108 protein-coding genes and 4 pseudogenes are annotated in these 108,333 nt (G+C 73.4%); 66 read left to right on the plus strand and 46 right to left on the minus strand.

From position 1 onward, the window contains the following. The first annotated feature begins 150 nt into the window (after positions 1-150). Positions 151-1,116 (plus strand): pirin family protein, encoded by a 966-nt coding sequence (locus tag ACH4UM_RS13540; protein ID WP_398177396.1) that lies wholly within the window; start codon positions 151-153, stop codon positions 1,114-1,116. 33 nt (positions 1,117-1,149) lie between these two features. On the opposite strand, the gene ACH4UM_RS13545 is transcribed toward ACH4UM_RS13540, so the two are convergent. Then, positions 1,150-1,962, minus strand: a complete 813-nt coding sequence (locus ACH4UM_RS13545) for a UbiA family prenyltransferase (protein ID WP_398177399.1) — start codon at positions 1,960-1,962, stop codon at positions 1,150-1,152. Positions 1,963-2,059: 97 nt separating this feature from the next. Between ACH4UM_RS13545 and ACH4UM_RS13550 the strand changes: the two genes are divergently transcribed. The 3 genes from ACH4UM_RS13550 to ACH4UM_RS13560 are packed head-to-tail and all read left to right on the plus strand — an operon-like array spanning position 2,060 to position 4,833. Further along, positions 2,060-3,280: a type III polyketide synthase gene (locus ACH4UM_RS13550; RefSeq protein ID WP_398177401.1), complete on the plus strand. Its 1,221-nt coding sequence runs from the start codon at positions 2,060-2,062 to the stop codon at positions 3,278-3,280. 9 nt (positions 3,281-3,289) lie between these two features. Next, a complete protein-coding gene (locus ACH4UM_RS13555) occupies positions 3,290-3,805 on the plus strand; it encodes an isoprenylcysteine carboxyl methyltransferase family protein (RefSeq protein ID WP_398177404.1) in 516 nt (171 codons plus the stop codon). Continuing rightward, positions 3,802-4,833 (plus strand): NAD(P)/FAD-dependent oxidoreductase, encoded by a 1,032-nt coding sequence (locus tag ACH4UM_RS13560; RefSeq protein ID WP_398177407.1) that lies wholly within the window; start codon positions 3,802-3,804, stop codon positions 4,831-4,833. The genes ACH4UM_RS13555 and ACH4UM_RS13560 overlap by 4 nt, the downstream gene beginning before the upstream one ends. 88 nt (positions 4,834-4,921) lie before the next feature. Here the strand turns inward: ACH4UM_RS13560 and ACH4UM_RS13565 are convergent, their stop codons facing one another. Further along, entirely contained in the window at positions 4,922-5,590 is a 669-nt protein-coding gene (locus ACH4UM_RS13565; RefSeq protein WP_398177409.1) for an ArsR/SmtB family transcription factor, read from the minus strand. Between the two features lie 85 nt (positions 5,591-5,675). On the opposite strand from ACH4UM_RS13565, the gene ACH4UM_RS13570 reads away from it, so the two are divergent. The 4 genes from ACH4UM_RS13570 to ACH4UM_RS13585 all read left to right on the plus strand — a co-directional run bounded on the left by ACH4UM_RS13570 (position 5,676) and on the right by ACH4UM_RS13585 (position 9,071). Next, on the plus strand, positions 5,676-6,743 hold the full coding sequence (locus ACH4UM_RS13570) for a rhodanese-like domain-containing protein (RefSeq protein WP_398177411.1): 1,068 nt from the start codon (positions 5,676-5,678) through the stop codon (positions 6,741-6,743). Further along, positions 6,740-7,999: an MFS transporter gene (locus tag ACH4UM_RS13575; protein ID WP_398177414.1), complete on the plus strand. Its 1,260-nt coding sequence runs from the start codon at positions 6,740-6,742 to the stop codon at positions 7,997-7,999. Before ACH4UM_RS13570 ends, ACH4UM_RS13575 begins: the two co-directional genes overlap by 4 nt. 176 nt (positions 8,000-8,175) lie before the next feature. After that, entirely contained in the window at positions 8,176-8,451 is a 276-nt protein-coding gene (locus tag ACH4UM_RS13580) for an SHOCT domain-containing protein (protein WP_398177417.1), read from the plus strand. After that, entirely contained in the window at positions 8,448-9,071 is a 624-nt protein-coding gene (locus ACH4UM_RS13585) for a hypothetical protein (protein ID WP_398177419.1), read from the plus strand. The genes ACH4UM_RS13580 and ACH4UM_RS13585 overlap by 4 nt, the downstream gene beginning before the upstream one ends. Before the next feature lie 70 nt (positions 9,072-9,141). On the opposite strand, the gene ACH4UM_RS13590 is transcribed toward ACH4UM_RS13585, so the two are convergent. Further along, positions 9,142-9,777: a TetR/AcrR family transcriptional regulator gene (locus ACH4UM_RS13590; protein WP_398177422.1), complete on the minus strand. Its 636-nt coding sequence runs from the start codon at positions 9,775-9,777 to the stop codon at positions 9,142-9,144. A gap of 95 nt (positions 9,778-9,872) precedes the next feature. Here ACH4UM_RS13590 and ACH4UM_RS13595 point away from each other — a divergent pair, with 95 nt between their 5' ends. The 4 genes from ACH4UM_RS13595 (at position 9,873) to ACH4UM_RS13610 (ending at position 13,207) form a co-directional block, all read left to right on the plus strand. After that, positions 9,873-10,559: a class I SAM-dependent methyltransferase gene (locus ACH4UM_RS13595; protein WP_398177425.1), complete on the plus strand. Its 687-nt coding sequence runs from the start codon at positions 9,873-9,875 to the stop codon at positions 10,557-10,559. 137 nt (positions 10,560-10,696) lie between these two features. After that, a complete protein-coding gene (locus tag ACH4UM_RS13600) occupies positions 10,697-11,950 on the plus strand; it encodes a sensor histidine kinase (protein WP_398177428.1) in 1,254 nt (417 codons plus the stop codon). Continuing rightward, entirely contained in the window at positions 11,922-12,644 is a 723-nt protein-coding gene (locus tag ACH4UM_RS13605; RefSeq protein WP_398177431.1) for a response regulator, read from the plus strand. The genes ACH4UM_RS13600 and ACH4UM_RS13605 overlap by 29 nt, the downstream gene beginning before the upstream one ends. Before the next feature lie 221 nt (positions 12,645-12,865). Continuing rightward, entirely contained in the window at positions 12,866-13,207 is a 342-nt protein-coding gene (locus ACH4UM_RS13610) for a zf-HC2 domain-containing protein (protein WP_398177433.1), read from the plus strand. Positions 13,208-13,337: 130 nt separating this feature from the next. Here ACH4UM_RS13610 and ACH4UM_RS13615 read toward each other — a convergent pair whose 3' ends face one another. Further along, on the minus strand, positions 13,338-14,078 hold the full coding sequence (locus ACH4UM_RS13615) for a GntR family transcriptional regulator (RefSeq protein WP_398177436.1): 741 nt from the start codon (positions 14,076-14,078) through the stop codon (positions 13,338-13,340). Positions 14,079-14,290: 212 nt separating this feature from the next. Here ACH4UM_RS13615 and ACH4UM_RS13620 point away from each other — a divergent pair, with 212 nt between their 5' ends. From ACH4UM_RS13620 to ACH4UM_RS13640, 5 genes and pseudogenes are all read left to right on the plus strand, one after another. Next, positions 14,291-15,448 carry an ABC transporter substrate-binding protein gene (locus ACH4UM_RS13620; protein ID WP_398177439.1) on the plus strand — a complete coding sequence of 386 codons (1,158 nt, stop codon included), beginning with the start codon at positions 14,291-14,293 and terminating at the stop codon, positions 15,446-15,448. Further along, entirely contained in the window at positions 15,445-16,344 is a 900-nt protein-coding gene (locus tag ACH4UM_RS13625; protein WP_398177442.1) for an ABC transporter permease, read from the plus strand. Before ACH4UM_RS13620 ends, ACH4UM_RS13625 begins: the two co-directional genes overlap by 4 nt. Further along, positions 16,332-17,147: an ABC transporter permease gene (locus ACH4UM_RS13630; protein ID WP_398177444.1), complete on the plus strand. Its 816-nt coding sequence runs from the start codon at positions 16,332-16,334 to the stop codon at positions 17,145-17,147. The genes ACH4UM_RS13625 and ACH4UM_RS13630 overlap by 13 nt, the downstream gene beginning before the upstream one ends. Before the next feature lie 3 nt (positions 17,148-17,150). After that, positions 17,151-18,230 carry an ABC transporter ATP-binding protein gene (locus ACH4UM_RS13635; RefSeq protein ID WP_398177447.1) on the plus strand — a complete coding sequence of 360 codons (1,080 nt, stop codon included), beginning with the start codon at positions 17,151-17,153 and terminating at the stop codon, positions 18,228-18,230. Positions 18,231-18,297: 67 nt separating this feature from the next. Then, positions 18,298-18,948, plus strand: a pseudogene (locus ACH4UM_RS13640) (HAD family hydrolase); the annotation flags it as partial. Between the two features lie 49 nt (positions 18,949-18,997). On the opposite strand, the gene ACH4UM_RS13645 reads toward ACH4UM_RS13640, so the two are convergent. Further along, positions 18,998-19,408 carry a DUF302 domain-containing protein gene (locus ACH4UM_RS13645; protein WP_398177448.1) on the minus strand — a complete coding sequence of 137 codons (411 nt, stop codon included), beginning with the start codon at positions 19,406-19,408 and terminating at the stop codon, positions 18,998-19,000. A 165-nt stretch (positions 19,409-19,573) separates the two neighbouring features. Continuing rightward, entirely contained in the window at positions 19,574-19,861 is a 288-nt protein-coding gene (locus ACH4UM_RS13650; protein WP_398177690.1) for a metal-sensitive transcriptional regulator, read from the minus strand. Positions 19,862-20,104: 243 nt separating this feature from the next. On the opposite strand from ACH4UM_RS13650, the gene ACH4UM_RS13655 reads away from it, so the two are divergent. From ACH4UM_RS13655 to ACH4UM_RS13665, 3 genes are read left to right on the plus strand one after another with little or no spacing between them, the layout of a single operon-like run. Beyond that, positions 20,105-21,346 carry an NAD(P)/FAD-dependent oxidoreductase gene (locus ACH4UM_RS13655; protein WP_398177451.1) on the plus strand — a complete coding sequence of 414 codons (1,242 nt, stop codon included), beginning with the start codon at positions 20,105-20,107 and terminating at the stop codon, positions 21,344-21,346. A 17-nt stretch (positions 21,347-21,363) separates the two neighbouring features. Next, positions 21,364-21,681, plus strand: a complete 318-nt coding sequence (locus ACH4UM_RS13660; protein ID WP_398177454.1) for a TusE/DsrC/DsvC family sulfur relay protein — start codon at positions 21,364-21,366, stop codon at positions 21,679-21,681. A 15-nt stretch (positions 21,682-21,696) separates the two neighbouring features. After that, positions 21,697-22,170 carry a DsrE/DsrF/DrsH-like family protein gene (locus ACH4UM_RS13665; RefSeq protein WP_398177457.1) on the plus strand — a complete coding sequence of 158 codons (474 nt, stop codon included), beginning with the start codon at positions 21,697-21,699 and terminating at the stop codon, positions 22,168-22,170. Between the two features lie 275 nt (positions 22,171-22,445). Here the strand turns inward: ACH4UM_RS13665 and ACH4UM_RS13670 are convergent, their stop codons facing one another. The 5 genes from ACH4UM_RS13670 to ACH4UM_RS13690 form a co-directional block, all read right to left on the minus strand. Then, positions 22,446-23,021: a rhodanese-like domain-containing protein gene (locus ACH4UM_RS13670; protein WP_398177460.1), complete on the minus strand. Its 576-nt coding sequence runs from the start codon at positions 23,019-23,021 to the stop codon at positions 22,446-22,448. Between the two features lie 146 nt (positions 23,022-23,167). Then, positions 23,168-23,911 carry a sulfite exporter TauE/SafE family protein gene (locus ACH4UM_RS13675; RefSeq protein ID WP_398177463.1) on the minus strand — a complete coding sequence of 248 codons (744 nt, stop codon included), beginning with the start codon at positions 23,909-23,911 and terminating at the stop codon, positions 23,168-23,170. Next, entirely contained in the window at positions 23,908-24,273 is a 366-nt protein-coding gene (locus ACH4UM_RS13680; protein WP_398177466.1) for a rhodanese-like domain-containing protein, read from the minus strand. The genes ACH4UM_RS13675 and ACH4UM_RS13680 overlap by 4 nt, the downstream gene beginning before the upstream one ends. 47 nt (positions 24,274-24,320) lie before the next feature. Further along, the gene (locus ACH4UM_RS13685) at positions 24,321-25,679 is read right to left on the minus strand and encodes a rhodanese-like domain-containing protein (RefSeq protein WP_398177469.1); all 1,359 of its coding nucleotides are present in this window, start codon (positions 25,677-25,679) and stop codon (positions 24,321-24,323) included. A gap of 309 nt (positions 25,680-25,988) precedes the next feature. Further along, complete coding sequence (locus tag ACH4UM_RS13690) at positions 25,989-26,777, minus strand: FAD binding domain-containing protein (RefSeq protein ID WP_398177692.1); 789 nt, start codon at positions 26,775-26,777, stop codon at positions 25,989-25,991. A gap of 382 nt (positions 26,778-27,159) precedes the next feature. Between ACH4UM_RS13690 and ACH4UM_RS13695 the strand changes: the two genes are divergently transcribed. The 3 genes from ACH4UM_RS13695 (at position 27,160) to ACH4UM_RS13705 (ending at position 34,130) form a co-directional block, all read left to right on the plus strand. After that, positions 27,160-28,179, plus strand: a complete 1,020-nt coding sequence (locus ACH4UM_RS13695) for a cytochrome c oxidase assembly protein (RefSeq protein ID WP_398177472.1) — start codon at positions 27,160-27,162, stop codon at positions 28,177-28,179. A gap of 405 nt (positions 28,180-28,584) precedes the next feature. Beyond that, complete coding sequence (locus ACH4UM_RS13700) at positions 28,585-28,875, plus strand: ATP-binding cassette domain-containing protein (RefSeq protein ID WP_398177695.1); 291 nt, start codon at positions 28,585-28,587, stop codon at positions 28,873-28,875. 197 nt (positions 28,876-29,072) lie between these two features. Then, positions 29,073-34,130, plus strand: coding sequence for a hypothetical protein (locus ACH4UM_RS13705; protein WP_398177475.1), 5,058 nt, complete (start codon positions 29,073-29,075; stop codon positions 34,128-34,130). Positions 34,131-34,140: 10 nt separating this feature from the next. Here ACH4UM_RS13705 and ACH4UM_RS13710 read toward each other — a convergent pair whose 3' ends face one another. Next, positions 34,141-34,566 (minus strand): hypothetical protein, encoded by a 426-nt coding sequence (locus ACH4UM_RS13710; protein ID WP_398177477.1) that lies wholly within the window; start codon positions 34,564-34,566, stop codon positions 34,141-34,143. Positions 34,567-34,765: 199 nt separating this feature from the next. On the opposite strand from ACH4UM_RS13710, the gene ACH4UM_RS13715 reads away from it, so the two are divergent. After that, entirely contained in the window at positions 34,766-36,292 is a 1,527-nt protein-coding gene (locus ACH4UM_RS13715; RefSeq protein WP_398177480.1) for a hypothetical protein, read from the plus strand. Then, positions 36,231-37,763, plus strand: coding sequence for an SAV_2336 N-terminal domain-related protein (locus tag ACH4UM_RS13720; protein ID WP_398177483.1), 1,533 nt, complete (start codon positions 36,231-36,233; stop codon positions 37,761-37,763). The genes ACH4UM_RS13715 and ACH4UM_RS13720 overlap by 62 nt, the downstream gene beginning before the upstream one ends. A 94-nt stretch (positions 37,764-37,857) precedes the next feature. Here the strand turns inward: ACH4UM_RS13720 and ACH4UM_RS13725 are convergent, their stop codons facing one another. Next, positions 37,858-38,613 (minus strand): hypothetical protein, encoded by a 756-nt coding sequence (locus ACH4UM_RS13725; protein WP_398177486.1) that lies wholly within the window; start codon positions 38,611-38,613, stop codon positions 37,858-37,860. A 1,058-nt stretch (positions 38,614-39,671) separates the two neighbouring features. Here ACH4UM_RS13725 and ACH4UM_RS13730 point away from each other — a divergent pair. From ACH4UM_RS13730 to ACH4UM_RS13755, 6 genes are all read left to right on the plus strand, one after another. Next, positions 39,672-42,749: an FAD-binding and (Fe-S)-binding domain-containing protein gene (locus ACH4UM_RS13730; RefSeq protein WP_398177489.1), complete on the plus strand. Its 3,078-nt coding sequence runs from the start codon at positions 39,672-39,674 to the stop codon at positions 42,747-42,749. Positions 42,750-42,790: 41 nt separating this feature from the next. Then, on the plus strand, positions 42,791-44,614 hold the full coding sequence (locus ACH4UM_RS13735; protein ID WP_398177492.1) for a thiamine pyrophosphate-requiring protein: 1,824 nt from the start codon (positions 42,791-42,793) through the stop codon (positions 44,612-44,614). Beyond that, positions 44,611-45,720: an enolase C-terminal domain-like protein gene (locus ACH4UM_RS13740; protein WP_398177494.1), complete on the plus strand. Its 1,110-nt coding sequence runs from the start codon at positions 44,611-44,613 to the stop codon at positions 45,718-45,720. The genes ACH4UM_RS13735 and ACH4UM_RS13740 overlap by 4 nt, the downstream gene beginning before the upstream one ends. Positions 45,721-45,738: 18 nt before the next feature. Beyond that, positions 45,739-47,514: a glycoside hydrolase family 15 protein gene (locus ACH4UM_RS13745; RefSeq protein WP_398177497.1), complete on the plus strand. Its 1,776-nt coding sequence runs from the start codon at positions 45,739-45,741 to the stop codon at positions 47,512-47,514. Positions 47,515-47,519: 5 nt separating this feature from the next. After that, the gene (locus tag ACH4UM_RS13750) at positions 47,520-48,542 is read left to right on the plus strand and encodes an SDR family oxidoreductase (RefSeq protein ID WP_398177499.1); all 1,023 of its coding nucleotides are present in this window, start codon (positions 47,520-47,522) and stop codon (positions 48,540-48,542) included. A gap of 414 nt (positions 48,543-48,956) precedes the next feature. Continuing rightward, positions 48,957-49,598: a MarR family winged helix-turn-helix transcriptional regulator gene (locus ACH4UM_RS13755; RefSeq protein WP_398177502.1), complete on the plus strand. Its 642-nt coding sequence runs from the start codon at positions 48,957-48,959 to the stop codon at positions 49,596-49,598. 31 nt (positions 49,599-49,629) lie between these two features. Here the strand turns inward: ACH4UM_RS13755 and ACH4UM_RS13760 are convergent, their stop codons facing one another. Next, a complete protein-coding gene (locus ACH4UM_RS13760; RefSeq protein WP_398177505.1) occupies positions 49,630-50,532 on the minus strand; it encodes an aminoglycoside phosphotransferase family protein in 903 nt (300 codons plus the stop codon). Positions 50,533-50,726: 194 nt separating this feature from the next. Between ACH4UM_RS13760 and ACH4UM_RS13765 the strand changes: the two genes are divergently transcribed. Together ACH4UM_RS13765 and ACH4UM_RS13770 are read left to right on the plus strand one after the other, a co-directional pair. Next, positions 50,727-51,092 (plus strand): cupin domain-containing protein, encoded by a 366-nt coding sequence (locus ACH4UM_RS13765; protein WP_398177508.1) that lies wholly within the window; start codon positions 50,727-50,729, stop codon positions 51,090-51,092. A 109-nt stretch (positions 51,093-51,201) separates the two neighbouring features. Next, positions 51,202-51,903, plus strand: coding sequence for an SDR family oxidoreductase (locus ACH4UM_RS13770; protein ID WP_398177510.1), 702 nt, complete (start codon positions 51,202-51,204; stop codon positions 51,901-51,903). Positions 51,904-51,910: 7 nt separating this feature from the next. Here ACH4UM_RS13770 and ACH4UM_RS13775 read toward each other — a convergent pair whose 3' ends face one another. Together ACH4UM_RS13775 and ACH4UM_RS13780 are read right to left on the minus strand one after the other, a co-directional pair. Beyond that, the gene (locus tag ACH4UM_RS13775) at positions 51,911-53,281 is read right to left on the minus strand and encodes a VWA domain-containing protein (RefSeq protein WP_398177513.1); all 1,371 of its coding nucleotides are present in this window, start codon (positions 53,279-53,281) and stop codon (positions 51,911-51,913) included. After that, on the minus strand, positions 53,278-54,135 hold the full coding sequence (locus ACH4UM_RS13780; protein WP_398177516.1) for an AAA family ATPase: 858 nt from the start codon (positions 54,133-54,135) through the stop codon (positions 53,278-53,280). The genes ACH4UM_RS13775 and ACH4UM_RS13780 overlap by 4 nt, the downstream gene beginning before the upstream one ends. A gap of 147 nt (positions 54,136-54,282) precedes the next feature. Between ACH4UM_RS13780 and ACH4UM_RS13785 the strand changes: the two genes are divergently transcribed. From ACH4UM_RS13785 to ACH4UM_RS13800, 4 genes are all read left to right on the plus strand, one after another. After that, positions 54,283-54,852, plus strand: a complete 570-nt coding sequence (locus ACH4UM_RS13785) for a TetR/AcrR family transcriptional regulator (protein WP_398177519.1) — start codon at positions 54,283-54,285, stop codon at positions 54,850-54,852. A gap of 105 nt (positions 54,853-54,957) precedes the next feature. Further along, positions 54,958-55,638, plus strand: a complete 681-nt coding sequence (locus tag ACH4UM_RS13790; RefSeq protein ID WP_398177522.1) for an ABC transporter permease — start codon at positions 54,958-54,960, stop codon at positions 55,636-55,638. After that, entirely contained in the window at positions 55,635-56,312 is a 678-nt protein-coding gene (locus ACH4UM_RS13795; protein ID WP_398177525.1) for an ABC transporter permease, read from the plus strand. Before ACH4UM_RS13790 ends, ACH4UM_RS13795 begins: the two co-directional genes overlap by 4 nt. Then, entirely contained in the window at positions 56,309-57,253 is a 945-nt protein-coding gene (locus ACH4UM_RS13800) for an ABC transporter substrate-binding protein (protein ID WP_398177528.1), read from the plus strand. Before ACH4UM_RS13795 ends, ACH4UM_RS13800 begins: the two co-directional genes overlap by 4 nt. Positions 57,254-57,274: 21 nt before the next feature. On the opposite strand, the gene ACH4UM_RS13805 is transcribed toward ACH4UM_RS13800, so the two are convergent. The 6 genes and pseudogenes from ACH4UM_RS13805 to ACH4UM_RS13830 form a co-directional block, all read right to left on the minus strand. Beyond that, positions 57,275-58,429 carry an ATP-binding cassette domain-containing protein gene (locus ACH4UM_RS13805; protein WP_398177531.1) on the minus strand — a complete coding sequence of 385 codons (1,155 nt, stop codon included), beginning with the start codon at positions 58,427-58,429 and terminating at the stop codon, positions 57,275-57,277. A 22-nt stretch (positions 58,430-58,451) separates the two neighbouring features. After that, complete coding sequence (locus tag ACH4UM_RS13810) at positions 58,452-59,117, minus strand: lactate utilization protein C (protein WP_398177534.1); 666 nt, start codon at positions 59,115-59,117, stop codon at positions 58,452-58,454. After that, positions 59,114-60,610 (minus strand): LutB/LldF family L-lactate oxidation iron-sulfur protein, encoded by a 1,497-nt coding sequence (locus ACH4UM_RS13815; protein ID WP_398177537.1) that lies wholly within the window; start codon positions 60,608-60,610, stop codon positions 59,114-59,116. The genes ACH4UM_RS13810 and ACH4UM_RS13815 overlap by 4 nt, the downstream gene beginning before the upstream one ends. Further along, on the minus strand, positions 60,607-61,362 hold the full coding sequence (locus tag ACH4UM_RS13820; RefSeq protein WP_398177539.1) for a (Fe-S)-binding protein: 756 nt from the start codon (positions 61,360-61,362) through the stop codon (positions 60,607-60,609). Before ACH4UM_RS13820 ends, ACH4UM_RS13815 begins: the two co-directional genes overlap by 4 nt. Before the next feature lie 98 nt (positions 61,363-61,460). Further along, positions 61,461-61,781, minus strand: a pseudogene (locus tag ACH4UM_RS13825) (FGGY-family carbohydrate kinase); the annotation flags it as partial. After that, complete coding sequence (locus ACH4UM_RS13830; RefSeq protein ID WP_398177698.1) at positions 61,679-61,984, minus strand: SDR family NAD(P)-dependent oxidoreductase; 306 nt, start codon at positions 61,982-61,984, stop codon at positions 61,679-61,681. The pseudogene ACH4UM_RS13825 and the gene ACH4UM_RS13830, both read right to left, overlap by 103 nt. Between ACH4UM_RS13830 and ACH4UM_RS13835 the strand changes: the two genes are divergently transcribed. The 4 genes from ACH4UM_RS13835 to ACH4UM_RS13850 all read left to right on the plus strand — a co-directional run bounded on the left by ACH4UM_RS13835 (position 61,872) and on the right by ACH4UM_RS13850 (position 66,342). Continuing rightward, positions 61,872-62,873, plus strand: a complete 1,002-nt coding sequence (locus tag ACH4UM_RS13835) for a substrate-binding domain-containing protein (RefSeq protein ID WP_398177542.1) — start codon at positions 61,872-61,874, stop codon at positions 62,871-62,873. The two genes, ACH4UM_RS13830 and ACH4UM_RS13835, sit on opposite strands and share 113 nt — an antisense overlap. 124 nt (positions 62,874-62,997) lie before the next feature. After that, positions 62,998-64,299, plus strand: coding sequence for an alpha/beta fold hydrolase (locus ACH4UM_RS13840; protein ID WP_398177545.1), 1,302 nt, complete (start codon positions 62,998-63,000; stop codon positions 64,297-64,299). Between the two features lie 113 nt (positions 64,300-64,412). Continuing rightward, positions 64,413-65,309, plus strand: a complete 897-nt coding sequence (locus ACH4UM_RS13845) for a sigma-70 family RNA polymerase sigma factor (protein ID WP_398177701.1) — start codon at positions 64,413-64,415, stop codon at positions 65,307-65,309. A 139-nt stretch (positions 65,310-65,448) separates the two neighbouring features. Next, a complete protein-coding gene (locus ACH4UM_RS13850) occupies positions 65,449-66,342 on the plus strand; it encodes a pentapeptide repeat-containing protein (RefSeq protein ID WP_398177548.1) in 894 nt (297 codons plus the stop codon). Here the strand turns inward: ACH4UM_RS13850 and ACH4UM_RS13855 are convergent. Beyond that, entirely contained in the window at positions 66,304-67,851 is a 1,548-nt protein-coding gene (locus ACH4UM_RS13855; protein WP_398177551.1) for a cytochrome P450, read from the minus strand. The two genes, ACH4UM_RS13850 and ACH4UM_RS13855, sit on opposite strands and share 39 nt — an antisense overlap. Positions 67,852-67,948: 97 nt before the next feature. Here ACH4UM_RS13855 and ACH4UM_RS13860 point away from each other — a divergent pair, with 97 nt between their 5' ends. Together ACH4UM_RS13860 and ACH4UM_RS13865 are read left to right on the plus strand one after the other, a co-directional pair. Next, on the plus strand, positions 67,949-68,560 hold the full coding sequence (locus ACH4UM_RS13860) for a TetR/AcrR family transcriptional regulator (protein WP_398177554.1): 612 nt from the start codon (positions 67,949-67,951) through the stop codon (positions 68,558-68,560). Positions 68,561-68,677: 117 nt separating this feature from the next. Next, the gene (locus ACH4UM_RS13865) at positions 68,678-69,403 is read left to right on the plus strand and encodes a DUF2470 domain-containing protein (RefSeq protein WP_398177556.1); all 726 of its coding nucleotides are present in this window, start codon (positions 68,678-68,680) and stop codon (positions 69,401-69,403) included. Here the strand turns inward: ACH4UM_RS13865 and ACH4UM_RS13870 are convergent. The 4 genes from ACH4UM_RS13870 to ACH4UM_RS13885 all read right to left on the minus strand — a co-directional run bounded on the left by ACH4UM_RS13870 (position 69,371) and on the right by ACH4UM_RS13885 (position 73,731). Next, positions 69,371-70,546: a lactonase family protein gene (locus ACH4UM_RS13870; RefSeq protein ID WP_398177559.1), complete on the minus strand. Its 1,176-nt coding sequence runs from the start codon at positions 70,544-70,546 to the stop codon at positions 69,371-69,373. The genes ACH4UM_RS13865 and ACH4UM_RS13870 overlap by 33 nt on opposite strands. Positions 70,547-70,761: 215 nt before the next feature. Continuing rightward, positions 70,762-71,835: a hypothetical protein gene (locus tag ACH4UM_RS13875; RefSeq protein ID WP_398177562.1), complete on the minus strand. Its 1,074-nt coding sequence runs from the start codon at positions 71,833-71,835 to the stop codon at positions 70,762-70,764. Positions 71,836-71,928: 93 nt separating this feature from the next. Further along, complete coding sequence (locus tag ACH4UM_RS13880) at positions 71,929-73,182, minus strand: aromatic acid exporter family protein (protein WP_398177564.1); 1,254 nt, start codon at positions 73,180-73,182, stop codon at positions 71,929-71,931. Positions 73,183-73,236: 54 nt separating this feature from the next. Beyond that, complete coding sequence (locus ACH4UM_RS13885; RefSeq protein ID WP_398177566.1) at positions 73,237-73,731, minus strand: FBP domain-containing protein; 495 nt, start codon at positions 73,729-73,731, stop codon at positions 73,237-73,239. Positions 73,732-74,057: 326 nt separating this feature from the next. On the opposite strand from ACH4UM_RS13885, the gene ACH4UM_RS13890 reads away from it, so the two are divergent. After that, on the plus strand, positions 74,058-75,344 hold the full coding sequence (locus ACH4UM_RS13890; RefSeq protein ID WP_398177569.1) for an ROK family protein: 1,287 nt from the start codon (positions 74,058-74,060) through the stop codon (positions 75,342-75,344). Positions 75,345-75,439: 95 nt separating this feature from the next. Next, on the plus strand, positions 75,440-76,651 hold the full coding sequence (locus tag ACH4UM_RS13895; protein WP_398177572.1) for a cysteine desulfurase-like protein: 1,212 nt from the start codon (positions 75,440-75,442) through the stop codon (positions 76,649-76,651). A gap of 89 nt (positions 76,652-76,740) precedes the next feature. Here the strand turns inward: ACH4UM_RS13895 and ACH4UM_RS13900 are convergent, their stop codons facing one another. From ACH4UM_RS13900 to ACH4UM_RS13910, 3 genes are all read right to left on the minus strand, one after another. After that, positions 76,741-77,550, minus strand: coding sequence for an SAM-dependent methyltransferase (locus ACH4UM_RS13900; protein ID WP_398177574.1), 810 nt, complete (start codon positions 77,548-77,550; stop codon positions 76,741-76,743). A 188-nt stretch (positions 77,551-77,738) separates the two neighbouring features. Beyond that, positions 77,739-77,993, minus strand: coding sequence for a DUF397 domain-containing protein (locus tag ACH4UM_RS13905; RefSeq protein WP_398177577.1), 255 nt, complete (start codon positions 77,991-77,993; stop codon positions 77,739-77,741). Positions 77,994-77,996: 3 nt separating this feature from the next. After that, entirely contained in the window at positions 77,997-78,818 is an 822-nt protein-coding gene (locus tag ACH4UM_RS13910) for a helix-turn-helix domain-containing protein (RefSeq protein WP_398177704.1), read from the minus strand. A 550-nt stretch (positions 78,819-79,368) separates the two neighbouring features. On the opposite strand from ACH4UM_RS13910, the gene ACH4UM_RS13915 reads away from it, so the two are divergent. Then, complete coding sequence (locus ACH4UM_RS13915; protein ID WP_398177580.1) at positions 79,369-79,908, plus strand: ATP-binding protein; 540 nt, start codon at positions 79,369-79,371, stop codon at positions 79,906-79,908. On the opposite strand, the gene ACH4UM_RS13920 is transcribed toward ACH4UM_RS13915, so the two are convergent. Beyond that, positions 79,877-80,203 (minus strand): hypothetical protein, encoded by a 327-nt coding sequence (locus tag ACH4UM_RS13920; RefSeq protein ID WP_398177582.1) that lies wholly within the window; start codon positions 80,201-80,203, stop codon positions 79,877-79,879. The two genes, ACH4UM_RS13915 and ACH4UM_RS13920, sit on opposite strands and share 32 nt — an antisense overlap. Before the next feature lie 175 nt (positions 80,204-80,378). On the opposite strand from ACH4UM_RS13920, the gene ACH4UM_RS13925 reads away from it, so the two are divergent. Further along, on the plus strand, positions 80,379-80,897 hold the full coding sequence (locus ACH4UM_RS13925) for a DUF6624 domain-containing protein (RefSeq protein ID WP_398177707.1): 519 nt from the start codon (positions 80,379-80,381) through the stop codon (positions 80,895-80,897). An 86-nt stretch (positions 80,898-80,983) separates the two neighbouring features. Then, on the plus strand, positions 80,984-81,316 hold the full coding sequence (locus ACH4UM_RS13930) for a hypothetical protein (RefSeq protein ID WP_398177584.1): 333 nt from the start codon (positions 80,984-80,986) through the stop codon (positions 81,314-81,316). A gap of 121 nt (positions 81,317-81,437) precedes the next feature. On the opposite strand, the gene ACH4UM_RS13935 is transcribed toward ACH4UM_RS13930, so the two are convergent. Next, the gene (locus ACH4UM_RS13935) at positions 81,438-82,466 is read right to left on the minus strand and encodes an SDR family oxidoreductase (RefSeq protein ID WP_398177587.1); all 1,029 of its coding nucleotides are present in this window, start codon (positions 82,464-82,466) and stop codon (positions 81,438-81,440) included. A 147-nt stretch (positions 82,467-82,613) separates the two neighbouring features. Here ACH4UM_RS13935 and ACH4UM_RS13940 point away from each other — a divergent pair, with 147 nt between their 5' ends. Continuing rightward, positions 82,614-83,630 (plus strand): alpha/beta fold hydrolase, encoded by a 1,017-nt coding sequence (locus ACH4UM_RS13940; RefSeq protein WP_398177590.1) that lies wholly within the window; start codon positions 82,614-82,616, stop codon positions 83,628-83,630. 16 nt (positions 83,631-83,646) lie between these two features. Here ACH4UM_RS13940 and ACH4UM_RS13945 read toward each other — a convergent pair whose 3' ends face one another. Continuing rightward, positions 83,647-84,312 carry an HAD family hydrolase gene (locus ACH4UM_RS13945; protein WP_398177593.1) on the minus strand — a complete coding sequence of 222 codons (666 nt, stop codon included), beginning with the start codon at positions 84,310-84,312 and terminating at the stop codon, positions 83,647-83,649. Between the two features lie 46 nt (positions 84,313-84,358). After that, the gene (locus ACH4UM_RS13950; protein WP_398177596.1) at positions 84,359-85,396 is read right to left on the minus strand and encodes a PHP domain-containing protein; all 1,038 of its coding nucleotides are present in this window, start codon (positions 85,394-85,396) and stop codon (positions 84,359-84,361) included. Positions 85,397-85,691: 295 nt separating this feature from the next. On the opposite strand from ACH4UM_RS13950, the gene ACH4UM_RS13955 reads away from it, so the two are divergent. After that, positions 85,692-85,928, plus strand: a complete 237-nt coding sequence (locus ACH4UM_RS13955) for a hypothetical protein (RefSeq protein WP_398177599.1) — start codon at positions 85,692-85,694, stop codon at positions 85,926-85,928. A 231-nt stretch (positions 85,929-86,159) separates the two neighbouring features. Here the strand turns inward: ACH4UM_RS13955 and ACH4UM_RS13960 are convergent, their stop codons facing one another. Beyond that, positions 86,160-87,401 (minus strand): lectin, encoded by a 1,242-nt coding sequence (locus ACH4UM_RS13960; RefSeq protein WP_398177601.1) that lies wholly within the window; start codon positions 87,399-87,401, stop codon positions 86,160-86,162. A gap of 130 nt (positions 87,402-87,531) precedes the next feature. Then, positions 87,532-88,089, minus strand: coding sequence for a VanZ family protein (locus ACH4UM_RS13965; protein ID WP_398177604.1), 558 nt, complete (start codon positions 88,087-88,089; stop codon positions 87,532-87,534). Positions 88,090-88,344: 255 nt separating this feature from the next. On the opposite strand from ACH4UM_RS13965, the gene ACH4UM_RS13970 reads away from it, so the two are divergent. The 6 genes and pseudogenes from ACH4UM_RS13970 (at position 88,345) to ACH4UM_RS13995 (ending at position 92,208) form a co-directional block, all read left to right on the plus strand. Beyond that, positions 88,345-88,527, plus strand: a complete 183-nt coding sequence (locus tag ACH4UM_RS13970; RefSeq protein ID WP_398177607.1) for a hypothetical protein — start codon at positions 88,345-88,347, stop codon at positions 88,525-88,527. Beyond that, positions 88,524-88,977: pseudogene (locus ACH4UM_RS13975) on the plus strand (monovalent cation/H+ antiporter complex subunit F). Before ACH4UM_RS13970 ends, ACH4UM_RS13975 begins: the two are co-directional and overlap by 4 nt. Beyond that, positions 88,970-89,218, plus strand: a pseudogene (locus ACH4UM_RS13980) (Na(+)/H(+) antiporter subunit B); the annotation flags it as partial. The pseudogenes ACH4UM_RS13975 and ACH4UM_RS13980, both read left to right, overlap by 8 nt. 101 nt (positions 89,219-89,319) lie before the next feature. Then, a complete protein-coding gene (locus tag ACH4UM_RS13985) occupies positions 89,320-90,060 on the plus strand; it encodes an MnhB domain-containing protein (RefSeq protein ID WP_398177610.1) in 741 nt (246 codons plus the stop codon). A gap of 19 nt (positions 90,061-90,079) precedes the next feature. Further along, complete coding sequence (locus tag ACH4UM_RS13990; RefSeq protein ID WP_398177709.1) at positions 90,080-90,427, plus strand: sodium:proton antiporter; 348 nt, start codon at positions 90,080-90,082, stop codon at positions 90,425-90,427. Then, a complete protein-coding gene (locus ACH4UM_RS13995) occupies positions 90,427-92,208 on the plus strand; it encodes a complex I subunit 5 family protein (RefSeq protein WP_398177613.1) in 1,782 nt (593 codons plus the stop codon). Before ACH4UM_RS13990 ends, ACH4UM_RS13995 begins: the two co-directional genes overlap by 1 nt. Positions 92,209-92,242: 34 nt before the next feature. Here the strand turns inward: ACH4UM_RS13995 and ACH4UM_RS14000 are convergent, their stop codons facing one another. Then, positions 92,243-92,905: a DUF4230 domain-containing protein gene (locus ACH4UM_RS14000; protein ID WP_398177616.1), complete on the minus strand. Its 663-nt coding sequence runs from the start codon at positions 92,903-92,905 to the stop codon at positions 92,243-92,245. A 212-nt stretch (positions 92,906-93,117) separates the two neighbouring features. Here ACH4UM_RS14000 and ACH4UM_RS14005 point away from each other — a divergent pair, with 212 nt between their 5' ends. Next, positions 93,118-94,089 (plus strand): ribose-phosphate diphosphokinase, encoded by a 972-nt coding sequence (locus tag ACH4UM_RS14005; RefSeq protein WP_398177619.1) that lies wholly within the window; start codon positions 93,118-93,120, stop codon positions 94,087-94,089. 11 nt (positions 94,090-94,100) lie between these two features. Here the strand turns inward: ACH4UM_RS14005 and ACH4UM_RS14010 are convergent, their stop codons facing one another. Both ACH4UM_RS14010 and ACH4UM_RS14015 read right to left on the minus strand, forming a co-directional pair. Further along, positions 94,101-94,481, minus strand: coding sequence for an anti-sigma factor antagonist (locus ACH4UM_RS14010; protein ID WP_398177621.1), 381 nt, complete (start codon positions 94,479-94,481; stop codon positions 94,101-94,103). Positions 94,482-94,908: 427 nt separating this feature from the next. Next, a complete protein-coding gene (locus ACH4UM_RS14015; RefSeq protein ID WP_398177624.1) occupies positions 94,909-95,859 on the minus strand; it encodes an NADP-dependent oxidoreductase in 951 nt (316 codons plus the stop codon). A gap of 71 nt (positions 95,860-95,930) precedes the next feature. Here ACH4UM_RS14015 and ACH4UM_RS14020 point away from each other — a divergent pair, with 71 nt between their 5' ends. Together ACH4UM_RS14020 and ACH4UM_RS14025 are read left to right on the plus strand one after the other, a co-directional pair. Continuing rightward, entirely contained in the window at positions 95,931-96,878 is a 948-nt protein-coding gene (locus ACH4UM_RS14020; RefSeq protein ID WP_398177626.1) for a GlxA family transcriptional regulator, read from the plus strand. Between the two features lie 486 nt (positions 96,879-97,364). Next, on the plus strand, positions 97,365-97,757 hold the full coding sequence (locus tag ACH4UM_RS14025) for a VOC family protein (protein ID WP_398177629.1): 393 nt from the start codon (positions 97,365-97,367) through the stop codon (positions 97,755-97,757). A gap of 452 nt (positions 97,758-98,209) precedes the next feature. Here ACH4UM_RS14025 and ACH4UM_RS14030 read toward each other — a convergent pair whose 3' ends face one another. Both ACH4UM_RS14030 and ACH4UM_RS14035 read right to left on the minus strand, forming a co-directional pair. Continuing rightward, entirely contained in the window at positions 98,210-98,509 is a 300-nt protein-coding gene (locus tag ACH4UM_RS14030; RefSeq protein WP_398177632.1) for a DUF4235 domain-containing protein, read from the minus strand. Between the two features lie 79 nt (positions 98,510-98,588). Further along, a complete protein-coding gene (locus ACH4UM_RS14035) occupies positions 98,589-99,608 on the minus strand; it encodes a glutathione S-transferase family protein (RefSeq protein ID WP_398177634.1) in 1,020 nt (339 codons plus the stop codon). A 238-nt stretch (positions 99,609-99,846) separates the two neighbouring features. Between ACH4UM_RS14035 and ACH4UM_RS14040 the strand changes: the two genes are divergently transcribed. Next, a complete protein-coding gene (locus ACH4UM_RS14040) occupies positions 99,847-100,767 on the plus strand; it encodes a cation diffusion facilitator family transporter (protein ID WP_398177712.1) in 921 nt (306 codons plus the stop codon). Positions 100,768-100,828: 61 nt separating this feature from the next. Here the strand turns inward: ACH4UM_RS14040 and ACH4UM_RS14045 are convergent, their stop codons facing one another. After that, entirely contained in the window at positions 100,829-101,278 is a 450-nt protein-coding gene (locus ACH4UM_RS14045; protein WP_398177636.1) for a nitroreductase family deazaflavin-dependent oxidoreductase, read from the minus strand. 399 nt (positions 101,279-101,677) lie between these two features. Further along, the gene (locus ACH4UM_RS14050) at positions 101,678-102,310 is read right to left on the minus strand and encodes a LysE family transporter (protein ID WP_398177639.1); all 633 of its coding nucleotides are present in this window, start codon (positions 102,308-102,310) and stop codon (positions 101,678-101,680) included. 294 nt (positions 102,311-102,604) lie between these two features. On the opposite strand from ACH4UM_RS14050, the gene ACH4UM_RS14055 reads away from it, so the two are divergent. After that, entirely contained in the window at positions 102,605-103,846 is a 1,242-nt protein-coding gene (locus tag ACH4UM_RS14055; protein ID WP_398177641.1) for a cytochrome P450, read from the plus strand. Positions 103,847-103,858: 12 nt separating this feature from the next. Next, positions 103,859-104,059, plus strand: a complete 201-nt coding sequence (locus ACH4UM_RS14060) for a ferredoxin (protein ID WP_398177644.1) — start codon at positions 103,859-103,861, stop codon at positions 104,057-104,059. Positions 104,060-104,134: 75 nt separating this feature from the next. Here the strand turns inward: ACH4UM_RS14060 and ACH4UM_RS14065 are convergent, their stop codons facing one another. Next, the gene (locus ACH4UM_RS14065; RefSeq protein WP_398177647.1) at positions 104,135-104,428 is read right to left on the minus strand and encodes a hypothetical protein; all 294 of its coding nucleotides are present in this window, start codon (positions 104,426-104,428) and stop codon (positions 104,135-104,137) included. A 9-nt stretch (positions 104,429-104,437) separates the two neighbouring features. On the opposite strand from ACH4UM_RS14065, the gene ACH4UM_RS14070 reads away from it, so the two are divergent. Continuing rightward, positions 104,438-104,629, plus strand: a complete 192-nt coding sequence (locus tag ACH4UM_RS14070; protein ID WP_398177650.1) for a hypothetical protein — start codon at positions 104,438-104,440, stop codon at positions 104,627-104,629. A 2-nt stretch (positions 104,630-104,631) separates the two neighbouring features. Here ACH4UM_RS14070 and ACH4UM_RS14075 read toward each other — a convergent pair whose 3' ends face one another. Next, complete coding sequence (locus tag ACH4UM_RS14075; protein WP_398177651.1) at positions 104,632-105,183, minus strand: TetR/AcrR family transcriptional regulator; 552 nt, start codon at positions 105,181-105,183, stop codon at positions 104,632-104,634. A 123-nt stretch (positions 105,184-105,306) separates the two neighbouring features. Between ACH4UM_RS14075 and ACH4UM_RS14080 the strand changes: the two genes are divergently transcribed. Then, complete coding sequence (locus tag ACH4UM_RS14080; RefSeq protein WP_398177653.1) at positions 105,307-105,765, plus strand: nuclear transport factor 2 family protein; 459 nt, start codon at positions 105,307-105,309, stop codon at positions 105,763-105,765. A 30-nt stretch (positions 105,766-105,795) separates the two neighbouring features. Further along, positions 105,796-106,329 (plus strand): flavoprotein, encoded by a 534-nt coding sequence (locus ACH4UM_RS14085; RefSeq protein WP_398177655.1) that lies wholly within the window; start codon positions 105,796-105,798, stop codon positions 106,327-106,329. On the opposite strand, the gene ACH4UM_RS14090 is transcribed toward ACH4UM_RS14085, so the two are convergent. Continuing rightward, on the minus strand, positions 106,326-106,826 hold the full coding sequence (locus ACH4UM_RS14090) for a hypothetical protein (protein WP_398177657.1): 501 nt from the start codon (positions 106,824-106,826) through the stop codon (positions 106,326-106,328). The two genes, ACH4UM_RS14085 and ACH4UM_RS14090, sit on opposite strands and share 4 nt — an antisense overlap. Before the next feature lie 207 nt (positions 106,827-107,033). On the opposite strand from ACH4UM_RS14090, the gene ACH4UM_RS14095 reads away from it, so the two are divergent. Further along, positions 107,034-108,002, plus strand: coding sequence for an aldo/keto reductase (locus tag ACH4UM_RS14095; RefSeq protein ID WP_398177659.1), 969 nt, complete (start codon positions 107,034-107,036; stop codon positions 108,000-108,002). Positions 108,003-108,333 lie beyond the last annotated feature (331 nt).

Raw genomic sequence — 108,333 nt, forward strand, 5'->3', positions numbered from 1 at the left:
CATGGATATTATATCCATGGCTACTATCTTGGCGCGGAGCCGGAGCCGGAGCCGGAACCCGGCCGATCCCGCGTCAACAGGCCGCGCCCCACTGACCCCGGCCGGGCAACGCACTGACGGAACGGGTCCGGCGGGACTAGGTTGGGCGGCATGAGCAATCTTGATCGCGAGGCGGTTCCCGCCGTGTGCGGTGGCCGTGGGTTCGTGGTGGCCGAGCCCGTGCGCGAACTCCTCAGCCCTCGCCGGGTCAAGCTCGGCGAGTCCTCCGAAGTCCGCCGGCTGCTGCCCAACCTGGGCCGCCGCATGGTGGGCGCCTGGTGCTTCGTCGATCACTACGGCCCCGACGACATCGCCGGCGAGCCCGGCATGCAGGTGCCCCCGCACCCGCACATGGGCCTGCAGACGGTGAGCTGGCTGCACGAGGGCGAGGTGCTGCACCGCGACTCCACCGGCAGCCTGCAGCTGATCCGTCCCGGCGAACTGGGCCTGATGACCTCCGGCCGGGCCATCAGTCACTCCGAGGAGAGCCCCAGGTCGCACACCCGCTTCCTGCACGGCGCGCAGCTCTGGGTCGCCCTGCCCGACACCCACCGCCACGCCGACCCGCACTTCGAACACCACGCCGAACTGCCGACGGTCGCGGCGCCGGGTCTCAAGGCCACCCTGCTCCTGGGGGGCCTCGACGGCGCGACCTCACCCGGGACGACGTACACCCCGATCGTCGGCGCCGACCTGGCCCTGACCCGTGGCGCGGACGTCCGCCTCCCTCTGGAGCCGGACTTCGAGTACGCCGTGCTGTCCATGTCCGGCGAGGCCCACGTCGACGGCGTGCCCGTGCTGCCCGGCTCGATGCTCTACCTGGGCTGCGGCCGCACCGAACTCCCCCTGCGCGCCGAGTCGGACGCGGGCCTGATGCTCCTTGGCGGTGAGCCGTTCGAGGAGGAGCTGATCATGTTCTGGAACTGGATCGGCCGCACCCAGCAGGAGATCGAGCAGGCCCGCCGGGACTGGATGACAGGGACCCGGTTCGGGGAGGTGAAGGGCTACGACGGGGCCCCGTTGCCCGCCCCCGAGCTCCCGCCGGTGCCTTTGAAGCCGCGGGGAAGGGCCCGCTGAGCCACGGGGCCGATGCCGGGCCCGGGCCCTGGGTCAGACCATGTCCGAGCCCCGTAGCAGGAGCTGTGCCACAGCGATGCCGGCCACCGCGATCGCCGCCCGGAACGGCCACCGGCTGTGGGCCGCCGACGGCACGGCCGTACCCGCGACCGCGACGATCGCGGCCACGGCCGCCAGTACCCAGTCCGAGATCTGCACCGCCCCGGGCGGGCCGGCGACGACCACGCCCACGGCCGCCAGCATGACGAACGGGGCCAGCCAACGGCAGGCCGGCCGGCCCAGCCGCTGCGGCAGCCCGCGGACACCGGTCGTGAGATCGTTCTCGATGTCCGGAAGGACATTCGCCAGGTGCGCCCCGACCCCCAGCAGTGCCCCTGCCGTCACAGCCCACCAGGCGGGCCAGCAGGGCGACGGCAGGCCGAGGGTGACGAAGGCCGGCAGTGAGCCGAAGCCCGTGGCATAGGGCAGCGGTGAGAGGACCGTGTGCTTCAACCGCAGGTTGTAGGTCCAGCCCGCGGCCACCATGCCCCCCAGGTGTGCGGCGCCCGCGGCGGCGCCGTTCAGCAGTGACAGCGGTACGCACAGCCCCAGGGCCGTCCCGGCCGCGACAGCCGCCGCCCGGGGCGGGAGTTCGCCGGTGGCGACCGGCTTGTCACGGCGCCCGCAGGCCGTGTCGCGCTGCGCGTCGGCCGCGTCGTTGCACCAGCCCACCGAGAGCTGACCGGCCAGCACGGCCGCCGCCACCGCCGCAGACCCCGCCACCCCGCGCCCCGCCGTCACGGCCAGGGCGGTCACGAACACCGTCACGGCGAGCGCGGGCTCCAGATGGCAGGAGCGCAGCAACACCGGGACACGGTGTGTCGTGCGCGCGAGAACCCCAGACGGGTGGATGGACACCCATGAAAGGTAATCGGGTCTCCAGGGCGAGGAAGGCATTACCGACATGCGTGTCCCCGTGATCGTCGACCGTGCCCCTTCCCCGCTCGCCGCGGCGTGCCGGACGACCGTGCCCGCCGCGGCGACCACCGTCGTCGCCGTCCGCACCGCGTTGCCGCCGCACCGTTACGCCCAGGACGACCTCACCGAGGCGATCGGCGACCTGTGCCTCCCGCCGGGAGCGGACCGCTCCGTACTGCGCCGCCTGCACGCCTCCGCCGGTGTGCGCTCGCGTCATCTCGCCCTGCCGATCGAGCGGTACGCCGGTCTCGGCGACTTCGGGCAGAGCAACGACGCGTGGCTGGCGGCGGGCCTCGAACTGGGCGAGGAAGCCGTCACGGGCGCGCTGAAGGAGGCGGGGCTCGTACCGGCCGATGTCGACCTGCTGGTGTGCACCTCCATCACCGGCGTCGCCGCCCCGTCGCTCGACGCCCGGCTGGCCGGGCGCATGGGGATGCGGCCAGACGTCAAGAGACTTCCCGTCTTCGGCCTGGGCTGCGTGGCGGGTGCCGCGGGCCTCGCCCGGGTGCACGACTACCTGCGAGGGCACCCCGACGACACCGCGGTGCTGCTCACCGTCGAACTGTGCTCGCTGACGCTGCAGCAGCGCGACGACTCCCGCGCCAACCTCGTCGCCGGCGCCCTGTTCGGCGACGGTGCGGCAGCGCTCGTAGCACGCGGCAGTGGCAGTGGCAGCGACAACCACGGCGGCAGTCGCAGGGGCAGTCGCAGCGGCAGGCCCGGCGGCAGTCGCAGGGGCGGTCGCAGCGGCAGTCAGGAGGCGGGCGCGCCCGGGCCCTCGGTGGTCGCCACGCGCAGCCGTCTGTACCCGAACACCGAACGGCTCCTGGGGTGGGACATCGGCGCCGGCGGGTTCCGCGTCGTGATCGACGCCTCGGTCCCCGGCATCGTGCGGGACCACTTCGGCCGGCACCTGCGCGCCTTTCTGGCGGAACACGGCCTCACCACCGACGACATCGCGACCTGGGTGTGCCATCCGGGAGGCCCCAGAGTCCTCTCCGCCGTCACGGAATCCCTGGGCCTGCCCGGCGACGCCCTGGACTCCGCGTGGCGCTCACTGGAGACGGTGGGGAACATGTCCTCCGTCTCCGTACTGCACATCCTGGAAACCATCCGGGAATCCCGCCGGCCCCGGCCCGGTACGTGGGGGCTGCTCCTGGCGATGGGCCCGGGATTCTGTTCCGAACTCGTCCTGCTGCGCTGGTGAGTGGTCCTCATGCCCTGGTACGTGCTTCTCGTCCTTGCCGTCGCCACCGAGCGCGTAACGGAACTCGCCGTCGCCCGGCGCAACGCTGCCTGGACCCTCGCCCGCGCCGGTGTGGAGCACGGCCGCGGGCACTACCCGGCCATGGTCGGCCTGCACACGGGCCTGCTCGCGTGCTGTCTGCTCGAACCCCTGGTCGCCGACCGGCCGTTCCTGCCCGCCCTGGGGTGGCCCATGCTGGCGTTCGCGGTACTGGCCCAGGCCCTGCGCTGGTGGTGCATCGCCACGCTCGGGCCGTACTGGAACACCCGGGTCATCGTCGTTCCCGGAGCGCGCCTCGTCGGCGCCGGACCCTACCGATTGCTGCGCCACCCCAACTACGTCGCGGTCGTCGTGGAGGTCGCCGCCCTGCCCCTGGTGCACTCCGCATGGCTGACCGCGACGGTGTTCACCGTTGCCAACGCGGTGCTGCTCGCGGTCCGTGTCCGCTGCGAGAACGCGGCCCTCACCCAGGCGGTGCCGGCATGAGCGGCGGCCACGACCTGCTGATCGCCGGAGGCGGACCGGCCGGCCTCGCGACCGCGCTGTACGCCGCGCGCGCCGGTCTGGACACCGTCATCGCCGAGCCGCGGCAGGCGCCGGTCGACAAGGCCTGCGGTGAGGGCCTGATGCCGGGCGCCGTCCGCGCCCTCACCGCCCTCGGCCTGCAGGTCACCGGGCACCCCATCGGCGGCATCCGGTACATCCAGGGACCCCACCAGGTCCAGGCCGGGTTCCGGCACGGTACCGGCCTCGGTGCGCGCCGTACCGGACTGCACGGCGCCCTGCACCGGGCCGTCCTGGACGCGGGAGTGCCCGTACTGCCCCTGCGGGTGCAGGAGGTACGGCAGGACACCACGGGCGTGACCGTCCCCGGCACGGGGCTGCACGCCCGGTGGCTGGTGGCCGCGGACGGCCTGCACTCACCCCTGCGGCGCTCCCTCGGCCTGGACGTGAGGACCCGCGGCGCACCGCGGTACGGGCTGCGCCGGCATTACGCGGTGGCCCCCTGGTCGTCCTACGTCGAGGTGCACTGGGGAGGGCACGCGGAGGCATACGTCACCCCGCTCGGCCCCGCACTCGTCGGCGTCGCCCTGCTCACGGCCCGGCGAGCCCCCTTCGCCGTCCAGCTGGAAGGCTTCCCCGAACTGGCGGCCCGCCTGCCCCCGGAAGCGGCCGTCACGGCGGTGCGAGGCGCGGGACCGCTGCGCCAGAGAGCCCGTACCCGCGCCCACGGGCGGGTACTGCTCGTCGGCGACGCCGCCGGATACGTCGACGCGCTGACCGGTGAGGGCATCTCCCTGGCCCTCACCGGCGCCGAAGCCCTGGTCGCCAACGTGCGCCGTGACACACCGGGCCGCTACGAAACCGACTGGAGCCGTGCGACCCGCCGTCACCGGCTCCTGACCGAACTCCTGGTGAGGGCCCGGCAGCGGCCCGCGCTCGCCCCACGCATCGTGCCCACGGCCGCACGCCTGCCACGCCTGTTCGCCGCAGGGGTGAACGCGCTGGCATAGGGCTCCGCCGCTGCCGCAAGGGCCGCACCGCCCGGCCGCCGCTGAAAGGCCCGAGGGGTGTGCGGTCACCCGGCTGTGCGCGTGCAGGTCACGCGGCTGTCTCCGTCTCCACGGGCAGTTCGGCCAGCCGCCATTCCAGCATCCCGTCCGTCAGCCGAACCGCCCTGCGGCCGCGCGCGTGCAGCAGCCGTACGGCGTCGTGGGCGAGCACGCAGTAGGCGCCCCGGCAGTACGCCACCACCTCTGTCTCCTCCGGCAACTCGGCGACGCGCTCGGCCAGTTCCTCCACCGGAATGGAGATCGCGCCGGGAATGTGGCCGGCCGCGAACTCCTCGGCGGGCCGCACGTCCAGGACGACGGCCTGGCCGGCCGCCACACGGGCGAGCAGGTCCTCGCGGCCGACCTCTTCGTGGTCGCCCGGGCCGAGGTAGGCGGTACGGGCGGGCTCGACGGCGTCCTGGTGGGCCTCGGCGACCTGGCGCAGCAGTGCGTACAGGGCTGCGACGTCGTCCCCGGCCAGCCGGTAGTGGATGCGTACTCCTTCGCGGCGGGTGGCGACCAGTCCGGCCTGCTTGAGGGTCTGCAGGTGCGCCGAGGCGGTGGTCAGGTTCAGTCCGGCCGCCTTGGCGAGGGCGTCGACGGTGCGCTCGCCCTGGGCCAGCAGATCGAGCAGCTCAAGGCGCTTTCCGCTGCTCAGCGCCTTGCCGGTGCGGGCGAAGGCGTCGTAGAGCGCGGTTTTGCGCGCAGCGTCTCCCATGGCATCCTCCATAAATCCATGGAATATCGTAGATGAGGCCGGGCGTGACAGCGACCCAGTCCCACTGTGCATCCTGGAGGACCCCGTGGGCTTTGCCGACGATCACCTGACACCGCTCGTCGACACCGGGCTGGGCAACAGCGCCTACCTCGTCGACCTCGGTGACGGCCGCGCCCTGGCCGTGGACGCGAGCCGGGACGTGCGCGCCCTGCGGACCGCCGCGGAGCGGCGAGGGCTGCGGGTCGCGTTCGCGGCCGACACCCACCTGCACGCGGACTTCCTCTCCGGCGCCGCCCAACTCGCGCACGACGACGGCGCGACCGTCCTCGCCTCCGCCGCCGGAGGCCGCGCCTTCCCGCACGACGGCCTTGCCGACGGCGACGAGATCGACCTGGGCGGGCTGACCCTGCGGGCGCTCGCGACCCCTGGCCACACCGACGAGCACACGTCCTTCCTGCTCCTGGACGGCGTACGGGAGCTCGGGGTCTTCACCGGCGGTTCCCTGATCGTCGGCTCGGCCGCCCGCACCGATCTGTTCGGGGCCGACCGGGCCGAGGAACTGGCCCGCGCCCAATACCGCTCGCTGCGGCGCATGGCGCAGCTGCCCGACCAGGTGGCCGTCTGGCCGACTCACGGTGCCGGTTCCTTCTGTTCCGCCCCGCCCGGCGCGGAACGCACCACGACCATCGGCGCCCAGAGGCACTCCAACCCGCTGCTCGCCGCACCTGACGAGGAAGCCTTCGTGCGGCGTCTGCTGGGCAGCCTCGGCTCCTTTCCCGCGTACTTCGACCGGCTCGCCGAGGCCAACCGGCGTGGCCCCGGGATCCTCGCGTCCGAGCCCGAACTCCCGGCGCTCACGGCCACCGAGGTGCGTCGGCTCCTGAGCAGGGGAGCTCGGCCGACGGACGTCCGTCCCATCGCCGACTTCGCCGCCGGCCACATCCCCGGCGCCGTCGGCATCGAACTCGGCGACCTGCCCGTGCGGGCCGGCGAGGCACCCGCCCGCGCCGTCGTGCACTGCGGACACGGCGAGCGTGCCATGACGGCGGCCAGCCTCCTGCGGTGCGCCGGGCGCGAGGATGTCGCCGTCCTGGCCGGCGGACCGGACGACTGGGCCAGGGCCACCGGCCGCTTCCTCGAGGAGGGCGCGTGACCACCGCGACCGCAGCGGGCAACCCGATACGGCTCGGACTGCGTGCCAACCTCGCCCAGTTCACCCTGCTCGTCGCCGTCAACGCGCTGGTCGGCGGCATGCTCGGCCAGGAACGTGTCGTCCTGCCCCTCCTGGCCGGCAACGTCTTCCACATCTCCGCCTACACCGCCGCACTCACCTACATCGTCGCCTTCGGCGCCACCAAGGCGATCACCAACTTCTTCGCCGGTACCCTCTCCGACCGCCACGGCCGCAAGCCCGTCCTGGTGGCGGGCTGGCTGATCGCCGTGCCCGTGCCGCTGCTGCTGATCTGGGCACCGGCCTGGGGCTGGGTCGTCGCGGCCAACGTGCTGCTCGGCGTCAACCAGGGGCTGACCTGGTCCACCACGGTCATCATGAAGATCGACCTGGTCGGCCCGGCGCGGCGCGGCCTGGCGATGGGCTTCAACGAGGCCGCCGGCTACGTCGCCCTCGCCGCCACCGCCATGGCAACCGGCGTCATCGCCTCCCATGCCGGACTGCGTCCGGAGCCGTTCTTCCTCGGCATCGCCTACGCCGCCCTCGGACTGGGCATGTCCACCCTGGCCGTCCGCGAGACCCGTGACCACGCCCGGCTGGAGGCCGCGAGCCACGCTCCGGCCCGCCCGGACCACCACGAGGACCTGACCACCGGCCGGATCGCGTGGATCACGAGTGCCCGGGACAGGGCCCTGTCCGCCGCCAGCCAGGCCGGCCTGGTCAACAACCTCAACGATGCCCTCGCCTGGGGCATCTTCCCTCTTCTCTTCGCCGCCCACGGCCTGTCCGTCGCCCGCATCGGCATCCTCGGCGCCCTCTATCCCGCGGTGTGGGGCTTCGGCCAGCTGCTCACCGGCTGGTGGTCCGACCGCGCCGGCCGCAAGCACCTCATCACCGCAGGCATGCTGCTCCAGGCGGCGGCCATCGCCCTGGTGGCCCTCGGCACCACCTTCGGCGTGTGGGCAACCGCCCAGATCCTGCTGGGCGTCGGCACCGCCCTGGTCTACCCGACCCTGCTCGCGGTGATCGGTGACGTCGCGCACCCCGCCTGGCGGGCCCGTGCGGTCGGCGTCTACCGGCTGTGGCGTGACGTCGGCTTCGCCGTCGGCGCCCTGCTGTCCGGCCTCCTCGCCGACGCCTACGGCCTGACCACCGCCATCTGGGCCGTCGCCGCCCTGACCGCGGTCTCCGGCCTGCTCGTGGCGGTGCGCATGTACGAAACCCATCCGCGGACCTGACCTCGGCGGCGCCCCGGCAGGCCGGCGGCGCGGGCGATCGCATCCGCGCGCCGGAACGATCGGCTCGCCGCCCGAAGGTGCCGGACGAAGGTACCGGACGACTCGGCACGGGGACCGAAGGTCCCTGGTCCTCTTTCACCGTCCGCACGGACAGTGGAAGGGAACCCTCTTGGGAGGTGACCGCGATGATGTACTGGAACGGCGGTGGCTGGGCCTGGATGGCCTTCATGCCACTGGTGTGGATCGCGTTGATCGGCCTCGCCGTGTGGGCGGTGGTCCGCCTCACGCAGCGTCCCGGCGGCCATGACAGCAGCCCGGGACGCGAGCGGTCGACATCATGGGAGTCGCCGGAGGAGATCCTCGACCGCCGCTTCGCCTCCGGTGAGATCGACGCGGAGGCCTACACAGAAGCACGCGAACGCCTCGCTGCCCACAAGCCGAGGCAGCGGTGAGCGGGCTGAAGGGCCGCTGGTTTCCACTGGCCGTGCTGGTCGCCGCGGTGGCCGCGCTGATCGCCTCGTTCGTGTGGGTCGCGGGCAGCCGCTCAGGGCCTGCCGGGCGCGGGGCGATGGGTGTCGTCTCCCGCGAGGGGCCGGTGCACAGCATGGCGGACGCCGACCGCGCAGCCGCTCGCTTCGCCACCCGCTGGAACCTGCACGTCGGCGAGGTCATGCAGTTCAGCAACGGCTACTACGCCGAACTCCTCGCCCCGAACGGCAGCCGGGCCACGGAAGTCCTCGTCGACCCGGCCGGCGGCGCTGTCCGGGTGGAGTTCGGCCCGGCCATGATGTGGAACACCGCCTACGGCATGATGCGCGCCCCCCGCCAGAGCGGTGCCCCGGCCGTCCGGCCCGATCAGGCCGTGCGGATCGCCGACCGCTGGCTGAGCGAGCACCAACCCGGGCTGCACGCCGCCGAACCCGACCGGTTCCCGGGCTACTACACCCTCCACACCCTGCGCGGCGGGCACGTCGTCGGCATGCTCTCGGTGAACGCCACCACCGGCGAGGTGTGGTACCACACCTGGCACGGCCGCTTCATCCAGATGCGGGAGCACGGCGGCAGCACATAGCCACGGTCCGCCGGGGATCCGGCGGGCGGGCCGTCGGCAAGGTGACCGTCTGCGGATCGCGGAGGGCCGGTCAGGGGCCGTCCGGCTGCTCACGTCTGCCGGGCAGCAATGACTGCAGTGCCAGGGCCGTCAGCTCGGCCTCCACCCTGTCGCGGTCCGGAACGACCGCCGCACGGAAGGAACGGCCCGCCAGGAGTGAGACGAGCCACCACGCGGCGCTGTGCGGATCGAGATCGTCACGGATGTCACCGGCGCCCTGACCGCGCCTGAGCAGGTCGGCCAGCGCGCGGGCGAAGTGCTGGTGGACCTGGCGGAGGGCCTCGCCGAGAGCCGGATCGTGGGCCAGGGCGGTCGCGTCGGCGAAGAGGAATCCGTGCGAGCCGGGCTGGTGGAAGCGGTCCATGTGGGCGGGGTCGAGGAAGGCCGCGAGCAGTTCGGGAACGGGGCGCCCGGAGTCGGCCGCCCGGCCCAGCAGCGCGGACACATCACCGATGGCGTGCTCCAGTGCCGCCTGGTAGAGCGCGGACTTCGAACCGAAGTTCTGGAAGACGACCGGCTCGGTGACGCCGACGCGCCGGGCGATCTCGGAGACCTTCCCGCGCTGGTAGCCGACCTCGGAGAACACCTCGGTGGCCGCCACGAGGATCGACGCGCGACGTTCGGCGGCCGGGAGGCGGGTCCGGGTGCGGGGGCGGGACTCGGTCACACCCGACATCGTATGCCGGCCCTTGCCAGTTTTCTTAGTCGTGACTAAGTTGGAAACGCACTTAGTCGTGACTAAGTTATGGAGGAAGGCCGGTCATGCCACCCCTCGGACACCTCATGCAGGGCAAACCCCACCCGGACACGCCCGGCGTCACCATCGGAACCCCTCGCGCCTACGAGCTCTGCGGCGCACTCTGCTTCGCCGGCCGCCGCGGCCGGGCCTTCACCCGTCTCGCCGAGCTCAGCGGAGCCGGGGCGGGGGACCGGGTCCTGGACGTCGGCTGCGGCACCGGCTACCTGACGCGGCGCATGGCCGCGCGGGTCGGGCCGGCCGGGACGGTGACCGGAGTGGACCCGTCACCGCCCGTCCTCGCCTACGCCCGGCGCAGGAGCACCGCCCGCGGCAGCGCCCCGTGCACCTATCGGGAGGGCGTCGCGGAGGACCTCGACCTGCCGGACGCCTCCTTCGACACCGTGGTCACCAGCCTGATGCTCCACCATCTGCCGCAGGAGCTCCGGCCCGCGGCGCTGTGCGAGATGTGCCGGGTACTGCGGCCCGGGGGACGCCTGCTCGTCGTCGAGTTCCGGCCGCCAAAGAGCGCCGTCGGCCGCCGCCTGGTGCACGGTGGGGCCGGCGACGCCATGGCGCACAACCGCGTCGACCTGCTCGACGGTCTCATCCGTGACGCGGGCTTCGAGGTACGGGGCGGCGGCGACGTACGCCCGTGGCTGACGTATGTGCAGGCCGTGCGCCCGGCAGCGGTTGAGCGGACCGGCCGCTAGTGCTGCGATCGGCAAGGTTCACCGGCTCGCGACGCCCGGAGCACGGGTGACCGGGCCGGCCCGATGCCGGATCTCCGCCCGGATGACGCGCCGCCGCGCGGCCAGCGGTGTGCGCGCAGGGACCCTACGGTGGTGCCATGGCAGCGATCAGCGGCAGGCGGCACGGGGCGCGGGCGCGCATCGGCAGGCTCGACGTGCTGGGGTCGGCCGTGCTCTTCGTGCTGTCGGTCGTGGCCGCCTCCGTGGTCCCGCACGAGCGCGAGTTCGACTTGCGGTGGTCCGGCCTCGTACTCGCCGCGATCGGCTGCACCGCGTTGCTGTGGCGCCGGCACCGCCCGTTCGGCGTACTGGCGGTCGCGGTCGGCTGCGGGGCGGCGTTCCAGCTGCTCGGATTCCGGGAGAGTCCTCTCGTGACCAGCCCCGTCATCGTTTCCGTCTACAGCGTGGCCGCGGGAACGGACCGGCGCACCGCCTGGACCACGGCGTCGGTCTCGGCCGCCGTGCTCGTCGGGGCGGCCCTGGTGGCCGACCCGGGATCCTGGCTGTCCCCGGACAACGCGGCGATGCTGGCCTGGACGGCGCTGCCCGCGGCGGTGGGGGACGGGGTGCGATCGCGTCGCGCCTACGTGGCGGCCGTGGAGGAGCGGGCCGAGCACGCGGAGCGGACCCGCGAGCAGGAGGCACGGCAGCGTGTGGCGGCGGAGCGCGTCCGGATCGCCCGTGAACTGCACGACGTGGTCACCCACCACATCGCCTTGATCAACGCCCAGGCCGGCGTAGCCGTCCACCTGGTGGAGCAGCGGCCGGAGCAGATCCTCGGCGCGTTGAAGGACATCCGGGAGACCAGCCGGTCGGCCCTCGACGAACTGCGGATGACCGTGAGCCTGTTACGGCAGTCCGATGATCCGGAGGCGCCACGGGACCCGATTCCGGGCCTCGCGCAGGTGCCCGCCCTTCTGGCGTCGTTCGAGCGCGCCGGCCTCGTCGTCAAGCACACCGTGCGCGGGGCCGCGCAGGCGCCGGCGCCGGCCGTGGAACTGGCCGCGTACCGCATCGTCCAGGAAGCCCTGACCAATGTGCGCAAGCACACCGGGGCGGACCACGCCCGTCTGTACCTGGACTACCGCCCTCAGTGGCTGACCATCACGGTCGAGGACGACGGGCACGTGGAGCCGCGCGAGCCTCAGCCGGGAACCGGCCACGGGCTGATCGGGATGCGCGAGCGGGCCGCCAGCGTCGGCGGAACACTGAAGGCGCAACCACGTCCCGGGGGCGGCTTCACGGTGACCGCCGAACTGCCGCTGCGGCCCGGTGCCGCGGCGGACGGCCCGATGGGGGACAGACCGTCGAGGAGAGACGGGCATGACCATCCGAGTACTGCTCGCCGATGACCAGGCCCTGCTGCGGGGCACATTCAAAATGTTGTTCGATTCGACCAAGGGGATGGAGACCGTGGGCGAGGCGTCCAACGGCCGCGAGGCCGTGGAACTGGCCCGCGCCCGGCATCCGGACGTGATCCTGATGGACATCCGGATGCCCGAGATGGACGGCCTCGTCGCCACCCGGTTGATCACCGAGGCCGAGGATCTGGCCGGAGTGAGAGTCCTCATCCTGACCACGTTCGAGGACGACGAGTACGTCGCCGAGGCGCTGCGCGCCGGCGCCAGCGGCTTCCTCGGCAAGGGTGCGCGGCCCGAGGAACTGCTCGACGCCGTCCGCACGGTGGCCGCGGGTGAGTCGCTGCTGTCTCCCCGGGCCACCCGGGCACTGATAGCCCGGTTCCTCGCGCAGCCGGAACCGTGTCCGACGGTCGTGCACGATCGGCTGGCCTGTCTGACGCCCCGGGAACGCGATGTGATGCTGCTCGTCGCGCTGGGCCTGTCGAACGACGAGATCGCGGAACGTCTGTTCGTGAGCCCGCTGACTGCCAAGACCCATGTGAACCGGGCGATGGCCAAGCTGGCGGCCCGCGACCGGGCCCAGCTCGTGGTCATCGCATACCAGTGCGGTCTGGTCAGCCCGGCGGCCGAGCCGGGTGCGGGTGGCCCCTCGGCGGCAGGTGTGAGCGGCGGCGCGACGGGGTAGCGCGCCTGTTCCAGCCGTAGGCCGGGCTGCCGGGTACTGCGACCGCAGTACCCGGGAATCGCTGCACAGGGACGACGCGCGAGGGGCCGTTCCTGGGCCAAGCTGGGTCAGGAACGGGGGTTCCGCCCTGTTCAGTGGCGCACCGCCCACGCCCCGCCCGAATTCCGCGGCGACGGGCCCATCACGCGCCCTGCACCCCAGCGCAGAAGGGACACCCTGAGATGCTCACCTCCCCCCAGGAATGCCGCACGGTCCATGATCTGCTGGCCGGACACGCACTGAACGTCCTCGCGCCCGATGAGACCGACGCGGTGACCGCCCACCTGGCAGGCTGTTCCGCGTGCCGGGACGAGCACGACTGCCTCGCGGCCGTGGCCGCACACCTGTCCGCCCTCCGCGCCGCCCTGGCCGACGGCACCGGCCGCGGCCGGCAGCCGAACATGGCCGGTCCGGCCGGGCTTCCGCCGCGGCAACGCCCGTGCGGGCGGGGCTCTGCGCGCGGGTCGCGGGCCGCCTCGCTCACGCTGTCCCAGTGGGTCAGCAGGCTCGCGTACGTCAGGTGAGCCCGGCGAGCGCGAAGGCGGGGCAGGAAGGTGCACGGGGCCGCCCCCACGCAGCCGGAACCCGGCGGCGGCCCCTCGTGTCCGGCGCTCGCCCACGCGCGGCCGGCGCGCGTGATCGCCCACGCCCGTCTCAGCCGGCCGTCTTGCGCGTCAGGGCGTTGTGCCCGGTCGAGTTGCGCACGCTGAAGCTCACGGCGTCGGAACGGTAGCGGTCGTCCGACCACTCCACCGGGCGCCCCTCGTGGGTGCTGGTCACCCGCCGGACCCGCAGCAGCGGACTGGTGCGGCGGACGCCGAGCAGTCCGGCGTCCCGGGCGCCCGCCGCCACCGCGTCGATGACGTGCTCGCCGTAGGCGAAGACCAGGCCGGTGTCCTCGTAGAGCCGCTGGGTGACCGACGGACAGCCGGGCTCGATCGCCTCGACGGCGGGGGCGATCCAGTCGGCGTACACCGTCCGCTCCAGCAGCACCGGCTCGCCGTCCAGGCCACGCACCCGCAGCACGTGCAACACATCCGTCCCGGCCGGCAGCTGGAGCCGCACGGCATCCTCGCGGGTGGCCGGGCGGTACTCCTGGGCCACCACGCGCCCGGTCGCCTCCCGTCCCATCGCCCGCGCCCACTGGGCGAAGCTGCGCAGCTCGGCGAAGCTCTGGCTGCGCCGGCTCGCCAGCACCACGCGGCGGGCGCCCTGGCGGGAGCCGATGAGTCCCTCGGAGGTGAGGGCCGCGACCGCCTGGCGGACCGTGCCGCGCGAGACGCCATAGTGGCCGGCGAGTTCCGTCTCGGAGGGAAGCCGGCTGCCGACCGTGTACTCCTCGCGATCGATGGCCCGCCGCAGCGCATCGGCGATCTCCTCGTGTCGCGCCGTCATGCTTCCCCTCCGAGTCGGCGAATGTGCACAGCGTAAGCAGAATATGCGAGTTCCCGCGGTGATCCGTGTCGGTCGGGATTGTGCAGGCGAATGGCGGTCGGGGTTTCGCCGGTGTTCATGGAAAGGACATCGGCGGCGGGCGTACTGAAGCCAACTTGTTCAGACAAGTTCTCCGCACTGCCTCAACCCTCGTGTGCACCCCTGGAGAGACCGTGACCGTGTCCCTGCCGAGAACAGCCGTCCTGGGCGGCTCCCTCGCCGTCGTCGCCGCGCTCGCCCTGAGCGCCTGCGGCGCCGCCCCCGACAACGCGTCGGGCACCGCCGACGGCAAGAGCGCCGCCACCGCCACGTCGGCGGCGGGCTTCGGCGGGCTGCCGAAGCTGGTGGCCGCGGCCAGGAAGGAGGGCACGCTGCACGCCATCGCGCTGCCCCGCGACTGGGCCAACTACGGCGACCTCATCGACGGTTTCCACAAGAAGTACGGCATCAGGGTCGAGGTGGAGAACCCGGACGGCACCAGCCAGGACGAGATCAACGCCGTCACGTCCCGCAAGGGCCAGGACCGCGCCCCCGACGTGCTGGACCTCGGCAGCTCCTTCGCGCTCAGCGCCGCCCGGCAGGGACTGCTCGCCCCCTACAAGGTCGCCTCCTACGCCGGTATCCCCGCCTCCCAGAAGGACCCGCGGGCGCGCTGGTACAACGACTACGGTGGCTACATCTCCATCGGCTGCGACGCGAGGCGCGTCAAGCAGTGCCCGGCCACCTTCAAGGACCTGCTCAAGCCGCAGTACAAGGGTCAGGTCGCCCTCAACGGCAACCCCACCAAGTCCGGCTCCGCCTTCGGCGGTGTCTACGCCGCCGCGCTCGCGGCCGGCGGCTCCTTCGACGACGTCCAGCCCGGCCTCGACTTCTTCGCGAAGCTGAAGAAGAACGGCAACTACACCCCCGTCGAGTCCACCCCGGCCACCGTCGAGAAGGGCGAGACGCCGATCAGCATCGACTGGGACTACCTCAACGCCGGGTACGCCGACGAGTTCAAGTCCAAGGGCGTGGACTGGAAGGTCGTGGTGCCGGGCGACGGCAGGTTCTCCCAGTACTACTCCCAGGCGATCAACAAGGAAGCCCCGCACCCGGCCGCCGCCCGCCTGTGGCAGGAGTACCTCTACAGCGCCGAGGGCCAGAACCTGTGGCTCAAGGGCCACGCCCGCCCGGCCCTGATGGCCGCCCTGGAGAAGGCCGGCACGCTCGACACGGCCGCCGCCGCCAGGCTGCCGAAGGCCGACGGTACGCCCTCCTTCCCCACCGAGGCCCAGCAGAGCAAGGCCAAGACGGTCATCGCGCAGGGCTGGGGGAAGGCCGTCTCCGGATGACCGCCGCCATCCCACGGGCGGACGTGGCGCCCGTCGCTTCGGTGAAGCGCCGGCGCCGCGCCCCCGGCCGGCTCGTCGCCGTCCTCCCGTTGCTCGTCCTGACCGCGCTCGCCTTCGGGCTGCCCGTCCTGGCCGTGCTCGACGGGGCCTTCACCGTCAAGGACCAGGCCACGGGCGCCACTTCGTACGGCACCGGGAATCTGACGGCCTCCCTGCAGGGCGCGTATCTGACCGCCCTGACCGGCAGCGTCAAGCTGTCCGCGGTCTCGGCCGGTCTGGGGGCCGTGCTCGGTCTGCCGCTCGCGCAGGCCGTGGTGACCTCCCGCTCCCGTGCGCTGCGCGAGGCCGTGCTCACCGCCTCCGGTGTGCTCGCCAACTTCGGCGGCGTCCCACTGGCCTTCGCCTTCGTCGCCACCCTCGGCAACGCCGGAGTGCTGACCCGGCACCTGGGCCTGACGGCCAAGGGCTGGGACCTGTACGGCTTCTGGGGCCTGGTGATCGTCTACCTGTACTTCCTGATCCCGCTGATGGTCCTGACCATCACCCCGGCGCTGGAGGGCCTGCGCTCGCAGTGGCGCGAGGCGGCGCAGAACAACGGCGCCACCGCCGTGCAGTACTGGCGGCACGTCGCCCTGCCGGTGCTCGCGCCGTCCCTGTTCGGCGGGCTGGTGCTGCTCTTCGGCAGCGCCTTCGCCGCGTACGCCACCGCCGCCGCGATGGTGGGCAGCGCGGTGCCGCTGGTCACGCTGCAGATCGCCGACGCCCTCTCCGGCAACGTGCTGGTCGGCCAGGAGAACGTGGCGCTCGCGCTCAGCCTCGACATGGTCCTCGTGGCGGGTCTGGTCATGGCCGTGTACCTGCCCCTGCAACGACGGAGTGCGCGATGGCTCGCCTGAACGCGTGGCGGTGGGCGGTGCTCGCCCTCGCCGCCCTGTACTTCCTCGTCCCGCTGGCCGCGTCCGTGGTCTTCACGGCCGACGTGCCCGGGCAGGGCGTCACCTTCGACGCCTACACGCAGATCGTCTCCAGCGACGGCTTCGGCTCCAGCCTGCTGCTGTCGCTGGAGCTCGCCGCCGCCACCATCGCCCTCGTCCTGCTGGTGACGGTGCCGGCCGCGGTCGCGTTGCGGCTCGGGGCGCCCCGGCTGCGGCCGGTGGTGGAGGTGGTGTGCTCGCTGCCGCTGGTGGTGCCGCCGATCGCGTTCGTCGCCGGTATCGCGACCGTGCTCAGGTGGGGTCCGGACCACCTCTCCCGCACGCCGCTGTTCCAGACGTTCGTGGCGATCCAGAACCCGGGCTTCCCGTTCGTGCTCGTCCTCGCCTACGTGGTGATGGCGCTGCCGTTCGTGTACCGGGCGCTGGACTCCGGGCTGCGCGCGCTCGACGTGCGCACCCTCGTCGAGGCTGCCCGCAGCTGCGGGGCGTCCTGGCCGCAGGCCCTCGTGCGGGCCGTGCTGCCCAATCTGCGCGGGGCACTGCTGAACGCCGCCCTCCTCACCCTGGCGCTGGTCCTCGGCGAGTTCACGGTGGCCCAGTTGCTGGGCTTCCGCCCGTTCGCCGTGTGGATCTACAGCGTCGGTGGATCGCAGGCCCAGCTGTCCGTCGCCGTCTCCGTGCTCAGTCTGCTCGTCACCTGGGCACTGCTCCTCGCGCTCGCCGGTGCCGGCGGGCGCACCCGAACCGCTTCGTCCCGGGGATGAACCATGACAGCCACCACCGTTGAAAAGGCCGCCCCCACGCGGCAGGCCGCCACCGTGGAACTCCGCGGACTGCGCCGGCAGTTCGGAGCCACTGCGGCCCTCGACGGACTCGACCTCTCCGTGCGGCCGGGCGAGTTCCTGGCCCTGCTCGGCCCCTCCGGCTGCGGCAAGACCACGGCCCTGCGCATGCTCGCCGGGTTCGAGCACCCCGACTCCGGCGAGGTCCTGGTCGACGGCGTCGACGTGACCGGCGTTCCGGCCCACCGTCGCGACGCCGGAATGGTCTTCCAGTCCTACAGCCTCTTCCCGCACCTGACCGCGCTGGAGAACGTGGCCTTCGGGCTGCGGATGCGCAAGGTCCGTTCGGCCGAACGCCGTGCCCGTGCCACCGAACTGCTGGATCTGATCGGTCTCGCCGACAAGCGCGAACGGTTCCCGCACCAGCTCTCCGGCGGCCAGCAGCAGCGCATCGCCCTGGCCCGCGCCCTCGCCCTGCGCCCGCGCGTCCTCCTGCTCGACGAACCGCTGTCGGCCCTGGACGCCAAGGTGCGGCTGACGCTGCGGGAGGAGATCCGCAGGCTCCAGCAGGAACTCGGGATCACCACCCTCTTCGTCACACACGACCAGGAGGAGGCCCTGTCGATCGCCGACCGGGTCGCGGTCATGCGTGCCGGGCGGCTCGAACAGTGTGCCGCTCCGGCCGAGTTGTACGGCCGGCCCGCCACCGCCTTCGTCGCCGAGTTCGTCGGTACGACGAGCCGGATTCCAGGCCTGGTGCGGGGCGGCTCGGTGGAGGTGCTGGGGCAGCGGCTGCCGATCGACGGCGACACGCCTGCCGCGGCCGACGTGGACGTGCTGGTGCGGCCCGAGGCCGTACAGGTACGGGCCGATGCGGCGAGCGGGGCGCGGGTCGTGGCCGCCGCCTTCCTGGGCGCGTCGATCCGGATCACCGTCCGCCTCGCCGACGGCACCGCGGTCAAGGCCGACCTGCCCGCACATGACGCCGCCGGGCTCGGACACGGCACCCCGGTGAGCGTGTCGCTGCCCCCTCGGCCGGTGCTGGTCGCCGACCGTGCGAGCTGAACCCGCATCACCTGCCCGCACGCATGAAGCATCACCTCCCCCCCCCACTTCCACGAGAGAGAGAACCGTGACCCGACGCCACCTCCAGGCCGTCCTGTTCGACATGGACGGCACGCTCGTCGACACCGAGCGGCTGTGGTGGGAGGCGGTGGAACGCGTCACCGGCCGGCCCCTGACGGAGGCGGACCACCCGGAGGTGCTCGGCCGACCGGTCGAGCACACCGCCGCATGGCTGGCGACGGCGGTGGGCAGACCGGCCACGGAGCTCGCCGCCGCGCTGCACCGGGAGTTCACCGACCGCGTCCGCACCGGCGTCGTCCCGCGCCCCGGGGCACTGGACCTGCTCGGCGCCCTCGCCCGCGACGGCATTCCCACCGCCCTGGTCACCGCATCCCCCCGCACGGTCGCCGACACCGTGCTGGACGCCCTGGGCCGGGGACGTTTCGCGGTCTCCGTCACCGCGGACGACACGGCCCGGACCAAGCCCGCCCCCGATCCCTACCTCGCCGCCTGCGGTGTCCTCGGTGTCGACCCGGCGTCCTGCGTGGCGGTGGAGGACACGCAGACGGGCGTCAGCTCGGCCGAGGCGGCCGGATGCCCGGTGCTCGCCGTACCGTCCCTCGCGCCGATCGACGCGGCACCCGGCCGGACCGTGCGCGGGAGCCTGGCCGGGGTCACTCCCGCGGAGCTGAGCGCCATGGTCGTCCAGGAACTCCGCCCGGCCGCCGTGACGCTGCGCGCGGGCGCTCGGGCCGACGCCGGCCCGGTCAGCCGTCCGAGCCGGCGGCCGTCGCGGTGAGCGAGGCGAGGGCGGCGTCGAGGCGGCGGGTGGCCTCCTCGGCGACCGGCCGCAGGGCGTCGAGCTCGGTGAGCGCGACCATCGTGTTCGGGTCGAGGACCTGTACGGCGGTGCCGTCGCCGTCGGCGCGGACGACGACGTTGCAGGGGAGCAGCAGGCCGATGGAGCGGTCCGTGTCGAGGGCGCGGTGGGCGAGCGAGGGGTTGCAGGCGCCGAGGATGACGTAGTCCTCCATGTCGTGGTCGAGCTTGGCCTTGAGGGTGGCGGTGACGTCGATCTCGGTGAGGACGCCGAAGCCCTGGGCGGCAAGGGCCTCGCGGGTGCGGGCGACGGAGGTGACGAAGTCGGTGTCGAGGTGCACGGTGCGGTCGTAGCGCATGGGGGGTGGTCCTTCCGGTCGGCTCGCGCGGGAGCGGGACGGGTGTCCCGGTGGGAGCGAGGTACCCGGGAGCTGTTCCCCGGGCACTTCTGGCCCGGGGAATACCCCCAGGGGTACTCTCCTGCCCGGTCAAGCGTACCCAGGGGTGATCCGTCGTGCGCGGCGTCAGGCCAGCGAAAGGAACAGCTTCTCCAGCCGGGCGCGCATCTGCTCGCCGGTCTCGCCGTTGTCGCGGCCCGACTCGATGTCCGTCATGCACTGCTGCAGCCCCGTGGCGATGATCGCGAAGCCGGCCCGGTCCAGTGCGCGCGAGGCGGCGGCGAGCTGGATGACGACGTCCTCGCAGTCGCGCCCCTCCTCGATCATCCGGATCACTCCGGCGATCTGGCCCTGTGCGCGGCGCAGCCGGTTCAGCACGGCCCTCAGGTCCGGACCCGCGAGTTCCAGTTCCACGGTCACTCCCAGAAGATACCCCTGCGGGTATCATACGCCCCAATTCGGGACGGTGTCGACCATCAAAGGATCACCTCTTTCGCCGAACACAACTCCGCAGCCCGCTCGGAGGGCGCCCCGGGAATGCCCGGCCGCGCGGGGTGCGGCCCGGGAGGGCCCTTTTCGGCGACATACCCCGGTGGGTACCCGGTGAGGGACCACCGGCCCCTGATCCCGGCCCGGTTGCCGCACGAGAGTGGAGGCATGGGCAAACACATCGTGATCCTCGGCGGCGGCACCGCCGGTACGTCGGCGGCCAACCGCCTGCGCCGCGCGCACGACGAGCGCGGGTGCCGCATCACCGTGATCGACCAGGACGACGACCACCTCTACCAGCCGGGGCTGCTGTTCGTGCCCTTCGGCCTGGCCCGGCCGCGCCGGCTGGTCCGCTCCAGGCCGCGCCGGCTCCACCGCGGAATCGACTACAAACGGGCCCGCGTCGACCGGGTCGACCTGGACACGCGGACCGTGCACTTCACGGTCGGCGGCTGGGTGACCTACGACGTCCTCGTGGTCGCCACCGGCGCCGCGCTGCTGCCGGAGGAGACCGAGGGGCTGACCGGGCCCGGCTGGGGCGAGAGGGTCTTCACCTTCTACGACCTGCCCGGCGCGGTGGGGCTGCGCGGGGCCCTGGAGCGCTTCGAGGGCGGCCGTGTGGTGGTGGACGTGGCCGACCTGCCGGTCAAGTGCCCTGTCGCGCCGCTGGAGTTCGCCTTCCTCGCCGACTGGTACTTCCGGCGGCGCGGCATCCGCGACCGCGTCGAGCTGACGTACGTCACCCCGCTGGACGCGGCCTTCACCAAGCCGGTCGCCGCCGAGGCGCTGGGCGGCCTGCTGGCGAGGAAGGGCATCGAGCCGGTCACCGAGTTCACGCTCGGCGAGGTGGACGGCGCGGGCGGCAGGCTGGTGTCGTACGACGAGCGCGAGGTGCCCTTCGACCTGGCCGTGGTCGTGCCGCTGCACGGCGGTGCCCCCTATGTCGGCCGCTCCCCGGGCCTGGGCGACGAACTCGGCTTCGTCCCCGTGGACCCCCACACCCTCCAGCACCCCGACCGCCCCGAGGTGTTCGCGATCGGTGACGCGGCGGGGCTGCCGGCGTCCAAGGCGGGCTCGGTGGCGCACTTCGAGGGCGCGACGCTGGTGCACAACATCGGCCGCTTCATCGCCGGGCAGCCTCTGGAGGCATCCTTCGACGGGCACACCAACTGTTTCGTCGAGACCGGCTTCCACAAGGCCCTGCTCATCGACTTCAACTACGGCACCGAGCCGCTGCCCGGCCACTTCCCGGGCGCCGTCGGCCTGCCGTTGCTGAAGGAGTCCCGCGCCAACCACCTCGGCAAGCTCGCCTTCGAGTGGCTGTACTGGCACAGCCTGCTGCCGGGCCATGAACTGCCCGGCATCGGCTCGGCCATGCCCGAGCACGGCAAGCGCCCCGCCCGGGCCTGAACGAGAGGAGAACCGTCATGCCCGTCGTCACCTACGACGACCGCGCCGTCCCCGTCGACGACGAGGGCTTCTTCACCGAGCCCGACCGGTGGACCGAGCCCATGGCCGAGCAGATCGCCCGGGAGGCCGGCATCGAGACGCTGACCGACCGGCACTGGACGGTCATCCGCTTCATGCGCAGCGCATACGAGGCCACGGGCACCGGCCCCACCGTCCGCGTGCTCGGCAAGACCTCCGGAGTGAGCGTCAAGGAGCTCTACCAGCTCTTCCCCAAGGGACCGGCGAAGACCGCCGCGAAGATCGCCGGGATTCCCAAGCCGCGCGGCTGCATCTGAAGGAGGGGGTCTGCCATGGGCGGCACCGCCACGATCGAGAAGGTCTCGGTCATCGTCTCCAAGGGATCCCTGGAAGGGATCTACCCGGCCCTGATCATGGCCAACGGCGCCCGTGCCGAGGGCATCGAGGCCGATCTGTTCTTCACCTTCTTCGGGCTGGACGCGATCACGAAGAAGCGGTGGGAACACATCAAGCTCGCCACCGTCGGCAATCCCGGGCTGCATCTGCCGACGCTGCTGGGCGGCCTGCCGGGTGTCCCCGGTCTGCTCACCCGGTACATGGAGCGCAGGATGGACCGGCTCGACATCCCGCCCGTCCCCGAGTTCATCGAGATGATCTCCGACGCGGGTGCGGGCATCTACGCCTGCAAGGCGTCGGTGGACCTCTTCGAACTGGGCAAGGACGACCTCGTCGAGCAGGTCCAGGGCATCATCACGGTCGGCGAGTTCTACGAGCACGCGGCCGGAGGGCAGATCATCTTCACCTGACGGGTGCCCGGCCGCCGTTCCCGGCCGCAGCACCAGGAGCGGGGAGTGGGTGGTCGGCCCGGGTCGGGGGAGGCCCGGGCCGACCGGTCGGAGGCGCCGTCCCGGTGGCCGCTCGAATACCCCGCGGGGTTTCCTGCCGGGGAGCGTACGGCCACTGCGAGAGGCCCGTCAAATACCCTAAGGGGTATTTCGGGATTCGCCGGTTCCCGGACGGGAGGCCGGCCGGGCACCGGCCCTGGAGGCGCCGTTCCTGTGCCCGCCCGGACGGACTTCCGTCAGTTGCCGCGCAGGCGCGCCAGCGTCGCGTCCAGGTCGGCCTGGCGGGGCCGGTTGTGGGGCAGCTTGGCGAGCATGGCGGCCATGCCGCAGGTGTTGGTCACGGCGGAGAAGACCAGGCCGCCGGCGATGCCGGCGGACAGCAGCCGGAAGGCCGGGTGGACGACCTCGCCCAGCGCCAGGCCGAGCAGGACGACGGAGCCGGCGGTGAGGCGGACCTGGCGTTCCATGGCCCACTTCGCCTTCGGGGCTCCCTCGGGGCGGTGCAGGTCGTGGCCCTGCGCCGCCCAGGCGCCGGTGCCTCCCGCGAGCGTGGCGGTGTGGATGCCGTTCTCGGCGAGGATGCGGCAGGCGTTCTCTGAGCGGGCACCGGAGGCGCAGACGACCAGGACGTCGCCGCGCTCGGCGGCGCCGCGGATGTCGGGCAGGGCCCGGTCGAGCTGGTCGAGCGGGATGTTGAGGGCACCGGGCAGGTGGCCGCCCGCGTACTCGCCCGGGGTGCGGACGTCGATGACGGTCAGCTCGTGAATGCGGGAGAGGGCCTGACGGGGGTCGATGGTGGTGGGGGTGGTCATGTCGGATGTCTTCCTTGAGTGTGTCGATGGTGCCCCGCGGAGGGGAGCGTTCGTACCCGATGGGGTGTCGGAGTGCGGATCCCCGGGGATCCACGGGCCGAGCCGGGTGATCGGCCGGGGCCGTGGCACGGGATCGGCCGAGCCCGTCACATGAGGACGTCGACGAGCATGAAGGTGGCGACGGCGAGCAGCACGTAGGCGAAGATCCGCTGAAGTGTCTTTCCCTTGATCTTTTTCGACAGGCGTTTGCCGTCCCAGGCGCCCAGGACGGCCGCGGCGGTGAACGGCGCGATGACCGCCCAGTTCAGGTGCGTCCCGGTGCCGGCCCGGGCGGTGAGCGCGGCCAGCGAGTTGATGGTGATGACCAGCAGGCTGGTGCCGACGGCCCGGCGCATGGGCAGGCTCAGCACGCTCACCAGGGCCGGGACGGCGAGGAAGCCGCCTCCCACGCCCAGGAACCCGGTCACCGCGCCGAGTCCGGCGCCCGCGGCGCCGGCCTTCCCCGGGTTCACCCGGCCGGACGGCTCGGTGCGCTGGGGGCGCAGCATCCGCAGGGCGGCGAGCGCCGCGATGACGGCGAAGGCGACGGTCAGCATGGACTCGGGCAGGTGGCCGGCGACGGCCCCGGCGATCATCGCGGGCACGATGCCCGCCGCGGCGAAGAGCAGCCCGGTGCGCCAGGCCACGTTGCCGTCCCGGGCGTGCCCGGTCAGCGCCGTGACCGAGGTGAGGGTGACGATGATCAGGCTGGCCGTGGTCGCTTGTGCGGGGGTGAAGTGGAGCAGGTAGATCAGGGCGGGAACGGCGAGGACGCTGCCGCCCCCGCCGAGGCCGCCCAGGGCCAGGCCGATCACGGCACCGGCGACGAGCGCGAGGAGCAGAGCGGTCATGCTATCGAGCCGCTGTTCCCGCGTTCGTCGACGACCGGGTGTCCGGCGGCGGCCCACGCGTTCATGCCGCCCTTGACGTCCACGGCCTCGGCGCCGCGTTCGGCCAGCAGCTGGGTGGCCCGCTGTGAGCGGTTCCCGCTGCGGCAGATCACCACCAGCGCGCGTCCGTGGACCGTGCTCGGAAGTGCCGCTCCTGCCGCCAGGCGGGACAGCGGCACGTGGACGGCGCCGGGTGCGTGGCCGGCGTTCCACTCGGCCTGCTCGCGCACGTCCAGCAGGACGGCCGCAGCGTCGGTGCCCTGGGTCCGGCGGTGGGCCTCGTCGACGGTGACGCGGTCCCCGCCGCGACGGAAGAGGAACATCACACAACCTCTCGAGAAGTCGTAGGGGGTGGGTCGAACGGTCCGGTTCAGCCGGTGACCACGGTCAGTCCGGCGTCGGTGGCGGCGTCGAAGCCGTCGTCGACGGCGACCACGTCACGGCCGGCGGCGTCCAGCAGCGAGGCGGCGATCGCGGCGCGCATGCCACCGGCGCAGTGCACCCACACGGTGCCGTCCGGTACCTCGCCCAGCCGCTTGTGCAGCTCGTGGATCGGAATGTGAACGGAGCCCTCGATGTGCCCGGTGACCCGTTCGGAGTCGCGCCGCACGTCCAGGACGACGATCCCGTCGGTGCCGCGCCCGGCCAGTGCCGAGAACGTGGACCGGGGGAAGGAAGCGGGTCGGCCGCCCTCGGGCACCCACTCCTCGGGCGTGCCCGTCGCGGCGGCGGCGGGCCGGTCGATGCCGACCCGGACCAGTTCGCGCTGGGCGGCGGCCAGTTGCCCGGGGGACTCGGCGAGCAGGGTGACGGGCTTGCCCCACGGGATCATCCAGGCCAGGTAGGTGGCGATCTTGCCGTCGGCCTCGAAGTTGAACGATCCGGCGACGTGTCCCTCGGCGAACGCGACCCGGTTGCGCAGGTCCACCACCCACTCGCCGGCCGCCAGCCGTGCCGCGATCTCGCCGGCGTCCGCGACGGCTGGAGGGGTCAGGTCCACCGGGGCGGGGCCGGCGGCGTTGGCCGGCCCCATGTGCGCGTAGTAGGCGGGCACGTCGTCGAGTTCCGCGAGCAGACGGGCGACGAAGGAGTCCACGTCCGTGGTGAGCGCCGCGTTGAAGCTCTTCTCCTTGCCGATCGTCGTGGCGTCCCCCTCCGCCTGAGCCGAGGAGCAGAAGCTGCCGAAGCCGTGGGTGGGCAGGACGGACGTCTCGTCCGGCAGCTCCGCGGCCAGACGGTGCGCGGAGGCGTGCTGGGCGCGGGCCAGCTGCTCGGTCAGCCGGGGCTCGACCAGGTCGGGGCGGCCGACGGTGCCGATCAGCAGCGAACCGCCGGTGAACGCGGCCACCGGCTGCCCGTCCTCCCGGAGCACGTAGGAGGTGTGGTGCGGGGTGTGGCCCGGGGTGGCCACGGCCCGCAGCTCCAGCCCGTCGTCGACGGCTACGGTGTCGCCGTCGGCCACCGGTACACGTGTGAACGACACGCGCGCTCCGGCCGGCACCAGGTAGGCGGCACCCGTCACCCGGGCCAGCTCAAGGCCACCGGTGACGTAGTCGTTGTGGATGTGGGTCTCCACCACGTGCGAGATCCGTACACCCCGCCGGGCGGCCGCCGCCAGGACCTGGTCGAAGTCGCGCGGCGGGTCCACCGCCACGGCCGTCTGCCTGCCGCCGGCCAGGTAATGGCGGTTGCCCAGGCCCTCGAGCTCAATGGTGTCGATGAAGAACACGGAGATGTTCCCTTCACGGATTACCCCCCCGGGTATGTGTACCACCGTAACATGAGTACCCCCAGGGGTATTCCGTGAGCCTGTCGGCCCCTTGCGCGCGGGCCGCGAGCGCCCCGCGGGCGCGGCTGTGGCTGGAGCGCGGGGGCGACGGTCCTGTTCGTCATGCACGACATCGGCGAGGTGCCCGTCCCGGCGAGCGGGTGCTCGTGCCCGGTCCGTTCGCCGCGGCCATCGATGTGTACGTCGACCACGCCGACCGGGGCCGCCGGCGAGGACAGGGCCCGGACGGGGACAGGGCCTGGGGGAGGTCTAGGTGGTGCCGCTGTCCGTCGTCCCCGGGGACGACGGCGCGACCCGCGCCAGGAGGCCGGTGACCTGCCGGCTGACCTCTTCCCAGGCCGTGGCGTGCAGCGTGCCGACCGCCGAGTGACGCAGGGTGTGCAGGGCCTCTTGGATGCCGGTGCCGCACGGGGTGCTGCCGCTGACCACGTCGTAGCCGTCGCGTACGGCGACACGGAGCCGGTTCGCGCCCTGGCCCCCGGGCGTGTCCCCGCCGTGGCCCCCGGGCGTGTCCCCGCCGTGCACGGCTGCGGCGACGACCAGCGGCGGCGGGCCGCCCGCCTCACCTGAGTGCTTGCGGTACGAACTGGCGACCGGCTCCCGCCAGCGGAGGCTGAGCAGTACATGGCGCTTGGCCAGGACTTCGGCCAGGTCGCTCTCGTGGACGCCGTCCGCGTCCAGCACCGTCGCCCGCGCGTCGAGGACGAGCGCCGCGGGCAGCAGGCAGCGCAGCGTGCTGCCGACGAGGTTGCCCCCGACCGTCGCCGTGCGGCGCACTGCCCCGGTCCCCACACCGGCCGCGGCCCGGCGCAGTACCTGGGGCACGCGGTCGTCGACACGGTTGAGCACCACGGCCGCGCCCAGCGTCTGCCGCCCGAGGACGTTGGCCTCCGGCACGTTGCGCAGCGACATGGCCCGCTCGGGAAACCCGTCCCGCTGCCAGGCGGCCCACACGAGGGTCGCCCCGCCCACGGGCACCGCCCCTTCGGACAGGCACTGCTGTGCTTCGGACACGGACATGGGCAGATGCAGCATCACGGCGACCGACCTGCTTTCCCGGAGCCCCGGCGAGGGGCTGCGTGACATCCGGCTACGTGACCGACGACACGGCGCATTCTGCTGCCGCACCGGGAGGCGCGTACAGGGCTCACCGCCGCGGCCCGTGCGCCCCCGCCCCTCGCGCACGGGTGCCTCGGCCGGGTGGGCGAAGGGGCGGTCGCCCGACACCGCGCGGGTCAGGAGCGGCGCGGCCACTCCTGCCGGTGTTCGCCCCACTCGCCGCCCCAGCGGGCGCGGGCAGCCGCACCGCGCTGCCCGGCCCCGGCCGGCGGCCCCCCGCCGCCCGGTGCGCGGCCGCCGGGGGATACCGTCCCGCAGTGGGTCTGAGCCGACTCGTCCCCTGTGGGGCCGAAGGAGAAGGATGCGCATGACTGCTGACGCGGTGACCGATCTGCCGGCCGGGGGCCCGGCGGCGCCGACCGTGGGCCGGCTGCTGTCGTCGTGGCAGCTCGACGTGCCCGCGCTGCTCCTGGTGGCCCTCCTCGCCGCCCTGTACGGCTGGGGCGTCCTGCGGCTGCGCCGGCAGGGCGGTACCTGGCCGCTCGCCCGGGTCGCCGCCTTCGCGCTGCTCGGGCTGGGTGGGCTGGTGGTGGCCACGATGTCGGCGCTCGCCGTGTACGACCACGTCCTGTTCTGGCCCGCCGCGGTACAGAACATCCTGCTCGACCTGGTCGCGCCCCTCGGTCTGGCCCTGGGCGACCCCCTGCGGCTCGCCGTCGAGGCGCTGCCGGAGGCCGGGGCGCGGCGGGTGCGGCGGGCCGTCACCGGCCGGGTGGTGCGCGTGGTCACCTTTCCCCTGGTCTCCACCGCTCTGGTGCTCGCCACCGAGCTGGTCGTCTACTTCACGCCGTACTTCGCCACCGCCCTGCGGATCGGCTGGCTGCACGAGCTGATGTACCTGCACCTGCTGGCGGCGGGCTGTCTCTTCGTCGTACCGGTGCTCACCCATGAGCAGGCGCTGCCCTCCTGGTGCACCCATCCGGTGCGGGCCGGGCTCGTGTTCCTCGACGGCATCGTCGACGCGGTGCCGGGGGTCGTGGTGATGACCCACGGCACGCTCATCGCGGGGGCCTGGTACGTGCACCACGCGCCCTCCTGGGCCCCGGACGTCCACCACGACCAGCAGATCGGCGGCGGCGCGATGCTCAGCATCGCCGAACTGGTCGCGCTGCCCTTCCTGCTGGCGATCCTGGTGCAGTGGGCACGCGCCGAGCGCGTCCAGAACGCCGTCCTCGACCGCCGTCTGGACGAGGAACTCGCCCGCGTCGCCCCGCCGGCCGGTACGCAGCCCCGGGCGGCGGAGTCGTCCCCCGAGCGGGTGCGCCCCTGGTGGGAGACCGAGCAGAGCGACGTGGCCGCCAGGATCCGCCGCCAGCGGTAGAGGGCCCGGGAAACCGGCAGTACCTCGCGCCCTGAGGGGCGGGCCCGCGGGGCGGCCCCACGGGCCCTGGGCCGCGGGGCAGGCCGCCGCTCCTCAGTGGGCCTGCGCGCAGCCGGCGGGACTGCGCCCCGCTCCTCTCCGGGCACGTCCGGCCTGCTCGCGGTCGCCGGGCGCTGCCGCGGCCCGACGCGGGCGAAGCACTGCTCGGCGGAAGGGATCGCCCGGCCGCCGTCGACGGGCAGGCGCGGCCGCGCCCGCGAGCGCACCGGACATGTCTTCCGGAGCGGCAGCAGAGCGGCAACCTGCTGAGCGGCCTCACAACGCTCGAACCGCTCCTCGCCGCCGCGTACGTCGCCGGCCGACCGCCGCGCACCGTGCCCGGTCACACCGAGGAGCTGCCGGTGGCTGTCGGTCCGGCGCACCGGCTGCGGCACCGCGCCGGCGAGCTGTCGAGGCGGGGAGGGACAGCGCATCGCGATCGCCCGGGCCCTGCTGCTCGCCCCGGAGTTGCTGCTCGTCGACGAGCCCGCGGCCGCCGTGGACCGCGAGCGGGCGGCCGGGATCGTCGAGCTGATCGCCGTCACGGCCCGTCGGCACGGGCGCGTCACCGTCGTCGCCACCCACGACCCGGGGTCGAGGGAGAGGGCCGACCGCATCGCCGGCGTGGCCGCGCTGCGCACCGCCGCAGACACGTGAGCCTGAATCCGGTCAGAATCGGGACAGAAATGATCACTTTCGGACGGGCGTCCACCATACGTATACAGACAGGTGTGCGTCGCCCGCGCGAAGGGCTCCGGAAGGCCCGCGGCGTCGCTACACTCTCGCGCAGCTACATCGGCATCACCGAACGCCAGCAGGGGTGTGCGGCGTTCGGTGGTGCATCGGGGGTGCACATGGGCTGGCAGGTCGCGTTCGCGCCGGATTGCGGGATCGACACGGCCGACGAGGACGAGATCCGCGATGCCCTTCTGGACGTGGCGGTGGGCACGACCGCGGACGAGGCCTCCTGCATGCGGGAGGGGACCTGGCCGGAGCATGTGCGCACGGTCACCGTGCTGCGCCGGCTCGCCGGCGGCCGCAGCGGTTCGGAGGTCCTCGAGATCGAGGTCGCCCGGGGCGGCTCGACCTCCTTACAGGTGGCCAAGCTCATGCCGCACGCCGACGCGGTCGAGGAGTGGGACGCCTACCGGGAGCTTTCGGTCTCGCTGGACGCCACCCTGTTCGTGCCGATCGTGGCGGTCGGCGCCTCGGTGAAGAACCCCCGGCTGGCCACCCCCTTCGACCGCCACGTCGTCGTCTACGCGCACGTCAGCGACCGCGATCCCGATCCCCGGGGCCTGGTGCGGTCGCTGGAGGACGTGTGGCTGGACGCGCTGCGCGACCACCAGCGCTTCGACGAGGCCGTCCGGGTCGTCTCGGGGCTCATGGCGACGCTGACCCGCAAGCTCTACCGCGAGGGGATCTCCCGGGACGGTGATCTGACCGACGAGAACGGGCGGCTGGGGTGCGATCTGTCGCTCGCCGTCGACGCCATCGAGGAGCCGCCCGACGGGCTGGTCCTGCTGGTCGACGGCAACCCCCAGGAGAACGACATGTGCAGCGACGTACTCAAGTCGGGGCGCCTGCTGCGGTCCTCGACCTCCCCTCCCGGTCAGGAGCGCTCCCTGTCCGTCGGCGGGCACACCCGATTGAGGCTGGACGAGGTCCAGGTGGACGGCGCCACGGTGGCGGGGAGGTTCAAGTCCACCAAGGTGCGCGTCGCGCTCACCGGCAGGGCCTTCGCCGGCGGCAGACCCTCCCACTCCATCAAGCCCGGCTCGGCGGTGGACGTCTACGGGCGGGTGACGTCGGTGCGCTCGCAGGAGTGGTCCCGGCTGCTGACCGACGCGTTCGCGGGCGGCGACGGCTTCCGGGAGGGGCCCGACAGCCTGGAGTACGAGGGGGTCCGCACGGACCACCCGATGAAGGCGCTCCACGACACGCTGGACAGCACCTCGACGACCCGTACCCGGTCCGCGGTGCACGGCGACCTCAATCCCCGCAACGTCCTGTTCTGCGGCCCCAATCCCTATCTGATCGACTTCGCCTCGTTCCGCAGGGACGCCTACACCCTCTCCGACCCGGCGTGGATGGAGGTCTGCGTCCTGCGCGACTGCGTGGCGGGCTTGCTGGGCTGGCCCGACCTGGTGCGTCTGCAGCGCTACCTCGGCCTGCTGACCGTGGTGCTCCCGCTGTGGGGCGCGGCGGCCGCCGACCGCGCCGCCGCGGACCTCGCCGCCCGGCACCGCGAGGCGGCCCCCGAACTCGGCCGCTGTCTGAGCCTGCTCTGGGCGCTGCGGCGCGGCATCTGGCAGTGGGTGCCGTCGAAGGACCGGGCGGCCTTCCCCGCGCACTACTTCCAGCATCTGCTGCTGGCCGCCTGCCGGACCTTCAAGTGGAAGGCGCCCGTGCAGGAGTTCCCGCGCGTGATCGCCGCGGCCGCCGCCGCGGGCGTCGCCTGCGAGTGCCTGTCGCCGGGCCGCGCCGACCTGTTCGCGCGCTGGAGCGAGGAGGAGATGCGGGCGGCCTGCGAGGTGCTGCTGACCCACGGGACCGGTGCCGACTGGGAGAGCGGCGACCTGGTGTCCGTGGCCGTGCTCGCCGCGGGCCGGGCGGGCAACCAGGAGCAGATCGCCGGCTGGCGCCGGTCGGTCGCCGTGTATCTGGCCGACGGACCGCTCACCGAGACCGTCGAGGTGCTGCGGCGCTGCTGCCAGGACGCGGACTGCGGCGACGCCGCCTGTGAGGGGAGACCGGAGGCCGACTTCGTCTACATCCCGCTGGAAGGGCACGCCCTGGCCCCGGGCGAGCCGTTCGTGCAGCATGGCCAGGGCGCCCTGTCGGCCGCGTCCCGGGACTGCCTGGAACTGCTCGCCGCCCAGGAGGCCGTGGTGCTGCTGGGCGAGTCGGGCTCCGGCGCGACCGTGGTGGCCCGGCAGCTGCGCAGACGGCTGCTGGCGGCGCGCGGGCCGGGCGCCGACCGCCCGCCGGAGGACGGCGTCGCCTGCAGCCGGCTGCCCCTGCTGGTCAGCGCCCCGCAGCTGAGCCGGGTGCTGGCCTCGCGGTCGTCGGCCGCGGCGGTGCTGCGCGAGGCCTGCCGGCTGCAGGCGCTGCTGTCCGAGGAGCGGCTCGGCCGGCTCATGGCGCTGGGCGTGGTGCATCTGACGGTGGACGCGCTGCACAAGGTCGACTACCCGCGGCGCGCGGAGATCCTGGAGTGGCTGAAGGAACTGCGCACCGAGGCGCCGCACGTCCGTGTCGTGGTGTGCCAGCGCGGCCACAGCTACGACCCGCAGGCGCTCGGCTGGCCCGCCGTGGCGCTGCACAAGGTGCGGGAGTGGCCGGCCCGCCGGTTCCTGGCCGAGGTGCTGCGCACGCTGGCGCCGCAGGACTGGCAGCCCAAGCTCGATCAGCTGCAGGAGCGGCTCTTCGACGATCCCGACACCGTGGCACTGCGCGACCTCGCCGGAAAGCCGCAGTTCCTCTGGATGCTCGTCAAACACTTAGCGCAGACCGGCGACATACCCGCCAACCCCGGCGTCCTGGCCCGCAAGTACCTGCTGAGACAGCTCAAGTCGAGCAATCACTCCAGCGAGGTCGAGCGGAAGCTGCGGCTGCTCAGAGAACTCGTCACCTGCCTGGGCGACTCCGGCGCGCTCAGCCGCGGCGAGGCCCTGCGCGTGATCTCCGCCCACGACAACGGCAACGCGGAACTGACCCTGACGGCACTGCTGTCGACCAGCGTGATCAACGAGGACTCCTCGCGCATCACCTTCTGCAACCCGCTGGTCCAGGCCTACTGCGCCGCCTCCGTGCTGCAGCAGTACGGGGTGGACGAGGTCGACGAGGTCACCACCCGGATCCTCAAACATCCCTGGCGCGACGCCGCACAGATGCTGGTCGCCGACCCCCGCACCGACCCCGGGCTGGTGGCCGCCGTCGTGGAGAAGGGCGCGGCCGCCCACCCCCTGTACGGGGCGATGCTGCTGCAGGCGGCGCCCGAGGACGCGGTCGGCGCCACCCGGGAGGACTTCCTCGGCCGACAGCAGGCCGTCCTGCGGTCCCCGGACAGCGGACTGCCGGCCTGGCGCCGCTCCGCCTACGCGCTGGCCCGGTACGGCTCCCAGCCCGCGCTGGAGGTCCTGCGCACGGCGGCGCTGCAGCGCGACGGAGCGCCGGAGGCGGTCGCGGCGGCACTGGACGGCCTGGTGATGATGCACCAGTGGTTCGTGCCGGGCGCCTCCGCGCGACTGCGGGAGGTGCTGACCCGGCTGCTCGACCCGCCCACCGACCTGCGCGCCGACGACCGCGTGGTGGCGCGGGCCCTGCGCTGCGTCCAAGTGGCGGGCCTGGGCGCTCTCGTCGCCCACGTCCTGTCCCGAGTGGCTCCCGGCACGGCCTGGTCCGTGGTGTCGCAGGCCTGGGAAACCCTGCGGCAGCTGGACGTCCAGCCGACGCGCGCCCTGCGCCGCACCTACGGGGACGCCTGCGCGGCGCGGCTGAGCGAGGTCGACGAGCAACTGCGCTCGACCGCTCGCACCGAGACGGCGGCCGACCTCAACGACGAGCGGATGGCGCTGCTGGAACTCCTCGCGGCCGAGGGGCGCATCGAGACGCTGCTCAGCTACCGCTTCCGCATGGGCCTTGCCGAGGACCCGCGATGGCGGCAGCTGCTGCGCACGGCCGCGCGGGCGCAGCAGTCGCAGTCCCCGGCCAACGTCCTGGCCGACGCCGTACTGGACGACCAGGAGCCGGGCGTACGGCCGGGCCCGGAGCGCTGGCGGACGCTGCTCACCCGGGAGAACGAACAGCTCGCGGTGATCGCCGGGCACCACATCCTCGCCGAGGGGCTGCGGCTGGACGTTCCCGACCTGCGTGACATCCTGACGCGGCCGACACCCGCCAAGCTGTCGCTGGCCGCCGCGGCGGTCTCCTGCCTGCCGCCCGACCAGGACCCCGCCGCGCTCGGACAGCTGCTGGATCCCTTCCTGGACCACCTCACGGCCGACTACGTGGACGCGGTGGCCAGTTTCGTCACCGCCGTGGTCGCCCTGGACCAGGGCACCGGGCTGCGGCTGGCCCTGCGGGTGCAGGACACGATGGCCAAACAGGGACTCGTCCAGGAGGCACTCAACTGGCCCTGGGCGATGACCTGGCGGCGCGTCCTGCCGCCGCGCGCGGAGATGCGGTTCTTCATGCGGGAGCAGGAGTTCGACAGCCACGCCCGTATCTGTCTGCTGGGCAGCGCCGACGTGCTGCTCGACGCGCCCTATGTCCAGCCCGCGGCCCTGACCCCGCAGGAGCAGCGCGAGCTGATGCGGCTGCGGCCGCAGAGCCCGCACGGTGTGGTCGCCCACCAGTTCGTGCTGCTGGCCGCCAGCGCCGGACTGCACCAGGCGCTGCCGTTCGCCCGCGAGGTCGCCGAGAGCGAGCACAACATCGGCACCGTCATCACGCATTCCCACGGACAGTACGGACGGATCGAGGTGACCCTGGCCGCGCACGCGGTCACCGCGATCGGATACCTGGGCAGGCTGGCCCTGATGGAGGACTCCCTCGCGCTGGACGCGGAGGAGGCGGAGAGCACGTTGCGCGGCATGGCCCGGGACACCTCCTCCATGCACCCGAGCATGGAGCGCGCCCGGCTGATCGGCCTCGGGTACTGGGGCCACTGGGACGAGCTGCTCTCCGCACTGGAGGGCGCGGACCCGATCCTGCTGGCCGCGGCACGCAATCTGATCGGCCAGTGGCTTCCGGGGCCGCGCCAGCGAAGAAGTGACACCTACTTCGCCGTGATCGCCCGCTCCATCACCCGAAGGCTGCAGAGCGGCAACTACAACGCCGCCGCCCAGGCCACGCTCACGGACATCCGCGACGGCATCGAAGACAGGCTGGGACGCTATGTGCTCTGACCTCGGCGGTTCACAGACCCATCTCCCGCTTGGCCGCCTCCACCACCAGGCGCCGGGAGCGCGCGGCATCCACCAGCGCCTGCTCGCGCCGCACGCCCGGCGGCGCGTCCTGCACGGCGCGCTGGCAGCGCAGGAGTTCCTTGCCCGCCTCCAGCACCTGTGGCGAGGCCAGCAGACGCAGCCGGGTGAGCTGGCTGCGCATCTCGGCGTAGTACTCCTGGGTGCGCGCGCTGTGATTCACCTGGTCGTCCGGCAGCGCCCGGACCGTGTCGGAGTGCGCCCAACTGGCTTCCAGGAAGCCGACGAACGCGTCGGTGAGCGCGTCCCGCGCCCATTTGCGTTGCTCACGCCGCCCGCCCACCACTGTGGTCACGACCAACGTGGCCATACTCGTCACGGCCGCCGCCCAGGCCGCCCACTGGCTCAGATCCCCCACGGCCCCATTGTGACGGCCCCAGGTGAACCGAAACCGGGGAGTCGGACGTATTCGTCGTCGTATACGCCCGGCAGAAGCCGAAGTTCAGCGGGAAATGTCCTTGGCCTGACGCGGCCCACGGGTGGACAGTCATGTCAGGAACGCAACATGCCGAAACGCTCGTGCCGCCGGGCCGGCGGGTTCGCAGGGGGGCGCGGTCATGGGGGTAACTAGTTCGAACGGGCCGCTGGCCGCACTCGCCGCCAGTTCCCTGCTGCGGGACATGGCCGACGTCCTCAACCGCTCGCCGCGCTTCGCCACCCCCTCCAGCCGCCAGGATCTGGTGAGTTACCTGGTGCGGGCGCTGGAACTGCCGTTCCCCGGCCGGGACAAGGCTCCCGCGCGGTCCTTCGACCACTTCACCCACATCGTCACCGAGTGCACCCGGCACAGCGAGGGCACCGACGCCCTGGCGGAGGCGGTGGCCTCGCTCGACGGCGACCGGCGCACCGCCCTGCAGATGCGGCAGCTGGCCGACAAGTGGACGGCGCGGGACCAGCTGACGGAGGAGGAACTGCTCGTGCTCGACCGACTGCTGGGCCAGGTCGGCGCGGAGCACGACGTACAGGCCATCGCCCACGCGAGTCTGCAGCCGGTCTCCGCGCCGCTGCCCGAACACTGCACCGACGCGCGCAGCATCCTGCTGTATCTGCTGCGCCGCAACGCGTTGCCCGACGGGCTCCCCCCGTTCCTCGCCTTCCTGGAGTTCCTCGCCGCCTCCGCGGGCGGGCCGCTCGCCGTGGGCCTGCGGGAGTGGACCGAGAAACGCGCGCGCCGCCACGAGCTGTGGCCCGCCCTGCAGGCCTGCCGGGCGCGCGCCGGCGACACCCGGGTGACCGCGCCCAAGGAGCGGCGCATGATGCTGGTGCTCATGCCGGACGGTCTGGACGACGACTACTACGCGCTGCGCGTGTGGCACCAGGACGACGCCCAGCAGGCCGGGCCCGCACTGCGGGACAACGACGCCCGGGTGCGCGAGGCCGACCTGGAACGGGCCATCCGAAGCCGGCTGCGCGAATCGTCCCAGGGGCACGACAAGGGCGCGTCCCTCACCATCGAGTTCTGGCTGCCGCTGTCGCTGATCAACCTTCCGGTCGCAGAGTGGTGCACACCCCGGGAACCGGCCGCGCCGGACAACGTCCGGATCGTCGTGCGCAGCCTGGACCGGGTACGGGCCTCGGCCTCGTACCCCTCCTGGCACGAGCGCTGGTCCCGGATGGTGGACCCCTCGGCCGGACCCGGTGAGGCGGGCCGCAGCCGGGGTCCGGCGGAGGCACGTCGCGACCTGCCGTGGGTACTGTCCGCCCCGCCGGACTGCGCCGAGGGCCGCGGTGAGCTGGTGGAGGCCATCAGCTCCGGCGTACCGGTCGTGCTGTGGCACCGCCACGACTGCACCTCGGCCGAGTTCCACGACACGGTGGACGGACTGCTGCGCCGCGGCCCCGTCGCCACGCTGCCCGAACGCCTGCGCGCCATGCGGCTGGCCTGTGACGCCGGCGAACCACAGGGCGCGGAGGTCGTGCGCGGCCTGACCCTCATGTGGGACGACCCCAACCGCTCCCTGCCCGTGCTGAATCCTCTCGTCGCACCGGACGAGGTGGCGTCCCCGCCCGTCTTCCACCCCCATGCGGTCTCGGACGAGCCGGCGGCCGCGCCCCCGGCCCGCCTGCCGCACCGGACGAGGTAGCGCCCAAGTGACCGCACCCGACGCCAGGACGTGGCTGATCACCGCCGCGCCCGCCCCGACCGTGCCGCCCGCCTGGCGGCAGGGCAACCGCGGCCTGGGGCTGCACGAACCCGTCTTCGCCGAGGCGCCCGCCGGCTGGCCCGGGCCGCTGCCCACCCCGGCGGCGGAGACCTCCGCCGCCGCCCTGCACGCCCTCATCAGGCTCCAGCCGGACGCGGCCGGGTCCGCGGAGCAGACCGCCGACGCCTACACCGTCCCCGACCGGCTGCCCCGGCCGCAGAGTTCGTTCGCCGGCGCGGCCGCGCTGTGGGAGCTGGTCCTGGTCGTGGACACCGGGGTGTCCATGGCCGCCTGGTACCCGACGGTCAACGCCTTCGCCGCCTGTGTGCGCGACCTGCCGCTGTTCAGCGAGACCCGCATCGTCAAACTGCGCACCCACCGGTCCGCCACCCCCGACGGCCTCTTCGACCGGGATCTGCTGAACGCCATCAGGCTGGGCGAGAGCACCTTCGGCAGGCGCAAGATGGTCCTGATCCTGACCGACGGTGTCGGTGCGGCGTGGAAGCGGCGGCTGCTGTGGCCGGACCTGCGCTGCTGGGCGGGCTGCCACACCGTGGCGATCCTGAACGTGCTGCCCCACTACAACTGGCACCTGTCCGGCCTCCACACCCGCTCGCTGCGACTGCGCACCCAGCACCCCGGATGCGCGAACCGGGCGCTGCTCGCCGAGCCGTCCGACACGCCGTCCCTGCCCGGGGAGCCCGGCCCGGAGCAGAGCGCCAGCCTCTACATCCCGGTGCTGGAGATACGCAAACGGTGGCTGGACCAGTGGGCGCGCCTGCTGATGTCCCAGCGTCTGCCGGTGCGCCAGCAGGTGCTGGAGATCCCCGAGGACGACGCCGGCCAGGCGCGTGCCACCGAACGGGCCGCCTCCGGTGAGCTCGACGCCGACCCCGACCGGCGGATCGCCACCTTCCGGACCGCCGCCTCGGACAACTCCTTCGCACTGGCGGTGCTGCTCGCCGCGGCCCCCCTCAACCGGCACGTGATGCAGCTGATCGCCGTCGAACTGCTGCCGGAGGCCGACGCGGGCGACCTCGCCGCCATCCTGACCAGCGGCCTGATCACGACCGTCGACGGTGTCCCGGAGCACCACGACCCGTTCGACGCCGTCACGTTCGACTTCCTGCCCGGCGTCAGACAGCGGCTGCTCTCCCTCGGCGAGACCCGCAGGACCCGTAAGGTCGCCCAGCTCCTGGACACCTTCCTCGGACCGCACGTCCCGGCCATGCGCGGCATCGCCCAGCGCATGCGCTCGCCCGACCCGACCGGCACCCCCCGCCCCACCCGGGACACCCACCACTACTCACGCGTCGAACTGGCCCTGCTCACCGCCCTGTCCGGAGACTCCCAGAGTCACCGCGAGGCCGCCCACGCCCTGCAGGCCGAGCTGGACAAGCCACTGCCGTAGCGGCGAGCCGGGGCGGACCGGGCTCGGTGCCGGTACGACGGTTCGCCGCCCGTCGCCCCGTCGCAGCTGCTCGCCCACAGCGCCAGGGCGATGATCACGGCGAGGAACAGCACGACGCAGCCGCAGCCGCCAAGTGCCTGGAGCCGCGCGCCGGACTGCCCTTCGGGGGGCCGGTGCGCCAGCGCGGGTCGACGGCGAGCGTCCCGTCCTCCAGGGCCGCCGCCACGCGCCGCGCGTCCTCGGCGTGGTGGGCGAGGAAGGAGCTCTGCCCAGGTGCCGTGGCCGAACCGCTTCTCGATCCGTACCCCGCCCCCAGGGTGTTCAGGACTTGCTCGGGGTCCAGCGCGCAGACGGCCGCGACGTCGGCGGGACGGAAGGCGCCGCCGAGGACCGCCGCGCCCCCGGCCACGGCCGCCGCTTCCGGTGCCAGCGCCCGGACCTCGGTGACCAGCGGTGCGGCCTCGCGCAGCAGACCGTCGCGGTCCGGCCCGGCCCAGGACGCCGCGCCGTCCGGTACCCACCGGGAGGCGGCCAGGACCCGGACCAGGCCGGGGTTGCCTCCGGCCGCCGCGTGCGGCCGCCGCGCCGTGGCCGGGGACTCCTCGGCCCGGTTCGGCAGTTCGGGGGAGGCGGCCGGCAGCGCGGCGACCGCGTCCGCCCCCAGCGGGCCGGGCGTCACGCGCACCACGCCGCCGCTCTGCGCGCCGTGCGCCAGCGGCTCCAGCAGGGCCGGCCGGCGCACTCCGGCGGGGGCGGTGCGCGAGAGCGAGCAGGAGCGGACCGGGCGGGGGAGTGTGCACCAGGCGGGCCAGGAGGTCCGCCGACCGGTCGTCGCACAGGTGCGCGTCATCCAGCACGAGCACGCCCCGCCCGCGGCCGCGCACCGCTGCAGATGCCCCTGCACCGACCGTTCGAACCCGGGATCCAAGCCGGGAGCGGAGCCGGGGCCGGAGCCGGAGCCGGGGCCGGAGCCGGGGCCGAAGCCGGAGCCGTGGCCGGAACCGGAGCCGGGGCCGAAGCCGGGATCGGAACCCGGATTGAGGCCGGGAGCGGTGGGCGCGGGCGGCAAGGGACCCGGCGCCGGACCGTTGCCGTGAGCGCGGTCGTCGGGCAGGCCTCCAGCGCGTGGGGGCAGGCCCCCAGCACGTCCGTGAACAGCTGGTACGGGTTCCCGGGGCCGCCTCGCGCCTGGGCCCGGACGACCCGGAGGCCCCGGTCCGCGGCTCGCGAGGCCGGCAGGCCCAGCAGACGGGTCTTGCCGATGCCGGGCTCTCCGCCGATCTCCAGCACCGCGCCCGTCCCGGCGGCGACCGCCTCCAGGACGGCGTCCAGCCGCGCGGCCTCCGCGGCCGCCGGGACAGTGGCCCCTCGGCGCCCCGCGACCTCACCCCGAACACCCTTGTCCCCCCGTCCCCCCGTCTCCTTGTCCCCGTTGCCCCGTTGCCCCGTTGCCCCGCTGTCCGTGCCGTGCGGTGCCGCTGTCCGCGCCGTGCGGTGCCGTGCCGTGCGGTGCCGTGCCGTGCCGCGCCGCGCCGCGCCGCGCCGTAAAGAGACGTACCGGGCGCCACCGGTGTTCGCAATGACGGGGATCATGCCCGGTCACCCGATCGGACCAGCGTCCGGCGGGCGGCCCGGGACCCCGCCGGGACCGCGCCGGGCGGGCCCAGCCGGGCCAACGGCCCCCTCCCGGCCGCCGCCGGCCCGGTCCACGCGGCCGCGCCGGCGATTTCCTTCGACGGCCGCGCCGGCGGACCGCGCGAGTTCGACACGGCGCACGCCGGGACCGTACGGCGCGCCCCGGAAAAGACACCCTTGCACACTGCAAAGGCGGGTACCCGGGAAGGCGACGGCGGCCGGGCCGCCGTACGGCCAGACGTCCTGCACGGTTCAGGAAGGCGGTTGCCCCTGATGAGTCGCACATCCCCCCTCGACGTCTCCGCGGTGGACGTGCCCGGACTGGAGGCGGCGCTGCGCGAGGCGGTGGACGCCGAGGTCCGGTTCGACGCCGGGAGCAGAGGCGCGTACGTCACGGACGGCTCCAACTACCGCCAGGTGCCGATCGGCGTGATCGTGCCGCGCAGCGTGGAGGCGGGGGCGCAGGCGGTCGAGGTGTGCGCCCGCTTCGGCGCGCCGGTGCTGTCCCGCGGCGGCGGCACCAGCCTGGCCGGCCAGTCCACCAACACCGCGCTGGTCATCGACTGGACCAAGTACTGCCACGGCCTGATCTCCGTGGACCCCGACGCGCGCACCTGTGTCGTCGAGCCGGGCATCGTCCTGGACGAACTCAACCGGCGGCTGTCCGGCCACAGGCTCCAGTTCGGCCCGAAGCCCTCCACGCACAGCCACTGCGCACTGGGCGGAATGATCGGCAACAACTCCTGCGGCGCCTCCGCGCAGGCCTACGGCAAGACCGTCGACAACGTACGCCGGCTGGAGGTCCTCACCTACGACGGACTGCGCATGTGGGTGGGACCGACCCCGGAGGCCGAGCGGGCCAGGATCGCCGCCGAGGGCGGCCGGAAGGCCGAGCTGTACGCCGGCCTGGAGCGCATCGCCACCGAGTACCTGGCCGACATCCGGCGCGGCTACCCGAAGATCCCCCGCCGGGTGTCCGGCTACAACCTGGACTCGCTGCTGCCGGAGAACGGCTTCGACGTCGCCCGCGCCCTGGTCGGCAGCGAGGGCACCCTGGTGACCGTACTGAGCGCCGAACTGGAACTGGTGCCGGTGCCGCCGTACCAGTCGCTGCTGGTGCTCGGCTACCCGGACATCTGCCGGGCCGGCGACGACGTCTCCCGCCTGCTCCAGCACTGCCCGCCCAGCCAGCTGGAGGCACTCGACGGGCGCATGGCCCAGCTGATGCGCGAGGAGGGCGCCCACCTGGACTCGCTGAGCGCCCTGCCCGAGGGCGACAGCTGGCTGCTGGTGCAGCACGGCGGCGACAGCCGGGAGGACGTCGACGAGCAGGCGCACGCCCTGCTGCGCGCGATCGGCCGCAGCGAGAAGGACCCGGACGTGGCCTTCTCCGACGACCCCGAACGCGAGCAGAGGATGCTCAAGGCCCGCGAGGCCGGACTCGGCGTCACCGCGCGCCCGCCGGACGACCGGGAGACCTGGGAGGGCTGGGAGGACTCGGCCGTCCCGCCGGAGCGGCTCGGCGACTATCTGCGCGACCTCAAGGACCTGTTCGGGGAGTTCGGCTACGACCATCCCTCCCTGTACGGGCACTTCGGGCAGGGCTGTGTGCACACCCGTATCCCCTTCGGGCTGAAGACCGCCGAGGGCGTCGCCCGCTTCCGCCGCTTCGTCGAGCGGGCCGCCGACCTCGTGGTCTCCTACGGCGGTTCCCTGTCCGGAGAGCACGGCGACGGCCAGTCCCGGGGCGAGCTGCTGACCCGGATGTTCGGCGAGCGGCTGGTGACCGCCTTCGGCGAGATGAAGAGGCTGTTCGACCCGGGCAACCGGATGAACCCGGGCAAGGTCGTCGACCCCAACCCGGTCGACGGGCAGCTCCGCCTGGGCGCCGCCTGGCGTCCGGCCACGCCCAGGACGCACTTCGACTACCCGGAGGACGACCACTCCTTCACCCGCGCGGTGATGCGCTGCGTCGGCGTCGGCAACTGCCGCAGCCACGAGGGCGGCGTGATGTGCCCCTCCTACCGGGCCACGAGGGAGGAGGAGCACTCCACCCGGGGCCGGGCCCGGCTGCTGTTCGAGATGCTCGGCGGCCACGCCGACTCGGTGATCACCGACGGCTGGCGTTCCACCGAGGTGAAGGACGCCCTCGAGCTGTGCCTGGCCTGCAAGGGCTGCAAGTCGGACTGCCCGGTGAACGTCGACATGGCCACCTACAAGGCCGAGTTCCTCTCCCACCACTACGAGGGACGGCTGCGCCCCGCCGCCCACTACTCGATGGGCTGGCTGCCGCTGTGGGCCCGGCTGTCCCGGATCGCCCCGTCCCTGGTCAACACACTGCTCCGGGCGCCCGGTCTGTCCCGCGCGGGCAAACGGCTGGCCGGGGTGGCCGGGGAGCGCCAGGCCCCGGTCTTCGCCGGGCAGTCCTTCCTGCAGTGGTGGCGGGAGCGGGACGCGGAGGAGCCCGACCCGGCCGACCCGCGGACCGTGGTGCTCTGGCCCGACACCTTCAGCACCTACTTCCACCCCTCCATCGCGATCTCGGCCGTACGGGTCCTGGAGGACGCCGGCTTCCGGGTCGCCGTCCCCGACGAGCCCGTGTGCTGCGGCCTGACCTGGATCTCCACCGGCCAGCTGACCGTCGCCGGGAAGGTGCTGCGGCACACCCTGGACGTGCTGCGGCCCTACCTGGAGGCGAGCACCCCGATCATCGGCCTCGAACCCTCCTGCACCGCGGTGTTCCGGGCCGACGCCACCGAGCTGATGCCGGCCGACCAGGACGTCGGGCGGCTGGCCGGACAGGTCCGCACCCTCGCCGAGCAGCTCGTGCACCACGCGCCCGAGGGCTGGCGGCCGCCACGGCTCGCCCGGCAGGCGACCGTGCAGACCCACTGCCACCAGCACGCGGTCATGAAGTTCGACGCCGACCGGGAGCTGATGCGCCGCGCCCACCTCGACGCCGACGTCCTGGACGAGGGCTGCTGCGGCCTGGCCGGCAACTTCGGCTTCGAACGCGGCCACCACGAGGTCTCCATGGCCGTCGCGGAACAGGGCGTCCTGCCCGCAGTCCGCGCGGCGGCCCCCGACAGCCTGCTGCTCGCCGACGGCTTCAGCTGCCGCACCCAGATCGAACAGGGCGACACCGGCCGCCGGGCCCTGCACCTGGCCGAGGTGCTTGCCCTCGGCCTCGAGGGGAACCTGCCCAGCCGGGAGCCCGAACGCCTGGCCGAGCGGCCCGCCCCGCCCTCCCGCGCGGCCCGGTGGACGGCCACCGCGGGCGCCGCGGCCCTCACGGCGACGGTCGCGGCCGCGGCCGGCCGGACAGCTCTCGAGCACCTGCGCCGCCCGTGACCGCACCTGCCGAATCCAACCCCCTCGAAAGGTCTTCGAACATGTCGATGAAGGTCTCCGACCGCGTCCTGGAGCGCCTGCGCGACTGGGGGGTGGAGCATGTCTTCGCCTACCCCGGCGACGGCATCAACGGCCTGCTCGCGGCCTGGGGCCGGGCCGACGACAACCCCCGGTTCATCCAGGCCCGCCACGAGGAGATGGCCGCCTTCGAGGCCGTCGGCTACGCCAAGTTCTCCGGCAAGGTCGGCGTGTGCGCCGCCACCTCGGGTCCCGGCGCCATCCATCTGCTCAACGGCCTGTACGACGCCAAGCTCGACCACGTTCCGGTCGTCGCGATCGTCGGCCAGACCAACCGCAGCGCCATGGGCGGCTCCTACCAGCAGGAGGTCGACCTGCTGACCCTCTACAAGGACGTCGCCTCCGACTTCTGCGAGATGGTCACCGTCCCCGAGCAACTGCCCAACGTGATCGACCGCGCGATGCGCACCGCCATGGCCCGCCGCTCGGTGACGGCCGTCATCATCCCCGCCGACGTGCAGGAACTCGACTACTCGCCGCCCGGGCACGCCTTCAAGATGGTCCCCTCCAGCCTGGGCATGCCGCACTACGCGCCGGTGCCCACGGACGAGGACCTCACCCGTGCCGCCGAGGTGCTCAACGCCGGCGACAAGGTCGCCGTTCTGGTCGGCCAGGGCGCCCGCGGGGCCCGTCAGGAGGTCATGGCCGTCGCCGAACGCCTCGGCGCGGGCGTCGCCAAGGCGCTGCTGGGCAAGGACGCGCTGGACGACGACCTGCCCTACGTCACCGGCTCCATCGGCCTGCTCGGCACCCGGCCGTCGTACGAGCTGATGACGGGCTGCGACACCCTCCTCGTCATCGGCTCCTCGTTCCCGTACACCCAGTTCCTGCCGGAGTTCGGGCAGGCACGGGCCGTGCAGATCGACATCGACCCGCACATGATCGGCATGCGCTACCCGTTCGAGGTGAACCTGGTCGGCGATGCCCGCGAGGCGCTGACCAGGCTGCTGCCGCTGCTGAAGGCGGGCAGGGACAAGGGCTGGCGCAGGAAGATCGAGAAGGACACCGCCCGCTGGTGGGAGGTCATGCAGCGGCGGGCCGCGGTCGACGCCGACCCGGTCAACCCCGAGTACGTCGCCCACACCCTCAACGACCTCCTGCCCGACAACGTCATCCTCGCCTCCGACTCGGGCTCCGCCGCCAACTGGTACGCCCGCCATCTGAAGCTGCGCGGCGCCATGCGAGGTTCGCTCTCCGGCACCCTCGCCACCATGGGGCCCGGAGTGCCGTACGTCATCGGTGCCAAGTTCGCGCACGGGGACCGTCCGGCGATCGCGCTGGTGGGCGACGGGGCGATGCAGATGAACGGCATGGCCGAGCTGATCACGGTCGCCAAGTACTGGCGCGAGTGGGAGGACCCGCGGCTGATCGTGGCCGTCCTGAACAACCGGGACCTCAACCAGGTCACCTGGGAGATGCGCGCAATGGAGGGTGCCCCGCAGTTCCTGCCCTCCCAGTCGATCCCCGACGTCGCCTACGCCGACTTCGCCCGGCTGATCGGCCTGGACGGCATGCGGATCGAAAAGCCGGGCGACGTCCAGGGTGCCTGGGAGAGCGCACTGGGCGCCGACAAGCCCTGTGTGCTCGACTTCGTCACCGACCCGGCCGTGCCGCCCATCCCGCCGCACGCCACCCTCGACCAGATCGAGGCCGCGGCGACCTCGATCCTCAAGGGCGACAGCGACCGGACGGGCATGGTCCGCCAGGGTTTCAAGGCCAAGGTGCAGGAGTTCCTGCCCGGCGGCCGGCACCGCACGGACCGGCCCGGCGCGGAGGACGGCAAGTGAGCGACACCCCGGTCGTGGAGCGGGTGGACACCGCGGTGTTCACCGTTCCCACCGACGCGCCCGAGGCGGACGGCACACTGAGCTGGGACCGCACCACGCTCGTCCTGGCCGCCGTCCGCTGCGGCGACGTCACCGGCCTCGGCTACACCTACGCGCCGGCCGCCGCGGCCCGCGTCGTCGACGACCTGCTCGCCGGCGTCGTCACCGGATCACCGGCGCTGGACGTGCCGCGCATGAACGAGGCCATGCACCGCGCGGTGCGCAACGCGGGCCTGCCCGGCGTGGCCGCCCAGGCGATCGCCGCCGTGGACATCGCCCTGTGGGACCTCAAGGCCCGGCTGCTCGACCTGCCGCTGGTCCGGCTGCTCGGCGCCGCCTGCCAGGAGGTGCCGGTCTACGGCAGCGGCGGCTTCACCACCTACGACGACGAGCAGCAGGCGCGGCAACTGCGCGGCTGGGTCGAGGAGGAGGGCATCCCCCGCGTCAAGATCAAGATCGGCGAGTCGTGGGGGCGCCGGGAGGACCGCGACCGCCGGCGCGTGGGCAGGGCGCGCGCCGTCGTCGGCGACCAGGTGGACCTGTACGTCGACGCCAACGGCGGCTACGACGCCAAGCGGGCCGTACGCGTCGGCCGGGCCCTCGAGGACCAGGGCGTGACCTGGTTCGAGGAGCCCGTCTCCTCCGACCACCTCACCACCCTCGCCCTGATCCGCGACCGGCTGGCACTGGAGGTCGCCGCCGGGGAGTACGGCTACACGCTGCCGTACTTCGAGCACATGCTCGCCGCCGGCGCCGTCGACTGCCTGCAGGCCGACGTCACCCGGTGCGGCGGCATCACCGTCTGGCTGCGCGTCGCCGCCCTCGCCCAGGCCCGCGGCATCGCCGTCTCCGGACACTGCGCCCCGCACGCCCACGCGCACGCCGCCGCGGCGGTGCCCAACCTGCGGCACCTGGAGTGGTTCCACGACCACGTGCGCATCGAGCGCCTCCTCTTCGACGGAGTCCTCACCCCCGACGGCGGCAGTATCCGGCCGGGCGCCGACGGCGCACCCGGGCTGGGACTGACTCTGAACACCGGGCGCGCACAGACCTACCGCGTGGGCTGACAGCAGGAGGCAGCACCGATGAGCACCACAACCTTTCCGCCGCACGCGCTGCACGACTACGCGCTGCTGGCCGACGGGGAGCGCGGCGCGCTGATCGGACCGGACGGCGCCGTCAACTGGCTGTGCGCCCCGACCTGGCACGACGACGCCGTCTTCGCCTCCCTCATCGGCGGCGCGGGCGTCTACGCCGTGACCCCGCGCGGTCGCTGGGTGCCCGGCGGCTACTACGAGGAGGGCACGCTGATCTGGCGCAGCCGCTGGGTCACCACCGACGGCGTGGTCGAGTGCCGCGAGGCCCTCGCTTTCCCCGGGGAGGCGGGCCGCCTGGTGCTGCTGCGCCAGGTGCACGCCGTCGACGGGACGGCCCACGTCAGGGTGGTGCTCGACCCGCGCGCCGACTACGGCCGCGCCCCGCTGACCTCCACGCACCGCGACGACGACGGCGTGTGGTACCTGAACACCGGCCGCCACCGGCTGCGCTGGCGGGGCGCCCCGTCGGCGACCGTCCGCGCCGAGGGCCTGACCGCCGACCTCCTGCTCGAACCCGGCGAGCGGCACGACCTGGTCCTGGAGTGCTCCGACTCGCCGCTGCCGCACACCCCGCTCCCGGCCGGGAAGGTCTGGGCCGCCACCGAGCAGGCCTGGCGGGGGAGCGTGCCCCCGCTGGGGCAGACCATCGCCCCCCGTGACGCCCGGCGCGCCTACGCGCTGCTGCGCGGGCTGACCGCGCACGGCGGCGGCATGGTCGCCGCCGCCACCACCAGCCTGCCCGAACGGGCCGAGGCGGGCCGCAACTACGACTACCGGTACGTGTGGATCCGCGACCAGAGCTACGCGGGGCAGGCCGCGGCCGCCGCCGACGCCCCCGAACTCCTCGACGCCGCCGTCCGTTTCGTCAGCGAGCGGTTGCTGACCGACGGCCCGCGCCTGGCCCCCGCCTGCACCGTGCACGGCACGCCCGTCCCCGGCCAGCGGGAGCTCGACCTGCCCGGCTACCCGGGCGGCTTCAGCCGGATCGGCAACCACGTCGAGAAGCAGTTCCAGCTGGACTGCTTCGGCGAGGCGCTGCTGCTGTTCGCCGCCGCCGAACGACAGGACCGGCTGGACGGCGACGGCTGGAAGGCCGCCGAGACCGCGGTGCGGGCCGTTGCGGAGCGGTGGCGCGAGCCCGACGCGGGCATCTGGGAGCTGGACGGCCGGCCGTGGACGCACAGCCGGCTCACCTGCGTCGCCGGGCTGCGCGCCCTGGCCGGCGCGGCCCCCGGCCGGCCGCTCGCCGGTACCTGCACCGACCTCGCCGACACCCTGTTCGCCGAGACCGCGGCGAGCAGTGTGCACCCCGACGGCCACTGGCAGCGCACCCCCGACGAGCCCGCGGCCGACGCGGCCCTGCTGCTGCCCGCGCTGCGCGGCGCGCTGCCCGCCGACGACCCGCGCACCCGCGCCACCCTCGCCGCGTGCCGCGGGCAACTGACCGACGACCACTTCATCTACCGGTTCCGCCACGACGACCGGCCCCTGGAGGAGGCCGAGGGCGCGTTCCTGCTGTGCGGCTTCCTCATGGCGCTGGCCGAGCACGAGCAGGGCGACGCGGTCGGCGCGCACCGCTGGTTCGAACGCAACCGCGGCGCCTGCGGCGCGTCGGGACTGTACGCCGAGGAGTTCGACATCGCCCAGCGCCAGCTGCGTGGCAACCTCCCGCAGGCCTTCGTCCACGCCCTGCTGCTGGAGACCGCCGCCCGCCTCGCCCATGACCCCGAGCCGTACGGCGCACACCGCCGAGCAAGGAGCTGACCCCCATGCCCCAGACCGTCGTCATCACCGGCGCCAGTGCCGGCATCGGCCGCGCGACCGCACGCCTGTACGGCAAACGCGGCGCCAACGTCGTGCTGATCGCCCGCGGGCGGGCCGGCCTGGACGCCGCCGCCAAGGAGGTGGAGTCGCTCGGGGGCCGGCCGCTCGTACAGGTCGCCGACACCGCCGACGCCCAGCAGACCGAAGCGGCCGCCGACGCCGCCGAGCAGACCTTCGGGCCCATCGACGTATGGATCAACTGCGCGTTCACCAGCGTCTTCGCGCCCTTCGACGAGATCACCGCCGGCGAGTACGAGCGGGTGACCCAGGTGACCTACCTCGGCTTCGTCAACGGCACCCGGTCCGCGCTGAAGCGGATGCTGCCGCGCGACCGCGGCACCGTCGTGCAGGTCGGCTCGGCGCTGGGGGAGCGGGCCATCCCGCTGCAGTCGGCGTACTGCGGGGCCAAGCACGCAGTCAACGGCTTCACCTCCTCACTGCGCACCGAACTGCTGCACCGCGGCAGCAACGTGCGGGTCACGATCGCCCAGATGCCGGCGGTCAACACGCCGCAGTTCTCCTGGGTGCGCTCCCGGCTGCCCCGGCACCCGCAGCCCGTCCCGCCGATCTACCAGCCGGAGGTCGCCGCCCGGGGTGTCGTGCACGCCGCCGACCACCCCGGCCGCAAGCAGTACTACATCGGGGCCACCACGCTCGCGACCGTTCTGGCCAACCGCATCGCCCCCGCCCTGCTCGACCGTTACCTGGCCCGGACCGGCTTCGACGCCCAGCAGACCGATCTGCGGCCGCCCAGCGGCGAGAGCAACCTCTTCGAGCCCGTGGACCGGCCGGAGGGCGGCGACCACGGCGCCCACGGCGTCTTCGACGGCTCGGCGCACAGCCGCTCCTTCGAGGCCGCACTGGCCCGTCACCCCGCGGCCGCCGCCTCCGCGGTCGCCCTGGGCGTCGGTGTCGCCGCCACGGCGAAGGCCGCGCTGAGCAGGCGCGGCCGGGCGAAGGCCGCATGAGGAGAGCCGTATGAACGCACCCGACCGCCCACGAGCCCTCCTCGACGAGGCGGCCGCCGTCGTCGCCATCGTGGGCGGGGTGACCCGGGACCGGGCCCCAGGCGTGCCGCGCGCGATGTCGGCGCATCGGCGCACACGCACATCAGGGAACAGCACGTCGCCGAACTCGTCGTCGAACGGGCGGTGCCGGGCAGGCTCCCGGCCGAGCTGCGCCGGGAGCTCGGGCACCGGCTCGGGGACGGGCACCCCGCCAGGACCGCCCGGCCCGCCCCGCCCGCCCCGCCCTGAGACGGCGGCCCACGGCGTCCGCGGCGGTTGTGCGGCCGTCGCTGTCCGGCGCCGTTGTCCTCTGCAATGATGCTCCGCGCATGATCGCCTCCGCCCGGCCGGGCGGAGCGGCGGAAGGGGGACAACATGCCACAGCACCACACCGATCCGGCCCACGCCCGCTCCGCCGCGGACTTGGCGCACCGCGCGCTGGACCGCGAGGCCGAGGAGCTCGCCGTGGCCGTGATGGCCGCCTCCCGGCTGTTCGTGGCGATCTCCGCCCGCGCGCTCGCCTCCACCGCCGAGTCGCTCACCCTGCCCCAGTTGCGGGCGCTGGTCGTGCTCGACACCTGCGGGCCGGTCAAGCTCGTCGTCCTGGCGGCCACGCTCGGCGTCAACCCGTCCACCGCGCTGCGCATGGTGGGGCGGCTGGAGGCGCTCGACCTGGTCGACCGCAGGACCAACCCCGTCAACCGGCGCGAGGTCGTGCTCCGTGTGACTTCCGTGGGCCACGAGCTGGTCACCCGGGTGCTCGCGCACCGCCGCGCGGAGATCCGCAGGCTCGTGCAGCGGCTCCCCGCCGAGGAACGCGCGGCACTGGTGCCCGCCCTGCACGCCCTCACGGCGGTGGCGGGCGAGATGGCGGTGGACGCCTCCGACGACGCGCGCGCCGCCCGCGGCATCGTCGACGACCCGCTGGACCCGGCGCCGCAGACGGATCCGCAGCGCCGCCCGGCCCCGGGCGCGAGGCGTGACCTGCACGACCGTGACCGGCACGACCCGGCCTGAGCGAGCGTCCGTGGGGACCGGTCACCGGCGGCTAGCCGTTCTCCCGGGATAGGTCGAGCAGCACCTCGTCGATGACCCGGCGGGCGACGGTGGCCATCCACGGGCTGGTGTCGCGGTAGGACCGCAGCTCGAGCAGCGCGATGGACAGCGCCCAGCCGCGTCCCCGCACCCAGGCGTCGTCGTCCACGTCCATCGCGGCCCGGAAGAGCGCCCGCGCGCCGGCCGGCACCACGTACCAGGCGGCGATGAGATCGACGGCCGGATCGCCCAGGCCCAGGCAGCCGAAGTCGATGACGGCACTCAGCCGCCCGTGTGTCAGGAGCAGGTTCGCGGGTTGGGGATCGGCGTGGATCCAGACCGGCGGGCCGGCCGGCGCGGGGACGTGCAGCGCCGCGTCCCAGGCGGCGGTGGTCCGCCGGGCATCGATGACCCCGCGCAGTGCGGCGATGGCCTCGCGGGTCGCGCCGTCCCGTGCCGCCAGGGGTTCGCCGCGGTACGAGGGCGGCCCGTCCGCCGGGTCGAGGCGGTGCAGGGCGGTGAGGAACTCCGCCAAGTCCTTTGCGAGCAGGGCCGGTTCGGCGATGTCGCCGGGCGTCGCGATCTCTCCGTCGAGCCACCGGTAGACGGACCAGGGCCATGGACAGCCTTCGTCCGGTGTGCCCAGGCCCAGCGGCACGGGCACGGCCACCGGGAGCGACTGGGCGAGCTGCGGCAGCCAGGTGTGTTCCTTGTGCACATCGCCCGCGGCCGCGGCGGTGCGCGGGAGCCGGACGACCATGTCCCGGCCGAGCCGGTACATGACGTTGGAGGTGCCGGCGGAGTGGACCCGGGTGACCGGCAGACCCGCCCACTGCGGGAACTGACCGGCGATCAGCCGGTGCACGAGGGGGGCGGGGAACTCCGGCTCTCCGGGGTGCAGGGTGCCGGCGCACATGGGTGGCAAGCAAACGTCGTGACCCTGTGCTGCGTCAACAGGGCAGCGGCGGTGAGCCCGGATGGCGGCAGGCGGCCCGCGGGGAGACGATGAAGGCGAGGGGCCAGGCCCCCGCGGGTACCGTGCGCGTTCCGCCCGGAGACGGAGACCGGCCCCGGCCGCAGGAGATCACGGCCGGAAGGGAGAACACCGTCATGTTGGAAGTGAAGACGGTCGACAAGCCGGACGAACGGCGCGACTTCCCCCGGGGGCACCTCGAAGCCGTCCACCTCACCGGACTGGACTTCGCCGTGGGCACCTTCGAACCGGGCTGGCGCTGGTCGGAGTCGGTGGGCCCGATCGCCGGCACGAGCAGCTGCCAGATCCACCACAACGGGTTCGTGGTGCAGGGCCGGATGCACCTCGTCATGGACGAGGGCGGCGAGGCCGAGGTGGGTCCCGGTGACGTCTTCGTCTGCCCGCCCGGGCACGACGCCTGGGTCGTGGGCGACGAACAGGTCGTGGTGTACGACTTCGCGGGCGCCATGGCGCAGGAGTACGGGAAGCCGCCGGAGGGCTGACAGGGCCCGCCTCGCCCTTGCCCTTGGGAAACCGATCGGTTTACTGTGGCGGAAGCCAGGAAACCGATCGGTTTCCCCTGTTTCGGCTCCCATCCTCCTGGAGATCCGCATGACCCGCATCGAAGGTTCCGTCGCCCTGGTCACCGGCGGCAGCCGCGGCATCGGCCGTGCCCTGGTGGCCGCGCTGTACGAGCGCGGCGCGAAGAAGGTGTACGCCACCGCGCGCGACCCGAGGACCGTCACGCACCCCGACGCGGTGCCGCTGGCGCTGGAGGTGAGCGACCCGGCGTCCGTCGCGGCCGCCGCCGAGCGGGCGCGGGACCTCACGATCCTCATCAACAACGCGGGCCAGGCGCTGGCCGCCGGCTTCCTCGACTCCCCGGTGGAGGACGTGCGCCGCGAGTTCGAGACGAATTTCTACGGCCCCCTCAACGTCACCCGCGCCTTCGTCCCGCACATCGAGCGCAACGGCGGCGGACACATCCTCAACGTCCACTCCGTGCTGTCGTGGATCGGCGTGCGGGGCTCCTACAGCGCCTCCAAGGCCGCGCTGTGGTCCCAGACCAACTCCCTGCGCCTGGACCTGAGGCCGCGCGGCGTCCAGGTCACCGGCCTGCACGTCGGCTACGTCGACACGGACATGGCCGCGGGCGTCGACGCACCCAAGTCCACCCCCCGGAGCGTGGCCGCCCAGGCCCTCGACGGCATCGAGTCGAACGCCTTCGAGGTCCTCGCCGACGACCTCACCCGTCAGGTCAAGGCCGGACTGTCCGGCGACCTCGCCGTGCTCTACCCGGAGCTCGCGTCCTGATCACGCCTCACACCGGCAGCAGCCGGGAGACGATCACGCCGAGCTGGTGTGCGTTGCGGCACTCGTGCATCTCCACCAGCCCGGCGTAGGCGGGTGCGGCGGAGTCGCCGGTGCCCCACTGGGCGCGCGGCTCCGGGTTCAGCCAGTGGAGCCGGCGTGCCCGCCCGGCGATCTCCCGCAGCGCCGGCAGGTTCGGGTCGCTCATGTTGGTGCGGGCGTCACCGAGGACGAACACGGTGGTGCGCGGGCCGACCGCGTCGCCGTGGCGCTCCGCGAACTCCCCGAGCGCGACGCCGTAGTCGCTGCTGCCGTGCCAGCCGGTCAGCCGGGCCTCGGCCTGGATGCGCGCGCCGAGCCCCTCCGGGTCGGCCGTGCCGTGCCGCAGCATCCCGGTCACCTCGTCGATCCGGTTGACGAAGGCGAACACCCGCACCTTGCTGAACTGGTCGTGCAGCGCCTGCACGAGCAGCATCGTGAAGTCGGAGAAACCCGACACCGATCCCGACACATCGCACAGCAGTACCAGTTCGGGGCGCATGGGCCGGCGCCGGCGCAGCACCGGCCGCACCGGTACGCCACCCGTCGACAGCGAGCCGCGCAGGGTGCGGCGCAGGTCGATCGTGCCCCGGGCGGCCCGGCGGCGCCGCGCGGCCAGCCGGGTGGCCAGCTTCCGGGCCAGCGGCTGCACGGTCCGGCGCAGCTCGGCGAGCCGGTCCCGTCCCGCGTACAGGAAGTCGACCCGGTCCGCGCTCGGCGCCACCGCCCGGCGCGCGATCTCCTCGCGCCCGCGCCGCTCGGCGACCCTGCGCCGCGCCTCCGCGCCGACCTGCCGGCGGAAGAGCTCGATACGGCGCCGGATCTCGTCGTCGAGCAGCCGGCCGGTGAACCCCTCCGCGCCGCCTGTGGCCCGCACGCTCGCCCGCACCCGGGCCAGCAGTGTCTGCGGCCGCAGCCGCTCCAGCGTCTGGTACGCCGACCAGCCGTCCGCCCCGGGCGAGCTCCCGTACCCGCCGAGGCCGTCGACCGCCTCGGCCGCCAGCTGCTCCATCAGCGCCGTGTCCCCCGCGGCGAGCGCGTCCGCGAGCCGGTCTCGCAGATCGTCCCGGCCGGCGGACGGCCCCTCCGGAACCCCGACTCCGCGGGGAAAGTACAGGTCGAAGACCGGGTCGAAGACGGCCCGTTGACCGCTGCCGTGCAGCAGGGTGGCGGCCAGTCCCGCACGCAGCAGCTCGCGGTCGGCGAGCCCGAGCGCCTCGACGGCCCGTGCCGCGTCCACGCTCTCGCCGGTGCCGATCCGGATGCCGTGCGCGCGCAGTGCGCCGACGAATCCCGTCAGCCGCCCGGACACACCGCCGCCGTCCGCCCCGGGGGCGTTCACACGGCGTCCAGGTCGAGCTTGCCGGCCGCCCTGAGCACGTCCTCCTGGTGCTTGAGGAGGACGCCCAGGGTGTCGCGGACGACGGTCTCGTCGAGGGCACCGGCACCGAGCGCGAGAAGGGTGCGTGCCCAGTCGATGGTCTCGGCGACGGACGGCACCTTGCGCAGGTCCATGGCCCGCAGCGCGCCGACCACCCGGACCACGGAGGTGGCCAGCGCCTCGTCCAGCCCCGGCACCTTCAGCCGCAGGATCCGGCGCTCCAGCTCCTCCTCGGGGAAGCCGATGTGCAGGAACAGGCAGCGCCGGCGCAGCGCCTCGGAGAGTTCGCGGGTGGCGTTGGAGGTGAGGACCACGAAGGGGCGGCGGGCCGCGGTGATGGTGCCCAGCTCGGGAATCGTCACCTGGAAGTCGCCGAGCACCTCCAGGAGCAGGCCCTCCACCTCCACGTCGGCCTTGTCGGTCTCGTCGATCAGCAGCACCGTCGCCTCGTCGCCGCGGATCGCCGTCAGCAGCGGGCGGGGCAGCAGGAACTCCTCGCCGAAGATGTCCGTGCGCGTCTCGTCCCAGCTCTCGTCGCGGCCGGCGGTGATGCGCAGCAGCTGTTTGGCGTGGTTCCACTCGTACAGCGCCCGGGACTCGTCCACGCCCTCGTAGCACTGCAGCCGTACCAGCCGCGCCCCCGCCACCTCGGCCACGGCCTTGGCCAGCTCCGTCTTGCCGACCCCGGCGGGTCCCTCCACGAGCAGCGGCTTGCCGAGGCGGTCGGCGAGGAAGACGGTCGTGGCGACCGCGGGCGAGGCCAGGTAGCCGGTCTCGGCGAGGCGGGCGGAGACATCGTCGACGGATGTGAACAACTGGGCCTCCAGCGCGGTGCGGCGAATCGGCTTCCCTGTGCATATCTAAGCGCTTGTTCAGCCGATCTGTCACGGGGGAACCTCGGGCCGGACCCGTTCATACACCGATCGGTTTCCCGTCCGCCCGGGGCGCGGTAGCCTCGCCCCATGGCCACCACCGACAAGGCGCCCCGCGACCGGCTGCTCGACGCGGCGGCCGAGCTGTTCTACCGGGACGGCGTCTCCATCGGCGTGGAGGCGCTGTGCCGGACGGCCGGCGTCTCCAAGCGGTCGATGTACCAGCTCTTCGACGGCAAGGACAAGGTCCTGGCCGCGAGCCTGGAGCGGCGGCTGCCCGGCTACGAGGCCCGGCTCACCCCCGGCCCCGAGGACGCCGCCACCCCCCGCGAGCGGATCCTGTACGCCTTCGAGCGGCTGGCGCAGGCCGCCGCGGAGCCCGGCTACCACGGCTGCCCGTATCTCGCCGCACTGGTCGAGCTGAAGGACCCCGAGCACGCGGCGAGCCGGGTGGCCCGGGATGCCAAGGAGCGGCTGAAGGAAGCGTTCCGCAGACAGGCCGAGCTCGGCGGGGCCCGCGATCCCGGGCTGCTCGCCCGTCAGCTGATGCTGGTCTTCGACGGGGCGAGCGCCCGCAGCGGGGCACGGGTGGAGACCCTGGACGACGGACTGGCCGCGGCCACCGCCACGGCCCTGCTGGACGCCGGCGGCCTGCGCTGACGGGCCGGCAACCGGCGGTGACCACGCCGGTCACCACGCCGGACACCACCCCGGACGGGCCACCACAACGAGCCGGACTCCCGGGCCGCCCGGTGCAATGGACGGGTGACCGCGCCTCCGGACGACTGCCTCGCGCGCAACGAGTGGATCTGCGGCGCCTACCTCAGCACGCGCCGGCAGATCCTCCTGGACGCGGTGGGGCAGCACCTGAGACTGACCGGCCTCGCGGTGCTCATCGGTCTCGTGCTCGCCGTCCCGCTGGCCGTGCTCGCCCGCCGCTGGGGGTGGGCGGCCGGGCCCGTCCTGGCCGCCACGACGATCCTCTACACCATCCCGTCCCTGGCCATGTTCTCGCTGCTGCTGCCCGTGTACGGGCTCTCGGCCACCCTCGTCGTCGCCGGACTCGTGCTGTACTCGCTGACCCTGCTGGTGCGCAACATCCTCGCGGGCCTGCGTGCCGTGCCCGAGGAGACCCGGCAGGCGGCGCGCGGCATGGGCTACGGTCCCGTCCGCCTGCTGCTCACCGTGGAGCTGCCGCTCGCCCTGCCCGCCGCGATGGCCGGGCTGCGCATCGCGACGGTCTCGGCGGTGTCGCTGGTGACGGTGGGTGCCATCGTCGGCTTCGGCGGACTCGGCAACCTCATCTACGCGGGCATGAACACCTACTTCAAGGCCCAGGTGCTCACCGCGTCCGTGCTGTGCGTGGTCATCGCGGTCGCCGCCGACCTTCTCCTGCTGGGCGTACAGCGCCTGATCACCCCCTGGACGCGGGCGGGCCGCACATGAACACCCTGACCGGCGCCTGGCACTGGCTCACCGACCCCGCGCACTGGACGGGCGACGACGGCATCGCACACCGTCTCCTGCAGCACCTGGTGCTCACGGTCGTCTGCCTGGCCCTCAGCTGCCTGATCGCCCTGCCGGTCGCGCTCGTCCTCGGCCACCTCGGCAGGGGCGGCGCCCTCGCGGTGAACATCTCCAACATCGGCCGGGCCGTGCCCACCTTCGCCGTCCTGGTCCTGCTGCTCCTGACACCCGTCGGGCAGTGGGGCGAGGGACCCACGGTGGTGGCACTGGTGCTGTTCGCCATTCCGCCGCTGCTCACCAACGCCTACGTCGGCATGCGCGAGGTCGACCGGAGCACCGTGCAGGCGGCCCGCGGCATGGGGATGACCGGACGGCAGATGCTGTTCCACGTTGAACTGCCCCTTTCGTTCCCCATGGTCATGAACGGGGTGCGGATCGCGGCCGTCCAGCTCGTCGCCACCGCCACCATCGCCGCACTGGCCGGCGGGGGAGGGCTGGGCCGGATCATCACGGCCGGCTTCAACCTGGCGAGCACACCGCAGGTGGTGGCCGGTGCCGTCCTCGTCGCCGCCTTCGCGCTGCTCGTCGAGGGCGTCTTCGAGGTCGCGGAGCGGCTCGCCCCGGCGTGGGCGAAGGGCGGCGGCGCACGGTGAGAGCTCCTGCCGCGCTGCTCCTGCCGCTCCTGCTCACCCCGCTCGCCGCCTGTACCACCGGCCCGTCCCTGGAGGACCGCGGGCAGGTCACCGCACCGCCCGGCGACAGCCGCCACCTGACCGTCGGATCCGCCGGCTTCACCGAGAGCGACCTGCTCGCCCAGATGTACGCGCAGTTGCTCGGCCAGGCCGGCTACAAGACCTCGCTGATCACCGTCGCCAACCGCGAACTGTACGAACCCGCCCTGGAATCCGGCCAGATCGACGTCGTGCCCGAGTACGCGGCCACCTTCGCCGACTGGCTGAACGCCAAGACGCACGGCGCCGACGCGCCCCCCGTCGGCTCACCCGACCTCGACACCACGATGAGCGCGCTGCGCGGACTCGCCACGCCCCGCGGGCTGACCGTCCAGGACCCCGGCCGGGCCATCGACCAGAACGCCTTCGCGGTGAGCGCCGCCTACGCCCGGCAGCACGGCCTGAAGACCCTCGGCGACCTCGGCGCCGCCGGACTGAAGGTACGGCTCGCGGCCGGCGACGAGTGCGTGGTCCGGCCGTACTGCGAACCGGGACTGCGGAAGACCTACGGCATCGACGTCACCGGCATCGACCCCAAGGGAGTCGGCACGACCCAGGCGAAACAGGCCGTGCAGAGCGGCCGGGACCAGATGGCGCTGACCACCACCACCGACGCCACCCTCGGCGCCTTCGGCCTCGTCCTCCTCGCCGACGACAGGCACCTGCAGAACGCCGACTACGTCGTCCCGGTCGTCAACCGCGCCCGCGCGGGCGGCGCGGGGGTGACCAAGGCGCTCGGCGCACTGGGCGAGGTGCTGACGACGGCCGACCTGGCGTCCCTGAACGAACAGGTGGACAGCCGGCGCCGCCTGCCGGCGGACGTGGCCCGCGCCTACCTCAAGAGCAAGGGCCTGCTGAAGTGAGCCCGGCCCGCCGGGCGCCGCTCAGGCATCCGCCACCGAGTCGAAACCCACCTCGCCCCGCGGCACGCCGAGGGCGTCCGCGTCCACCGAGCGGCGCAGCGCCTCGTGCAGCTTCGCCGGGGTCAGCACGCCGAGGAAGCGGGAGCCGTCCAGCACGGCCACCCAGCCGGCGTCGTGCTGGAGCATCACGCCGAACGCCTGCTTCAGCGGCGCGCCCACGGGCACCCAGGCTCTCATCCGGTGCGCCAGCCCGCCGACCCGGCCGCCCGCGGCCAGCGCATCCAGGCCGACCCAGCCGTGCAGGTCGCCGGAGGGGTCCAGCACGACGGCCCAGCGGGCACCCTGGGCACGCAGCCTGTCCGCCGCGTCGCCGGCGGGCTCGTCCAGCCGGGCGACCGGTGGCTGCTCCAGGTCCCCGCGTTCGATCGCGGTGACCGACAGCCGCTTCAGCCCGCGGTCCGCGCCCACGAACCCGGCGACGTACGGGGTCGCGGGAGCACCCAGCACCGCGCCCGGCGTGTCGAACTGCTCGATGCGTCCCTGCCCGTACACGGCGATCCGGTCGCCGAGCCGTACCGCCTCCTCGATGTCGTGCGTGACCAGCAGCACCGTCTTGCGCACGGCGGCCTGCATCCGCAGGAACTCGTCCTGCAACTGCTCGCGCACCACCGGGTCCACGGCCCCGAACGGCTCGTCCATCAGCAGCACCGGAGGGTCCACCGCCAGTGCCCGCGCCACCCCGACGCGCTGCCGCTGCCCACCCGACAACTGGTGCGGATAGCGCGGCCCGTACCTCTTCGGGTCCAGGCCCACCAGATCCAGCAGCTCGGCGGCCCGCGCCCGGGCCTTCGCCTTCTTCCAGCCCACCAGCGCCGGCACGGTGGCCGTGTTGTCCAGGACCGTACGGTGCGGGAAGAGTCCCACCTGCTGGATGACGTAACCGATCCGGCGGCGCAGCCGGACCGGATCGGCCTTCGCGACGTCCTCGCCGGCCACGAAGATCCGCCCGGAGGTGGGTTCGATGAGCCGGTTGACCATCAGCACGGTGGTCGTCTTGCCGCAGCCTGAGGGGCCGACGAGCGTCACCAGTTCACCCTCGGACACCTCGAAACTCAGGCCGTCCACGGCCGTGGTCCCGTCCGGATACCGCTTGGTGACCTGTTCGAACCGGATCATGCTCCCACGCTAACGGCGCACGTCACTCCCCGCTCACCAGCACGACCTCCAGGGTGCGCGGCCCGTGCACCCCCTCCACCCGGTCCAGTTCGATGTCGCTGGTCGCGGAGGGGCCGGAGATCCAGGTCAGCGGGCGGGCGGGGTCCAGGCGGGCGAGGGCCTGGGGGACGGAGGAGACCACCTGGCCGGGGACGCGGACGACGCAGATGTGATGGTCGGGGATCAGGGTGATCCGGCGGCGGCCCTGGTCGGGGGAGCCGTCCAGCACGATCGTGCCGGTCTCGGCGATCGCGACCGCGCAGCCGGTGACCACGCTGTCGACCCGGTCCAGATCGTCAGGTGTGCTGTCCGCACGGTCCTCGACCCGCGCCAGCTCCGTCCTCGCCAGCAGGCCCGCGTCCAGGCCCGGCGGGACGAGAACGCTCGCCGAACCCCGCTCGCCGAGCAGGTGGGCGATCAGCGCGGGCAGCCCCTCGGCGTCGCTGCGGTGCACGACCGCCCGGTACTCCACCAGGTTCGCGGCGAGCAGATCCACCGTCTCCGCGACGGTCCGCTCGCCGTGCTGGTGCAGATAGTCCCGCAAGACGGCCTGCTCGTACGGCGTGTCGTCCTGCTCGTCCTGCTCGTCCTGCTCCACGTCCGCCAGTGCGCGCCGCACCCGGCCAAGGATCCGGTCCCTGCTGCTCACTTCACACCCTCCTTGCCCCCGTGTGTGCGCTGCCACCAGTCGCGGAAGGGCTCCGCGGGCACCGGGGGCAGGTCCCGGGTGCCGGTCCATGCCCGGCCCGGGCCGGGCAGTGCGCGCGGGTGGAAGCGGCGGGTGCGGGACGCCAGCCGCTGGCCGCCGCGCAGGACGCCCGGGTGGCTGAACGCCCAGCGGGCCGCGCGCATCGCCGCCCGCTCGGCGGCGTGGCCCTTCGCGGGCCTGAGCACCACCTTGTTGCCGTTCCGCGTCACCTCGCCGCCCTGTGCGACGCGCTCGCGCAGGTGCACCAGGACCTCGGGAATGTCGATGGCCACCGGGCACACCTCGTAGCAGGCGCCGCACAGCGTGGACGCGTACGGCAGTGAGGCGTCGATGTCGCTTGCCGTACCGCGCAGTTGGGGGCTGAGGATGGCGCCGATCGGCCCGGGGTAGACCGAGCCGTAGGCGTGCCCGCCGGCCCGCTCGTAGACCGGGCACACGTTCAGGCACGCCGAGCAGCGGATGCAGCGCAGGGCCTGGCGGCCGACCTCGTCGGCGAGGGTGTCGGTGCGGCCGTTGTCCAGCAGGACCAGGTGGAAGGCCCGCGGGCCGTCGCCGTCCGTGGTGCCGGTCCAGGTCGACGTGTACGGGTTCATCCGCTCGGCCGTGGAGGAGCGGGGGAGGGCCTGGAGGAACACCTCCAGGTCCCGCCAGGTGGGCACGATCTTCTCGATGCCGACGACGGAGATCAGCGTCTCGGGCAGGGTCAGGCACATCCGCCCGTTGCCCTCGGACTCCACGACCACCAGGGTGCCGGTCTCGGCGACCACGAAATTGGCACCGGAGATGCCGACCCGGGCCCGCAGGAACTTCTCCCGCAGGTGCAGCCGGGCCGCCTCGGCGAGTTCGGCGGGCGTGTCCGTCAGCCCCTCGGGGGCCGGGCGGCCCCAGTGCTTCATCTCGGAGCGGAAGATGTCCCGGATCTCGCCGCGGTTGCGGTGGATCGCGGGGACGAGGATGTGGGAGGGCCGGTCCTTGCCCAACTGCACGATGAGCTCGGCGAGATCGGTCTCGTAGGCGTGGATGCCCTCCGCCTCGAGTGCCTCGTTGAGGCCGATCTCCTGGGTGGCCATCGACTTGACCTTGACGACCTCACTCTCGCCGGTGGCCTTGACCAGGTCGGCGACGATCCGGTTGGCCTCGTCGGCGTCGACCGCCCAGTGGACGGTGCCGCCGGCCGCCGTGACCGCCTCCTCCACCTGTACCAGGTAGCGGTCCAGGTGGCGCAGCGTGTGGTCCTTGATCCGCCGGCCCGCCTCGCGCAGCGCCGCCCAGTCGGACACCTCGGCCACCGCCCTGGCGCGCCTGGCGCGGATGGTGTGCGTGGCGTGACGCAGATTGCCGCGCAGGGTCGTGTCCCGCACCGCCTCGTGAGCGGCCTCCGGAAAGGCCGGGGACGCCGGAAAACGGGGCATCCCCACGAACGCTTTGCTCATGCCGCCGGTTCCTCCTCGGTGCTCGCCAGGATCTCCGCGATGTGCACCGGCCGCATGCCCGTGCGCAGCCGGGTCATGGTGCCGCCGATGTGCATCAGACAGGAGTTGTCGCCCGCGCACAGCACCTCGGCGCCGGTCGACTCGGCGTTGCGCACCTTGTCGGCGCCCATCGCCGCCGAGACGTCGGGGTTCTTCACCGCGAAGGTGCCGCCGAAGCCGCAGCACTCGTCCGCACCGGGCAGTTCGGCCAGTTCCAGTCCCTTCACGGCCTGGAGCAGCCGGCGGGGCCGGTCGCCGAGGCCCAGGCCACGCAGCCCGTGGCAGGTGGGGTGATAGGTCACCCTGTGCGGGTAGTACGCCCCGACGTCCGTCACCCCCAGCACGTCCACCAGGAACTCCGTCAGCTCGTACGTCTTCGGCACCACCGGCGCCAGTGTCCGGGCCAGGGTGTCGCCCCGGCCCTCGGCGCGCGCCCGCTCGCCCATGCGCGGATACAGCTCCCGCACCATCGCCCCGCACGACCCCGACGGCGTCACGATCGCCTCGTAATCCCGGAAGACATCGGAGAAATGCCGGGCCAGCGGTTCTGCCTCGTGCCGGTATCCGGTGTTGTAGTGCGCCTGCCCGCAGCAGGTCTGGGCCATCGGGAAGTCCACCTCGACGCCCAGCCTGGTCAGCAGTTTCACCATGGCGCGCCCGGTGTCCGGATAGAGCGTGTCGTTGACGCAGGTCAGGAACAGGGCGACACGCATCGCGGCTCCTTGTTGTCGATCATCGGACGAGTGAAGCCTAGTCAGGCAGGGGGCCCGGCGGGAGAGGTCCGGTCCACGGCCTTGCGGCGAGCCTTGGCTCACGGCGTGGTGGCGGCGAGCCGGGCCTCGGCCGCCCGCCAGTGCGCCGCGTCGCCGCGCGGTTCGTACCGCGAGAGCGGCTGTGTACGGGCGATCAGCCCGCGCATTGCGGCGCGGTCGCCGACCAGGCCGTGCGCCCGCGCCTGCACCAGGACGTTGCCCAGGGCGGCCGCCTCTGTGGGACCGGCCACCACCGGCGGCCCGCAGGCGTCGGCGGTCAGCTGGCACAGCAGGGCGTTGCGGGTGTCGCCGCCGACGATGTGCACGACGCCGACGGGATGGTCGGCAAGCCGCTGCGCCTCGGCGACCGCCCGGCGGTGGGGTCCACCCCGCCGAAGGCGGGCAGCGCCGCCTTGAAGGCGTCCGCGATCGGCCCCTCGTCCGTCACGTCCACGGCCACGGCGACCGCCTTGTCGGACCCGCCCAGTTCCTCGGCCACGGCGGCGGCGCTCTCCGCGTCGAGATCGGCGACCACGACACACGCGCCCTCGGCGACCAGCCGGTGCGCGATGGCCCTGCCGATCCCGCTGCCCGCGCCGGTGACCAGGGCGACGCGCGTGGCCCGCGGCTTCGGCTTCGGCATCCGCCGGAGCTTGGCCTCCTCCAGCGGCCAGGTACCCGATGCGGAACTTCTCCGGCTCCTCGATCGGCGCGTACGCCGACACGGCCTGCGCGCCCCGCATCACGTTGACGGCGTTGTGTTGAACTCGCCGGCCACCCTCTCGCTCTTCGCCGAGCAGCGGGTGCGCGGCGTGCTGCTCACCCCGACCGACGCCACCGGCCGCAACATCGCCGCCTTCCGCCGGCACGGCATCCCCTTCGTGCTGGTCGACCGGGTCGCCGAGGGCACCACCGAGTGCTCGGTCTCCGTCGATGACGTGGCGGGCGGCGCCCTGGCGGTGCGGCACCTGGTGGACGCCGGGCACCGCCCCATCGCCTACGTCAGCGGGCCGCCCGGTCCGAACCAGGTCCGCGACCGCCGCACCGGCGCCCTGAACGCGCTCGCCGAGGCGGGTCTGGGCCCCGACGCCCTGCGCGAGCTGCCCACCGAACGCCTCGACGTGGCCGCCGGCCGGGACGCCGGTGCCCGCCCGCTCGGCCTCGCCGACCGGCCCACCGCCGTCTTCTGCGCCAACGACCTGCTCGCCCTCGGCGTGCTGCAGGCCGTGTACGCGGCCGGGGTGAACGTCCCCGACGACCTCGCCATCGTTGGACACGACGACATCGAGTTCGCCGCGGCCGCCGCCGTCCCGCTCACCTCGGTCCGCCAGCCCGCCGTCACCATGGGCGCCCTGGCGGCGGAGCTGCTCCTGGAGGAGACGGAGGCACAGGGGGCGACGGCGCACGAGCACCGGCGGGTGGTGCTCCAGCCGGAGCTGGTGGTCCGCAGCTCCAGCCTGCCCGCACGCTGATCCGCCGGCCCCCTCGCCCGCTGACCCGGCGTTCAGTAGGATTTCGTGATCCTGGGGCTTAGACGGCGGACGAACATGTGCTGAACTGGGCCGCGGCCGTAAACCCTCCGTCCCGGGAGATCTCTTGTCCGTCAGCTACCGCCAGCCCGGCGTCGTCCTCACCGACCGCTCCTTCACGGTGCCGCTCGACCACGACGACCCGGCGGGGGAGACCATAGAGCTCTACGCCCGTGCGGCCGTCGCGAGCGGCAAGGCCGGCGAGGACCTGCCGTGGCTGGTCTACCTCCAGGGCGGCCCCGGTTTCGGGGCGAACCGTTTCATCGGAAAGCAGGCCTGGCTGGGCCGGGCCCTGGAGGACCACCGGGTACTGCTCCTGGACCAGCGCGGCACCGGCCACTCCACGCCCGCGGGCCGCCAGACCCTCCCCCTGCGCGGCGGTCCGGCCGAACAGGCCGAGTACCTCACGCACTTCCGCGCCGACTCCATCGTCCGCGACTGCGAGGCGATCCGCCCGCAGGTGACCGGCGGCGCCCCCTGGACCGTCCTCGGCCAGAGCTTCGGCGGCTTCTGCACGGTCAACTACCTCTCCACCCACCCCGAGGGCTTGTCCGCCGCCCTGATCACCGGAGGCCTGCCCGCGCTCGACGCCCACGCCGACGACGTCTACCGGGCCGCCTACCCGCGCATCGAGCGCAAGGTCGCCGCCCACTACGCCCGCTACCCGCAGGACGCCGAACGCGCCCGCCGCATCGCCGACCACCTCCTCACCCACGACGTGGTGCTGCCGAACGGATACCGCCTGACCGTCGAGGCCTTCCAGTCCCTCGGCATCCTGCTCGGCGGCGGCGACGGCAGCCACCGCCTGCACTTCCTCCTCGAGCACGCCTTCGTCCGCACCCCGAACGGGCCGGAGTTGTCCGACGCGTTCCAGGAGGAGGTCCAGGGCCTGCTGTCGTACGCCGGTCACCCGCTGTACGCCCTAGTCCACGAGGCGATCTACGGCCAGGACACCCGCCCCACCGCCTGGTCCGCCGAGCGGGTCCGGGCCGAGTTCCCGCAGTTCGACGCGGCCAAGGCGCTCGCCGGCGACGGGCCGCTGCTGTTCACCGGCGAGTCCGTGCACCCCTGGACGTTCGACTGCGACCCCGCGCTGCGCCCGCTGCGCGAGACCGCCGAACTGCTCGCCGCCCGCACCGGCTGGCGGCCCCTGTACGACCCGTCCCGCCTTGCCGCCAACGAGGTCCCGGTCGCCGCGGCCGTCTACCACGACGACATGTACGTCGACACCGCCCACGCCCTCGACACCGCCCGCGCCGTCCGCGGCCTGCGCACCTGGGTCACCGACGAGTTCGAGCACGACGGCGTACGGGCCGGCGGTCCCCGCGTCCTGGACCGGCTGCTCGCCCTGGTCCGCGACGAGGTGTGAGGTGCCGGTGGCGGCTGGAACTGTTCGGCCGGTGACGCCGCCCGGCGCCTAGGATGATCCAGAAGGACGGGACACCGAGCGCGGAGCACGGGGCGGGGGACGGGATGGCCGGCATGGGTGACGAGGAAGTCCTGGCACGGCGTTTCGAGGAGCACCGCGGGCAACTGCGCGCGGTCGCCTACCGAATGCTGGGCTCGCTGCCGGAGGCCGAGGACGCCGTCCAGGAGACCTGGCTGAAGCTCACCCGCACGGACCCGGACGCCGTCCGGAACCTGGGCGCCTGGCTCACCACCGTGACCGGCCGGGTCTGTCTCGACCTGCTGCGGGCGCGCAAGGCGCGGCGCGAGGAACCCATGGACGACACCTTCGTCCCCGACCCCGTCATCCGGCCCCTGACCCGGACCGACCCGGAGCAGGAGGTGCTCCAGGCGGACTCGGTGGGGCTCGCCCTGCTCGTCGTGCTGGAGACCCTGCAGCCCGACGAACGGCTGGCGTTCGTGCTCCACGACCTGTTCGCGGTGCCCTTCGACGACATCGCGCCGATCGTGGAGCGCACCCCGGCCGCCACCCGGCAGCTCGCCGGCCGCGCCCGGCGCCGGGTGCAGGGCGCCACCCCGTCGGCCGACGCCGACCTCGGACGGCAGAAGGAGGTGCTCGACGCCTTCCTCGCCGCCTCGCGCGGCGGCGACTTCGAGGCGCTGGTCGCCGTCCTCCACCCCGACGTGGTCCTGCGGGTCGACGCCGGTGCCCTCGTCCGGGACACGGCCGCGTCCAAGGTGGTCCAGGGGGCGAAGACCGTGGCCGCGCAGGCGCTCACCTTCGCGCAGTACGCCCGGTACGCCCGGCTGGTGCTGGTCAACGGCACGGTCGGGCTGGCCAACGCCCCCGAGGGACGGCCGCTGTCGGTCATGGGCGTCACCGTCGCCGACGGCCGGATCACCCACATGTACATCCTGGCCGACCCCGAACGGCTCGAACACCTCGATCTGGCAGGGGTGCTGGGGGACTGACCGGGTGCCCGGCGCCGGGCTGGAGCGAATTCCCGGCTCGTGGCTGGACGACCCCGAGCGGTTTCGTGGCCGCCGTCGCCGAGTTCTTGCGGTGATGCGCCTGTTCGGGCACCGGCAGCAGGTCAGTAGGGTGGACGCCATGCCAGATCAGACAGCCGACCGGCCCGACCGGCCCGACCGGCCCGACCGGCCCGACCGGCCCGACCGGCCCGACCGGCCCGGACTGCGTGGCGACTGCGCGCGCTGCTTCGGGCTGTGCTGCGTTGCCCTGCCCTTCTCCGCCTCCGCGGACTTCGCGCTGGACAAGCCCGCCGGAAAGCCCTGCCCGAACCTCCGGGACGACCACCGCTGCGGCATCCACGCGCGTCTGAGGGAGCAGGGCTTCAGCGGCTGCACGGTCTACGACTGCTTCGGCGCCGGCCAGAAGGTCTCGCAGGTCACCTTCGGCGGCCAGGACTGGCGAACCGGGTCCGGGGAGCGCGCCCGGCGGATGTTCGAGGTGTTCCCGGTGGTCCGGCAACTGCACGAGCTGCTCTGGTATCTGACCGAGGCGCTCACCCTGCCCGCCGCCCGCCCGGTCCACGCCGGTCTGCGCCGGGCCCTGGAGCGGACCGAGCAGCTGACCCTCCTGGCGCCCGGGGAACTCGCCGCACTGGACGTCGGCGCGCACTGGCAGGAGGTCAACGCGCTGCTGCTGCGCGCCGGCGAGCTGGTGCGGGCCGAGGTGCCGGGCAGCAAGGGCCGCAAGAAGAACCGGCGGGGCGCCGACCTGATCGGTGCCCGGCTCAGGGGCGCCGACCTGCGCGGGGCCACGCTGCGCGGCGCCTGCCTGATCGCGGCCGACCTGACCGGCGCCGATCTGCGCGGTGCGGAACTGATAGGCGCCGACCTGCGGGACACCGACCTCACGGACGCCGATCTGACCGGCGCGTTCTTCCTGACCCAGCCGCAGCTGAACGCCGCCCGGGGCGGCGCCGGCACCCGGCTGCCTGCGTCAGTCACCCGCCCCGGCCACTGGACAGCGCAGTCCTGAGCCGTCCTTCTGGTCCGGTACGCGCAGGGCCGGGGCGGATTGCGGGGGCGGCGCGGCGGGTCCCGTGCGCCGCTCCAGGCGCAGCCGCAGCCCCTCCGGCATGAGCGTCAGCCGCTCGGTGACCTTCAGCCGGTAGTCCGGGTCGGCGTGGAGTTCGTAGCGGCGCAGCAGCAGACCGAGGACCAGGGTCGCCTCGTGCAGGGCGAACTGACGGCCGATGCACGCCCGGGCGCCGGTGCCGAAGGGCTTGAAGACGTGCGGGGGGCGGGCCCGGACGGCCTGTGCGTCGAACCGGTCCGGGTCGAACCGCTCCGCGTCCGCGCCCCACACCTCGGGATCCCGGTGCAGCATCGGGGTCAGCACCAGAGCCCAGGCGCCCGGGCGCATGGGATGCTTTCCGGCCAGCACCGTGTCCTGCCGGGCCTCGCGGGCGAAGGCGGGCGCGGTCGGCCACAGCCGCAGCGACTCGTCGAGCACCCGGCGCAGGTAGCGCAGCTTGGCGACCTGCTCGTAGCCCGGGGCGGGCGCATCGCCCCAGACCCGTTCGATCTCGGCCCGGGCCCGGGCCGAGACCTCCGGGTGCCGGGCGAGGTAGTGCAGGGCGAAGGACAGCGCGCCCGAGGTCGTCTCGTGCCCGGCCACCAGGAAGGTGATCACCTGGCGGCGCACGTTCTCCGGCGACAGCCGTTCCCCGGTCTCGGGGTGGGCCACCTCCAGCATCCGGTCGAGCAGGTCCCCGGTCCCGCCGCCCCCGCCCGCCGTGCGGCGGGCGCCGACCAGGTCGTCGACCGTGCGGTTGAGGTGGGCGATGTCGGCCGCGTTGCGGCGGCTCGCACCGCGCAGCAGATACGGGGCGAGCGGTGCCGGGACGGTGTTGAGCCGCTGCGCATGGGTGAGCGTGCCGACCATCGCCGTCACGAACGGGTGCGGACGGGCGCGTTCGAAGGAACCGAAGTCGTGCCCGAAGCCGGTGCGCGCGATCGTCTCCAGGGTCAGCTTCGTCATGTCGCCGGGCACGTCCACGGTGCGGCCCGCGGCCTGCGCGCGATCCCAGTGACAGGTGAGCCGTGCGGCCACGTCGAGCATCATCAGGTGGTAGCCGGCCATCGCCTCACGGCTGAAGCCTGGGGCAAGTACGTCGTGCGCCAGCTGCCAGTTGGGCTCGTGGTTGTACGCCGTGAACAGGCCGTCCCCGGCGACCGGCCGCAGGTTGGCCACCCCCAGGCCCACGTGCTTGGCGAAACGGGCCTCGTCCGCCAGGTCGGCGACCAGCTCCGCACCCCACACGAACACGAACTCCTTGCCGAACGCCCTGCGGCGGAAGACCGGGCCGAGCGCGCGGGCGTGGCGCATGGAGTCCTGCAACGGCGTGCGCCGGTCGGCGCCGAGCACATCGCCGAGCAGGGGGAGGCGATGGGGCGGATGCGGAATGCGGTGCAGTTCGGGCCAGCCCTGCTCGGCGCCGCGGAAGCCCTTCGGCAGCCCGGCTCCGGACGTCGTCTGCGCCATGACGCGATCTCCCGTACGTGCTACGTGTTGTACGTGGGTTCAATAACGCGATTCAGTCTGGTCCGGTTGTTGAACCGGCGTCAAGTACAGTGCGGGCATGGCCGCGAATCAGGGGGAGCAGCGCACGCGCCGCCGGCTCAGCACCGCCGAGCGCAGGGAGCAGCTGCTGTCGGTGGGGGCGCGGCTGTTCTCGGAGAGCCCGTACGACGACGTGTGGATCGAGCAGGTCGCGGAGATCGCGGGGGTCTCCCGCGGGCTGCTCTACCACTACTTCCCGACCAAGCGGGACTTCTTCGCGGCGGTCGTCGAGCGCGAGAGCGAGCGGATGCTGCGGATGACCGCGGCGGTGCCCGGGGTGCCGGTGCGCGAGCAGCTCACGGCGGGGCTGGACACCTACCTGGAGTACGTCCAGGTCCATGCGCACGGCTACCGGGCGTTCCACCGAGCCGACGCGGCGGGCGACCAGGCCGTGCGCCGTGTCTACCAGCAGGCTCTGGCCGCGCAGGAACAGCAGATCCTCGCGGCTCTCGCCGAGGACCCCGAGTTCGGTCCGCTGGCCGGGCGGCGCCCCGATCTGGAGCTGGCCGTCCGTGGCTGGCTGGCCTTCACCACCGCCGTCTGCCTGGAGTGGCTGCGCGGACCGGAGCTGACCCGGGAGCAGGTGCGCGATCTGTGCGCACGGGCCCTGCTCGGCGTGCTGGCCTCCTGAACACTCCCCGGTGGGGAACCTGAGAGCCGCCGGATGAGGGGCGTGGCTGGCGTGCACGTGGTTGGCGCGCACCCAGATCTCCGATAAGTTAGGCAAGCCTTACCTAAGGAGGTTCCGATGGGTGACAGCCACACCTGGACGGCGGCGCCCGGCGCGGGCCAGCAGGCGCGGTCCGTGCTCGCCGCCGCGTGGTCCTGCGCGGTGACCGCGAACGGCGGGCGGGAGGAGTTCGTCGGCGCACACCGCGTGGCCGGGGACGGCCGGGTGCTCCTGAACGTGCCCGACGACAGCGTCCTGCGCACGGCCGCGCTCCACGCCCCGCGCGGCGAGTCCTGCGCCGTGCTGGAGTTCGCCGATGTCGCGCCCGTCCCCGTGCGCCACCGGGTCCGTGCCCGGCTGTGGCTTGCCGGCCGGTTCGTCCCCGAGGGCGAGCACCTGGCCCTGCGCCCCACCCGCGTGGTGCTGCGCCGCACCCAGGACGCGGTCGTGGTCGGCCTCGAGGAGTTCGCCGCCGCCGCGCCCGACCCGCTGGCCGGGGTCGAGGCGCGGCTGCTCATCCATCTCGCCGGCGCCCACCCCGACGCGGTGGAGCGGCTCACCCGGCTTGTCGGGCCCGACAGACTGCACGGCGCGGTACGGGTCCAGCCGCTCGCCGTCGACCGGCACGGACTGACCCTGCGCATCGAACGCAGCCGCACCCACGGCGACGTACGCCTGCCCTTCCACGCGCCCGCCGACGACATCGCCCAGCTCACCGAGCGCATGCACGTGCTGCTCGCCCAGGCGGGCGCCCCCTCCTGCCGGCGCGCCCTACAGCGGCAGCGCACAGACGGCGACGGGTGAGGCGAACGGCTCGCCCGCGAGCCGCAGCGCGCCGCTCGCGCGGTCCACGTGGAAGACGCTGACCGTGCCCGACTTCTGGTTCGCCGCGAACAGCAGCGCGCCGTCCGGCGAGAAGGCGATCTGCCGTGGGAAGTCGCCCGCGACCGGCACCGTCTCCACGAGCCCGAGCCGGGCCCCGTCCGCCTCGACGGCGTAGCGGGCAAGGCTGTTGTGGCCCCGGTTGGCCAGGTAGGCGAACCGGCCGTTGGACGTCACCAGGATCTGCGCCGGGTAGTTGGTGCCCCCGCCCGAGCCCGTGGACTGCGGCTCGCCGATGGTCAGCCGGCCGGTCGGCGGGTCGTAGCCGCAGACCGCGACGGTGTCGTCGACCTCGTTGGCGAGATAGGCGTACCGGCCGCCGGGGTGGAAGGTCAGATGGCGCGGCCCGGCGCCGGGCCGGGCGTGCGCCCGGGAGACCTCGGTGAGCCGGCCGGTGCGGCTGTCCAGGCGGTAGGTGTAGACGGTGTCAGTGCCCAGGTCGACGGCGAGGACGTGACCGCCGTCCGGGCTGGTGATGAACTGGTGGGCGTGCGGGCCCTGTTGGCCCGGGCCGGGTGGCGGGCTGGTGTGGGTCACCAGGTCGGTGCGCTCGCCGAGCGCGCCGGAGCCGTCGATCGGGTGCACGGCCACACTGCCGGAGAGGTAGTTGGCGCTGAGCAGCCAGCGCCCGGTGGGATGCACGGACAGATGGCAGGGGCCCCCACCGCCGGTTCCGCGGGCGCCCAGCACCTTGCCATCGGCCGTCCGGACGGCGCTCACGGCCCCGTTCGGGCGTTCGTCGACCGCGTACAGCGTGCGGCCGTCCGGATGCACGGCGAGGTACGAGGGGTCGGCGACAGGCGCGAGGGTGCCCCGCCCGGTGGCGGCGCCGGTCACCGGGTCGTACTTCGCCAGGCCGATGCCGGTGCCGCCGCCCTCGACGGACGTGTAGGTGCCCAGGTACAGCGGGCGGGGACCGGACGGTCTCCCGGCCGGCCCGCGGCCGCTCGCGGACGCCTCCGGAGAGCCGGAGGCGGGCGGAGTGCCCGGCGCGCTGGCCGCCGAGGGCGCGCGCCCGGGGGCCGCCGGTGCCGGGACCGCCACCACCGCGGCGGCCCCCGCCATGGCCCCCACGAACCGGCGCCTGCTCCAGCCACCCCCAGGTTCTCGGCTTCGCCCGGGCAGGGGAGACCCCCGTCGCGACGCTTGCGCCCCACCGTCCATGCCCGCACCTCAGGTCGTCGACTGCCCCGGCCGTGACTGCCACCCTGGCCTGGACCAGGGCTCACGGGCAAGTGCGGCACCATGCGTCGGGGACGCCGCAACGGCCGCGCGGGCGTCTACCAGTTCCCGTCCTGCACCGGCTTGCCGGGCGCGTCCTTGAGGGGATGCACCTGGTGCGGTGCGGGCGCCTGCCACGGCTCGTGGTCGTCGCCGAGCCAGTCCCCGACCGGCTTCACCTCCGCCAGGGTGCCGGTGGGGGCGAGGTCCTCGGCGTCCTGGTCGTAGTAGTCGTACCAGGGCAGGCCCGCGCTGGTGTACGCGGCGCGGTCGACCGGCGACGGTGGTGGCGCCTCCCCGGTGATGCGGCGCCACTCCGGGGGCGTCACCAGGTGCACGAACACCCGGCCGGCGGGTGCCTCGGCCCAGTGGATCAGCGGCCGGTCGTCCTGGTACACCTCCTGGCGCATCGAGCCGCCCACGCCGAGCCCCATCGCGGCGGCGGCGCGGGGCCGGCCCGCCGGCGCGGGGGCCGGTGCCCCGCCGGGCGCGGGCGGTGCGGCGCCCGGCGCGGCCGGTGCCGCCATGGGGAAGGGGGCGCCGCCCACGCTCTTGACCGACCGGGTCGTCGCCCGCCGCTCCATGCGGCGCCGCTCCTGCTCGCGCCACCTGGCCAGCTCCTCGTCCCTGAGCGGGAACGTCTGCAACTGCACGCCGCCCCATACCTCCTCGCCCGTGACCTGGCCCTCGACCGTCGCCCCGAGGCCCAGCGGCACCGCGACGAACTGGCGGACCGTGCCCTTGCCGGAGTTGATCCCGTCCAGCCAGGGCTGGCGCGGCAGTACCACGTAGTTCTGCGGGTCGCGCCCGAGGCGGTCGCTCCACGGCCTGCCCGACACGGCGCACACCTTGCCCACGCCGACCTGCAGGGCGGCCGGCTCGGCCGTGCCTGCGAAGCTCAGCCACATGGCCTCGCGCAGATACACCGGCAGCATCACCCCGCCGCGCGCCCGCCACTGCCCGGGCACCGTGTCCGCGTAGTCCGCCACCCGCCGCACGGGGAACTCGCCGAGCCCCGGCGGCAGCGGATGGGTGCCCGTCTCCGGCAGCCGCAGGGTGCGCACGAACCGCACCGCCACACCGCCCGGCAGCCGCAGTGTGTTCCCGTCGATCCGTACCCGCGAGTCGGTCATGCGCATGCTCCCCTCCGTCGTGAGGCGCCCCCGGACGAGCGGCGCGCATCCCGCCCGGCGACGTCGGCACCGGGCGCGCGCCCGGTGACCCCGTCACAGAGAACGTTCCCGGGCGTCCTCGCGGTTCCGGCGCAGCCCGGCCGGCGCGCCCAGCCGGTCCCCGAACCGGGTCCAGCGCGACCGGCGTTCGCGCTGCGCACGGGTGTGCCGGTCCAGCTCCTCCAGGAGCCGCTGCGAACGGTGCTCGGTGTCCATCTCGTCCAGGATGCGGTTGACCTCGGTCAGCACCGCGCCGTGCAGCTGCCAGTTGCTCACGTCGCGCTGCACCTCCTCCAGCAGCAGCTGCGCCAGCTTGTCGCGGGTGGTCCCGGCCTGCCGCAGCTCGGCGGCCAGCCGTGACTCGGCCGACTCGGCACTCACACTGACGTCGGTGGTGACCAGCACCGCGAAGCTGACCACCGCATCGGCGATCTCGCCCAGCAGTTGCTGCACCAGGGCGCTCGTCTGCGGCGAGAACAGCGGTTCGGGCTCGCGCTCCTTGGTCAGGTCGGTGAAGGTGCGCGCCAGCACCCGCAGCACCACCGTGCAGATCTCCAGCGTGTCCAGTCCCGTGCGCAGCACCACCCGGTGCAGCAGCCCCTCGCGCACGCGCGGATTGAGCTTGAGGCTGTCCTCCGCCTGGCGGAGGGCGGCGTCCACGTCGGCGATGTCGTGGTCCAGCCGGCGCGCCTCGTGCAGCCGGGCGGCCGCGCGTTCCACGGGCGTGCCGCCGGTCAGCTCCTCACCCATGTGCAGCATCAGCTTCCGCACCCGGCGCGCCAGCCCCTCGATGGACTCGCTCGCGTGCTCGGTCCACACCGGGGGAGCGAGCAGCAGATTGCAGGCCAGGCCCACCGCGGCGCCGATCAGCGTCTCCACGATCCTGGCCCAGGCCGTGCTGCCGACACTCGTGACGCCCAGGACCAGCATCGCGCTGATCGCCACCTCGGGCACGAACTCGTCCACCCGCACGAGGTGCCCGACGGCCAGCGCGGCCAGGATCACCAGCGCCAGACTCCACCAGGTCAGTCCCACCAGCAGGGAGAAGGCGATGGCCACGAGCACTCCGGCCACCACCGAGTTCACCCTGCGGATGCTGGTGGTCAGCGTGGCGAAGAGGGTGACCTGGACGACGAGCAGGGCTGTCAGGGGAGCGGTCAGCGGGGCGGGCTCGGGGCTCAGGCGCAGCGCGATCACATACGCGACCGTCGCCGCGGCCGTCGACCGCAGCGCCTGTACGACCACGGGATCCCGGTGCCGCCTCACCAGCCGGACAAGGGACGACGTCCACTCACGTACATCTTGCATCCCTTGCGCTGTTCCCCGTGGACAGACGCATCGAACGTGCCGCTGTCCGCGGGGTCAGGCGTACAGCTTGTCCAGGAAGGCCGCCAGGTTGCCCGTCATGCGGGCGATCTGCTCCTCCACGGTGAGGCTCTCCTCGAAACGGGCGCCGGATCCGGGCACCTTCTTGCCGCGCACGTACAGGGAGCAGGCGAGGTCCGTGCACATGTACAGGCCGACCGAGTTGCCCTCGCGGCCCGCCGCGCCCGCCTTGCGGGCGGTCATCAGGGAAACCCCGCCGCCCCGGTGCGTGGTCAGGCACAGCGAGCACATGCTGCGGTGCAGGAAGCCGCGCTGCGAGGAGGGGAAGCGCAGGGCCACGCCGGCCGGCCGCCCCGCCCGCTCGGTGACCAGGTAGCTGCGGTCGGGGGCGCCCGGATCCCGCCAGCCGAGAAAGTCGAGGTCGTTCCAGGGGCGTTCGGCGAGATCGCGGGGGAGTGCCAGGCGCTTGGCCTCGCCCTTCGAGCAGTTGACAAAGGAGCTGCGGACGTCCTGCTCGGTGAGCGGTCTCATCGGAACCTCCAGGTGTGGGTGGGACAGGGAGAACCTAATAGTTTTAGGTTTTTTGCTAGGGTAAGCAGGCCGTGCGGGGAGGTCCACTGGATTTCGGGGACACGTGTTCGCCGGGTGCGGGACCTGAGGACGGTGCGGCCCGCCCCGGCCCGGGTGCGGCACGCCGGAATGTCCGGGAACGGCTGGGTCCCGGACCGGATCGACAGCCTGCTCACCACTTAATTTATTGCGTGGGCTAAGGTTCGAAGAAGTCGCGCCCGGACGCCTCGCGGCGGTATGTTGCAGCTCGCGAAGGGTGTCGGGCAGGGTTCGGACAGGGGAGCCAGATGGCGGGGCGGAACGGGCGCACGGTGCGCGATCTCAGGCGGGGCAACCGTACGGCCGTGCTGCAGCGGCTGTACTTCGACGGTCCCCTCAGCCGCTTCGAACTCGGTCCGGCGACCGGCCTGAGCTCCGGCTCCGTCAGCAACGTCGTCGCCGACCTGATCGCCGACGGCCTCGTCGAGGAGGCGGGCAGCGTCGACTCCGACGGCGGACGCCCCCGCACCCTGCTCCGCGTGGCCCCGAACAGCGGCCACATGATCGGCGTCGACGTCGGCGAGACCCGGGTACGCGTGGAGCTGTTCGACCTCACCCTCACCGAACTCGCCCGCACCCAGCGCCCATTGACCCCACAGCGCTACGACGTCGATGTGATCACCGGCCACATCCGGGACGGAATCGCGGAGGTGCTCGCCGCCACCGGTCTGCCTGCCGAGCGGCTCCTCGGGGTCGGCATCGGCGTCCCCGGCATCGTCGAGCGCACCCCCGACCGCGGTGCCGTCGTGCACGGGCAGACCATCGGCTGGGACGCGGTGCCGCTGGAGGCCCTGCTCCGCGCCGGTTCCCAACTCCCGGACAACGTAAAGTACTTCATCGACAACGGCGCCAAGACACTGGGCCAGGCCGAGATGTGGTTCGGGGCGGGGCGTGGCGCGGGCAACGCGATCGTGGTGCTCTTCGGCTCCGGCGTCGGAGCCTGCCTGGTCGCCCCCGAGGTCGAGCGTGGCCGTGCCTTGGAATGGGGGCATCTGACGGTACGGGTACGGGGGCGCCGCTGCCGCTGCGGCGCGCTCGGCTGCCTGGAGGCCTACGCCGGGGCGGAGTCGCTGCTGGCCCGCTGGCAGGAGGAGGGCGGCTGCCCGCCGGACGGCACCGACGAGGAGACCGCGCTCACCGCGATGCTGGCCGCCGCGTACCCGGCCGGGGGCGGCACGGCCGACCCCGTGGCGCTCGCCGTGCTGGAGGAGACCGCCGAGTACCTGGGCGCCGGCCTGTCGGACCTGATCAACCTCTTCCAGCCCGAACGGATCCTGATCGGCGGCTGGGCCGGCCTCCAGCTCGGCTCCCGCTTCCTGCCCGCCGTACGCCGCCACGCCGCGGCGTACGCGCTGCGCCACCCGGCCGGGAAGGTGGCCATCGACCTGGGCCGCCTCGGCCCGGACGCGGTCACCGTCGGCGCCGCGATCCTCCCGCTCGCCGACTTCTTCACCCGCGGCGGCCATCGCGCGGAGCGACCCCTCAAGGCCCAACTACCCGCCTGGCAGGCGGCGTTGGAGGAGCGCCGGTCGTAGGGGCACCGGGCGGAACGGGCGGCTCACGGCAGGCGCCCACGACCGGGGGATCATGGGGGGACGCCACCCTGCCGGGCCGTCCGAAGGAGCCTTCCGTGAGTCACGACATCGCCGGTGTCCGCGCGCAGTTCCCCGCTCTGAAGGCGGGGTGGGCCCATTTCGACGGGCCCGGCGGCAGCCAGACCCCGCAGCCGGTCATCGACGCCGTCGCCGAGACGCTGTCGGGTCCGCTGGCCAACCGGGGGGTCGTCACGGCGGGCGAGCGCAACGCCGAGGAATGCGTCGGCGCCGCCCGGCAGGCCATGGCCGACCTGCTCGGCACCGATCCGTCCGGCATCGTCTTCGGGCGCAGCGCCACCCAGCTGACCTACGATTTCTCCCGCACCCTCGCCAGGACCTGGTCGCCGGGCGACGAGGTCGTCGTGACCCGCCTCGACCACGACGCCAACATCCGCCCCTGGGTACAGGCCGCCGAGGCCGTCGGAGCCGTCGTCCGCTGGGCCGGCTTCGACCCTGCCACCGGGGAACTGAGCCCGCGGGACATCGCCGCCCAGTTGTCCGACCGCACCCGGCTGGTCGCCGTCACCGCCGCGTCCAATCTGATCGGCACCCGCCCCGACATCCCCGCGATCGCCGCCCTGACGCATGACCGGGGCGCGAGGCTGTACGTCGACGGCGTGCACCACACCGCCCACGCGCCGGTCGACCTCGCCGGCCTCGGTGCGGACTTCTTCGTCTGCTCCCCGTACAAGTTCCTCGGGCCCCATCTGGGCGTGCTGGCGGCCCGGCCCGACCTGCTCGGCACGCTGCGCCCGGACAAGTTGCTGCCCTCCACCGACACGGTCCCCGAGCGCTTCGAACTCGGCACCCTGCCCTACGAACTGCTCGCCGGCACCCGCGCCGCCGTGGACTTCCTCGCCGGGATGGACCCGCGGGCCCACGGCACCCGGCGGGAGCGGCTGCTCACCTCGCTCGCCTCGCTGGAACAGTACGAGGACGCCCTGCGCCGGCGGATCGAGGAAGGGCTGTCCCGGCTGCCGGAGATCACCGTGCACTCGCGCGCGGCCCGGCGCACGCCCACGCTGCTGCTGACCTTCGGGGGCCGCGGCGCCGTCGGCGCCTACCGCCACCTGGCCGGGCGCGCGGTGGCCGCACCCGCCGGCTCCTTCTACGCCCTGGAGGCCTCCCGCCACCTCGGGCTGGGCGACTTCGGAGGCCTGCGCGTCGGCCTGGCCCCGTACACGTGCGAGGCGGACGTCGACCGTCTTCTGGAGGGGCTGACGGACTTCCTGCGGACGGCGCCCTGAGTCCTGGTCGCAGCACACCGGGGCCCGCGCCCACAGGTATGCCGGGGCCCACGCCCACAGGTATGCCGGGGCCCGCGCCCGCAGGGATGTCAGGGCTTGCGGGCCACGCCCCCGTAGATGTCCGTCGGCCTGGGTGCGGTGCCGGGCTCGGGACGCCACAGCGGGCAGGAGACGATGCCGGGATCGAGCAGTTCCAGGCCCTCGTAGTAGGCGGCGAGCTGCTCCGGACTGCGCAGCACGTACGGGATGGCGCCGGTGTCGTCGTAGCCCTGCTGGGCCTCCTTGAGGGCCTGGTCGGTATCGGTGCTGTCGTAGTGGACGAAGTAACCGCCGGAGGGCAGGGCCGCCTGGAGGCGGCGGACGATCGACTTCGCCTCCTCGTAGTCCTGGATGTGACCGAGGATGCCCATGAGCATCAGGGCGACCGGCCGGTCGAAGTCCAGGACCTCGCGGGCCCGCTCGATGATCCTCTCGGGCTCGTGCAGGTCCGCGTCGATGTACTCGGTGACGCCCTCGGGGGTGCTGGTGAGCAGGGCCTGCGCGTGGCGCAGCACCAGGGGGTCGTTGTCGACGTAGACGATGCGCGACTCGGGGGCCATGCGCTGGGCGACCTGGTGCGTGTTGTCGTAGGTCGGCAGCCCGGTGCCGATGTCGAGGAACTGCCGGATGCCGAGTTCGCCGGCCACGTACGTCACGGCGCGGATCAGGTACTGGCGGGAGGCGCGGGCCATCGTCTCGATGGTGGGGGCGTGTTCGCGGTAGGCGTCCCCGGCGATCCGGTCGACCTCGTAGTTGTCCTTCCCGCCCATCCAGTAGTTCCAGATGCGGGCCGAGTGCGGCACCGTGGTGTCGATCTTGGACAACGCGTCCTGGTCGGGAGTGAGCCGGCTGTCAGTCATGGGGGATCTCCTGCGGTGCGTCACGCGGTCTTCGTCCAACCTATCGTCAACTTCCGTACGAATTTACGAAGTTGACGATTCGTGCGTCGCTCGGGCGTGGTGCCGGGCCGGCCGGGCCCGCGCCGCACGGCCGGCGTGTCGTGCGGCCGGCGGGCCGTGCGGCTCGGGCGTGGCGCGGTTCTGGGTGCTCAGTCGACCAGGAAGTCCGCCAGGCCCGCCTTGGCGCCCTCGAGGAAGGTGATCATCTCTTCCCGGGTGTAGACCAGCACGGGCCCTGCGGGGTCCGTGGACTGGCGGAACGCCACGCGGCCGTCGGGCAGTCGCTTGGCCTCGACGCAGGAGCCGCCGTTGGTGCCGCTCCAGGGCTTGTGCCAGCCCTCTGCTCCCAGGTCGCCGGCCGGCATGCCGTTGCGGACGGGGCCGTTGGATCCGGTGAATTCCATGGCTCACAACTCCTTACGCAGTTCAACCAGGATGTCCCTGGTCCGTGCGACCGGTTCCGCCTGCACGGACATCCGGTCCAGTACTTCGAGACAGGCGACGACGTCCTCCGGACGGTCGTAGTAGACCGATCCCGCGAGGGTCTCGGTGTAGACGATGTCGGGCAGTTCGGAGAACCCGAACCGGAAGTGGTGGAAGGGGCCGTAGGCGCCCGGATGGGCGCCCACGGAGAAGCGCATGACCTGGATCCGCACCTTCGGCATCTCCAGGGTCTCGAGCAACCGGTCCACCTGCGCCCGCATCACCTCGGCCCCGCCCACCGGACGGCGCAGCACGGTCTCGTCCACGATGGCCCACACGACCGGGGCGTCCGGCTTGGCGAGCAGGTCCTGGCGCCTGAGGCGCAGGTCCACGCGGCGGGCCGTCTCCTCCTCCGACTCGTTGGGGAAGCCGATGCGCATGAGCGCGGTGGCGTAGTCGTGCGTCTGCAACAGGCCGGGGACGTAATGGGGTTCGTACAGGCGGATGACGCTGGCTTCGCTCTCCAGGCTCACATAGGCCCTGAACCACTCCGGCAGTACGTCGCGGTACTTGTACCACCAGCCGGGCCGGTTGGCCTCCCGCGCCAGGGTGAGGAAGTCGTCGATCTCCGCCGCCGGGACCCCGTAGGTGCGCAACAGCTCCCTGACGTACGGGATACGCAGCCCGACCTCGGCCTTCTCGATCCGGCGGACCGTCAAGGGGGTCACCTCGATGGCCCGTGCCGCGTCCTCGAAGGACACCCCGGCCTGTTCCCGCAGCTGCCGCAGGCGCTTGCCGAGGACCATCCGCAGGACGGTGGGTGCGCTGCCGCCAGAGCGGTTCTCCCTCACGTCCAACCTCCCGCAGCGGCCGTCACAGCGTGCAGTGTGCCACGGCGCCGATGACACGGACAGGGTGATGCGGAGCGTTCTGAAATTATCAGAACGCAGCTTGCGAGCCGAGTGTGTGCGGGACCATAGTGATCGAGGGAGGCGCCGCACCGGCCGTCACCACGGCGGCCAACTGTGCCCGTTGACAGCGGAACTGACGTTCCGGCAGGTGCGGCCCCACCCGGCCGCACACGACCGCGAGGCGAGACCTGGATGGCCACCGTGACCGACGGACACTCGAGGATCCGGGACAGCGTACGGGAGTTCGCGCGCGGGTCCCGAGGGGTACCGGGGGCGGCGGCATGAGGCGGACACCGGCGGCGCACCGGGCGAGTGGAGCGCCGGACACGTCGACTGCCGCCAGCGGGCGCGGAGTTGTGCGACCGCTCGAAGCAGTGTCCGCGACTGCGGCTGCCGGGCCGAAGCCACCACTGCCGCCCCTCGCGCGGCACCCCGAGGAGGACCGATGACGGCATCCGGGGACCGGCACCACGGGCCGGCGCGCTCACGGGCGGACGCCGAGGAGAGGACGAGGACGGCGGCCGGCCGGGGTCGGCCCGCCGAGGCCGCGGAGGCCACGGCGGCCGCCGTGGACGAGCCTCTCCGCCTTCGCTCCACCGTGCCCGCCGACGCCTGCTGGGCGTCGGCCGTACGGTGTCTGGTGACCGAACACCTCGCGGGCCTGCGGCTGTCGGCCGACCAGTGCGACAGCGCGGTCCTCGCGACGGACGAGCTGTTCGCCAACGCCGTCAAACACGCCAGCACCGACCCCGCCGACACGGTCACCGTCACCGTCGAGTGGAGCGCCTGCACCCTGCGGGTGACGGTGGCCGACTCCTCGCCCGCGCGCCCGCGTCCGCGCCCGGCGGACCCGGCCGCCGAGTCGGGCCGGGGCCTGGCCATCGTGGCCGCGCTGGCGGACGACTGGGGCATGTCCCCGCCCGAGCCCGCAAGCCCGGGCAAGAGAGTCTGGTTCACGTTACGACGGCGGGGTACGGCGCCATGAGGAACTCGGCGGACCGCCTGACCGGCGGCGCGGACAACCCACCACCGGGCAGCCCGCCACGCGGCGCGGCGGTGCCGCGCCAGGCCGGGGGCGCGGTGACCGGCGCGGCGGGGAAGCCCGCAACCGGGGAGGCACGGGCGGCCCGTGGCGCGGGTCCGCCCTCGACGGCGAAGACGGCGGCCACGGCGGCGCCGGCGCCGACCTCACCGGCGACGGCAGCACGGACGCCGGTGACGGCTGCACGGACGGCAAGGCCCGCGGTGGGTGAAGCACAGGCGAGCGGATCGGCGCACACGACGCCGGCGGGGCGGGCGGCACCGGAGCCGGCCGGCGGATGCCTCGGAGTGCCGCTGGTGCCGTCGTCGGGCGTCGGGGCCCCCGCGGGGGGATCCGGGGGTCACGAGGTGCCCGACGCGCAGATCGCGGTGGGAGGGCCGGGCGCCGGTCCCGCCGAGGGCTCCGCGGCCGGAGTGGCCAGGACAGCGCTGTCGCCGGCGCTCGCCTCCGCGGTGGCGGAAGAGCTGGAGCGCATGGCGGAGGCGGACCGGGAGCTGATGCGGACGGCGGGCGCCGCTCCCACGCCGGAACGGCGGCGCCGTGTCGGTCAGTGCCACCGGGACAACGCCGAGGCCCTCGCGACGATCGTGCGCCGGCACGGCTGGCCGGCCGCCGACGTCGTCGGCGCGTCCGCGTCCACGGCTGCGTTGATGATCCTCCTGCACGCCCCCGACCTGGACTTCCGGCTGCGCTGCCGGGACCTGATCGCGCAGGCCACGGCGGACGGCCGCTGTCCCGCGGTGCACCTCGCCTACATAGCCGATCACTGCGCCGTGGAACTGGGCGAGCCCCAGTTCTACGGAACCCGGATCGACCCCGTGACCCTGCGCCCGTATCCGGTCCGCCGTCCGCAGACCCTCGACGAGCGGCGCCGGGACGTCGGCCTCGGCCCGCTGGAGGAACAGATGCGGGCCCTGCGCCTGCACGGGTGACCGGCCGAGCCGGGGCGAGGCCAGGTTTCGCAGGTTGACCGCGGAGGTACTCGCGCGTCGCCCGACGACGCCGAAGGGAGTACCCCGTGACCGAGCACCGCCGCGAAGCGCCCGGCGAGAACGGCGCACCCGTCCCCCGGGACATGCCGGACCAGCAGACCCATGCCGGTGAGGACCCCTGGGACGCCGCCCCCGGACAGGAGCGGGCAGGCTCGGACGGGATCGGCGAGGCCTGCCAGGAGCCCACCGGGACCGAGCCCGAGCCCGGTTCCCGTACCGCGCGACCCGGATCGGACGGGGCCGAAGTCCCGGACACCGAAGTCCCGGACACCGACGAGGCGGGCACCGGACGACGGGGCGCCCCGCACTCGGGCGCCGTGCACCCCGAACACCCGGTCCCGGACGAGCCCTCCGGCTGACTCGGCCGGTCTGACGCCGGTCTGACGCCGGTCTGACTCAGCCGGGTGGAGCCCACCGGTCTCGGCCTGCCGGTCCGAGTGAGGCGGAAGAGTGAGGCGGATCCGGGCCGGCCGGTCCGGCTCAGCCGACCTTGCGGCCCCGCAGCGGCTCCGTGTCCGCGCCCTCGCCGCGCTGCAGCCCCTGCAGGAACTCCTGCAGGACCTCGGTCGCCGTACGCTCCGGGCGCCAGCCCAGTTCGGTGTGGGCGCGGGTGCAGTCCATCAGGGGCAGGTGCAGGACCGCGTCGAACAGGTGCGGCGAGGCGGGGAGCAGGTGCAGCCCCCACGCGGCGGCGATCGCCGAGCGTGCCGCGCTGCGCGGCAGACGCACCGGGCGGGCACCGAGCATCTCGCTCAGCAGCCGGGCGTCCAGCGGCGGGTCGGCGGCCAGGTTGAAGGCGCCCCGCACCTCGTGCCGCAGCGCCAGCCGGTAGGCCCTGGCCCCGTCGTCCGTGTGCAGGGCCTGTACCCGCAGGCCCGGGACGTCCGGCAGGAACGGCAGCAGATCGGGCCGCGTCAGCGGGCCCGGCAGGAACCGGCCGCCGAAGATGCGGCGCTGCTCGCTCGCCGACTCCCGCTTGAACAGGAAGGCCGGGCGCATCCGCACCACCCTCATCTCCGGGTGGTCGCGCTCGAAGGTGTCCAGGGCTCGCTCCAGGTAGGCCTTCTCCCGGGTGTACGCGGCGTCAGGCCAGCCGTGCGTCGGCCACGACTCGTCCACCGCGTGGTCCTTCGGCCCCGGCGAGTACGCGCCGACGGACGACGCGTGCACCAGTACCGGCACCTGTGCGGCGGCGGCCGCCTCGAAGACGCGGATGCTGCCGAGGACGTTGGTGCGCCAGGTCGTCGCCGGATCGTGCGTCGGCTGGAACGCCCAGGCGAGATGGATCACGGCGTCGGCGCCCTCGAACTCCGCGGCCAGACCGGCCTGCTCGGACGCCACGTCGATCGCCGACCACTCCGTCTTCGGCGGCGACCACTGCGGAATCCGGCGGGCCAGACCCCGTACCGACCCGATGTCCGGATCCTCGGAGAGAACACGGACGACGCTCGTGCCGACGTTGCCGGTGGCGCCCGTGACGACGACCCTGCTGTCCGACGCGCTGCTCACCTTGGGCTCCTCTCCGCGGCGGCCGATGGTGCGGACCACCGAGTACCCGGTCCGGCCGACTCGACGCGGCCACCCCACTCCCCGCCGTGCTTGCGTATTCGGCAGGCTTAATACGGATGACGTATGGACCGGGGCAGGGTGTGCGGCGTGGCAGCCCGCGTCCTCGGCGTGAGCACCTCCACGGTCGGCGGCCGGGAGTCCGTGTTCTTCACGGCCCGGCCCGTAGCCGAACGCGGCATGACGCCGGAGGTAATCGACCCCTTCCGCCCCGCCCGGAACCATGGAGACGTACCCACTCGCCCCTGCGCACCGGATTCCGGGAGGTCCGCCATGCCGTACTTCACCAGCCCCGTCGACGGCACGCGACTGCACTACGTCGACTACGGGCCGGCCGACGGGCCGGTGGCCGTGTTCGTCAACGGCGCCTACCTCGGCACCGGCATGTGGGAGTTCCAGATGCTCCCCCTGGCGGAGGAGGGCCACCGCTGCGTCGGCCTGGACCGTCGCGGCCACGGGCGCTCCGAGGACGTGTGGGGCGGCTACGACCTCGACACCCTCGCCGACGACCTGCAGGGACTGCTCGACCACCTGGACGTGCGGGAGGCGACCCTCGGCGGTCACTCGATGGGCGGCGCAGAGATCGTGCGCTGCCTGACCCGGCACGGCACCGCCCGGGTCGCCCGGGCCGCCCTGGTCGCCGGCATCGCGCCGGCGGTGGCCCGCTCGGACGGCAACCCCGACGGCGCGGACCCGGACGCCATGCGGGCCGCCAACGAGGTGTTCCGCAGGGACCGGGCGGCGTTCTACGAGAACGGCGCCCCTGCCTTCTTCGCCCTCGACCTGCCCGGCAACGAGGTGTCGGCCGAGTACGTACGCCACGCCGTCGACCTCTGCATGGCCTCCACCGCCCGCGCGGCGAACGCCGTCAACGACCTGGTCGTCACGGTCGACGTGGCTCCCGAGCTGCCGAAGCTGGACCTCCCGGTCCTCGTCGTCCACGGCACCCACGACACCTCGGCCCCCCTGCCCGTCACCGGCGCGCGAACCGCCCGCCTGCTCCCCGACGCCACCCTGAAGACCTACGAGAACGCCGGCCACGGCCTCTTCGTCACCCACGCCGACCGGCTCACCGCGGACCTGCGCGCGTTCATGGCGGCACGGTGACGGTGCGCGAGCGTATTCACGTGTCCCGGGCCAGTGGGCTGTCCGGCAGGGACGCCAGCAGATGCGCGGGGTCGTCGTAGATCACCTGCGCGCCTGCGCGCTCCAGATCGGCGCGTGGGATGCCGCCGCACAGCACACCCACACACCGCACCCCGGCCCGGCTGCCGGCCCGCATGTCCCACACGGTGTCGCCGACGAACACCGCACGCTCGACGGGCACCCCGACCAGTTCGAGGGCGTGCTCGACCGGCTCCGGCGCGGGCTTGCCCTCCTCGACGTCGTCGGCGCTCGCCGTGGCGGCGATGGCGTCGTCCGCGTCGATCGCACGGCGCAGCGCGCTCAGCTCCGGTCCGCTCGCCGAGGTGGCGAGGACCACCTGCCAGCCGTCCTCGTGCAGGCGCCGCAGCAGCCGCCCGGCGTACTGGAGGGCGGGCAGCCGGTCGAAGTACTGGGCGTACAGCGCCGTGTGGGCGGCGCTGAGCTCTCCGTCCCGCTCCTTGTCGCGGTCCTCGCCGAGCAGGTGCGCGATCAGATCGGTGGAGCCGAGCCCCACGGACCGGTGGATCGCGTGCATGGGCACCCGGTGGCCGGCCTGCCGGAAGGCCTCCCACCAGGTGGTGACATGGAGGTGGTTGGTGTCGACGAGCGTTCCGTCGACGTCGAACACGGCGGCGCGGTCCATCCTGGTTCCTCTCGCTTCCGGTCCCCCGGACCGTACGGGTACCGCGTCAGCCGCTCGCCACTCCGGACGGCGTACGCCGTGCACGGGTCCAGTCCAGCAGCTCGTCCCTGGTCCACGTGGTCACCACGCGCTCGGGCGGCACGCCGCACTCCTCGGCCCGCGCACACCCGTGGATCTGCCAGTCCAGCTGGCCGGGCGCGTGGGCGTCGGTGTCGATCGAGAACAGCACGCCCGCCCCGACGGCCCGGCGCAGCAGCCGTCGCGGCGGGTCCAGCCGCTCCGGGCGGCTGTTGATCTCCAGGGCGGTGCCCGTCTCGGCGCACGCGGCGAACACCGCGTCCGCGTCGAACTCCGACTCGGGCCGCCCGCGCCCGGACACCAGCCGTCCGGTGCAGTGGCCGAGGACGTCGGAGTGCGGATTGCGTACGGCGGCCACCATGCGGCGGGTCATCGAGCGGGCGTCCATCCGCAGCTTGGAGTGCACCGACACCACCACGACGTCCAGCCGCTCCAGCAGCTCCGGCTCCTGGTCGAGCGAGCCGTCGTCGAGGATGTCGCACTCGATGCCGGTCAGCAGGCGGAAGGGGGCCCAGGTCTCGTTCAGCTGCGCCACCACCTCCAGCTGCTCGCGCAGCCGCCCGGCCGGCAGCCCGCGCGCCACCGTCAGCCGCGGCGAGTGGTCGGTGAGCACCGCCCACTCGTGGCCCAGGCGGGCCGCCGCCCGGCCCATCTCCTCGATGGGGCTGCCGCCGTCGGACCAGTCGGAGTGCAGATGGCAGTCCCCGCGCAGGCGCGCCCGCAGCGTTTCGCCGCCGTGGGCGAGCGGGCCCGCGGCCTCGCCCTCCAGTTTGCGCAGATAACCGGGCACTTCCCCGGCCAGCGCCTCGCGCACCACCTGAGCGGTCTTCGGGCCGACTCCCTTGAGCGACTCCAGGCTCCCGGCCGAGGCCCGCTGGGCGACCTCCTCCGGGGGCAGCGCGGACAGCACCCCGGCGGCGGTACGGAAGGCGCGTACGCGGTACGCCGGCGCCTGGGACCGCTCCAGCAGGAAGGCGATCCGGTCGAGTGCCTCAAGGGGGTCCATCGTCACCTCCACCCCCAGAGTTCCCCTGCACGGCGACGGCCGCACCGCGCGGGACCGCACCGCGCGGGACCGCACCGCGCGGGACCGCACCACGACGGCGACGCGACGTCCGGTCCGCCCGGCGCATCCCCGGGCGCGGAGGGGGAGCGATCGCCGCTTGGCTCACCCGGCTGGGCGAGCACGGGAACTTCGGGCATCCGGCCACGCAGGGGGCGGTGGAGACGCCGGTGCGGGAGGTGCTTGAGCAGTGACGCGGGTCACTCGTCGGCGCTGGTGGCGTTCTAGGCTTTATGGCATGACCGAAGTCTCGAGCCCATACATCTCCCGGCCGCGGATCCTGGTGCTCGGGGTGCAGCCGGGCCCCCCGCCCTTCCGCATCGTGGAGATCGACGGCCAGGTGGTCGGGGAGGCCAAGAGCATCACGGACGTGCTGCAGGCCGCCTCCCTGTTCGGCATCAGAGTCCATGACCTGGACGATCCGGACGTGGTCCGCTGGGTGGGCGGTGACAAGTTCACCTGGACGCCGCACTAGCCAGTGCTGTGACCGGAAAGGTTCACCGGCTCGCGGCGTCCGGCACGGCACCTCGCCGCGTTGTCGCATCACCCGAGTACATCCGGTACGCGGGCGATGCTCCGCCTTGCGATGCACCGCACCGGACGCCGCGAGCTTTCCGGCAAAGCTTTCCGGCCGCAGCACCAGCCGGACCCGCCCACAGCGCCCGTCGCCGCGTCCACACGGTGACGGACGCGGCCATGGTCGTGCTCAGCCCACCGTCCACTTCTGGTTGGCGCCGCCAGTGCAGGTCCAGATCTGCAGCCGGGTGCCGTCTGCGGAGTTGTTGCCGGTGACGTCCAGGCACTTGTTCGCCTGCGGGTTGACGATGTCGTGCGCCGGGGTGAGGGCCCACTTCTGGTTGGGGCCGCCGGTGCAGTCCCACAGCTGGACGGTGGAGCCGTCCGCGGTGCCGTCGTCCGTCACGTCCAGGCACTTGCCGAGCGCGCGCAGCGTGCCGTCCGAGGCCACCGTCCACTGCTGGGCAGCGGTGCCGTTGCAGTCGTAGAGCTGCACCGGGGTGCCGTTGGCGGAGTTCGCCGCGGCCACGTCCACGCACTTTCCGGCCGGCCCCCGGATCGCGGCGCCGGTGGGCGAGTCGGAGGTGGTCACCGAGACCGAGTCGACCACCAGCTGGGCCGGGAAGGGAGTGGAGCCGTCCGGGTCGCCCGGCCAGTAGCCGCCGACGGCCAGGTTCAGGATCAGGAAGAAAGGCTTGTTGAACACCCATGTCTTCCCGCCCAGGTCGGTGGGGGTGCGCCGCTCGTAGACCGCCCCGTCCACCGACCAGGTGATCGAGTCGGGCGCCCAGTCGACGGCGAAGGTGTGGAAGGCGTCGGCGAAGGCCTGGCCGCCGGGGAGTGCGTAGGCGGCGCCGATGCCGCCCGAGCCGGAGTAGCCGGGGCCGTGGATGGTGCCGTGGATGGTCGAGGGCTCGTAGCCGACGTTCTCCATCACGTCGATCTCGCCGGAGTCCGGCCAGCCGACCTGCCCGATGTCGTTGCCGAGCATCCAGAACGCCGGCCACATCCCCTGCCCGCGCGGGATCTTCATCCGTGCTTCGACGTGCCCGTACTGCGCGGCGAATTTCCCCGAGGTGTTCAGCCGGGCCGAGGTGTACTGGCAGGTGCCGTACCAGCACTGGTAGTTGGCCGGGTTCTCGTGCCGGGCGGTGATGATCAGATGGCCCTGGCCGTCCAGGGCGGCGTTCTCGTTGCCCGGGGTGTAGTACTGCCGCTCGTGGTTGTTGACGTTGTCGCCGGTCTCCGTCTGCCACTTGGCGGAGTCGACGGCCGCGCCCGCGGGCCCGTCGAAGGTGTCGGAGAAGGTCGTCACTGCGGCCGCCGACGCGTGGGGGGCGTCGGCCCGCGCGGGACCGGCGGCGGCCGATCCGGCGAGCACCGCGGACAGGGCTGCGAGGAGACATCTGCGGAGCGTGCGTGGGGAGGCCACGACTCTCCCTTCCGTACGGCGCCCCGGTGCGCGGGCACGCCGACCGTTGTGGGGGATGGATGCGTCGCCTCTTGATTTAAGAAGTGAACTAAGGGGTCGTCAATACTGTGGTACGGACCAGTTCTGATCGTCACTCAGGCCGTGTGCGGGCGTGCACGGCGCGGCCCATCCGCCGCCCCAGGAGCAGGTGACCGATCAGCGCGCCCGTGGTGTTGAGGATGACGTCGTCGATGTCGAAGGCCCGCCCGGTGATCAGCGCTCCCTGGGCGAACTCCACCAGCAGCATCACGAGCGCGGTCAGCAGCAGCACGCTCGGCAGCCTGCGTGCCCGCGGTGCCACGACCGGCACCAGTACGCCGAACGGCACCCCGAGCAGCAGGTTCCCGCCTATCTGCTTGACCGCGTCACGCAGTTCCGGCGCCTCGAGATAGGCCCGAAGCGAGCGGCCCGGACGCAGATTGGTGTGCGCGATGGCCGCCGACGCCGGTGAGGGTTCCAGCGTCAGCCGGGCCAGGACGACGGCGAACGCCACCATGAAGACGAAGGCGCACAGCATCGCCAGCAGCCGCAGCGGCCAGGGCAGCGGCCGGCGCTCGCCGGCGTCCGGTCGTGGCGCGCGCCGGGCGCGCCGTGGCCCAGCGGTGCGCGGGCGGAAAACAGTACGTGGACGGAGCGCCACGCGGCCCATTCGGTCCTCCAGACCTCAACTTCCTTAGGTGAAAAGCCGGTTACCCCCGAATGGTTGGAGGATGCCGTCTGCCCTGCGGGCCGGGCGCGCGGTGTGCCACCGGTTTCCGTTGCTGCTGTCGGGGCATCCGGGCTTCAGGGCCGCGCGCCGCCGCCCGCCCCGTACCCGGGGCGGTGCTTGTATGCCGGGAAGTGGCGTACGGGACGTGCGTGCGCCGGACAGCTGCGGACCACGGCCGAGCCCAGGAGGTGGCGAGTGAGCCCGCGTACGGCACTCCTCGCCGTGGGCGAGGTCCTGGCCTGGTGGGCCGCGCTCCTCGTGCTGTGGCTGATGCTCATCAGCACCGTGTACACCCTGGAATGGGTGGTCGGCACGTGCGCAGCGGGTGTGGGCGCGCTGGCCGCGCGGGCCGGACGGCGGGCGGTGGACCGGCGGTGAACGGCTGGATCCTGGCAGCCACGGTCGTGCTGGCCGTGGGTCTCGGCACGACCCTGTGGGGGGGTGGCCACCGGCCCGCTGGGCCGCAGGGTCGCCGCCCAGAACCTGTCAACCGCCATGGTCTGTCCCGGCCTGCTGCTGCTCGCCCAGGGCTACAGCCGCACCTCCTACGTCGATCTCGCCCTGGTCCTGGCCCTGCTGGGCCCGGTCGGCACCCTGGTGTTCGCCCGGCTGCTCGCCGACGAACTCGCCGACGCCCCGCCCCGGGCCTGGGGACCGACCTGGGCGGCCGCCGGCGTCGGCGCGGTCGTCGTGCTGGTGCTGTGCGCGGTCACCGGGCCCGGCCGGGCGATGGTGAAGCTCCTGGTGGTCGGGGCACTGCTGGTCGGCGGGAACGTCATCGCCTCCCGGGCACTGTCCGGCGGCTTCAAGGGGGTGGGCCGTGGCTGACGCCGTCGTCGTCGTGGCCCTGCTGTTCGTGGCCGCCGCCGCGACCGTGGCCGTCACCAACCGGGACCCGGTGCGCCAGGCTCTGGTGCTGGCCGTCCTCGGCACCGCCCTCGCCGTGCTGTTCACCGTCCTGCAGGCGCCCGATGTCGGGCTGTCGCAGCTCGCCGTGGGCTCGGCCCTCACCCCGCTGCTGATCATGCTCTCGGTGCGCAAGGTCAGGCGGCGCTCGGCCGGAGAAGGCAGCGGGACGGGCGCGGACGGCACGAACAAGGGCGGCGACAGCGAGGGAGGCACGACCAGGGGCGGCACGAACACGGGCGGCACGAACAAGGACGGGAAGAAGTGAGCCCGCGCGCGAGGCTGTGGCTGGTGGCCCTCGGTGGTGCGGGGCTCGCCGCGCTGTTCGCCGCCGCCTGCCTGCGACTTCCCGGCTTCGGCGGCGATCGGCACCCCTACGGCGACCGCGCCGTGCACGCGGCGCTCACCCGGCAGACCGCCAACACCGTCGCCTCCGTCAACTTCGACCAGCGCGCCTTCGACACGATGGGCGAGATGGCGATCCTCTTCGCGGCCGTCCTCGGCTGCGTCGTCCTGCTGCGGCAGGGCCGGGACGAGCACCGCGACGCCCCCCGGCCCGCCGAGGCCGCCCGGCCCGTGCGCCGCTATGCGCTGATCGTGCTGCCGGTCGCCCTCGTCACCGGCCTGTATGTGATCGCGCACGGGCAGCTCAGCCCCGGCGGCGGCTTCCAGGGCGGCGTGGTCGCCGCGACCGCCCTGCACCTGATGTATCTGGGCGCCGACTACGCCGCCCTGGAACGCGTCCGCCCGCTCGGCCTGTACGAGGCCGGCGACGCGCTGTCCGCCTCCGCCTACCTCGTCCTGGGCTTCGCCGGGATCCTGGCGGCCGCCGCCTTCCTCGCCAACACGCTGCTGCCGTACGGGACGTTCAACACGCTGTCCTCCGGCGGTACCGTCCCGCTGCTGAACGCGGCGATCGGCATGGAGGTCGCCTGCGCGGTCGTGCTGCTGCTCGCCCGCTTCCTGGACCAGGCCGTCGAGATCGAGAAGGGGAGCGGGGAGTGAGAGCGCCGTGACCGCCGTCATGCACGTCCTTCCGTACCTGGTCGCCGCGTGGGTGTTCCTCATCGGCTGCTACGGACTCGCCACCAGCCGGAACCTCATCCACGCCGTGGGCTGCCTGGCGGTGTGCCAGTCCGCCACGTACGTCCTGCTGCTGGCCGTCGGCTACCGGGACGGCGGCACCGCGCCCGTGTTCTCCGACAACGAGCCCGGCTCCCGGCCCGTGGTCGACCCGGTGGTGCAGGCCCTGACCCTCACCGACATCGTCGTCGGCGCCACGGTGACCGCGCTGCTGCTCGCGCTGGTCATGCAGGTCTCCAAACTGCACGGCACGATCGACCCGGACGAGCTCAGGGAACTGCGCGGCTGATGCACCACCTGCTGCCGCTCCTCGCCGCCGTCCCCCTGCTGGGCGCCGCCCTGCTGGTTGCCGGCGGCCGCCATGTGCCCCGGCTCGTCGCCGAGGCGTTCGGCTGCCTGGCCTCCGCCGCGACGGCCGCCCTCGCAATCGTCCTGCTCCGGAACTCCTCGCCGCCGCTGGTGGAGTGGGTCGGCGACTGGTTCCCCAAGAACGGCGAGAGCGTCGGCATCGTGCTGGTCGGGGACGGGGCGGGGCTCGGGATGGCCTCACTCGCCTCGCTGCTGACGCTCGCGGCACTGGCGTACTCCTGGTACTACTTCGACGAGCCGCCCCGCGGCCACGCCGGCACCTTCCCCGCGCTGATGCTGCTCTTCCAGGGCGGCATGTGCGGCTTCGCGGTCGCGGGCGACCTGTTCAACGCCTTCGTGTTCTTCGAGCTGATGAGCGTCGTCGCCTACGCGCTGACCGGGTACCGCATCGACGAGGCCAGGGCCGTCCAGGGCGCCCTGGCCTTCGGCATCGTCAACTCGCTCGGCGCGTACGCCATGCTCATGGGCATCGCCCTGCTCTACGCCCGCACCGGCGAACTGGCGATGACGAGGATCGGGCACGGGCTGGACGCCACGGCCGGGCACGGCGGCCCCGACGCGCTGACCCTGGCCGGCTTCGTCCTGGTCCTGACCGGCCTGCTGGTGAAGGCCGCTGCCGCTCCGTTCCAGTTCTGGCTGCCGGACGCGCACGCCGTCGCGCCCACCCCCGTGTGCATGCTGCTGTCCGGCGTCATGGTGGAACTCGGCGTGTACGGCGTGTGGCGCGTGTACGGGACGGTCTTCTCCGGGCCGGGCGGTATCCCCGCGGCCGACTTCACCCGGGCCCTGGTGTTCCTCGGTGTGCTGACGGGCGCCGTCGGCTCGGTGATGTGCTGGTACCAGCGGCACATCAAGCGTCTGCTGGCCTTCTCCACCATCGCCCACACGGGTCTGTTCCTGGTCGGTGTCGGTGTGCTGAAGGCCGAGGCAGACGAAGGGACCGCGCTGTACGTGCTCGGGCACGCGGGTGTGAAGGCGGCCCTGTTCGCCTGCGCCGGCATCCTGCTCAACCGCTACGGCAGCGTCGACGAGTTCTATCTGCACGGCAGGGCCCGGCAGTTGCGCTCCGTCGGAGTCATGTTCGCCATCGGTGCCCTGGCCCTGGCCGGACTGCCGCCGTTCGGCACCGGACTGGGCAAGGCCGTCAGCGAGGAGGCCGTGGGCGGCCCGCTCACCGTGCTGTACGTGGTCGTCTCGGCCCTCACCGGGGCAGCGGCGCTGCGGGTCGCCGCCCGGGTCTTCCTGGGGCTCGGCCCCCGGCCCGAGGAGAAGGACCACCAGCAGCGCGACGAGAACAAGACCTCCGGCTCGGACGAGGAACCGGAGACCCGGCAGCGGCTGGACAGGGTTCCCGGCACCATGCGGACGGTCCCCGCGGTGCTGCTCGCAGCGGCACTCGCCGTCGGCGTGGCACCCGGCTTCGCCGGCCCGGTGGGGCACGCCGTCGAAGAGGCCGGGTCCTGGGGAGTGTTCTCCTCCGTGCACTGGACGGCCACCGGGATCCTGCTGGACCTGCTCTCGACCGCGCTGGCGGTGGGGATCGCGGCCGTGGCCGTCACCCGCCCGCAGCTGCTCGCCGCACCCGACTGGGCCCTGCCGCTCAGGCGCCTGCAGTCGGGGCACGTGGGCGACTACGTGGCCTGGGCCCTGGTGGGCATGACGCTGCTCGGCGCCCTGGCCCTGCCGGGCGTCCTGGGCTGACCGGCGGGCCGCCACCGGGCTGTGCGGGGACTGATCAGCCTCCGTACGAGACGTGCACCTCCTTGAAGCCGAGGGACCTGAGGAACCCCTGGAGCATGCCGGTGGTGTTGGTCTCGGCCCGTGCGGTCAGCCCGCTGTCCTTGGCGGCGTCCGCGATGTGCCTGACCGCGAGCTGCTGCACGGCGTGCTCACTGCCCGGGTTGTCCGAGAACAGGTCGCCGAGCCGGTCGAGCAACCCGCGCTGCTTGGAGACGGCGTACGAGTGGTCCGCGTCCAGGGCGGCACTGCCGAGCCGGGCGTGCGGCAGCCGGAGCGTGGCCGAGCTGCGGTCGCCGTTGACGGTCACGTCCCCGTCGCCGACCTTGCCGAGGTCGACGTAGGCATCCACGGTGCCGGCGCCGACGTAGAGGGTGCGGGTGCCGTGGATGGCGTCCGGCAGGTACTTGGAGTCCTTCTCCAGGTCCACGACGACCTGGAAGTTGCCGGAGGCGGCGTCGTAGCGGCTGAGGTCCTGGACGGACTTCAGCAGCGCGGGGCCCGAGCGGTCGTGCGTCTCGGTGCCGAGCAGGTCCTTGATGCCCGGCAGGACGGCCAGCCGGATCCCGGCGAACAGCACCGCGAGGACCACCACGAGGGCGGTCACCGCCTTCGCCCAGCCGGGCATGCGCCGGGGCAGTCGCCCGATGGAAGTCGTCATGCGGCGGTTCCTCCTTCCTCCCTCTGCGGATGCCCGCCAGATCCCTTGCCAGACGGACGGGTTGGCCGCCCGGTCCGGCGGACGGGGGCGTTCGGGGCGCACGGGCGCGGCCGGGGCCTCGTGGCGCGTGGCCGGCGGCGTGCCGGGGCGGGCTCCGGCACGGTCAGTAGCATGAGCGCGGCAGCCGGTAATGATCAGGCGAGGAGCGGATCGTGCGAGACATCGCGGTGTTCAGCGGCAGCGCCCATCCCGAGCTGGCGGCGGAGGTCTGCGCGCACCTCGGGGTGCCGCTCAGCCCGACCCGGGTGAGCCGGTTCGCCAATGACTGCCTGGAGGTGCAGCTGCAGGCCAACTGCCGGGAGCGGGACGTGTTCCTGATCCAGCCGCTGGTCAGGCCGGTGCAGGAGCATCTCGTGGAACTGCTGCTGATGTGCGACGCGGCGCGCGGCGCCTCGGCCGGGCGCATCACCGTCGTGATGCCGCACTACTCCTACGCCCGCTCCGACAAGAAGGACGCCCCGCGCATCTCGCTGGGCGGCCGGCTGGTGGCCGATCTGCTGGTCGCGGCGGGCACGAGCCGGGTCCTCGCGATGACCCTGCACGCGCCGCAGGTGCACGGCTTCTTCTCGGTGCCCGTCGACCACCTGCACGCCCTGCGCGAGCTGGCCGGGCACTTCAGACAGTACGACCTGTCCCGTACCACCGTGGTCTCCCCGGACCTGGGCAACGCCAAGGAGGCGGCCGCGTTCGCCCGGATGATCGGGGCCCAGGTGGCCGCCGGGGCCAAGCAGCGCCACCCCGACGACCGGGTGACCATCAGCTCCGTGATCGGGGACGTGACCGGACGGGACGTGATCGTGCTGGACGACGAGATCGCCAAGGGCAGCACGGTCGTCGAACTCCTGGACCGGCTGCGCGAGTCGGAGCCGCGCTCGATCCGCATCGCCTGCACCCACGGCCTGTTCGCGGCGGGCGCCCTCAAGCGGCTGACCGAGCAGCCCGACGTGCTGGAGATCGTGTGCACCAACACCGTGCCGCTGCCGGTGGAGGAGCACGAGGAGTACCGGGCGCACCGGGACAAGCTCCGGATCCTGTCCATCGCCCCCGCACTGGCCGAGGCCGTGCGCCGCATTCACAACGGCGAGTCCGTCAGCGCGCTGTTCGACGCGGCGCGCGGTGAATAGGCCCCGGGCGTTCACAGCGAGCCGGACGTGGCCTCCGGCTGCTCCAGGGCCGCGTCCAGTGTGGGCTGCGGGGGCAGCAGCCGGGCCAGGCCGGTGACCTTCAGGATGCGCAGGGTCAGCGGGTGGGTGCACACCAGGTGCAGCTCGCCGCCCTGGTCGAGGACCCGGCCACGGGCCCGGTACAGCAGGCGCAGCCCGGAGCAGTCGAAGAAGTCGATCCGGCTGAGGTCGATCACGATCCGGGCGCCGGCCCGGGCCGTCACCCGGTCCAGATACGGCAGGATCTGCACCGCCGCCGCGATGTCGATGTCCCCGCGGAACTCCAGCACGGTGTGCCCGCGGTCCCGGTGGATGCGCAGATGCCGGGTGAGCGGCGCAGGTTCCTGCGGCACGACGACATCGCCTCCAACCGGCTGCTCCTGCGGCGGGTCCCGGGGCTCCGGGTGCAACACCCGTCCCCGCCCTGCAAGTTACCCTCGTTGGAGTGGATTCCAGCATGTTCGATTGACATATGTCTCTGAATTGCCGCCGAGTCTTCCTGTGAAGTGGGGCGAAGTGGGGGGGCAGGCCCGTGACGATCACGGGAGGCACGGGAGGCACGGGAGGCATGGGAGGCATGGGAGGCATGGGAGGCACGGGAGGCCGGGGCGCCCACGCGCTCACCGCCCGCGGCGCCCCGGTCGTCGTCCGTACTCCACCGTTCTTCGGCCCCGAAGTCGCTTGGGACGTCAAGGGGTTGCCCGGCGGTTGCCCTGCGGGGGCCGGATCGTCACCGGCCTCACGCCGGGCGACCGTTCCGGCCTTTTCGCCGGGCTGCGGTCAGTCGACCAGCAGCACCATCTTGCCCGTGGTGCGGCCGGTGTCGCCGAGCTCGTGTGCCTTGGCGGCATCGGCCAGCGGGAACGTCCCGGCGATCGTGGCCCTCAGCTTCCCCGCCTCGACGAGCTCCGCGATCGCCTTCATGCCGTAGTGGTCGGCGTCGACGAGCATCCGGATCGCCCGGACGCCGAGCCGGCCGGCCTCCTCGTACAGTTCCCCGGAGCCGACCGGCAGGATCGACACCAGGAGCCCGCCCGGGCGCAGCACCCGCAGCGAACGCACGGAGGTGTCGCCGCCGATGGTGTCCAGCACCACGTCGACGTCCCGCACCGCCTCGGCGAAGTCGGTCGCACGGTAGTCGATCGGCTCGTCCACGCCGATCTCGCGCAGGAAGTCGTGCTTGCCCGCGCTCGCCGTGCCGATGACGTGAGCGCCCCGCGCCTTTGCGATCTGCACGGCCACGTGACCGACGCCGCCGGCCGCCGCGTGGATCAGTACCCGCTGACCGGGCCGGAGTTCCGCCCGCTCCACCAGCGCCTGCCACGCCGTGAGGGAGACCAGCGGCAGCGCGCCCGCCTGGGTGTGGTCGATCCCGGCCGGCTTGAGGGCGAAGGTGCGGGCCGGGGCGGTGACGTACTCGGCGTGCGAGCCGTGGCCGAACGGGTAGGACAGCATGCCGAAGACCTCGTCCCCGGGCTTGAAGAGGGCGACCCCGATGCCCACGGCCTCGACGACGCCGGAGACGTCCCAGCCCAGGACGAAGGGCGGTTCGCCCAGGAAGCCGCCGGTGGCCCGGTGCTTCCAGTCGGTGGGGTTCACTCCGGCGGCCCGCACCCGGACCAGCACCTCGTTGGGGCGCGGCGAGGGCCGCTCCAGCTCGATTTCCTTCAGGACCTCGGGACCGCCGAGTACGTCCTGACCGATCGCGCGCATCGTTTTCACATCGCTCATGGTGGACCAGCCTGCCGGGCCCGGCCCGCCGGGGAAATGGCAAGATTGCCAACCTTCGATAGGATCGTGCCATGCAGCGTGTGGAACGGGTCGTGGTCCTGGCCCTCGACGGCGTCTATCCCTTCGAACTCGGCATCCCGAGCCGGATCCTCGGTGCCGCCGACGGCCGCTACGAGGTGCTGACCTGCACCGTCGACGGCGAACCGGTGCGTACCAACGCGGACTTCTCGATCACCGTCGAGCACGGCCCAGAGGTACTGGAGAGCGCGGACACGGTGATCATCACGTCGATGCCACCGGACCGCATCCCCGGCGGGCTCCCCGACGCGGTCGCCGCGGCGCTCGCGCGGATACCCGGGCACGCACGGGTGGTGTCCATCTGCACCGGTGCCTTCGTGCTCGCCGCGGCCGGACTGCTCGACGGACGCAGGGCCACCACGCACTGGCACGTCGCCGAACGCTTCCGGCGCACGTTCCCGCGGGTGACCCTGGACCCGGACGTGCTGTTCGTGGAGGACGGACGGTTCCTCACCTCGGCGGGCGCCGCCTCCGGCGTCGACATCTGCCTGCACCTGGTGCGCCAGGACCACGGCAGCGCGCTGGCGAACTTCGTGGCCCGCTGCTGCGTGGTCCCACCCTTCAGGGACGGCGGACAGGCCCAGTACATCGTGCAGCCGGTGCCCGAGCACGCCGCCGCGAGCACCGCCCCCACCCGCGCCTGGGCCCTGGAACGCCTGGGCGAGCCGCTGACCCTGACCGAACTGGCCGCCCACGCCCGGATGAGCCTGCGCACCTTCGCCCGCCGCTTCAACGACGAGGTGGGCCTCAGTCCGGGCCGCTGGCTCATCCAGCAGCGCGTCGTCCGGGCCCGTCATCTGCTGGAGTCCAGCGATCTGACGGTCGACCAGATCGCCGGCGAGGTCGGCTTCGCCACGGGTGCCTCCCTGCGCCAGCATCTGCACGCGGCGATCGGCGTCTCGCCGCAGGCCTACCGGCGCACGTTCCAGGCGGCGCGCTAGTAGTGCTGCGACCGGAAAGGTTCACCGGCTCGCGACGCCCGGCACGGCACGGCACCTCGCCGCGTTGTCGCAGCACCCGGGTACGTCCAGTACGCGGGCGATGCTCCGCCGTGCGATGCACCGCACCGGACGCCGCGAGCTCTCCGGCAAACCTTTACGGCCACAGCACCAGCGGGTCAGCGGGCCACGAAATACTGCGGGGCGCACCGGATGCTGCGCGGCAGGGCCTCCACCAGGACGACCAGGGCCATCGCGACCGTCTCCATGCTCCCGGACTCCTTCACCAGTACTCGGTACTGTCCTCGCTCTGGAGAGGTGTCCGCTACAGATGGACACCTGTCCAGGAAGCCGGTACGGCCCTGCGGGTAGCCGCGGCCACCCGCGCGGCTGCGACCGGTGGCCGACTGAATCCGCGCGGCGGGGTACCAGGAAGAAGGAGGGCGGCGGGGACAACCTCGTCCGGCCGCCGGACACTTCGGAGGAGACATGCCACTGGTGACCGCGGGCGTTGTCGTGCTCGACTGCGCGGAGCCCGAGAAACTCGCCGTGTTCTACAAGGAGTTGCTCCAGGCCGAGGAGACGGCCTCGACCGCCAACCTGGTGGAGGTCACGGCCGCCGGCGGACTCCGGCTGGCCTTCCGCCGTGACACGAACGCGACCCCGCCGAGCTGGCCCCGCCCCGAGAACTCCTTCCAGGTGCACCTGGACTTCCTGGTCGAGGACCTGGACGCGGCCGAGCGCCGGGTGGTGGACCTCGGCGGCCGCCCCCTGGAGGCCAAGGACGCCCCCGGCCCGTACGAGGAGCGCAACTGCTCCGACCCGTCCGGCCACACCTTCACCCTGCGCCGCACCCACCAGGCGGGACCGAAGCAGGGCTGACGGGCAGGGCTGACGGGCGGCGGTCGACGGCACGCATGCCCTGACGGCGTCTCAACAAGGCGAGCCGGGGTCTCGGCTGCGGTGTCCGGGCGGGGTCCCGGCAGGAGTGACCGGGCACCGTGGCCGGGGCCCACCCGGTCCCCGGAGCCCGTCCGCGTCCGTGCCATGGCACGCACCGTGCCGGCCCGCGACGGCCCCGGAGCGCAGGGGACCGCCCCGCGACGATCCGGTCCGACCCGGTCCGGCCTGGCCCGAGCCGGTCCGACCCGAGCCGGTCCGACCCGAGCCGGTCCGACCCGAGCCGGTCCGACCCGAGCCGGTCCGACCCGAGCCGGTCCGACCCGACCCGACCCGGTCCGGTCCGGCCCGAACCGCGCCGGAGCGCCTCGCCGTGAACCCGTCCCGTTGCGGGCACACAGGAGGCCGGGCCCTCCGGGCGGGGGCCGGGCTGCTCAGTCGCGGCCGCCCTTGTCCTTCGTCGGCCACACCCCGGTCGAGCGTTCGATGGCCTTGGCGCCCGCGCGGTCCACGGCGCTGCGCACCACGGCGAAGATGGCGCCCTGGACCGCCGCGGCCAACAGGATCTCGCCCCAGCGGCGGTCCTCGTCGAGTGCGTCGGGGGCGTCGTCCTCGTGGCGGATGGCCTTCCACGTGGCGCGGAACGCCATCCCGGCCACCGCGCCGCCGGCCCAGCCCAGCACGAAGCCGATGGGCTGGTAGACGAGCGGGAGCTTGTGCTTCTTCTTGGCCACCTGGGTCTCCTTCTGGGACAGGGGTTCGGGAGTGGGGGAGTGGGGGAGTGGGGAGTGCGGGAGTGAGGGCAGGGGCTGCTCAGGGCCTGCCCTGGGGCGGGACCTCCTCACCGGCCCGTACGGGCCCCGGCGGTGTGCCGTCGCCGAAAGGCCGGCCGCCCAGTTCCTCGCGGTGATGCGGTGTCAGCCAGCCGGACGTCTCCGGCCCCAGGGGCACGATGCGGGTCGGGTTGATGCCCGTGTGCACCTGGTAGTAGTGCCGCTTGATGTGGTCGAAGTCGACCGTGTCACCGAAGCCGGGAGTCTGGTAGAGATCGCGGACGTACGCCCACAGCACGGGGTTCTCCGTCAGCTTCCAGCGGTTGCACTTGAAGTGTCCGTGATAGACGGCGTCGAATCGGACCAGAGTGGTGAACAGCCGGATGTCCGCCTCGGTGATCGTGTCGCCGACGAGGTAGCGCTGCCGGGACAGACGGGCCGTCAGCAGGTCCAGCCGCCGGAACACGCCCGCGCACGCGGCCTCGTACTCCTCCTGGCCCGTGGCGAAGCCGGCCCGGTACACCCCGTTGTTGACGTCCTCGTACACCTCCGCCATCACCGTGCCGATCTCGTCGCGCAGCGCCCGCGGGTACAGGTCGGGTGCGCCGGGCCGGTGCAGGGCGGACCATTCGGTGGCGAGGTCCAGGGTGATCTGCCGGTAGTCGTTGGTGACCAGCTTGCCGCTGGGCACGTCCACGACCGCCGGCACGCTCACCCCGCCCGGGTAGCCGGTCTCCCGCGCGTCGTAGGCCTCGCTCAGGAAGCGGATGCCCAGGACCGGGTCGCGGTCGCCGGCGTCGAGGGTGAAGCGCCAGCTGCGGTCGTCCTGGATCGGATCGGCGACGGCCAGCGACAGCGCGTCCTCCAGACCGAGCAGCCGGCGCGAGACGAGCGCACGGCTCGCCCACGGACAGGCACGGCTCACGACCAGCCGGTAGCGCCCCGCCGCCACCGGCCAGCCGTCCCGTCCGTCGGCGGTGATCCGGTCCGCGAAGTGGCTCTTCGACCGTTTGAAGGTGGTGTGGCCGTAGGCGCTGTTGCCCTCGCGCCCGTCGCTCATGGGTCCTCCTGCTGCAGGGTGTCCTGATGAACGCGTTCCCCGAAATCCGCCGACGGCACGGTATGAGCCACGCCGACCGGGGCAATCGGCGAACGTGAGCGGGACATCCGAGCAGCATCCGAACGACCACACCACCGGGACGCGCACCACGAACCCGAGCACCGGGAGGACGCGCACCACGGACACCCACCCCGAAGGGACGGCCCAGCACAAGTCGGACCGCAAGACCCGCGTCACCGTGCTGGTGGCGCTCGCGGCGAACCTCGTCATCGCGGCCGCCAAGGCCGTCGGCGGCCTCATCGCGCACTCGCCCGCACTGCTGTCGGAGGCCGCCCACTCGGTCGCCGACAGCTTCAACGAGATCTTCCTGCTGGCCGCTTTGCGCCGCAGCCGCCGCCCCGCCGACCGGCGCCATCCCTTCGGCTACGGCAAGGAGCGGTTCTTCTGGTCGCTGCTCGCCGCCGTGGGAATCTTCGTCATGGGCGGCTGCTTCTCCTTCTTCCAGGGCGTCGAGGCCCTGCGCAGCAACGAACAGGAGAAGTTCAGCGGCTATGTGACGGGCCTCGTCGTGCTCGGCGTGGCTCTCCTCGCCGAAGGGCTCTCCCTGCTGCGGGCGCTGCACCAGGTGCACCGGCAGGGCGGCGCCAAGGACGGACTGCGCGACCCGGCGCTGCGCACGGTCGTCGCCGAGGACGGCACCGCGGTGCTCGGCGTCACCCTCGCCATCATCGGCATGGCGCTGCACATGGTCACCGGCCAGGTGGTGTGGGAGGCGTCCGCCTCGCTCGCCATCGGCGCCCTGCTCGTCTACGTCGCCTACCGGCTGGGCCGAGACGCCCGCGACCAGCTGATCGGCGAGGCCGCCGACCCCGAACTGAGCGGCCGGATCCACAGCCTGCTGCAGGCACAGCCCGAGATCGACAGCGTGGAGGCGCTGTTCACCATGAAGATGGGCCTCGACTCCGTGCTGGTGGCCGCCCGGATCGACCTGGCGCCCGGCCTGGACAGCGAGCGGGTGGAGGAGGTCGCCATGCGCATCAAGCGCTCGGTCGCCCGCACCGTCCCCGAGGCGAAGCAGATCTTCCTCGACGTCACCGACCGCCCCGCCGAGGAGGCACGGGAAAGCCCCGCCGCGACGGGGGAGCGCGGCGGGGCCTGAGGCACGCGTGCCCGGGCCCTCACGGGTTCATGCCTTCCCGGCCCGGATTTCTTCCGGGGGCTCAGCGCCCGTCGGCCGCCTCCAGCACGAAGACCGGGATCTCACGCGAGGTCTTCTCCTGGTACTCGGCGTAAGGGGGGTAGGCGGCCACCGCCCGCTCCCACCACTGGGCCTTCTCCGCGCCGGTGACCTCACGGGCCGTCATGTCCTGCTTGACGGGCCCGTCCTGCAGCTCGACGCGGGGGTCCGCCTTGAGGTTGAAGTACCAGAAGGGGTGCTCGGGCGCGCCGCCCTGCGAGGCCACCACGGCGTAGCGTCCGCCGTGCTCCACGCGCATCAGCGGGGTCTTGCGGATCCTCCCGCTCTGCGCGCCCCGCGTGGTCAGCAGGATGACGGGCAACCCCGTGTCCATCAGTGTGGTCCCCTTGGTGCCACCGGAGCTTTCGTACAGCTCCACCTGCTCACGCACCCACCGGGCCGGGCTGGGCTCGTACTCGCCCTCAAGAGGCATGGCGTCGGTCCTCTCGTCGCGTCCTGTGACTGATCATGTGCTGCCGTCCGTGCTGCCGTCCGTGCTGCCGTTCAACATCGGCGCCCGCACGATTCATCCCTACCGTGTGCTCCTGCCGCGTGCCCTTCGGCCACGCCCGCGGCGCGCCCCTTCCTGGAACGGATCCCCGTGGCCGGAGCGGACGCCGTCGTCCGTGGCGGGATCCAGCAGGTCGCGGCGGCCACCGCACGGCGGTATCGCGCCAGGGCCGCCCCCCACCCCACGGTCGCCCACCGGTGGGACCGTACGGCCTCATGCGTACGAGGACGCCCTCGCCGCCGCCCGCGCCGTCGCGCCCGGGCCCGCGGCCGGCGACGGCCCGGGCCGGGACGGGTGACGGCCGCCCCGGGGATGCGCGGCCTAAGACGGCGCGACCAGCATCCGTACCGCCAACGCCGTCATCACGCCGCTCGACAACAGCGCGGTCGCCAGCCGTCCCCGGTGGCCCGTCAGGGCCCGGCCCAGCAGCGCTCCGCTTCCGGCGACCAGCAGCTGCCAGCTCGCCGACGCCGCCAGGGCGGCCAGTACGAACACGCCCTGTTCCAGGGGCGGCACGGCGTCCACGGTGCGGGTGCCGAGGACCAGCGCCGCGAAGTAGATGACCGTGGTGGGGTTGAGCAGAGTGATCCCGAGCAGCACCAGGTACGCCCGGACCGGGCTCGGCGGGGGCGGGCCGGGGCGAGTGGCGAGCCGGTGCGCGCGGTACTGCCGCAGGGCCCCGACGGCGCAGCGCACGGCGAGCGCGGCCAGCACCCCGGCCGACGCCCAGCGCAGCGGCACCAGCACCGGCCGCAGCGCGGCGGCCAGCGCGGAGCCCCCGAGGGTGGCGAGCAGGGCGTAGAGGCCGTCGGCGGTGGCGATGCCGAGCGCGGCGCAGACGCCGGTCCGCAGGGACGTACGGGCGGTGAGGGATACGAGGTAGGTCGCGACGGCGCCGACGGGCACGGCGATGCCGTAGCCCGCGAGCAGGCCCGCGACGAGCGTGGCCGTCACGACCGCGGCGGACCGGGCCTTCGGGGGCGGCGGCGGGGCCGCTGTCGCCGCGCCACCGGACGGACGGCAGCGGACACCGGCGGCGGGAACACGTCGATCGTGGGCATGGCCGGATCCTGTGGCGCCGGCCCCCTCGACGGCAACCGAATTACGATGTGGAAGAGGTGCTTCCCGGCCAGATCCCGCGGGTCACCGATCTGGCCGAACTTCGTGTCGCACCATAGATGCCTCGGGCATCTAATGAAGATCGGCACGAAGCACCCTCCGCCTGCTTGCTCGTCTGCGAGGTCTTCCATGACGGACATGAACCAACTGTCCGAACCCGCCTCCGAACCCGCCTCCGAGTCCGCCTCGGAATCCGTCGCCTTCCCGCAGGACCGCACCTGCCCCTACCACCCGCCCACCGGCTACGACCCTCTGCGCGCCACCCGTCCGCTCGCCCGGATCAGCCTCTTCGACGGCCGCCCCGCCTGGCTCGTCACCGGGCATGCCGTGGCCCGCGACCTGCTCGCCGACCCGCGCCTGTCCACGGACCGCACCCGCGACGGCTTCCCCGCGACCACGCCCCGCTTCGCGGCGGTCCGCAACCGGACCACCGCGCTCCTGGGCGTCGACGACCCCGTGCACCGCACCCAGCGGCGGATGCTGGTCCCCAGCTTCACCCTCAAGCGGGCCACCGCGCTCCGGCCGCGGATCCAGCGCATCGTCGACGGCCTGCTGGACGCGATGACCGCCCAGGGGCCGCCCGCCGAGCTGGTCGGCGCCTTCGCGCTGCCCGTGCCCTCCATGGTGATCTGCGAGCTGCTCGGCGTGCCCTACGACGACCACGAGTTCTTCGAGGGGCAGTCGCGGCGCCTGCTGCGCGGCCCGACCGCCGCCGACACCCAGGACGCGCGGGACCGCCTGGAGGAGTACCTGGGCGCCCTGATCGACCGCAAGCGGAAGGAACCCGGCGACGGAGTGCTGGACGAGCTGGTCCGCCGGCAGGTGCGCGAGGGCGAGCCCGGCCGCGCCGAGCTGATCGCGCTCGCGGTCATCCTGCTGGTCGCCGGCCACGAGACCACCGCCAACATGATCTCGCTCGGCACCTACACGCTCCTGCGGCACCCCGAGCGGCTGGCCGAACTGCGCGCCGACCCCGCCCTGCTGCCGGCCGCGGTCGAGGAACTGATGCGGATGCTGTCCATCGCCGACGGGCTGCTGCGGCTGGCCACCGAGGACATCGAGGTGGCCGGCACGACCATCCGGGCCGGTGACGGGGTGGTCTTCTCGACCTCCGTCATCAACCGCGACCAGGACGTCTACCCGGCCCCGGACACCCTCGACTTCGGCCGCCCGGCCCGCCACCACGTCGCCTTCGGCTTCGGCATCCACCAGTGCCTCGGGCAGAACCTCGCCCGCGCCGAACTGGAGATCGCCCTGAGGACCCTCTTCGGGCGGTTGCCCACGCTCCGGCTGGCCGCCCCGCCGCAGGAGATTCCGTTCAAACCGGGCGACACGATCCAGGGGATGCTGGAACTCCCCGTGACCTGGTAAGAGGCTGCCGTCATGCACATCGACATCGACAAGGACCGCTGCATCGGCGCCGGTCAGTGCGCCCTGGCCGCCCCGGGCGTGTTCACCCAGGACGACGACGGCTACAGCACCGTGCTGCCCGGCCGCGAGGACGGCGGCGGCGACCCGATGGTGGGGGAGGCCGCGCGGGCCTGCCCGGTCGGCGCCATCACGGTGTCCCGGGCGGCGGGATGAGGCCGGGCTCCGATCCGGTCGCCGGCATGTCGAGGACGGCCAGCGACAGCGCGCGCAGCCGTTCCGGCACGGCGATCACGTCGTAGGAGACGATCCGGTCGTCCGCGACGGCGGCCTGGAGGACGCACAGCAGCCGCCCGTGCGGCGCGACCACGACCCCGGCACGGCCGTCCCCAGCGCCACCGCCGCGAACCGGGCGCGGTCCCGCAGCACGACCGTGCCCTCCGCCACCGCGCGGGCGCCCCGCAGCCGGGCCGGCATCCCGGCCGGCAGGACCGCAGGGTCGGCCCGGCGCACGACGTCCGGCGCGAGCACGTCCAGCAGCGCCTCCAGGTCGCCGCCCCGCGCGGCCGCCAGGAACGCCTCCACGACCGCGCGATGCCGGGCCAGCGCGGCCCCCCGCGCGCCTCCTTCGACTTCCAGACGCCGTATCTGAGGGCCTACTTCGGCAGCCTGGGCGTGGCGCCGGACCGCCTGCACCTCGTCGCCGCCGAGCTGACCCGCGTCGACGTCCTGCCGCATCTCGCCGGTCTTCAGGAGCGAGCGGCGGCGTCCCTCGCCGCCGTCTGAGTTCACCCGGCCCCGAGCAGGATCCGGACGGCCTCGCGGGCCTCCCCGGCCGGCTCGGTGCTGCCGGTTATGCCCGCCGTGACCATGGCGCCCTCGGCCAGCAGATACAGCTGTCCGGTCAGCGCGGCGGGCAGCGCGGCGTCGGCGACCAGAGTGGCGAGATAGTCCCGGAACGCCTGCTTGTGGGCCCGTACCTGGGCCGCCACGCGCGCGGAGGTCGCGCCGAGTTCGCCGTAGGAGTTGATCCAGGCGCAGCCGCGGAAGTCGGGCTCGCCGAACCAGAGCCGAAGCCAGTCGAAGACGGCGAGGATCCGCTCCCCGGGGTCCCGCCGCCGGCCCACGTAGGCCGCGAGCCGCTCCCGCCAGCGCACGTCGCGCCGCTCCAGATAGGCCTCCACCAGCAGTTCCTTGGCCGGGAACAGCTGGTAGAGGCGCTTGAGCGAGACCCCGGAGGCGGTGCGGATGTCGTCCATGCCGACCGACTGGATGCCCCGCCCGTAGAACAGCCTCTCCGCGGCGTCGAGCGCCTGCTCCCGGGCGACTGTGCTGTCCATGGCTGACCGGCACCGACCTTCCTTGACCTGAGAACGAGCGTTCTCTAGGTTAGCAGGCGGACCAGAGAACGACCGTTCTCCGGTCCGGCCGCCGGCCGTTGCCGGCCCGACGAGGAGGACCCCATGGCCGACCGCCCGCCCCTGCCGCCGTTCACCCGGGAGACCGCCGCACAGAAGGTCCAGGCCGCCGAGGACGCCTGGAACACCCGCGATCCGCACAAGGTCGCGCTCGCCTACTCCGAGGACTCCGTCTGGCGCAACCGGGACAGCTTCGTCACCGGCCGTGCCGAGATCGTCGCGTTCCTCACCGCCAAGTGGGAGCGCGAGCTGGACTACGCGCTGCGCAAGGACCTGTGGGCCTTCGACGGCAACCGCATCGCGGTGCGGTTCCAGTACGAGTCGCAGGACACCGAGGGCCACTGGTGGCGTTCGTACGGCAACGAGCTGTGGGAGTTCGACGAGCACGGCCTGATGACCCGGCGCGAGGCGAGCATCAACGATGTGCCGATCGCGCAGATCGAACGCCGTATCCACGGTCCTCGCCCGGAGGCCGAGCGTGGCCGGTCCTTCCCGTTGCAGTGATGGCGTGTGGCCGTTCAGTAGGGTGCCCGGGTGACCGAACAGGCCGGGAAGCCCTTCCTCTACGTCGTCGTGTGCGCCGCCGGCATCGCCACGGGCGTCGGCAAGCTGATCACCGCAGCCCAGGAGCGGGGCTGGGAGGTCGGCGTCTTCGCGACGCCGGTGGCCATGGGCGGCTTCTTCGACGCGGCCGCCGTCGAGGCGCACACCGGCCGCCCCATCCGGTCCGCCTGGCGTACCCCCGGCGACCCGCGCCCCTTCCCGCCGCCGGACGCCGTGGTCGTCGCCCCCGCCACCTTCAACACCGTCAACAAGTGGGCCGCCGGGATCGCCGACACCCTCGCCCTCGCCACCCTGTGCGAGACCTGCGGCCTCGGCGTCCCGGTCGCCGTCCTGCCGTGCGTGTCCGGCCCCCTGGCCGCCCATCCCGCATACCAGGAGAGCCTCGCACGGCTGCGCGGCATGGGCGTCCGCTTCGGCGACCCGTACTCCGGGGAACCGCAACAGGGCGGCAGCCGGGCGGAGTTCGGCTGGGAGCGGGCGCTGGACCTGCTCGGCCCGCGCTAGGTCTGTCGTCGGAATCCCGCCCGCCCCGCCGGCGTGGCCGTGGGCGCGGTCAGGGTGAGGGTGGCATGGACGGTGCCGCTCAGGTCCACGCCCGGGGGCGCGGAGCGCACGTTCAGGGAAGCGGTGACCTCGTACGTGCCGGGGCCGGGATACCCGCCCGGGCCCGGCAGGGTGCCGGCGGCCACGGTCGCGCCGTCCCTGGCGGCGCTCCAACTGCCCCACGTCCGGCAGGCGTAGCGGACCTTGGTCGCGGGATACCCGCACAGTGCCGCGGCGAAGACCGCCATCACCGGTGCGCCGACGCCCGTGCACAGGCTGACCGAGGCCCACTGGTGACCGGCGCCGCGCAGCACGCCGGCCGGGGCGCACAGCGTCGCCGGTGCGTCACCGACCGCCGCCCTGGGCGGGCCGGGCCGTCCCCAGGCGGGCGTCACCAGGGCGAGCGGCAGTACGGCCGCCCCCATCAGGTTCCGGAGGGTGGTCAGACGTCTCGCCACCGCGTTCCTCCCGTACGGCCGCGACCGGCCCGGCGCCGGCCGTCTGCGCCGAGGATGCGGGACCGGGGCGCGTACGCCGCCGCTCCCACGCCGGGTGATCACCTGCGGGCAGCAACCGCCGATGCCCCCGTGCCCCGTCCGGGCCGATGACCGGCGGCATACGCTCGTGCCCGGCAACCCCCCGTCCCCAAGGCAGGAGCAGCAACGATGCAGTACGTGAAGCTCGGTTCGACGGGCCTGGACGTGTCGCGGATCTGTCTGGGCTGCATGACCTACGGCGCGCCAGACCGCGGGACGCACGAGTGGACCCTCGACGAGGAGGGGTCGCGCCCGCTGATCCGGCAGGCCCTGGAGGCGGGGATCACCTTCTTCGACACGGCCAACGTCTACTCCGACGGCACCAGCGAGGAGATCGTCGGCCGGGCGCTGCGCGACTTCGCCCGCCGGGACGACGTCGTCCTCGCCACCAAGGTGCACGGCCGGATGCGGCCGGGGCCGAACGGCGGCGGGCTGTCCCGCAAGGCGATCATGACCGAGATCGACCACAGCCTGCGCCGCCTGGGCACCGACTACGTCGACCTCTACCAGATCCACCGCTGGGACCCGCACACGCCCGTCGAGGAGACCATGGAGGCCCTGCACGACCTGGTGCGGGCGGGCAAGGTGCGCTACATCGGGGCGAGTTCGATGTACGCCTGGCAGTTCTCCAAGGCCCAGTACACGGCGCGACTGCACGGCTGGACCCGGTTCGTCTCCATGCAGAACCACTACAACCTCCTCTACCGCGAGGAGGAGCGCGAGATGCTGCCGCTCTGCGCCGACCAGGGCGTCGGCGTACTGCCCTGGAGCCCGCTGGCCCGTGGCCGCCTCACCCGCGACTGGGGCACCGCCACCGAGCGCAGCGCCGCCGACGGCTTCGGCGGCGGTCTCTACCCGGAGGGCGATCGCACCGTCGTCGAGGCGGTCACCCGTATCGCCGGCGACCGCGGCGTCCCGCGCGCCCGGGTCGCCCTGGCCTGGCTGCTCCACCAGGACACGGTGACCGCTCCGATCGTCGGCGCGTCCAGGGCGCGGCACCTTCAGGACGCGGTGGCCGCCGTCGAACTCCGGCTGAGCGACAAGGAGATCGAGGAGCTGGAGCGTCCCTACGCCCCGCACGCCGTCAGCGGCCACTGAGCCCGGCGCGTCCGGCCCGGCGCGTCCGGTTCCGGTGCTGTCGGGCCTCGCTCACCGGGGTGGGGGGGGGGGGGGCCCCCCCCCCCCCCCCCCCCCCCCCCCGCGGGGGGGGGGGGGCCCCCCCCCCCCCGCGCCGGGGGGGGGGGGGGGGGCCACAACCCAAACACCGGGGGGGGGGGGGGGGGGGGGGGGGGGGGGGCGGCGGGGGGGGGGGGGGGGGGGGCGGGGGGGGGGGGGGGGGCCCGGGCCGGGGGGCCCGGCCGAGGGGCCGGCCGAGGGGGCCCCGGAGCCCGGACGTCCACGTTGCGTCCACGCCCCGAGGCCGGGCATG

This window comes from Streptomyces sp. NPDC020801, from assembly GCF_044334385.1.
Taxonomy (GTDB): domain Bacteria; phylum Actinomycetota; class Actinomycetes; order Streptomycetales; family Streptomycetaceae; genus Streptomyces.

Excerpts from the sequence above, each read along its gene's own strand:
- ACH4UM_RS14060 (WP_398177644.1), top strand. The coding sequence starts at position 103,859 with ATGCACATCGACATCGACAAGGACCGCTGCATCGGCGCCGGTCAGTGC.
- ACH4UM_RS13805 (WP_398177531.1), bottom strand. The coding sequence starts at position 58,429 with ATGATCCGGTTCGAACAGGTCACCAAGCGGTATCCGGACGGGACCACG.
- ACH4UM_RS13730 (WP_398177489.1), top strand. The coding sequence starts at position 39,672 with ATGAGTCGCACATCCCCCCTCGACGTCTCCGCGGTGGACGTGCCCGGA.
- ACH4UM_RS13795 (WP_398177525.1), top strand. The coding sequence starts at position 55,635 with ATGAACACCCTGACCGGCGCCTGGCACTGGCTCACCGACCCCGCGCAC.
- ACH4UM_RS14020 (WP_398177626.1), top strand. The coding sequence starts at position 95,931 with ATGCAGCGTGTGGAACGGGTCGTGGTCCTGGCCCTCGACGGCGTCTAT.
- ACH4UM_RS13815 (WP_398177537.1), bottom strand. The coding sequence starts at position 60,610 with ATGAGCAAAGCGTTCGTGGGGATGCCCCGTTTTCCGGCGTCCCCGGCC.
- ACH4UM_RS13600 (WP_398177428.1), top strand. The coding sequence starts at position 10,697 with ATGGCAGCGATCAGCGGCAGGCGGCACGGGGCGCGGGCGCGCATCGGC.
- ACH4UM_RS14095 (WP_398177659.1), top strand. The coding sequence starts at position 107,034 with ATGCAGTACGTGAAGCTCGGTTCGACGGGCCTGGACGTGTCGCGGATC.
- ACH4UM_RS13765 (WP_398177508.1), top strand. The coding sequence starts at position 50,727 with ATGTTGGAAGTGAAGACGGTCGACAAGCCGGACGAACGGCGCGACTTC.
- ACH4UM_RS14075 (WP_398177651.1), bottom strand. The coding sequence starts at position 105,183 with ATGGACAGCACAGTCGCCCGGGAGCAGGCGCTCGACGCCGCGGAGAGG.
- ACH4UM_RS13850 (WP_398177548.1), top strand. The coding sequence starts at position 65,449 with ATGCCAGATCAGACAGCCGACCGGCCCGACCGGCCCGACCGGCCCGAC.
- ACH4UM_RS13855 (WP_398177551.1), bottom strand. The coding sequence starts at position 67,851 with ATGGCGCAGACGACGTCCGGAGCCGGGCTGCCGAAGGGCTTCCGCGGC.
- ACH4UM_RS13870 (WP_398177559.1), bottom strand. The coding sequence starts at position 70,546 with ATGGCGGGGGCCGCCGCGGTGGTGGCGGTCCCGGCACCGGCGGCCCCC.
- ACH4UM_RS13865 (WP_398177556.1), top strand. The coding sequence starts at position 68,678 with ATGGGTGACAGCCACACCTGGACGGCGGCGCCCGGCGCGGGCCAGCAG.
- ACH4UM_RS13615 (WP_398177436.1), bottom strand. The coding sequence starts at position 14,078 with ATGACGGCGCGACACGAGGAGATCGCCGATGCGCTGCGGCGGGCCATC.
- ACH4UM_RS13910 (WP_398177704.1), bottom strand. The coding sequence starts at position 78,818 with ATGGTCCTCGGCAAGCGCCTGCGGCAGCTGCGGGAACAGGCCGGGGTG.
- ACH4UM_RS13945 (WP_398177593.1), bottom strand. The coding sequence starts at position 84,312 with ATGGACCGCGCCGCCGTGTTCGACGTCGACGGAACGCTCGTCGACACC.
- ACH4UM_RS13820 (WP_398177539.1), bottom strand. The coding sequence starts at position 61,362 with ATGCGTGTCGCCCTGTTCCTGACCTGCGTCAACGACACGCTCTATCCG.
- ACH4UM_RS13845 (WP_398177701.1), top strand. The coding sequence starts at position 64,413 with ATGGGTGACGAGGAAGTCCTGGCACGGCGTTTCGAGGAGCACCGCGGG.
- ACH4UM_RS13965 (WP_398177604.1), bottom strand. The coding sequence starts at position 88,089 with ATGGGCCGCGTGGCGCTCCGTCCACGTACTGTTTTCCGCCCGCGCACC.
- ACH4UM_RS13725 (WP_398177486.1), bottom strand. The coding sequence starts at position 38,613 with ATGACGCGCACCTGTGCGACGACCGGTCGGCGGACCTCCTGGCCCGCC.
- ACH4UM_RS13610 (WP_398177433.1), top strand. The coding sequence starts at position 12,866 with ATGCTCACCTCCCCCCAGGAATGCCGCACGGTCCATGATCTGCTGGCC.
- ACH4UM_RS14080 (WP_398177653.1), top strand. The coding sequence starts at position 105,307 with ATGGCCGACCGCCCGCCCCTGCCGCCGTTCACCCGGGAGACCGCCGCA.
- ACH4UM_RS14045 (WP_398177636.1), bottom strand. The coding sequence starts at position 101,278 with ATGCCTCTTGAGGGCGAGTACGAGCCCAGCCCGGCCCGGTGGGTGCGT.
- ACH4UM_RS13880 (WP_398177564.1), bottom strand. The coding sequence starts at position 73,182 with ATGCAAGATGTACGTGAGTGGACGTCGTCCCTTGTCCGGCTGGTGAGG.
- ACH4UM_RS14055 (WP_398177641.1), top strand. The coding sequence starts at position 102,605 with ATGACGGACATGAACCAACTGTCCGAACCCGCCTCCGAACCCGCCTCC.
- ACH4UM_RS13785 (WP_398177519.1), top strand. The coding sequence starts at position 54,283 with ATGGCCACCACCGACAAGGCGCCCCGCGACCGGCTGCTCGACGCGGCG.
- ACH4UM_RS13915 (WP_398177580.1), top strand. The coding sequence starts at position 79,369 with ATGACGGCATCCGGGGACCGGCACCACGGGCCGGCGCGCTCACGGGCG.
- ACH4UM_RS13875 (WP_398177562.1), bottom strand. The coding sequence starts at position 71,835 with ATGACCGACTCGCGGGTACGGATCGACGGGAACACACTGCGGCTGCCG.
- ACH4UM_RS13885 (WP_398177566.1), bottom strand. The coding sequence starts at position 73,731 with ATGAGACCGCTCACCGAGCAGGACGTCCGCAGCTCCTTTGTCAACTGC.
- ACH4UM_RS14035 (WP_398177634.1), bottom strand. The coding sequence starts at position 99,608 with ATGAGCGACGGGCGCGAGGGCAACAGCGCCTACGGCCACACCACCTTC.
- ACH4UM_RS14025 (WP_398177629.1), top strand. The coding sequence starts at position 97,365 with ATGCCACTGGTGACCGCGGGCGTTGTCGTGCTCGACTGCGCGGAGCCC.
- ACH4UM_RS13560 (WP_398177407.1), top strand. The coding sequence starts at position 3,802 with ATGAGCGGCGGCCACGACCTGCTGATCGCCGGAGGCGGACCGGCCGGC.
- ACH4UM_RS13760 (WP_398177505.1), bottom strand. The coding sequence starts at position 50,532 with ATGTGCGCCGGCACCCTGCACCCCGGAGAGCCGGAGTTCCCCGCCCCC.
- ACH4UM_RS13595 (WP_398177425.1), top strand. The coding sequence starts at position 9,873 with ATGCCACCCCTCGGACACCTCATGCAGGGCAAACCCCACCCGGACACG.
- ACH4UM_RS13665 (WP_398177457.1), top strand. The coding sequence starts at position 21,697 with ATGGGCGGCACCGCCACGATCGAGAAGGTCTCGGTCATCGTCTCCAAG.
- ACH4UM_RS13890 (WP_398177569.1), top strand. The coding sequence starts at position 74,058 with ATGGCGGGGCGGAACGGGCGCACGGTGCGCGATCTCAGGCGGGGCAAC.
- ACH4UM_RS13645 (WP_398177448.1), bottom strand. The coding sequence starts at position 19,408 with ATGCGCTACGACCGCACCGTGCACCTCGACACCGACTTCGTCACCTCC.
- ACH4UM_RS13735 (WP_398177492.1), top strand. The coding sequence starts at position 42,791 with ATGTCGATGAAGGTCTCCGACCGCGTCCTGGAGCGCCTGCGCGACTGG.
- ACH4UM_RS13660 (WP_398177454.1), top strand. The coding sequence starts at position 21,364 with ATGCCCGTCGTCACCTACGACGACCGCGCCGTCCCCGTCGACGACGAG.
- ACH4UM_RS13625 (WP_398177442.1), top strand. The coding sequence starts at position 15,445 with ATGACCGCCGCCATCCCACGGGCGGACGTGGCGCCCGTCGCTTCGGTG.
- ACH4UM_RS13950 (WP_398177596.1), bottom strand. The coding sequence starts at position 85,396 with ATGGACCCCCTTGAGGCACTCGACCGGATCGCCTTCCTGCTGGAGCGG.
- ACH4UM_RS13750 (WP_398177499.1), top strand. The coding sequence starts at position 47,520 with ATGCCCCAGACCGTCGTCATCACCGGCGCCAGTGCCGGCATCGGCCGC.
- ACH4UM_RS13770 (WP_398177510.1), top strand. The coding sequence starts at position 51,202 with ATGACCCGCATCGAAGGTTCCGTCGCCCTGGTCACCGGCGGCAGCCGC.
- ACH4UM_RS13990 (WP_398177709.1), top strand. The coding sequence starts at position 90,080 with ATGCACGTCCTTCCGTACCTGGTCGCCGCGTGGGTGTTCCTCATCGGC.
- ACH4UM_RS13540 (WP_398177396.1), top strand. The coding sequence starts at position 151 with ATGAGCAATCTTGATCGCGAGGCGGTTCCCGCCGTGTGCGGTGGCCGT.
- ACH4UM_RS14015 (WP_398177624.1), bottom strand. The coding sequence starts at position 95,859 with ATGAGCGATGTGAAAACGATGCGCGCGATCGGTCAGGACGTACTCGGC.
- ACH4UM_RS14000 (WP_398177616.1), bottom strand. The coding sequence starts at position 92,905 with ATGACGACTTCCATCGGGCGACTGCCCCGGCGCATGCCCGGCTGGGCG.
- ACH4UM_RS13555 (WP_398177404.1), top strand. The coding sequence starts at position 3,290 with ATGCCCTGGTACGTGCTTCTCGTCCTTGCCGTCGCCACCGAGCGCGTA.
- ACH4UM_RS13860 (WP_398177554.1), top strand. The coding sequence starts at position 67,949 with ATGGCCGCGAATCAGGGGGAGCAGCGCACGCGCCGCCGGCTCAGCACC.
- ACH4UM_RS13695 (WP_398177472.1), top strand. The coding sequence starts at position 27,160 with ATGCGCATGACTGCTGACGCGGTGACCGATCTGCCGGCCGGGGGCCCG.
- ACH4UM_RS13715 (WP_398177480.1), top strand. The coding sequence starts at position 34,766 with ATGGGGGTAACTAGTTCGAACGGGCCGCTGGCCGCACTCGCCGCCAGT.
- ACH4UM_RS13675 (WP_398177463.1), bottom strand. The coding sequence starts at position 23,911 with ATGACCGCTCTGCTCCTCGCGCTCGTCGCCGGTGCCGTGATCGGCCTG.
- ACH4UM_RS13550 (WP_398177401.1), top strand. The coding sequence starts at position 2,060 with ATGCGTGTCCCCGTGATCGTCGACCGTGCCCCTTCCCCGCTCGCCGCG.
- ACH4UM_RS13955 (WP_398177599.1), top strand. The coding sequence starts at position 85,692 with ATGACCGAAGTCTCGAGCCCATACATCTCCCGGCCGCGGATCCTGGTG.
- ACH4UM_RS13905 (WP_398177577.1), bottom strand. The coding sequence starts at position 77,993 with ATGGAATTCACCGGATCCAACGGCCCCGTCCGCAACGGCATGCCGGCC.
- ACH4UM_RS14070 (WP_398177650.1), top strand. The coding sequence starts at position 104,438 with ATGCCGGGCCAGCGCGGCCCCCCGCGCGCCTCCTTCGACTTCCAGACG.
- ACH4UM_RS13720 (WP_398177483.1), top strand. The coding sequence starts at position 36,231 with ATGCGGTCTCGGACGAGCCGGCGGCCGCGCCCCCGGCCCGCCTGCCGC.
- ACH4UM_RS13670 (WP_398177460.1), bottom strand. The coding sequence starts at position 23,021 with ATGACCACCCCCACCACCATCGACCCCCGTCAGGCCCTCTCCCGCATT.
- ACH4UM_RS13680 (WP_398177466.1), bottom strand. The coding sequence starts at position 24,273 with ATGTTCCTCTTCCGTCGCGGCGGGGACCGCGTCACCGTCGACGAGGCC.
- ACH4UM_RS13635 (WP_398177447.1), top strand. The coding sequence starts at position 17,151 with ATGACAGCCACCACCGTTGAAAAGGCCGCCCCCACGCGGCAGGCCGCC.
- ACH4UM_RS13605 (WP_398177431.1), top strand. The coding sequence starts at position 11,922 with ATGACCATCCGAGTACTGCTCGCCGATGACCAGGCCCTGCTGCGGGGC.
- ACH4UM_RS13655 (WP_398177451.1), top strand. The coding sequence starts at position 20,105 with ATGGGCAAACACATCGTGATCCTCGGCGGCGGCACCGCCGGTACGTCG.
- ACH4UM_RS13630 (WP_398177444.1), top strand. The coding sequence starts at position 16,332 with ATGGCTCGCCTGAACGCGTGGCGGTGGGCGGTGCTCGCCCTCGCCGCC.
- ACH4UM_RS13705 (WP_398177475.1), top strand. The coding sequence starts at position 29,073 with ATGGGCTGGCAGGTCGCGTTCGCGCCGGATTGCGGGATCGACACGGCC.
- ACH4UM_RS13565 (WP_398177409.1), bottom strand. The coding sequence starts at position 5,590 with ATGGGAGACGCTGCGCGCAAAACCGCGCTCTACGACGCCTTCGCCCGC.
- ACH4UM_RS13995 (WP_398177613.1), top strand. The coding sequence starts at position 90,427 with ATGCACCACCTGCTGCCGCTCCTCGCCGCCGTCCCCCTGCTGGGCGCC.
- ACH4UM_RS13900 (WP_398177574.1), bottom strand. The coding sequence starts at position 77,550 with ATGACTGACAGCCGGCTCACTCCCGACCAGGACGCGTTGTCCAAGATC.
- ACH4UM_RS13745 (WP_398177497.1), top strand. The coding sequence starts at position 45,739 with ATGAGCACCACAACCTTTCCGCCGCACGCGCTGCACGACTACGCGCTG.
- ACH4UM_RS13755 (WP_398177502.1), top strand. The coding sequence starts at position 48,957 with ATGCCACAGCACCACACCGATCCGGCCCACGCCCGCTCCGCCGCGGAC.